This window comes from Thiobacillus denitrificans (genome assembly GCF_001530125.1).
Lineage (GTDB): Bacteria > Pseudomonadota > Gammaproteobacteria > Burkholderiales > Thiobacillaceae > Thiobacillus > Thiobacillus denitrificans_C.
Genome location: NZ_LDUG01000016.1, coordinates 1 through 110,848, shown reverse-complemented (window position 1 = coordinate 110,848; position 110,848 = coordinate 1). Strand labels below are relative to the sequence as shown.

At 63.4% G+C, this 110,848-nt stretch carries 121 protein-coding genes and 1 tRNA gene (1 of these 122 cut by a window edge); 46 read left to right on the top strand and 76 right to left on the bottom strand.

What is annotated here, in order from left to right; all coding sequences use genetic code 11:
- The 3 genes in view from rsmD to ABW22_RS04565 are tightly spaced (at most 49 nt apart) and all read right to left on the bottom strand, a layout consistent with a single transcriptional unit that may run on beyond the window.
- A protein-coding gene (gene rsmD / locus ABW22_RS04575; RefSeq protein ID WP_059752377.1) for a 16S rRNA (guanine(966)-N(2))-methyltransferase RsmD crosses the window boundary here: on the bottom strand, positions 1-204 show its 5' end (the start). Its footprint begins 372 nt before the window's first position; only the first 204 of its 576 coding nucleotides appear in the window; the start codon lies at positions 202-204; its stop codon lies off the left edge, out of view.
- On the bottom strand, positions 194-1,501 hold the full coding sequence (locus tag ABW22_RS04570; RefSeq protein ID WP_059752374.1) for a M16 family metallopeptidase: 1,308 nt from the start codon (positions 1,499-1,501) through the stop codon (positions 194-196). The genes rsmD and ABW22_RS04570 overlap by 11 nt, the downstream gene beginning before the upstream one ends.
- 49 nt (positions 1,502-1,550) lie before the next feature.
- Positions 1,551-2,909 (bottom strand): M16 family metallopeptidase, encoded by a 1,359-nt coding sequence (locus tag ABW22_RS04565; RefSeq protein ID WP_059752450.1) that lies wholly within the window; start codon positions 2,907-2,909, stop codon positions 1,551-1,553.
- 329 nt (positions 2,910-3,238) lie between these two features.
- Between ABW22_RS04565 and ftsY the strand changes: the two genes are divergently transcribed.
- The 4 genes from ftsY (at position 3,239) to rpoH (ending at position 6,801) form a co-directional block, all read left to right on the top strand.
- Entirely contained in the window at positions 3,239-4,291 is a 1,053-nt protein-coding gene (ftsY, locus tag ABW22_RS04560) for a signal recognition particle-docking protein FtsY (RefSeq protein ID WP_059752371.1), read from the top strand.
- 13 nt (positions 4,292-4,304) lie between these two features.
- On the top strand, positions 4,305-4,967 hold the full coding sequence (gene ftsE, locus ABW22_RS04555; RefSeq protein ID WP_059752368.1) for a cell division ATP-binding protein FtsE: 663 nt from the start codon (positions 4,305-4,307) through the stop codon (positions 4,965-4,967).
- Positions 4,964-5,872: a permease-like cell division protein FtsX gene (ftsX, locus tag ABW22_RS04550; protein WP_059752366.1), complete on the top strand. Its 909-nt coding sequence runs from the start codon at positions 4,964-4,966 to the stop codon at positions 5,870-5,872. The genes ftsE and ftsX overlap by 4 nt, the downstream gene beginning before the upstream one ends.
- Positions 5,873-5,955: 83 nt before the next feature.
- Complete coding sequence (rpoH, locus tag ABW22_RS04545) at positions 5,956-6,801, top strand: RNA polymerase sigma factor RpoH (protein WP_059752363.1); 846 nt, start codon at positions 5,956-5,958, stop codon at positions 6,799-6,801.
- A 206-nt stretch (positions 6,802-7,007) separates the two neighbouring features.
- Here the strand turns inward: rpoH and ccoS are convergent, their stop codons facing one another.
- From ccoS to ABW22_RS04480, 13 genes are all read right to left on the bottom strand, one after another.
- The gene (ccoS, locus tag ABW22_RS04540; protein ID WP_059752447.1) at positions 7,008-7,217 is read right to left on the bottom strand and encodes a cbb3-type cytochrome oxidase assembly protein CcoS; all 210 of its coding nucleotides are present in this window, start codon (positions 7,215-7,217) and stop codon (positions 7,008-7,010) included.
- Between the two features lie 8 nt (positions 7,218-7,225).
- Complete coding sequence (locus ABW22_RS04535) at positions 7,226-8,002, bottom strand: FixH family protein (protein WP_237763229.1); 777 nt, start codon at positions 8,000-8,002, stop codon at positions 7,226-7,228.
- Complete coding sequence (gene ccoG / locus ABW22_RS04530) at positions 7,999-9,435, bottom strand: cytochrome c oxidase accessory protein CcoG (RefSeq protein ID WP_059752356.1); 1,437 nt, start codon at positions 9,433-9,435, stop codon at positions 7,999-8,001. The genes ABW22_RS04535 and ccoG overlap by 4 nt, the downstream gene beginning before the upstream one ends.
- Before the next feature lie 76 nt (positions 9,436-9,511).
- Positions 9,512-10,432 (bottom strand): cytochrome-c oxidase, cbb3-type subunit III, encoded by a 921-nt coding sequence (gene ccoP / locus ABW22_RS04525; RefSeq protein WP_059752353.1) that lies wholly within the window; start codon positions 10,430-10,432, stop codon positions 9,512-9,514.
- On the bottom strand, positions 10,429-10,626 hold the full coding sequence (locus ABW22_RS04520; protein WP_059752350.1) for a cbb3-type cytochrome oxidase subunit 3: 198 nt from the start codon (positions 10,624-10,626) through the stop codon (positions 10,429-10,431). Before ABW22_RS04520 ends, ccoP begins: the two co-directional genes overlap by 4 nt.
- A 23-nt stretch (positions 10,627-10,649) precedes the next feature.
- Positions 10,650-11,396, bottom strand: coding sequence for a cytochrome-c oxidase, cbb3-type subunit II (ccoO, locus tag ABW22_RS04515; RefSeq protein ID WP_059752347.1), 747 nt, complete (start codon positions 11,394-11,396; stop codon positions 10,650-10,652).
- A 17-nt stretch (positions 11,397-11,413) separates the two neighbouring features.
- On the bottom strand, positions 11,414-12,868 hold the full coding sequence (gene ccoN / locus ABW22_RS04510) for a cytochrome-c oxidase, cbb3-type subunit I (protein ID WP_059752345.1): 1,455 nt from the start codon (positions 12,866-12,868) through the stop codon (positions 11,414-11,416).
- Positions 12,869-12,990: 122 nt separating this feature from the next.
- Positions 12,991-13,584, bottom strand: a complete 594-nt coding sequence (locus tag ABW22_RS04505; protein WP_059752342.1) for an SCO family protein — start codon at positions 13,582-13,584, stop codon at positions 12,991-12,993.
- Positions 13,581-14,045, bottom strand: coding sequence for an RrF2 family transcriptional regulator (locus ABW22_RS04500; protein ID WP_059752339.1), 465 nt, complete (start codon positions 14,043-14,045; stop codon positions 13,581-13,583). The genes ABW22_RS04505 and ABW22_RS04500 overlap by 4 nt, the downstream gene beginning before the upstream one ends.
- A gap of 83 nt (positions 14,046-14,128) precedes the next feature.
- A complete protein-coding gene (gene cyoE, locus ABW22_RS04495) occupies positions 14,129-15,025 on the bottom strand; it encodes a heme o synthase (RefSeq protein WP_059752336.1) in 897 nt (298 codons plus the stop codon).
- Between the two features lie 2 nt (positions 15,026-15,027).
- Positions 15,028-16,011 carry a COX15/CtaA family protein gene (locus ABW22_RS04490; RefSeq protein WP_059752444.1) on the bottom strand — a complete coding sequence of 328 codons (984 nt, stop codon included), beginning with the start codon at positions 16,009-16,011 and terminating at the stop codon, positions 15,028-15,030.
- Between the two features lie 2 nt (positions 16,012-16,013).
- Positions 16,014-16,577: an SCO family protein gene (locus ABW22_RS04485; protein ID WP_059752333.1), complete on the bottom strand. Its 564-nt coding sequence runs from the start codon at positions 16,575-16,577 to the stop codon at positions 16,014-16,016.
- Between the two features lie 17 nt (positions 16,578-16,594).
- Positions 16,595-17,344 carry an SURF1 family protein gene (locus tag ABW22_RS04480; RefSeq protein WP_059752331.1) on the bottom strand — a complete coding sequence of 250 codons (750 nt, stop codon included), beginning with the start codon at positions 17,342-17,344 and terminating at the stop codon, positions 16,595-16,597.
- A gap of 48 nt (positions 17,345-17,392) precedes the next feature.
- Between ABW22_RS04480 and ABW22_RS04475 the strand changes: the two genes are divergently transcribed.
- Complete coding sequence (locus ABW22_RS04475) at positions 17,393-17,593, top strand: twin transmembrane helix small protein (protein ID WP_059752328.1); 201 nt, start codon at positions 17,393-17,395, stop codon at positions 17,591-17,593.
- Between the two features lie 83 nt (positions 17,594-17,676).
- On the opposite strand, the gene ABW22_RS04470 is transcribed toward ABW22_RS04475, so the two are convergent.
- The 12 genes from ABW22_RS04470 to ABW22_RS04415 all read right to left on the bottom strand — a co-directional run bounded on the left by ABW22_RS04470 (position 17,677) and on the right by ABW22_RS04415 (position 27,883).
- Positions 17,677-18,543 carry a cytochrome c oxidase subunit 3 gene (locus ABW22_RS04470; protein ID WP_059752325.1) on the bottom strand — a complete coding sequence of 289 codons (867 nt, stop codon included), beginning with the start codon at positions 18,541-18,543 and terminating at the stop codon, positions 17,677-17,679.
- 31 nt (positions 18,544-18,574) lie between these two features.
- Complete coding sequence (locus tag ABW22_RS04465; RefSeq protein WP_059752322.1) at positions 18,575-18,775, bottom strand: DUF2970 domain-containing protein; 201 nt, start codon at positions 18,773-18,775, stop codon at positions 18,575-18,577.
- Positions 18,768-19,322, bottom strand: a complete 555-nt coding sequence (locus ABW22_RS04460) for a cytochrome c oxidase assembly protein (protein ID WP_059752319.1) — start codon at positions 19,320-19,322, stop codon at positions 18,768-18,770. Before ABW22_RS04460 ends, ABW22_RS04465 begins: the two co-directional genes overlap by 8 nt.
- 118 nt (positions 19,323-19,440) lie before the next feature.
- Entirely contained in the window at positions 19,441-21,018 is a 1,578-nt protein-coding gene (gene ctaD / locus ABW22_RS04455) for a cytochrome c oxidase subunit I (RefSeq protein ID WP_059752317.1), read from the bottom strand.
- Between the two features lie 24 nt (positions 21,019-21,042).
- Positions 21,043-22,170, bottom strand: coding sequence for a cytochrome c oxidase subunit II (coxB, locus tag ABW22_RS04450; protein WP_088178747.1), 1,128 nt, complete (start codon positions 22,168-22,170; stop codon positions 21,043-21,045).
- A gap of 108 nt (positions 22,171-22,278) precedes the next feature.
- Positions 22,279-22,764, bottom strand: coding sequence for a DUF2244 domain-containing protein (locus ABW22_RS04445; protein ID WP_059752315.1), 486 nt, complete (start codon positions 22,762-22,764; stop codon positions 22,279-22,281).
- A 114-nt stretch (positions 22,765-22,878) separates the two neighbouring features.
- Entirely contained in the window at positions 22,879-23,574 is a 696-nt protein-coding gene (gene bioD / locus ABW22_RS04440) for a dethiobiotin synthase (RefSeq protein WP_059752313.1), read from the bottom strand.
- The gene (bioC, locus tag ABW22_RS04435; RefSeq protein ID WP_059752310.1) at positions 23,571-24,491 is read right to left on the bottom strand and encodes a malonyl-ACP O-methyltransferase BioC; all 921 of its coding nucleotides are present in this window, start codon (positions 24,489-24,491) and stop codon (positions 23,571-23,573) included. Before bioC ends, bioD begins: the two co-directional genes overlap by 4 nt.
- Positions 24,484-25,230 carry a pimeloyl-ACP methyl ester esterase BioH gene (bioH, locus tag ABW22_RS04430; RefSeq protein WP_059752308.1) on the bottom strand — a complete coding sequence of 249 codons (747 nt, stop codon included), beginning with the start codon at positions 25,228-25,230 and terminating at the stop codon, positions 24,484-24,486. The genes bioC and bioH overlap by 8 nt, the downstream gene beginning before the upstream one ends.
- Positions 25,217-26,377: an 8-amino-7-oxononanoate synthase gene (gene bioF / locus ABW22_RS04425; RefSeq protein ID WP_193393278.1), complete on the bottom strand. Its 1,161-nt coding sequence runs from the start codon at positions 26,375-26,377 to the stop codon at positions 25,217-25,219. The genes bioH and bioF overlap by 14 nt, the downstream gene beginning before the upstream one ends.
- Positions 26,374-27,327, bottom strand: a complete 954-nt coding sequence (gene bioB / locus ABW22_RS04420) for a biotin synthase BioB (RefSeq protein ID WP_059752306.1) — start codon at positions 27,325-27,327, stop codon at positions 26,374-26,376. The genes bioF and bioB overlap by 4 nt, the downstream gene beginning before the upstream one ends.
- A 103-nt stretch (positions 27,328-27,430) precedes the next feature.
- A complete protein-coding gene (locus ABW22_RS04415; protein ID WP_059752305.1) occupies positions 27,431-27,883 on the bottom strand; it encodes a hypothetical protein in 453 nt (150 codons plus the stop codon).
- A gap of 54 nt (positions 27,884-27,937) precedes the next feature.
- On the opposite strand from ABW22_RS04415, the gene ABW22_RS04410 reads away from it, so the two are divergent.
- Positions 27,938-28,630 (top strand): ComF family protein, encoded by a 693-nt coding sequence (locus ABW22_RS04410; RefSeq protein WP_059752302.1) that lies wholly within the window; start codon positions 27,938-27,940, stop codon positions 28,628-28,630.
- A 152-nt stretch (positions 28,631-28,782) separates the two neighbouring features.
- On the opposite strand, the gene ABW22_RS04405 is transcribed toward ABW22_RS04410, so the two are convergent.
- Positions 28,783-29,910 carry a deoxyguanosinetriphosphate triphosphohydrolase gene (locus tag ABW22_RS04405; protein WP_059752300.1) on the bottom strand — a complete coding sequence of 376 codons (1,128 nt, stop codon included), beginning with the start codon at positions 29,908-29,910 and terminating at the stop codon, positions 28,783-28,785.
- Positions 29,911-29,919: 9 nt separating this feature from the next.
- Positions 29,920-30,999 (bottom strand): 3-dehydroquinate synthase, encoded by a 1,080-nt coding sequence (aroB, locus tag ABW22_RS04400; protein WP_059752299.1) that lies wholly within the window; start codon positions 30,997-30,999, stop codon positions 29,920-29,922.
- Between the two features lie 205 nt (positions 31,000-31,204).
- Here aroB and ABW22_RS04395 point away from each other — a divergent pair, with 205 nt between their 5' ends.
- Positions 31,205-32,173, top strand: a complete 969-nt coding sequence (locus tag ABW22_RS04395; protein WP_082708514.1) for a glycosyltransferase family 2 protein — start codon at positions 31,205-31,207, stop codon at positions 32,171-32,173.
- Positions 32,174-32,278: 105 nt separating this feature from the next.
- Here ABW22_RS04395 and ABW22_RS04390 read toward each other — a convergent pair whose 3' ends face one another.
- On the bottom strand, positions 32,279-34,237 hold the full coding sequence (locus ABW22_RS04390) for an ABC-F family ATP-binding cassette domain-containing protein (RefSeq protein WP_059752297.1): 1,959 nt from the start codon (positions 34,235-34,237) through the stop codon (positions 32,279-32,281).
- A gap of 274 nt (positions 34,238-34,511) precedes the next feature.
- Here ABW22_RS04390 and ABW22_RS17715 point away from each other — a divergent pair, with 274 nt between their 5' ends.
- Both ABW22_RS17715 and ABW22_RS18245 read left to right on the top strand, forming a co-directional pair.
- Positions 34,512-34,664, top strand: coding sequence for a hypothetical protein (locus tag ABW22_RS17715; protein ID WP_193393277.1), 153 nt, complete (start codon positions 34,512-34,514; stop codon positions 34,662-34,664).
- A 23-nt stretch (positions 34,665-34,687) separates the two neighbouring features.
- Positions 34,688-34,819 carry a hypothetical protein gene (locus ABW22_RS18245; RefSeq protein WP_269083894.1) on the top strand — a complete coding sequence of 44 codons (132 nt, stop codon included), beginning with the start codon at positions 34,688-34,690 and terminating at the stop codon, positions 34,817-34,819.
- A gap of 3 nt (positions 34,820-34,822) precedes the next feature.
- Here the strand turns inward: ABW22_RS18245 and ABW22_RS04380 are convergent, their stop codons facing one another.
- Both ABW22_RS04380 and ABW22_RS04375 read right to left on the bottom strand, forming a co-directional pair.
- Positions 34,823-36,109 (bottom strand): ATP-binding protein, encoded by a 1,287-nt coding sequence (locus ABW22_RS04380; protein WP_059752292.1) that lies wholly within the window; start codon positions 36,107-36,109, stop codon positions 34,823-34,825.
- Between the two features lie 112 nt (positions 36,110-36,221).
- Positions 36,222-36,935, bottom strand: a complete 714-nt coding sequence (locus ABW22_RS04375) for a response regulator (RefSeq protein ID WP_059752290.1) — start codon at positions 36,933-36,935, stop codon at positions 36,222-36,224.
- A gap of 153 nt (positions 36,936-37,088) precedes the next feature.
- Between ABW22_RS04375 and ABW22_RS04370 the strand changes: the two genes are divergently transcribed.
- On the top strand, positions 37,089-37,379 hold the full coding sequence (locus tag ABW22_RS04370; protein ID WP_059752433.1) for a hypothetical protein: 291 nt from the start codon (positions 37,089-37,091) through the stop codon (positions 37,377-37,379).
- 34 nt (positions 37,380-37,413) lie between these two features.
- Positions 37,414-38,001, top strand: a complete 588-nt coding sequence (locus ABW22_RS04365) for a glycine zipper 2TM domain-containing protein (RefSeq protein WP_059752289.1) — start codon at positions 37,414-37,416, stop codon at positions 37,999-38,001.
- A 519-nt stretch (positions 38,002-38,520) separates the two neighbouring features.
- On the opposite strand, the gene ABW22_RS04360 is transcribed toward ABW22_RS04365, so the two are convergent.
- From ABW22_RS04360 to ABW22_RS04330, 7 genes are all read right to left on the bottom strand, one after another.
- Positions 38,521-39,267, bottom strand: a complete 747-nt coding sequence (locus ABW22_RS04360; protein ID WP_059752287.1) for a ferredoxin--NADP reductase — start codon at positions 39,265-39,267, stop codon at positions 38,521-38,523.
- Positions 39,268-39,350: 83 nt separating this feature from the next.
- Entirely contained in the window at positions 39,351-40,781 is a 1,431-nt protein-coding gene (locus tag ABW22_RS04355; RefSeq protein ID WP_059752285.1) for an RtcB family protein, read from the bottom strand.
- 1 nt (position 40,782) lies between these two features.
- On the bottom strand, positions 40,783-41,205 hold the full coding sequence (locus ABW22_RS04350; protein WP_059752284.1) for an archease: 423 nt from the start codon (positions 41,203-41,205) through the stop codon (positions 40,783-40,785).
- 92 nt (positions 41,206-41,297) lie between these two features.
- Positions 41,298-41,714, bottom strand: a complete 417-nt coding sequence (locus ABW22_RS04345; protein ID WP_157648546.1) for a hypothetical protein — start codon at positions 41,712-41,714, stop codon at positions 41,298-41,300.
- A 163-nt stretch (positions 41,715-41,877) separates the two neighbouring features.
- Positions 41,878-43,107, bottom strand: a complete 1,230-nt coding sequence (locus tag ABW22_RS04340) for a multifunctional CCA addition/repair protein (RefSeq protein WP_059752280.1) — start codon at positions 43,105-43,107, stop codon at positions 41,878-41,880.
- Between the two features lie 166 nt (positions 43,108-43,273).
- Positions 43,274-44,311, bottom strand: coding sequence for a complex I NDUFA9 subunit family protein (locus ABW22_RS04335; RefSeq protein ID WP_059752278.1), 1,038 nt, complete (start codon positions 44,309-44,311; stop codon positions 43,274-43,276).
- Positions 44,312-44,348: 37 nt separating this feature from the next.
- Entirely contained in the window at positions 44,349-46,298 is a 1,950-nt protein-coding gene (locus ABW22_RS04330; RefSeq protein WP_059752276.1) for a lytic transglycosylase domain-containing protein, read from the bottom strand.
- A gap of 136 nt (positions 46,299-46,434) precedes the next feature.
- Between ABW22_RS04330 and ABW22_RS04325 the strand changes: the two genes are divergently transcribed.
- Complete coding sequence (locus ABW22_RS04325) at positions 46,435-46,626, top strand: YgaP family membrane protein (protein ID WP_059752273.1); 192 nt, start codon at positions 46,435-46,437, stop codon at positions 46,624-46,626.
- 1 nt (position 46,627) lies between these two features.
- Here the strand turns inward: ABW22_RS04325 and ilvA are convergent, their stop codons facing one another.
- On the bottom strand, positions 46,628-48,145 hold the full coding sequence (gene ilvA, locus ABW22_RS04320; protein ID WP_059752271.1) for a threonine ammonia-lyase, biosynthetic: 1,518 nt from the start codon (positions 48,143-48,145) through the stop codon (positions 46,628-46,630).
- Positions 48,146-48,421: 276 nt separating this feature from the next.
- Here ilvA and rpiA point away from each other — a divergent pair, with 276 nt between their 5' ends.
- A complete protein-coding gene (gene rpiA / locus ABW22_RS04315) occupies positions 48,422-49,078 on the top strand; it encodes a ribose-5-phosphate isomerase RpiA (RefSeq protein WP_059752270.1) in 657 nt (218 codons plus the stop codon).
- Here the strand turns inward: rpiA and ABW22_RS04310 are convergent, their stop codons facing one another.
- From ABW22_RS04310 to ABW22_RS04275, 8 genes are all read right to left on the bottom strand, one after another.
- Entirely contained in the window at positions 49,079-49,288 is a 210-nt protein-coding gene (locus ABW22_RS04310; protein WP_059752267.1) for a DNA gyrase inhibitor YacG, read from the bottom strand. It abuts the gene before it with no gap.
- Positions 49,285-50,040, bottom strand: a complete 756-nt coding sequence (gene zapD / locus ABW22_RS04305; RefSeq protein ID WP_059752430.1) for a cell division protein ZapD — start codon at positions 50,038-50,040, stop codon at positions 49,285-49,287. The genes ABW22_RS04310 and zapD overlap by 4 nt, the downstream gene beginning before the upstream one ends.
- A gap of 52 nt (positions 50,041-50,092) precedes the next feature.
- On the bottom strand, positions 50,093-50,866 hold the full coding sequence (locus ABW22_RS04300) for a dephospho-CoA kinase (RefSeq protein ID WP_059752266.1): 774 nt from the start codon (positions 50,864-50,866) through the stop codon (positions 50,093-50,095).
- Positions 50,866-51,717, bottom strand: coding sequence for a prepilin peptidase (locus tag ABW22_RS04295; protein WP_157648545.1), 852 nt, complete (start codon positions 51,715-51,717; stop codon positions 50,866-50,868). The genes ABW22_RS04300 and ABW22_RS04295 overlap by 1 nt, the downstream gene beginning before the upstream one ends.
- Positions 51,717-52,937 carry a type II secretion system F family protein gene (locus ABW22_RS04290; protein ID WP_059752262.1) on the bottom strand — a complete coding sequence of 407 codons (1,221 nt, stop codon included), beginning with the start codon at positions 52,935-52,937 and terminating at the stop codon, positions 51,717-51,719. The genes ABW22_RS04295 and ABW22_RS04290 overlap by 1 nt, the downstream gene beginning before the upstream one ends.
- 12 nt (positions 52,938-52,949) lie before the next feature.
- Positions 52,950-54,668 carry a type IV-A pilus assembly ATPase PilB gene (gene pilB, locus ABW22_RS04285; protein WP_059752261.1) on the bottom strand — a complete coding sequence of 573 codons (1,719 nt, stop codon included), beginning with the start codon at positions 54,666-54,668 and terminating at the stop codon, positions 52,950-52,952.
- A gap of 99 nt (positions 54,669-54,767) precedes the next feature.
- A complete protein-coding gene (locus tag ABW22_RS04280; RefSeq protein WP_059752259.1) occupies positions 54,768-56,066 on the bottom strand; it encodes an HlyC/CorC family transporter in 1,299 nt (432 codons plus the stop codon).
- Between the two features lie 46 nt (positions 56,067-56,112).
- Positions 56,113-56,868 carry a cytochrome C assembly family protein gene (locus ABW22_RS04275; protein WP_059752427.1) on the bottom strand — a complete coding sequence of 252 codons (756 nt, stop codon included), beginning with the start codon at positions 56,866-56,868 and terminating at the stop codon, positions 56,113-56,115.
- Positions 56,869-56,968: 100 nt separating this feature from the next.
- Between ABW22_RS04275 and ffh the strand changes: the two genes are divergently transcribed.
- From ffh to xerD, 8 genes are all read left to right on the top strand, one after another.
- Complete coding sequence (gene ffh / locus ABW22_RS04270) at positions 56,969-58,312, top strand: signal recognition particle protein (protein WP_059752257.1); 1,344 nt, start codon at positions 56,969-56,971, stop codon at positions 58,310-58,312.
- Positions 58,313-58,386: 74 nt separating this feature from the next.
- Positions 58,387-58,641 carry a 30S ribosomal protein S16 gene (gene rpsP, locus ABW22_RS04265; RefSeq protein ID WP_059752255.1) on the top strand — a complete coding sequence of 85 codons (255 nt, stop codon included), beginning with the start codon at positions 58,387-58,389 and terminating at the stop codon, positions 58,639-58,641.
- 29 nt (positions 58,642-58,670) lie between these two features.
- Positions 58,671-59,177 carry a ribosome maturation factor RimM gene (gene rimM, locus ABW22_RS04260; RefSeq protein ID WP_237763228.1) on the top strand — a complete coding sequence of 169 codons (507 nt, stop codon included), beginning with the start codon at positions 58,671-58,673 and terminating at the stop codon, positions 59,175-59,177.
- Positions 59,178-59,187: 10 nt separating this feature from the next.
- Positions 59,188-59,958, top strand: a complete 771-nt coding sequence (trmD, locus tag ABW22_RS04255) for a tRNA (guanosine(37)-N1)-methyltransferase TrmD (protein WP_059752253.1) — start codon at positions 59,188-59,190, stop codon at positions 59,956-59,958.
- Positions 59,959-60,049: 91 nt separating this feature from the next.
- A complete protein-coding gene (gene rplS, locus ABW22_RS04250) occupies positions 60,050-60,445 on the top strand; it encodes a 50S ribosomal protein L19 (RefSeq protein ID WP_059752252.1) in 396 nt (131 codons plus the stop codon).
- A gap of 238 nt (positions 60,446-60,683) precedes the next feature.
- Positions 60,684-61,061, top strand: a complete 378-nt coding sequence (locus ABW22_RS17210) for a hypothetical protein (protein ID WP_157648544.1) — start codon at positions 60,684-60,686, stop codon at positions 61,059-61,061.
- 330 nt (positions 61,062-61,391) lie between these two features.
- On the top strand, positions 61,392-61,862 hold the full coding sequence (locus tag ABW22_RS04245; protein WP_059752250.1) for a methylated-DNA--[protein]-cysteine S-methyltransferase: 471 nt from the start codon (positions 61,392-61,394) through the stop codon (positions 61,860-61,862).
- Complete coding sequence (gene xerD / locus ABW22_RS04240; RefSeq protein WP_059752248.1) at positions 61,843-62,733, top strand: site-specific tyrosine recombinase XerD; 891 nt, start codon at positions 61,843-61,845, stop codon at positions 62,731-62,733. The genes ABW22_RS04245 and xerD overlap by 20 nt, the downstream gene beginning before the upstream one ends.
- A gap of 3 nt (positions 62,734-62,736) precedes the next feature.
- Here the strand turns inward: xerD and ABW22_RS04235 are convergent, their stop codons facing one another.
- From ABW22_RS04235 to ABW22_RS04215, 5 genes are all read right to left on the bottom strand, one after another.
- The gene (locus ABW22_RS04235; protein WP_059752246.1) at positions 62,737-63,750 is read right to left on the bottom strand and encodes a M14 family metallopeptidase; all 1,014 of its coding nucleotides are present in this window, start codon (positions 63,748-63,750) and stop codon (positions 62,737-62,739) included.
- Positions 63,747-65,180, bottom strand: a complete 1,434-nt coding sequence (locus tag ABW22_RS04230) for a hypothetical protein (RefSeq protein ID WP_059752244.1) — start codon at positions 65,178-65,180, stop codon at positions 63,747-63,749. Before ABW22_RS04230 ends, ABW22_RS04235 begins: the two co-directional genes overlap by 4 nt.
- 97 nt (positions 65,181-65,277) lie before the next feature.
- Entirely contained in the window at positions 65,278-66,234 is a 957-nt protein-coding gene (locus tag ABW22_RS04225; RefSeq protein ID WP_059752242.1) for a succinylglutamate desuccinylase/aspartoacylase domain-containing protein, read from the bottom strand.
- A complete protein-coding gene (locus ABW22_RS04220) occupies positions 66,231-66,980 on the bottom strand; it encodes a sulfite exporter TauE/SafE family protein (protein WP_237763227.1) in 750 nt (249 codons plus the stop codon). Before ABW22_RS04220 ends, ABW22_RS04225 begins: the two co-directional genes overlap by 4 nt.
- Entirely contained in the window at positions 66,977-67,339 is a 363-nt protein-coding gene (locus tag ABW22_RS04215) for a dihydroneopterin aldolase (RefSeq protein WP_059752240.1), read from the bottom strand. The genes ABW22_RS04220 and ABW22_RS04215 overlap by 4 nt, the downstream gene beginning before the upstream one ends.
- A gap of 62 nt (positions 67,340-67,401) precedes the next feature.
- Here ABW22_RS04215 and plsY point away from each other — a divergent pair, with 62 nt between their 5' ends.
- Positions 67,402-68,004 (top strand): glycerol-3-phosphate 1-O-acyltransferase PlsY, encoded by a 603-nt coding sequence (gene plsY, locus ABW22_RS04210; RefSeq protein WP_059752237.1) that lies wholly within the window; start codon positions 67,402-67,404, stop codon positions 68,002-68,004.
- Positions 68,005-68,019: 15 nt separating this feature from the next.
- Entirely contained in the window at positions 68,020-68,820 is an 801-nt protein-coding gene (locus tag ABW22_RS04205; RefSeq protein WP_059752235.1) for a hypothetical protein, read from the top strand.
- Between the two features lie 222 nt (positions 68,821-69,042).
- On the opposite strand, the gene tsaD is transcribed toward ABW22_RS04205, so the two are convergent.
- Positions 69,043-70,065, bottom strand: a complete 1,023-nt coding sequence (gene tsaD / locus ABW22_RS04200; protein WP_059752233.1) for a tRNA (adenosine(37)-N6)-threonylcarbamoyltransferase complex transferase subunit TsaD — start codon at positions 70,063-70,065, stop codon at positions 69,043-69,045.
- 178 nt (positions 70,066-70,243) lie between these two features.
- Here tsaD and ABW22_RS04195 point away from each other — a divergent pair, with 178 nt between their 5' ends.
- From ABW22_RS04195 to ABW22_RS04165, 7 genes are all read left to right on the top strand, one after another.
- The gene (locus ABW22_RS04195) at positions 70,244-71,587 is read left to right on the top strand and encodes an NAD(P)/FAD-dependent oxidoreductase (protein WP_059752231.1); all 1,344 of its coding nucleotides are present in this window, start codon (positions 70,244-70,246) and stop codon (positions 71,585-71,587) included.
- The gene (locus tag ABW22_RS04190) at positions 71,584-72,666 is read left to right on the top strand and encodes a hypothetical protein (RefSeq protein ID WP_059752229.1); all 1,083 of its coding nucleotides are present in this window, start codon (positions 71,584-71,586) and stop codon (positions 72,664-72,666) included. Before ABW22_RS04195 ends, ABW22_RS04190 begins: the two co-directional genes overlap by 4 nt.
- Positions 72,645-73,481, top strand: a complete 837-nt coding sequence (locus ABW22_RS04185) for a MipA/OmpV family protein (RefSeq protein WP_059752227.1) — start codon at positions 72,645-72,647, stop codon at positions 73,479-73,481. Before ABW22_RS04190 ends, ABW22_RS04185 begins: the two co-directional genes overlap by 22 nt.
- Positions 73,478-74,308, top strand: a complete 831-nt coding sequence (locus tag ABW22_RS04180; RefSeq protein WP_202813909.1) for a lysophospholipid acyltransferase family protein — start codon at positions 73,478-73,480, stop codon at positions 74,306-74,308. Before ABW22_RS04185 ends, ABW22_RS04180 begins: the two co-directional genes overlap by 4 nt.
- Before the next feature lie 11 nt (positions 74,309-74,319).
- A complete protein-coding gene (locus ABW22_RS04175) occupies positions 74,320-75,093 on the top strand; it encodes a glycosyltransferase family 2 protein (protein ID WP_059752225.1) in 774 nt (257 codons plus the stop codon).
- Entirely contained in the window at positions 75,090-75,863 is a 774-nt protein-coding gene (locus ABW22_RS04170; RefSeq protein WP_059752223.1) for a class I SAM-dependent methyltransferase, read from the top strand. Before ABW22_RS04175 ends, ABW22_RS04170 begins: the two co-directional genes overlap by 4 nt.
- A 176-nt stretch (positions 75,864-76,039) precedes the next feature.
- Positions 76,040-76,228, top strand: a complete 189-nt coding sequence (locus ABW22_RS04165) for a Thivi_2564 family membrane protein (protein ID WP_059752221.1) — start codon at positions 76,040-76,042, stop codon at positions 76,226-76,228.
- A 571-nt stretch (positions 76,229-76,799) separates the two neighbouring features.
- Here the strand turns inward: ABW22_RS04165 and ABW22_RS17205 are convergent.
- The 16 genes from ABW22_RS17205 to ABW22_RS04090 all read right to left on the bottom strand — a co-directional run bounded on the left by ABW22_RS17205 (position 76,800) and on the right by ABW22_RS04090 (position 91,023).
- The gene (locus ABW22_RS17205) at positions 76,800-77,387 is read right to left on the bottom strand and encodes a hypothetical protein (RefSeq protein ID WP_157648543.1); all 588 of its coding nucleotides are present in this window, start codon (positions 77,385-77,387) and stop codon (positions 76,800-76,802) included.
- Positions 77,388-77,890: 503 nt separating this feature from the next.
- Positions 77,891-79,207: a cation:proton antiporter gene (locus tag ABW22_RS04160; RefSeq protein ID WP_059752219.1), complete on the bottom strand. Its 1,317-nt coding sequence runs from the start codon at positions 79,205-79,207 to the stop codon at positions 77,891-77,893.
- Entirely contained in the window at positions 79,204-79,923 is a 720-nt protein-coding gene (gene fabG / locus ABW22_RS04155) for a 3-oxoacyl-ACP reductase FabG (protein ID WP_059752217.1), read from the bottom strand. Before fabG ends, ABW22_RS04160 begins: the two co-directional genes overlap by 4 nt.
- Positions 79,920-80,369: a hypothetical protein gene (locus tag ABW22_RS04150; protein WP_059752215.1), complete on the bottom strand. Its 450-nt coding sequence runs from the start codon at positions 80,367-80,369 to the stop codon at positions 79,920-79,922. Before ABW22_RS04150 ends, fabG begins: the two co-directional genes overlap by 4 nt.
- A gap of 115 nt (positions 80,370-80,484) precedes the next feature.
- On the bottom strand, positions 80,485-80,844 hold the full coding sequence (locus tag ABW22_RS04145) for an endonuclease domain-containing protein (RefSeq protein ID WP_059752213.1): 360 nt from the start codon (positions 80,842-80,844) through the stop codon (positions 80,485-80,487).
- A 93-nt stretch (positions 80,845-80,937) separates the two neighbouring features.
- Positions 80,938-81,786, bottom strand: coding sequence for a beta-ketoacyl synthase chain length factor (locus tag ABW22_RS04140; RefSeq protein ID WP_237763226.1), 849 nt, complete (start codon positions 81,784-81,786; stop codon positions 80,938-80,940).
- A complete protein-coding gene (locus ABW22_RS04135) occupies positions 81,743-82,942 on the bottom strand; it encodes a beta-ketoacyl-[acyl-carrier-protein] synthase family protein (protein ID WP_330218747.1) in 1,200 nt (399 codons plus the stop codon). The genes ABW22_RS04140 and ABW22_RS04135 overlap by 44 nt, the downstream gene beginning before the upstream one ends.
- Positions 82,943-82,996: 54 nt before the next feature.
- Complete coding sequence (locus ABW22_RS04130) at positions 82,997-83,551, bottom strand: phosphatase PAP2 family protein (protein WP_237763225.1); 555 nt, start codon at positions 83,549-83,551, stop codon at positions 82,997-82,999.
- Positions 83,552-83,722: 171 nt separating this feature from the next.
- Positions 83,723-84,526, bottom strand: coding sequence for a polysaccharide deacetylase family protein (locus tag ABW22_RS04125; RefSeq protein ID WP_059752412.1), 804 nt, complete (start codon positions 84,524-84,526; stop codon positions 83,723-83,725).
- Entirely contained in the window at positions 84,519-86,858 is a 2,340-nt protein-coding gene (locus tag ABW22_RS04120) for an MMPL family transporter (RefSeq protein WP_059752207.1), read from the bottom strand. Before ABW22_RS04120 ends, ABW22_RS04125 begins: the two co-directional genes overlap by 8 nt.
- Positions 86,855-87,451 (bottom strand): LolA family protein, encoded by a 597-nt coding sequence (locus tag ABW22_RS04115; RefSeq protein WP_059752205.1) that lies wholly within the window; start codon positions 87,449-87,451, stop codon positions 86,855-86,857. The genes ABW22_RS04120 and ABW22_RS04115 overlap by 4 nt, the downstream gene beginning before the upstream one ends.
- Positions 87,448-88,308, bottom strand: coding sequence for an acyl-CoA synthetase (locus ABW22_RS04110; RefSeq protein ID WP_237763224.1), 861 nt, complete (start codon positions 88,306-88,308; stop codon positions 87,448-87,450). The genes ABW22_RS04115 and ABW22_RS04110 overlap by 4 nt, the downstream gene beginning before the upstream one ends.
- 68 nt (positions 88,309-88,376) lie before the next feature.
- A complete protein-coding gene (locus ABW22_RS17705) occupies positions 88,377-88,706 on the bottom strand; it encodes a 3-hydroxyacyl-ACP dehydratase FabZ family protein (RefSeq protein WP_059752201.1) in 330 nt (109 codons plus the stop codon).
- Positions 88,703-90,070 carry an AMP-binding protein gene (locus ABW22_RS04100; RefSeq protein ID WP_059752199.1) on the bottom strand — a complete coding sequence of 456 codons (1,368 nt, stop codon included), beginning with the start codon at positions 90,068-90,070 and terminating at the stop codon, positions 88,703-88,705. Before ABW22_RS04100 ends, ABW22_RS17705 begins: the two co-directional genes overlap by 4 nt.
- 9 nt (positions 90,071-90,079) lie before the next feature.
- Positions 90,080-90,751, bottom strand: a complete 672-nt coding sequence (locus ABW22_RS04095; protein ID WP_419184916.1) for a hypothetical protein — start codon at positions 90,749-90,751, stop codon at positions 90,080-90,082.
- A gap of 2 nt (positions 90,752-90,753) precedes the next feature.
- Positions 90,754-91,023, bottom strand: coding sequence for a phosphopantetheine-binding protein (locus tag ABW22_RS04090; protein ID WP_059752196.1), 270 nt, complete (start codon positions 91,021-91,023; stop codon positions 90,754-90,756).
- Between the two features lie 469 nt (positions 91,024-91,492).
- Here ABW22_RS04090 and rpsU point away from each other — a divergent pair, with 469 nt between their 5' ends.
- The 6 genes from rpsU to slmA all read left to right on the top strand — a co-directional run bounded on the left by rpsU (position 91,493) and on the right by slmA (position 96,752).
- On the top strand, positions 91,493-91,705 hold the full coding sequence (gene rpsU, locus ABW22_RS04085) for a 30S ribosomal protein S21 (RefSeq protein ID WP_059752194.1): 213 nt from the start codon (positions 91,493-91,495) through the stop codon (positions 91,703-91,705).
- Between the two features lie 14 nt (positions 91,706-91,719).
- A complete protein-coding gene (locus ABW22_RS04080; RefSeq protein WP_059752192.1) occupies positions 91,720-92,196 on the top strand; it encodes a GatB/YqeY domain-containing protein in 477 nt (158 codons plus the stop codon).
- A gap of 49 nt (positions 92,197-92,245) precedes the next feature.
- Positions 92,246-93,943, top strand: coding sequence for a DNA primase (gene dnaG, locus ABW22_RS04075; protein ID WP_059752190.1), 1,698 nt, complete (start codon positions 92,246-92,248; stop codon positions 93,941-93,943).
- A gap of 164 nt (positions 93,944-94,107) precedes the next feature.
- On the top strand, positions 94,108-96,000 hold the full coding sequence (gene rpoD, locus ABW22_RS04070) for an RNA polymerase sigma factor RpoD (RefSeq protein WP_059752409.1): 1,893 nt from the start codon (positions 94,108-94,110) through the stop codon (positions 95,998-96,000).
- A gap of 37 nt (positions 96,001-96,037) precedes the next feature.
- A tRNA-Ile gene (locus ABW22_RS04065) sits at positions 96,038-96,114 on the top strand.
- Between the two features lie 53 nt (positions 96,115-96,167).
- On the top strand, positions 96,168-96,752 hold the full coding sequence (gene slmA / locus ABW22_RS04060) for a nucleoid occlusion factor SlmA (RefSeq protein ID WP_059752188.1): 585 nt from the start codon (positions 96,168-96,170) through the stop codon (positions 96,750-96,752).
- On the opposite strand, the gene ABW22_RS04055 is transcribed toward slmA, so the two are convergent.
- The 5 genes from ABW22_RS04055 to gpmI form a co-directional block, all read right to left on the bottom strand.
- Positions 96,740-97,510, bottom strand: a complete 771-nt coding sequence (locus tag ABW22_RS04055) for a HesA/MoeB/ThiF family protein (RefSeq protein WP_059752186.1) — start codon at positions 97,508-97,510, stop codon at positions 96,740-96,742. The genes slmA and ABW22_RS04055 overlap by 13 nt on opposite strands.
- Positions 97,511-97,525: 15 nt before the next feature.
- Positions 97,526-97,921 (bottom strand): hypothetical protein, encoded by a 396-nt coding sequence (locus ABW22_RS04050; protein ID WP_059752185.1) that lies wholly within the window; start codon positions 97,919-97,921, stop codon positions 97,526-97,528.
- Between the two features lie 78 nt (positions 97,922-97,999).
- On the bottom strand, positions 98,000-99,415 hold the full coding sequence (locus tag ABW22_RS04045) for a S41 family peptidase (RefSeq protein WP_059752183.1): 1,416 nt from the start codon (positions 99,413-99,415) through the stop codon (positions 98,000-98,002).
- Position 99,416: 1 nt separating this feature from the next.
- Positions 99,417-100,667, bottom strand: a complete 1,251-nt coding sequence (locus tag ABW22_RS04040; protein WP_059752180.1) for a murein hydrolase activator EnvC family protein — start codon at positions 100,665-100,667, stop codon at positions 99,417-99,419.
- Positions 100,668-100,698: 31 nt separating this feature from the next.
- The gene (gene gpmI, locus ABW22_RS04035; protein WP_059752179.1) at positions 100,699-102,240 is read right to left on the bottom strand and encodes a 2,3-bisphosphoglycerate-independent phosphoglycerate mutase; all 1,542 of its coding nucleotides are present in this window, start codon (positions 102,238-102,240) and stop codon (positions 100,699-100,701) included.
- Between the two features lie 167 nt (positions 102,241-102,407).
- Between gpmI and ABW22_RS04030 the strand changes: the two genes are divergently transcribed.
- From ABW22_RS04030 to ABW22_RS03985, 10 genes are all read left to right on the top strand, one after another.
- Positions 102,408-102,737, top strand: coding sequence for an ArsR/SmtB family transcription factor (locus tag ABW22_RS04030; protein ID WP_082708510.1), 330 nt, complete (start codon positions 102,408-102,410; stop codon positions 102,735-102,737).
- 173 nt (positions 102,738-102,910) lie between these two features.
- On the top strand, positions 102,911-103,951 hold the full coding sequence (locus tag ABW22_RS04025) for an efflux RND transporter periplasmic adaptor subunit (protein WP_059752175.1): 1,041 nt from the start codon (positions 102,911-102,913) through the stop codon (positions 103,949-103,951).
- A 12-nt stretch (positions 103,952-103,963) separates the two neighbouring features.
- Positions 103,964-107,164, top strand: a complete 3,201-nt coding sequence (locus tag ABW22_RS04020; protein WP_059752173.1) for an efflux RND transporter permease subunit — start codon at positions 103,964-103,966, stop codon at positions 107,162-107,164.
- 16 nt (positions 107,165-107,180) lie between these two features.
- Entirely contained in the window at positions 107,181-107,399 is a 219-nt protein-coding gene (locus tag ABW22_RS04015) for a YgaP family membrane protein (RefSeq protein ID WP_059752171.1), read from the top strand.
- 12 nt (positions 107,400-107,411) lie between these two features.
- Positions 107,412-107,828, top strand: coding sequence for a rhodanese-like domain-containing protein (locus ABW22_RS04010; protein ID WP_082708508.1), 417 nt, complete (start codon positions 107,412-107,414; stop codon positions 107,826-107,828).
- A 10-nt stretch (positions 107,829-107,838) separates the two neighbouring features.
- A complete protein-coding gene (grxC, locus tag ABW22_RS04005; protein WP_059752169.1) occupies positions 107,839-108,102 on the top strand; it encodes a glutaredoxin 3 in 264 nt (87 codons plus the stop codon).
- A gap of 56 nt (positions 108,103-108,158) precedes the next feature.
- Entirely contained in the window at positions 108,159-108,587 is a 429-nt protein-coding gene (gene trxC, locus ABW22_RS04000) for a thioredoxin TrxC (RefSeq protein ID WP_059752167.1), read from the top strand.
- Between the two features lie 65 nt (positions 108,588-108,652).
- Positions 108,653-109,111: a protein-export chaperone SecB gene (gene secB / locus ABW22_RS03995; protein WP_059752165.1), complete on the top strand. Its 459-nt coding sequence runs from the start codon at positions 108,653-108,655 to the stop codon at positions 109,109-109,111.
- 14 nt (positions 109,112-109,125) lie between these two features.
- Positions 109,126-109,584 (top strand): SH3 domain-containing protein, encoded by a 459-nt coding sequence (locus ABW22_RS03990; protein WP_059752163.1) that lies wholly within the window; start codon positions 109,126-109,128, stop codon positions 109,582-109,584.
- Entirely contained in the window at positions 109,581-110,567 is a 987-nt protein-coding gene (locus ABW22_RS03985) for an NAD(P)H-dependent glycerol-3-phosphate dehydrogenase (protein WP_059752161.1), read from the top strand. Before ABW22_RS03990 ends, ABW22_RS03985 begins: the two co-directional genes overlap by 4 nt.
- Positions 110,568-110,848: the final 281 nt, after the last annotated feature.

Below are 110,848 nucleotides of genomic sequence, written 5' to 3'. Positions count from 1 at the left end.
GCCGGCAAACAGGTCCAGGCAGACCCAGCCCGGCAGATCCTGCCCCAGCCAGTTGAACAGCGTCTCGCGCACGCGGTCGGGGGTGGGGCGCAGGCCCGCGCTGTCGGGAAAACCCAGCAGCCGGCGGCGATACTGGCCACCGATGATGCGCACGCGATTGGCGGCGCCGTGCGCCCGGCCCGGCGCCGCGCGCTTAGCGAGCATTGCCCGTTCCCACCACCACGGTGACCAGCTTGTCGGGATCGACACGGCGGGCAAACGCCTGCTTCACCGCTGCCACGTCGACCGCATTGACCTGGTCGACCCAGCTGTCCAGGTAATCCAGCGGCAGCTTGTAGAAGCCGATCACCGACAGGTAATCGAGGATTTTCCGGTTGCTGTCGATGCGCAGCGGAAACCCGCCGGTGAGGTTGGATTTGGCCTGGGTGAGTTCGGCCTCAGAGGGGCCCTCGGCGATGAACTGCCGCAGCGTCGCCTGCGCCACCTTCAACGCGTCGTCGGTCTGCTCCAGCTTGGTCTGCAGGCCCAACTGGAACGGCCCAGCCTCACTCATCGGCAGGAAATAGCTGTAGGCGCTGTAGGCATAGCCGCGCTTGTCGCGCACCTCGCGCATCAGCTGCGAATCGAAGCCGCCGCCGCCCAGCACGTAGTTGCCGACAAACAGCGGGAAGTAATCGGGGTCGTTGCGCGCCATCCCCACCATCCCCACCAGCACATGGCTTTGCGTGGAGGGATGGGCGATGCGCGTGTCGGACGCCGTTGCCGGCGCAGGCTGCGGCAGCGCCGGCAGCGCCGCCGCCCGCGACAAACCGGCCGTCAGACGAACCGCAATGGCTTCGGCCTCGGCACGCGTGACGTCGCCCATCAGTGAAATCACCACGTTGGGCACGCTGTAATGCGTGCGATAAAACGCCTGCAGGTCGCCGCGCGTCAGCCGCGCGATGGCAGCGGGATCGCCCGCTTCATCGTGCGCATAGGGATGCGTACCATACAGCGCGCGGTAAAACGCCTTGCTGGCGACCGTACCGGGATCGGCCTCGGCTTCGCGTATCGATGAGATCAGGCGCTGCTTTTCGCGCTTGATCACCGCCTGCGGAAAACCGGGGCGTTGCAGCACGCGTGCAAGGATATCAAGCGCCTTGTCCTTTTCGGCGGCGGACGACAGGGTGCGCAGCGTCACCCCGGCGCGGTCGCGGTCGAGGCGTCCCGACAGCACCGCGCCCACATCGGCCAGGCGATGGGCGATGGCGGTATCGGAGAGGCCGCCTGCGCCCTGATCGAGCAGGCCGTGGGTCAGATGGGCAAGGCCGGCCTTGCCGACGGGATCGCGGGCGCTACCGGCAGGGAAATCGACTGCAATATCGAGCATCGGCAGTTCGTGGCTTTCGACAAAAAACACCCGCGCGCCCTGCGGCGTTTGCCAGTGCTGGATGGCGAGCGCAGCCTGCGCCGACAGCGGCAGGCTCAGCAACAGGGCAACAAGGAAGGACTTGATCAACATGGTTTTGATTGCCAGGGCATTGATTGACAGGGCTTTAATTGACAGCGCGTTAATTAGCATGGCGCACTCCCGGCACATTGGCGCGAGCAGGTTGCGCGTCCAGCGGTTGCGGATCGAGTTCGGCCACGCTCAGCCGGTCATCCTGCAGCCATTGCTGCGCGGCCGCCTGCACCTCGGCTGCGGTCACCGCACGCAGCTTGCCGACCCGGCCTGCCAGCGCCGCGGGCGGCAGCCCGGCGGTCACGTATTCGCCCAATTGCATGGCCTGATAAAACAGCGAGTCGCGCTGATAAACGTCGGCCGCGATGACCTGCGCCTTGACCCGTGCGAGCTCCGCCTCGCTGATGCCTTCGCGCTGGACCCGTTCGAGCTCGTTGCGAATGGCTTTTTCCAGCGTGTCCACCGATTTGCCCGGCGCCGGCGTCGCGTCGATCATGAACATGCCCGGACCGCGCGAGACGGCGTCGTAGCCCGCACTCGCATTCACCGCAATCTGCTGCATCTTGACCAGCGATGTCTGCAGCCGCGCCGAGTCGTTGCCGGACAGCACGCCGGCCAGAATCTGCAGCGCATACGGCGTGGTGTCCTGCGCCCAGTCCTTGAGGGTGGGCGCATGCCAGGCCATCAGCAGATAGGGCAGCTGCGCCGACGCCTTCACCACAATGCGCTTCACACCCACCTGCGCGGGCTCGGCCTGCGGCCTGCGTTCCGGCAGGGCGCCCGCGGGCAATGCACTGAAATACTGTTTGGCCAGCGCAATCACCTCGTCGGCCTTGACGTCCCCCGCCACCACCAGGGTGGCGTTGTTGGGTGCGTACCAGCGCGCATACCAGTCGCGCGCATCCTGTGCAGTCATGTTCTGCAGATCGTCCATCCAGCCGATGATGGGGCGACGGTAGGGGTGCGCCTGGTAGGCAGTAGCCATCAGGCGTTCGACCAGCACCGATTGCGGCTGGTCGTCGGTGCGTAGCCGGCGCTCTTCCATCACCACCTGGATTTCCTTGGCAAACAGTTCATCGCTGATGACGAGATTGGCCATGCGGTCGGCCTCCAGTTGCATCGACAACGCCAGCCGGTCTTTCTGCATCTGCTGGAAATACGCCGTGTAGTCGCGGCTGGTAAACGCATTCTCGCGCCCGCCGGCGGCGGCAATGCGTTTTGAAAACTCACCCGGCGGCACGTTCTTCGTGCCCTTGAACATCATGTGCTCGAGCACGTGTGCCACCCCGGTGGTGCCGTTGAATTCGTCCATCGAGCCGGCGCGGTACCACACCTGCGACACCATCACCGGCGCGCGGCGATCCTCGTGCACGATCACCCGCATCCCATTGTCCAGCGTGACGTCCGTCAAAGCTGCCTGTGCGCTGCCCAGCAGCAGCGCCAAACCGATTGCCCATAGGCTGCGCATGAAATTCACCTCTGTTTGCATGAGTTTGAATGATCCCGAAAACCACGGTCGGATGCACGTTGCCGGTGAACATCATCAAAAATTAAAAAACCAATCTGCATACAAAAATCCTTAAGGAGACGCTGATTAATCCGTCTTTGCGAGGAGCGAAGCGACGCGGCAATCCAGAAATGCCTGCTTAATCAATGCGCTGGATTGCCGCGCTTCGCTCGCAATGACGGTTATATCGAATTAATCAGTGTTTCCTTAAGCGTGTGAGCGGTCATCTGCGGTTTTCAGGATGATAAGATACAGCGTCCGTCAAACAGTTGTGCAGACTGCCTTAATCCGTGTTTAGTTTCTTCAAGTCCAAGCCCGCTCCCGAACCCGAAACGCCCAAGCCTGAACAGCCTGCGGCGCAACCCGAGTCGAGCCCCCCACCCGTCGAGCCGACCGCCGCGCCGGCCGAGACGCGTCCGGGCTGGGCGCAACGGCTGAAGCAGGGGCTCGCCAAAACCCGCAACCGGCTCGGCGGCCAGCTGTCCGGCCTGTTTGGCGTCGGGCGCAAGATCGATGCCGAGTTGTTCGAGGAGCTCGAAACCATCCTCATCACGGCCGACGTCGGCGTCGATGCGACCCAGGCGCTGCTCGACACCCTGCAGAAGAAAGTGCGACGCGAGGGGCTGACCGAGGCCGCCGACCTGCAGGCCGCGCTGAAAGAAGCGCTGGTCGACCTGCTGACGCCGTTGCAGGCACCGCTCGACGTCACCCCGCACAAGCCCTTCATTCTCATGCTGGCCGGCGTCAACGGCGCCGGCAAGACCACCACCATCGGCAAGCTCGCCAAGCTGTACCAGGCACAGGGCCTGTCGGTGCTGCTGGCGGCGGGCGACACCTTCCGCGCAGCGGCGCGCGAGCAACTGCAGGTCTGGGGCGAGCGCAACAACGTGACGGTGATCAGCCAGGAAAAAGGCGATTCCGCTGCGGTGATCTTCGACGCCATCCAGGCCGCACAGGCGCGCGGCATCGACGTGGTGCTGGCCGACACTGCCGGCCGCCTGCCGACCCAGCTGCACCTGATGGAAGAGATCAGAAAGGTCAAGCGAGTGATCGAAAAAGCCGCCCCCGGCGCGCCGCATGAAGTGCTGCTGGTGCTCGACGCCAACACCGGACAGAACGCCGTCACCCAGGTCAAGGCCTTCGACGATGCGCTCGGCGTGACCGGGCTGGTGCTGACCAAGCTCGACGGCACCGCCAAGGGCGGCGCGATTGCCGCCATCGCCCAGGCCCGGTTAAGCCCGGCGCGGCCGATCCCGGTGCGCTACATCGGCGTCGGCGAAACCGTCGACGACCTGCGGCCGTTCGATGCGCGCGAGTTCGTCGAAGCGGTGTTCAGCGTTTGACACAACCCAGCCCATGATCAGCTTCAGCCAGGTCACCAAGCGTTATCCCGGCGGGCACGAAGCCTTGTCCGGGGTTAATCTCGCCATCGAAAAAGGCGAACTGGTTTTCCTGACCGGCCATTCCGGCGCCGGCAAGAGCACCCTGCTGAAGCTCATCGCCGCCATCGAGCGCCCCACCAGCGGGGTCGTGTCGGTCAGCGGCCAGAACGTCGGGCGCTTGCCGCAGCGTGCCATCCCCTATTTGCGCCGCAACATCGGCCTGATCTTCCAGGATCACAAACTGCTGTTCGACCGCAACGTGATCGAAAACGTGGTGCTGCCGCTCGACATCGCCGGGTTCGACCACCGCGAATCGCTGAAGCGCGCACGCGCCGTGATCGACAAGGTCGGCCTGCTCAAGCGCGAGAAAGCCAACCCCGTCAGCCTCTCCGGCGGCGAACAGCAACGCCTGTGCATCGCCCGCGCACTGGTGAGCCGCCCCGCCCTGCTGCTGGCCGACGAGCCCACCGGCAACCTCGACGCCGGCTACGCCGCCGACATCATGACGATGTTCCGCGACTTCCATCAGGTCGGCACCACCCTGGTGATCGCCACCCACGACGACCGCGCCATCATGGCGCTGGGCGGCCGTACGCTGCAACTGGACCACGGCAAGATCGGTGAGGTGGCGGCATGATCGGCTGGCTGCGTCATCAGAAACATGCGTTCGCGGCCGCATTGCGCCGCCTGGGCGCGCATCCGGTCGCCACCCTGCTCACTGCGCTGGCGATGGGGGTGGCGATCAGCCTGCCAGGCGGGCTCTATCTGGGGCTCGGCCACCTTGACCGGCTGGCGGGCGACCTGCCCGCACAGCCGGAAATCAGCGTATTCCTCGACGCCGGGGCGTCGACTGCAGAGAAACAGCGACTCGCCGCACGGCTCCAGCAGGCCGACATCGCCGAGGCCCGCTACGTCCCCAAGGACGACGCGCTGGCGACGCTGAGCGCCGCGCAGGATCTGGCCGACATCACCGCCGGCCTGATGCAGAACCCGCTGCCGGATGCCTGGGTGGTCCGGCCGCAAACGACCTCGCGCGAGGAACTGGCGCGGGTCGCGGCCGATCTGGGCAAGCTGCCGGGGGTGGCGGAAACCCACCTCGACAGCCAGTGGGCAGCCCGCCTGCAGGCCGCGCTCGCCATCGGGCGCACCGGCGTCTGGCTGCTGGCGGGGCTGTTCGCCATCGCGCTCGTCGCCATCTCGGGCAACGCCATCCGCGCGCAGGTGCTGGCCCGTCGCGACGAAATCCTGGTCAGCCGGCTGATCGGCGCCACCGACCGCTACATCCGCCGCCCTTTTCTCTATGTGGGCGCGCTGCAGGGCATGCTGGGCGGACTGGCGGCAGGTGGCGTACTGGCCGTGGCCGGGACGCTATTGCGCGCACCGGTCGAACACCTGGCCGACCTGTACGGGTCGGCCTTTCATCTGCTGCCACCGGCCGCGACCGAGATTGTCGTCGTGCTCGGCCTCACCACCCTGTTTGGCTGGCTCGGGGCCTGGCTCTCGGTGACGCGGGCGCTGCACCAGGTGGAGGCCGCTCGTTGATTGCCCTTTTTGCGGAACCCTGAGTAGCCTTAGCACTCTCAGAATGCGAGTGCTAAAATGCTTACAAAGGAGTTTTTACACGCATGAATCAAACGATATCCTTACCCGTTCCCGCTGCGTACAGCCTGGACAGCTATATCCAGACCGTCAATCGCTACCCCATGCTCACCTTGGAAGACGAGCAGCGGCTGGCGCGCGCCTGGCACGACAAGCAGGACGTCGAGGCTGCCCGTCAACTGGTGGTATCGCACCTGCGCGTGGTGGTCAGTGTGGCGCGCCATTATGTGGGCTACGGCCTGCCCCAGGCCGACCTGATCCAGGAAGGCAATGTCGGCCTGATGAAGGCCGTGAAGCGGTTCGACCCGGAACGGGGCGTGCGTCTGGTGTCATTTGCGCTGCACTGGATCCGCGCCGAAATCCACGAATACGTGCTGAAGAACTGGCGCCAGGTCAAGGTTGCGACCACCAAGGCGCAGCGCAAGCTGTTCTTCAACCTGCGCAGCCTGAAACAGTCGCTCAATGCCCTGACGCTCAAGGAAGCCGACGCCATGGCGCGCGAGCTCAACGTCAGCCGCAAGGATGTGCTGGAAATGGAAACCCGCATGTCGGGCCATGACGTTTCCATCGACCCGACGATGGATGACGGCGAGGAAGGCTACAGCCCGCTGGCTTATCTGGCGAGCCCCGACGAAAACCCGGCCCAGTTGCTGGAGCGCGAGCAGACCGAGCGCCTGCGCCATACCGGCCTGGCCACCGCGCTGGAAAACCTCGACGCGCGCAGCCGCCACATCATCAAGGCGCGCTGGCTGACCGAAGGCGAAACGGCGACCCTGCATGAACTGGCCGCTGAATATGGCATATCCGCCGAGCGCATCCGCCAGATCGAAGCGCGCGCCCTGCAAAAAATGCGCGCCCTGATTCCGGCGTAAGCTGCGGCACGCCCCAATGAAAACGCCCCGCATTGCGGGGCGTTTTCATTGGGGCTGCAGCCAATCAGAAGAAAGAGGCGATCAGGACCGAAAGGACGCTGATCCATGCCCAGATGATCAATGCGGTCACCACCACCATGGGGAAACCCTGAAAAGTGAAAAGCTGTTTCATCGTGCGCGCTCCATAAAAGTTGATGAATTTTAGTTTACTTGGACTCGTTTGGGTACTTGTTCCCGGCTGGATTTTCATCTTGACGGCTCAGGCGGTGGGTCGGCAACAGCGGATCGTCGTCGTCCATCAGGATGCGTTCGGCCGGCCCTTCCAGGTCGTCGAACTGGCCGCTTTTGATCGACCAGAACACGCCCACGACAATCAGCAGCACAAAGATGCCGGACAGCAGGAACAAAAACCCCATGATGCCGCTCACGGCGCGACCAGCTCCTGTATGAGCTGATAGTGCACATCGCGGTCGCGCAGCAGGCGCAACTCGGCCAGCCAGCGTCCACTGGCTGGCAAATGCAGCACCCCGCCATAGGTGCCGGCACCAAGCGCGGCGAGCGGCAATACGAGTGTAGCCTGCAGCGCCCCGGGGCGCTGCAGGCGCAGTTCGGCCTCGATGCGATCGACGGGCAGGCCGGTGCGATCCCTGACGCGAACCTGGATTGCGCGCGCAGGGGCGTTGCCGTCGAGGCCGGCGACTTCGACCTGCCAGCCGAGCTCAGACTCGCGCTGCGCCTGAGACAATTCGGACGAGACCGCCTTGGCTGCCGCCTGTCCATGCGTCACCACTCCGGAAAAGCCACTGTAAACCGCGGTCCCGTCACTGCCCAGCCACCAGCGCGCAAGCGGATCGGGCAGTCCCTTGGTGGCGATGTAAAGCAGGCTGCCGTTGACCACGACAAGACCCAGGAAAAACGCCGTCAGGAGCTTGGGCGCCCAGTGCATGCGGCCGACGCTGTGCCGACGGAACTGGCTCACCGCAAACAGCACCAGCCCCGCCGCGAGAAAGACCGAGATGTGCATGGCCACCACGTCCAGCCCCGGCCAGCGCCCGACAATGAGCGCGAAATACGCGAGCAGCGGGATCAGTCCCGCCAGCAGTGCGCGCAGGATCGGGGGCAGTCCGCGGATGGCGCCCCCTATTGCATAAAGGGCAAACACAGCGGCCAGGCCGCCAAGCAGGGAGGTCATCGTATTCATGGACGTTTTCCGGGGGCGTCAAAACGGACGATTTCGCTACGGGCTTCTACCGATTTTCCAAGCGGCGTAATGCGCAACTCGAAGTGCTGAGTTTGCACCGCCACTGCCAAAGGCAGCCAGACGCTAGCCTGCACCAGTGCGCTGTGACCGGGCTTGATGGTGATTTCGCTGAAATTGCCGAGATCGAGCGCAGCGGCCGGGATGCCGCGTGCGCTGATTACATAGGTCTGCGCCTGCCCCGCCTTGTTGGTGATGCGAATCTGGTAGCGGTTGCGGATGTCGCCGTTCGACAGCACGACGTAGAGCGGCTGACGGATCTGATTGACGGCGCGGTCGAAGTTGCCACGCGTAGCCACGCTGTAGCCCAGGTAGGCGGTCATCAGCACCAGTGCCACCCCGTAGCCGATGGTTTTCAGCCGCTTCCATTGCAGCTTAGGCGCAGCCGGCGTCGGCGAGGCCAGATTCTTTTCCGAATCGTAGCGGATCAGGCCGCGCGGAAAACTGAATGAATCCATGATGGTGTTGCAGGCGTCGATGCACAGCCCGCAGGAGATGCACTTGTATTGCAGACCGTCGCGGATATCGATGCCGACCGGACAGACCTGCACGCACAGGCCGCAATCGACGCAGTCGCCCAGGCCCTTTTCGTGGCGCTCGGCCAGGGTGCGCTGGCCGGCGCGCGCGGCGGCCCGCCCGTGTGTCGCTTCGCCGCGCCTGGCATCATAGTGCACGGCCAGGGTCTCGGGCTCGTACATCACGCTCTGGAAGCGGCCATACGGGCAGACATAGGTGCAGATCTGCTCGCGCATCAGGCCTGCCGCGACGTAGGTCGACAGCGTGAGGATGCCGACCGTGATGTAGGCGGCGGCCGCGGCCTGGCCGCTGAAGAAATCCAGCAACAGTTGCGGTGCGTAGGCAAAATAGAAAATGAACGTCAGCCCCGTCCACAATGACGCCAACATCCAAAGGGCATGGGTGCCGCCGACCTTGAGAACCTTTTCGCGATCCCAAGGCTGACGGTAGAGGCGCACCCGCGCCGGACGCTCGCCCTGTATCTTGTGCTCGATCCAGATGAAGAAGTCGGTCCACAGGGTCTGGAAGCAGAAATAGCCGCAGAACGCGCGCCCGACCAGCCCGGTGACGAAGAACAGCAGGATGGCGGCGATGAACAGCAAGAGCGCCAGCCAGATGACATCCTGCGGGTAGACCGTCAGCCCGAAGAGCAGGAATCGGCGTCCCGGCAGATCGAACAACACCGCCTGCGCCGGGGCATCCAGGCGCGACCACGGCAGCCACGGCAGCAGAAAGTAAATCGCATAGGCCAGCACCAGCACCGAGGTCTTGAAACGCCGGAACCGCCCCTTCACCGAGCGGGTGAAGATGGGAATGCGTTTCTGATAGAGCCCGAGCTGGTCTTCTAGACCTGTTTGCATGGTGTGACCAGTTGAGTGGGTAGTAAGCAAAAGCCCCCGAGAACGGGGGCCTGGATCATCGCGTCAGCCGGCGGCCCTACTGCCCGCCGCCCAGTTCATGAACGTAGACCGTCAGAACCTTGATTTGTTCAGGCGACAGGCGCCCGGACCACGCCGGCATCACGCCCTTGTTGAGGCCGCCGGCGATGACGCCACGTATCGCTGCGACCTTGCCCTCGGCCGTGTCCGCTGCCGGCACGTCAGCCCACAGCCAGATGTTGTCGGTCAGATTGGGGGCGCCGATATCCTTGCGTCCCGTTGCATCGCTGGTGTGGCAGTAGTAACAGGCTGCCGTTTCGCTATGAAACAGCACATCGCCGGCTGTGGCCTTGGTGGCGTCGTGGCCGATGCTCGACAGGCTGGCCACGTAGTTCGCCAGCTGGTCGATCTGCTCGCCATTCAGCACTTCGCTGAAGGCCGGCATGTAGCCACGACGGCCGCCCAGCAGGGTTTCGTGAATCTTCTCGTACGAACCGCCATACAGCCAGTCGTCATCGGTCAGGTTGGGAAAGAAGCCGATCACCCCCTGGCCACCGGCCTGATGACAAGCCGCGCAGTTTTCCGCAAACAGCGACTTGCCCGCGGAAATAATAAAGCCGCTCATGTCCGGATCTTGGGCGATCTGCTCATAGGGCATCGCCGCTACTTTGTCGAAGTAGGGCTTTTGCGTGACCGCGGCCTTGTTCAGGTCTGCCAGCAGCAGCGCACGCGTGTTCCAGCTGTGGGTCTTCGTTTCGCCCTCGCTGTTGACGTAGGTGATGTTCGAAACGCCACCGATCCAGCCTTTGCCAAGCGGCCACGAAGGATAGAGGGTCCAGTACACGAGGGCGAAAATCACCGTGGCGTAAAACGTGTAGACCCACCACACCGGCAGCGGATTGTTGTATTCCTGCAGGTCGCCGTCCCAGGCATGACCCGTGGTTTGAACCGTTTGAGATTGTAGTTTTTGCTCGCTCATTGCTTGTCCTTCGTGCCGTCTTGATCGCCTGGCTGGTCATCGAGAAACGGGATATCGCGGTAAGACTCCAGTTTCGCGCTGCGCTTTTTGCTACCGTAGACGTAGATCACGATGCCGATAAAGGTGACGAAAAAAATGATCAAAGCCAGGGGCTTGGTATTTTCGGGTTTGGAAAACCACATCAACCATTCCATTTCCTGGCCTCCTGCCGTGACGCTCAGCGGAACTCGACGAACGCGTCGTCGGTGTATTTGCTGAAATCGACCATGGTGCCCAGCACTTGCAGATAGGCCACCAGCGCATCCATTTCGGAAATGCCGGTGCGATCGCCATCGTAGTTGCCGAAGTTGGCCTGCTCGATCAGGTTTTTCTGCGCATCGGGAATGTGGAGTTGCCCGGCCACGGTCTCGCCGAACTTGGTCACGTTGGCGTCGTACTCGGCCTGCGACAGCGAATACGGCACGCCGACCTTGCGCAGCGCCTTCAAGCGGTTGGTGATATCGGAAATATCCAGCGGCGTCGACAGCAGCCACGGATAGTTCGGCATCACCGACTCGGGCACCATCGAACGTGGCGCCACCATGTGCTGTACGTGCCACTCGTTGGAATACTTGCCACCCACCCGCGCCAGGTCGGGGCCGGTGCGCTTGGAGCCCCACTGGAAGGGATGGTCGTATTGCGATTCCGCCGCCAGCGAGTAATGGCCGTAGCGCAGCTTTTCGTCGCGGAACGGGCGAATCATCTGCGAATGGCAGGCGTAGCAGCCCTCACGCTGATAGATGTCACGGCCGCGCTGTTCCAGCGGGGTGTAGGGACGCACGCCCTCGACCTTCTCGATGGTCTCGTCGATGAAGAACAGCGGCGCGATTTCCACCAGGCCACCGACGCTAATCGCCAGCATGGTCAACACGGACATCAGGCCGATGTTGGTTTCAATCCATTCGTGTTTGAAGTTGAAGTTCATTTTGTATCGTTCCCGTATCAGGCATGTGCCATCTTGGCGGCCAACCGGGCATCCAGCGCGGCGCTTTCGCGCTTGCCCTGGCGGATGGTCATAAACATGTTGACCGTCATCAGCACGGTGCCGGTGAGGAAGAACATGCCGCCGATGGCGCGCATCGCGTAGAAGGGCATCATCGCCACAACGGATTCGACAAACGAGTATTGCAGGTTGCCGAACTCGTCAAACGAGCGCCACATCAGGCCCTGGGTGATGCCGGAAATCCACATCGCGACGATGTACAGCACGATGCCGATGGTGGCGAGCCAGAAGTGAGCTTCCACCAGCTTGTTGCTGTAGATCTTGGTGTCCCACAGCTTGGGCATCATGTGATACAGCGAGCCAAAGGTAATCATCGCCACCCAGCCCAGCGCGCCGGAGTGGACGTGGCCCACGGTCCAGTCGGTGTAATGCGACAGCGCGTTGACCTCCTTCAGCGACATCATCGGGCCTTCAAAGGTCGACATGCCGTAGAACGACAGCGCGACGATCATGAAGCGCATTACCGGGTCGGTGCGCAGTTTGTCCCAGGCGCCCGACAGGGTCATGATGCCGTTGATCATGCCGCCCCACGAGGGCATCAGGAGCAGGATCGAGAAGGCGGCGGCCAGCGACGAGGTCCAGTCGGGCAGCGCGGTCCAGTGCAGGTGGTGCGCACCCACCCACATGTACATGAAGGAGAGCGCCCAGAAGTGGACGATCGACAGGCGGTAGGAATAGATCGGGCGGCCGGCCTGCTTCGGCACGAAGTAATACATCATGCCGAGGAAGGCGGCGGTGAGGAAGAAGCCCACCGCGTTGTGGCCGTACCACCATTGCACCATCGCGTCCTGGGTACCGGAGAACAGGCTGTACGACTTCATCGAGAACAGGTCGATCGGCATCGCCAGGTTGTTGAAGGTGTGCAGCAGCGCGGTCGCCAGGATGAAGGCCAGGTAGAACCAGTTGGCGACGTAGATGTGCGGCTGCTTGCGGCGCATGATGGTGCCGACGAACAGGATCAGATAGGTCACCCACACCACCTCGATCAGGATGTCGATCGGCCATTCCATCTCGGCGTACTCGCGCGACTGGGTATGGCCGAGCACGTAGCTGATGTCGGCCAGCACGATGATCGCCATCCAGCCCCAGAAGGTGAAGCTGGCCATGCCGTCCGAAATCAGCCGGGTCTGGCAGGTGCGCTGGACGACGTAATAGGAGGTGGCAAACAGCGCCGAGCCACCGAAGCCGAAGATCACCGTGGTGGTATGAACGGGGCGAAAGCGCCCGAACGAGAAATACGGACTGTCAAAGTTCAGGAATGGCCAAGCCAGCTCGGAGGCGATGTAGACCCCGACAAACATGCCGATAACCGCCCAGACAAGCGACATGATGGCAAATTTCTTAACGATATCAAAGTTGTACTGCTCTGCACCGGAATATGTTGTGACCGCCATCGACCGCTCCTGTTGTACCCGAAATAGCGCTTATTGCCGCGCTTTAAACAGCATATGCTTATATTAAAAAACTGCGGGATTATAGGGCAGCCCGCCCCCGCACTGCAAGCTGAAAACCCTATTCAGGAGGGCGCCAACAGTGTTTTCAGGTCTTGCGCGATGGCATCCGGGCTACTGCCATAAGGCATGAGAAGCCGCAAATATCCTTGCGGATCATAAATATAGGTTCCGGCGCTGTGGTCGACCAAATAATCGTCCGCGCCCTTCACTGAAGTCTTTTGATAGACCACTTTGTACTCGTGTGCCAACTGCTTCAGCGTCTCTTCATCCGCGTACATCCCTAGAAAGCCCGGATTGAAGGCCGGCACGAACTGCTTCAGCAGATCCGGGGTGTCGCGCTGCGGATCCACCGTCACGAAAATCACCTGCACCCGCTCGGCCAGCGGTCCCAGCTGTTGCAGCGCAGCCGCGAAATCCGACAGTGTGGTGGGGCAGACATCGGGGCAATGGAGGTAGCCAAAGAAAACGGCCACGACTTTTCCTTTGAAATCCGCCAGGGTGCGCACCTGGCCATTGTGATCGGTCAGCCTGAAATCCCGCGCGAAGGCGGCGCCGGTGATGTCGGTCGCCTGAAATGACGGGGGCTGCGGGACAGGCTGGCAGCCGGCCAGGGTGAACGCAGCCATCGCGCAGGTTGCGAGGAGCCAGTCTTTCATGCCTTGGCCTGCTCGAACAACATCCCGGGAACGTCGGCCAGACGGTATTTGCCGGATTCAACCGCCTTCGCCAGTTTTTCCAGGGTGGTGTCCTGCAGCATGTCGATGATCTTTTTCTTCACCGGCACCCAGCGGAAATGCAGTGGACAGGCGGTTTCATCGCTGCATTTCTTCAACCCCAGCAAACAGCTCTCGGTGAACGCCGGGCCTTCGGTCAGCAGCAGGATCTGCATGAGGGTGATTTTGTGGCCCTCCTCGCGCAAGCAGAAACCGCCCAGACGGCCACGGAAGGAAAACAGCAGGTTGCCCTTGGCCAGCCCCTGCAGAATTTTGGCGAGGTACGGCGCGGGAACACCGAGTTGCGCGGCGATATCCTTGTTCAGCACGGGCGTCGCGCTCGACTGGGTGGCCATGTAGATCAGTGCCTGCACGGCATATTGACTGGTCCGGGAGAGGATCATCTCGTGTCCCTGCGAATGAATTGGACACAATATAAAACAATCCTGTCCGAATATCCAGTTAGAAGCTCAATTTCCCATTTAAATCAAATGGATATTGGATAGTAGTGATCTACCAGCATCACAGTGAACAGCAAGCTCAAATACCAGATGGAATAGCGGAAGGTTTCCTTCGCCAAGTCATCGCTGTACTGGCGGTGCAGGCGCCAGCCGTAGTGAATGAAACGGCCGCCCAGCAGCGCGGCGCCGACCAGGTAAATCCAGCCGCCCATGCCGGTGCCGACTGGCAGCATGGTCACCGCAAACAGCAGCAGCGTGTATAGCAGCACGTGCAGTCGAGTGTAGGCCTCGCCGTGGGTCACAGGCAGCATCGGCAGCCCGGCCTGTGCGTACTCCTCGCGCCGATAGAGCGCCAGCGCCCAGAAATGCGGCGGGGTCCAGGCAAAGATAATGAGGAACAGCAACAGCGCATCGTGATGGATTTCGCCTGTGGCCGCGACCCAGCCGAGCACCGGCGGCATCGCGCCGGAGGCGCCGCCGATGACGATGTTTTGCGGCGTGGCCGGCTTCAACACGGCTGTATAGATCACGGCATAGCCGACAAAGGTGGCCAGGGTGAGCCACATGGTGAGCGGATTGACAAAGACGTTCAGCAGATACAGCCCCAGGCCGCCGACCACCCCGGAAAACACCAGCGTCTGCGTGTTGGTCAGTTCGCCACGCGGTAGCGGCCGCGCGCGCGTGCGCGCCATCGTGGCGTCGATTTTCTGCTCGATCAGGCAATTGAATGCCGCGGCCGCGCCAGCTACCAGCGCGATCCCCAGTGTGCCGGCCCACAGCACGTTCCAGGCCGGCCAGCCGGGCACAGCGAGAAACATGCCGATGACCGCGGTGAACACGATCAGACTGACCACCCGCAGCTTGCACAGTGCCAGGAACTGCTGGCAGCGACAGGCCGCCCCCTGAAACATCAAGGATTCCATGCTCATCTCCTGCGTACCCGATAGTTCAGCCACACCAAGCTGGCCAGCAACAGCGCCGCGCCGCCGTTATGGGCCACCGCCAGCGCCAACGGCAGGCTCAACAGCACATTGCCGATTCCCAGCGCAACCTGCAGCATTAGCAGCCCGCCTATGACCATCCCCATGCCGGCATACCCCGGCGTCCGCAGCAGCCGCAGCAACAGCCAGCCCAAATATACGGTGACGATCAGTGCCATGACGCGATGCACCCAGTGGATTGCCGTCAGCGCGGCCATCGGCAGCAAATCTCCGGCAGCGGTCTCGCCGAGTTCGCGATGCAGGGTAAAGCTGTGTTCGAAATCCATCGGCGGCATCCACACGCCCTGGCACAGCGGGAAATCGGTACAGGCCAGCGCCGCGTAGTTGCTGCTCACCCAGCCACCCAGCGCGATTTGCGCGATAACAAGCACCAGTCCAAGTGTTGCACTGGCGCGCAGATGGTCAACTCGAGCGAAATAAACATGACTGGCCTGGCCGCGTTCGCGCAACCACAGCCAGAGCAGGATGGACAAGGTAGCCATGCCCCCCAGCAGGTGCGCGGTGACCACCAATGGCTTGAGCAATTGGGTGACCGTCCACATCCCCAGCAGCGCTTGAAACACGATCAGCCCCAGCAGCAGCATGGGCAAGCCGGGGCCGCCGGCCGTTTCGCGGCGCCCGCGCCAGCCCAGCGCCGCAATCCCCAACACCAGCAGCCCCAGCGTTCCCGCCGCGTAACGGTGCACCATTTCCTTCCACGCCTTGGCGTGTGACACCGGGCCGTCAGGACGCTCGGCGAGTTCGGCATCGATGTGCTCGGCCGCATGCAGCGGCGTGATCTTGCCATAGCAGCCGGGCCAGTCGGGGCAGCCCAGACCAGCGTCGGACAAGCGCACATAGGCGCCCAGGCTCACCACGACCAGCGTGAGAACCAAAGCAGCCAGAATCAGGTTTCGGTACTGAGTCATCATCAGCCGATCTGGGAGGCTTTAAGTAACAACTTGAGGTCTTTCATCATGCGCTTGGGATCCGGCTTGACAGGAAAACGCAGCATCAGGTTGCCGAGTGGATCGACCAGATAGATATGTCCGGCACGGCCATCCCCGGCGGGAAACTGCTCGACAAAGGTGGCATCCGCCGGCCGCCACACGTGCAGGCCGGGATAATCCTGCAACAGGGCCGGGTCGGCCGCGCCGGCATCGGTCAACACCCACAAGCGCTCGATGCGCGACTGCTCCTTGCCCTGCGTGATCCGTATCTGGCGCATCAGGTACAGCTGCTGTGCGCAGTCGGCATCGCAGCGTGCCGGGCCGACATGCACCATCAGCCACTTGCCCTGCAGCGACGCCAGATCAAGCGGCGCGCCATCGTGCTTCGCACCGGCCGTCTGCTGCAGCGGGGTCACTTTGAGCAGGTCGCCGTAATTGGTATGTCCGGCCGGGCGCCAGCCAAAAAAGGCCAGATACGCTGCCGCCACCGGCACCACAAATACGCCTAACAACAACAGAAATTTACTACGCGGGGTCAATTGCATGGGTCTACGATATTGATTCAAAGCTTGGAATTCACGTCGCCGTCACGGCAACGCCTGACGTTCATTATCAGCCACAACACCGTCAGTGTCGCCGCCAAACTGTACCACTGGACGGCATAGCTGACATGGGTACTGACCCCGCTATCGGGCCGTGGCCAGTTCCGCTGCAAGTTGTCGGCCTGGCTGCTGGTCTGCAGCAGCAACACCGGTTGCAGCCTCAGCCCGGTGGTCGCCGCATAGCGCGCAAAATCGAGGTTCTGCCAAACGCGTCCCTGCGGCGCGGTCGGCGCCAGTTCGACGTAGCGCGTATACGGGTTGACCGCCATGCCCTCCAGCCGCACCACGCCTGCCGGCGTCGGCGGCACCGGCACCTGATCGCGCGTGCGCCCGGCCGCCACCCAGCCACGATTGACCAGAATGGCGAGCCCCCCCCCATTGATCCGCAGCGGCGTCAGCACGTGATACCCCGCCACGCCGTCCAGCACCCGGTTGTCGAGCAGGATGGTGTGCGCGTCGTCGAACACACCTTCGACCTCCAGTTTGCGATACAGCACGCTGTCGCGATCGAGCAGCGTGTTGCCGACATGGATGGGGGCGTCGCCAACCGCCGCATCGTAACGCGCCTGCAGGGCACGCTTGGTATCGGCGCGCTCGCTTTGCCAGTTGCCAAGCCACAACGTCAGCACAAAGAAAAACAGCGCCGCCAGCGTGGGCCACAGGGTGGGGGAAAACACCCACCTCCCGACACGCAGCTTCAGCAAGTGCATGAGCCCAGCAATCCGGTTAGACTGGAATTTTGCCGAGAGACCCTTTTCATGCGCATTGCTGCCCTGCTGTTTATCGTCTTCATCCTCGCCAGTCTCGCCAGCGCCCTTTACTACCTTATCAAGGACAAGGGCCAATCCGACCGCGTCGTCAAAATGCTGACCGTGCGGGTCGCGCTCTCCCTCGTCCTGTTTGTCCTGCTGATGGGCGGCTACTACTTCGGCTTCATCCCGCATAGCGGGCTGCGCTAAGCGCCCCCACCGCAACAAAAAGCCGCGCTGTACGCGGCTTTTTGTTTGACCCGGCGCCGCACGGCCAACGGATTGGCAGCAGACTAGATCAACCAGTAAACCACGACAAACAAAATCACCCACACCACGTCGACAAAGTGCCAGTACCACGACACTGCCTCGAAGGCAAAATGATGCTCTGCGGTGAAGTGGCCGGCGATCGAGCGCAGCAGCATCACGATCAGCATCGTTGTCCCGACCAGCACGTGAAAACCGTGAAAACCGGTCAACATGAAAAAAGTGGCGCCGTAAACGCCCGCACCCAGTGTCAGGCCCATTTCCGTATAGGCGTGGATGTATTCATACACCTGCAAGCCGAGGAAGACCACGCCCAGGGCCACCGTCATCGCCAGGCCGAGAATCAGCTGCGTGCGGTTGCTCTTTTTCAACCCCCAGTGCGCCCAGGTGATGGTAACCCCCGAGCTCAGCAGCAGCAGGGTGTTGATCGCTGGAATGCCCCAGGCCCCCATCGGCGTGAAGTCGAATCCATCCTGTGTCAGTCCAGGCCCTGCGGTCGGCCAGGTGGCCTGAAAGCCCTCCCACAGCAGACTGCCCGTTTCGGCGTCCGCCAGCCAGGGCACCGACAACACCCGTGTATAGAATAGCGCGCCGAAAAAGGCGGCGAAGAACATCACCTCGGAAAAGATGAACCAGCTCATCGACCAGCGAAACGAGGCGTCGACCTGCTTGTTGTAGCGTCCGGCCTCGCTGTCGCGAATCACTTCGCCGAACCAGCCGAACATCATGTAGAACAGGATCGCCACCCCAGCGAGAAGCACCCAGCCTCCGTTGTCGATCTCGCGCATGGTCATGACGCCGCCCACCGCCATCAATAGCAGTGCGACCGAGCCTATAATCGGCCAGAGCGAAGGTTGCGGCAGATAATACTTATCGGTTTGTGCCAGGCTCATCTCATCCCCTCTTTCTTGTTTGTTAGATCGTTCACTTCACGAACTTCATCAGCAGATACACCAGCAACAATATCGTCAACACGAAAACCGCACCGCCGATCAGTCCGGCGATGACAATCTGTGCTGGCGTCAGGTTTTGCGCATCGGCATCATAATCACGCCGCTTGCGCACGCCCAAAAAACTCCAGAATACCGCCAAGGCCGCCTTGAGATTGCCACCGCCCTCAGCCATGCGGCGGCCCCTTCTGCAAACCCATCGTTTGTGCCTTCGTCCCAATATTGAAGAATGTGTACGACAGCGTCACGGTATGGACATCCCTGTCCATCGCCGGATCCAGCAAGAACAGTACCGGCATGCGACGGGATTCGCCCGCCGCCAGGGTTTGCGGGGTAAAGCAAAAACACTCAATCTTCTTGAAGAATGCTGCTGCGCGTGCCGGACCGTAGCTCGGCACCGCCTGGCCCACGATGGGCGCATCGCTGGTGTTGACCACCTCGTATTCCACCTGCACCAGTTGGCCCGGGTGCACCCTCAGGCTGCGCACCTCGGGCTTGAAGCGCCACGGCAACGCTTCGTTGATGTTGGCGTCGAACTCCAGCGTGACCCAGCGGCTGGTATCGACCTGGGTGTTTTTCGCCAGACTTTGCTCGGCGCCGGAATTGATCCCGGTCACCTCGCAAATCTTGTAATAAAACGGCACCAGGGCGAATCCAAACCCGAACATGCCAATCGTCACCACGATGAGCTTGGTCAGGGTTTTGGCGTTGCCAACGGCCATGCTTATTTCAGCCCGCTATACAGGGTGAAAACAAACAGGCCGATGACAAGTACCGCCAGAATGGCTGCCGTGCGGTATTTGCCGTTGCGCTTGTCCGTCATGCCTGCCAGGCCCCCGCTCATTTCACCACCGGCGCGGTTTCAAAGGTGTGATACGGCGCGGGCGACGGCAGCGTCCACTCCAGCCCTTCCGCACCCTCCCATACCTGATCGGTCGCCTTGGCGCCGCCCTTGACCGTCTTCAGCACGAGCACCAGGAAAATCAGCTGCGAGAAGCCGAAGATGAAGGCTCCGACGGTGGCAATCTGGTTGAACTCGGTGAACTGCAGCGCGTAGTCGGGAATGCGGCGCGGCATGCCGGCCAGACCGAGGAAGTGCATCGGGAAGAACAGAATGTTCATGCCGATGACCGACATCCAGAAGTGCCACTTGCCCAGCGTTTCGTTGTACATGTGGCCAGTCCACTTCGGCAGCCAGTAGTAGATGCCGGCGAAGATGGAGAATAGCGCGCCGGAAACCAGCACGTAGTGGAAGTGTGCCACCACGTAGTAGGTGTCTTGCAACTGGATATCGACCGGCGCGATCGCCAGCACCAGGCCGGAGAAGCCGCCAATCGTAAACAGGCAGACAAAGGCGATAGCGAACAGCATCGGTGTTTCGAAGGTCAGCGAGCCCCGCCACATCGTGGCCACCCAGTTAAATATCTTCACGCCGGTCGGCACCGCGATCAACATGGTCGAGAACATGAAGAACAATTGCGCGGCGGCAGGCATGCCCACTGAAAACATATGGTGCGCCCACACGGTGAACGACAGGATCGCGATGGAAGCCGTCGCATACACCATCGACGCGTAACCGAACAACGGCTTGCGTGCGAAGGTCGGGATGATGCTGGACACGATTCCGAACGCGGGCAGGATCAGGATGTAGACCTCGGGATGGCCGAAGAACCAGAAGATGTGCTGGAACATCACCGGGTCGCCGCCACCGGCCGCGTTGAAGAAATGGGTACCGAAGTTGCGGTCGGTCAGCAACATGGTCACCGCACCCGCCAATACCGGCATGGTGGCGAGCAGCAGGTAGGCGGTGATCAGCCAGGTCCACACGAACAGCGGCATCTTCATCAGTGTGAGGCCGGGCGCGCGCATGTTGAGGATGGTGGTGACGATGTTGATCGAACCCATGATCGACGACAGACCCAGGATGTGGACCGCCAGAATCGTCAGGTCGTAGGAAATGCCGCCCTGGATGAACAGCGGCGGATACATCGTCCAGCCACCCGCCACTGCACCGCCGGGCAACAGGAAGGACGAGATCAGCAGGATACCTGCCACGGGCAGCAGCCAGAACGCCCAGTTGTTCATGCGTGGAAACGCCATGTCGGGCGCGCCGATCATCAGCGGCACCTGCCAGTTCGCAAACCCTGAAAAGGCCGGCATGATCGCGCCGAAAATCATGATCAGCCCGTGCATCGTGGTGAGCTGGTTGAAGAAATCCGGGTTGGTGAGTTGCATACCGGGCTGGAATAGCTCGGCGCGAATCAGCAGCGCCATGGTGCCTGCCGAAAACAGCATGATGAGCGCGAACCACAGGTACATCGTGCCGATGTCCTTGTGGTTGGTGGTAGTCAGCCAGCGCATGATCCCGCTGGGATGGCCGTGGCCGTGATCGTCGTGGGCGTGTACAGCATCAGACATCGTGTGCTCTCCTCTTTATATTGTTTACTGCGCAGCGGGTGCGGCGGCTTCACCGGCGGCCCCACCCCGTGCGGCGGCAATCTGGGCAGGCTGCGCCAGGTCACCCGTCTTGTTGTCCCACGTATTGCGCTGGTAGGTCACGACAGCGGCGATGTCGGCGTCGGACAACTGACCGGCGAACGCTGCCATCGCTGTACCGGGGCGACCGTTCAGGATCACATTGATATGATCGGCAATCGGCCCGGTGGCGATCTTGGACCCACTGATTGCCGGAAACACACCGGGCAGACCCTTGCCGTCGGCCTGATGGCAGGCGGCGCAGTTGGCTTGGTAGACCGTCTCGCCGCGTGCAATCAGTTCCGCCGCGTCGAAGGTCCGGGTGTTGTCGGCCGCTGCGCTGGCCGCAGCGCCTTTCTTCTTCTCGACCCAGACCTTGTAGTCCTCTTCCGACACCACCTCGACCACGATCGGCATGAAGCCATGATCCTTGCCGCACAGTTCGGCGCACTGGCCACGATAGGTGCCGATCCTGTCAGCCTTGAACCAGCTGTCGCGGATGAAACCAGGAATCGCGTCCTGCTTGACACTCAGCGCAGGCACCCACCAGGAATGGATCACATCGTTGGCGGTAATCAGCAGGCGCACCCGTTTGCCGACCGGTACCACCATCGGCTCATCGACTTCGAGCAGATAATGCTCGCCCTTTTCGGCGGTACCGACGATCTGTTCGCGCGGGGTGGAAAGGTTGCTGTAAAAGCTGATGTCGTCGTTGAGGTAGTCGTAACTCCACTTCCACTGAAAGCCCGTTATTTTGACGGTCATGTCAGGGTTGGTCGTGTCCTTCATGTCGATCACCACCCTGGCCGCCGGATAGGCCATACCCATCAGGATCACGAAGGGAATCACCGTCCAGATAATTTCGACCGTGGTGTTTTCGTGGAAATTCGCAGCCTTGTGGCCGAGCGACTTGCGGTGCTTCAGCAGCGAATAGAACATCGCACTGAAGACCACTACGAAGATCCCCAGGCACACCAGCATGATGAGGTTGTGCAGATCGAACACATCCTGCGCCACCTGACTCGCCGGTGTTTGCAGGTTGTATGCGTAGTCTGCCAGCGTCGATTGGCTGAACGCCAGCGCTGCTCCCATCATTCCTACACGTTGCCACTTGCTTTTCATCGCGTCCCCCGTCCTCTCGTCCCCATTATTGGTGTCGTTGCGGCGTGTGTTGCGGTTAACCCTGCAACCTGCTGCGCTTCGTTATTCTTGCAACCTGCTGCGTAGCGTGGCGGCCAGCTGTAGCCGCGCCTCGTCATTCAGATACTTCCCAACTTCCGTTGCGTGACCATGCGAACAGAGGCTGAGACGGCAATTCCTGCCCGGCGTCCTGCAGTTGCATACCACACGCGCCCACTGGCGATTCAGTTCCCGACGCTCTCCCTGGTTACCGCAATGCCATTCCAGCACCACCACATCGCCTTCGATCTTGAGGGTTTCGTAATCCCCCTCACGACTGCGCAAAACCTTGAATGCCCAGGCCAGCAAGCCGATCTCCAGGCCGGCAAATGGCAGGGGCAGCCAGTAACCCATCAGGGCAAAACCGGTCGCCATCGCAAAACACAGTGCCGCCAGGCTCCAGAACACGAGCCGTTCCTGGGGGCGGGTCAGCGAATGGTTGGGGCGAGATTGGAATACAAACGCGCCTGCTAACTCACCCGCACAGTCTTCCGTATTCACCTGTCCCATATCTGGAATCGAGGAAACCGAGTGCGGCAATATGTCGCAGACAATAGCACGACGCCACACGCCAGAACAAGCAGTACGATCGTATTAGCTTATTGATTTGTTTATTAAATATCGTTATTTAAGACTATTTAAATATACCAATTCTTCAGGCAACGTCAGCCATTGCAGCACCGCTACTGAAGCAAGTTCTTCATGAAGAAACTCCTGCACACCCAGACACGAACCGGGCAGCCGCGCGCGCAGCGCGGCCACATTTTCGACCTGGCGGGCCATCGCCGGGTCGACGTGGTTGCCCACCCAGCCGGCCCACGGCAACTGGCGCTGTGCAATCGACTCTGCCGTCAGCAGCGCATGGTTGAGGCAGCCGAGACGCAGCCCGACCACGAGCACGACGGGCAGGCCCAGTCGCTGTGCCAGGTCCGCCATGTCGTCGCGCGCATTCAAGGGCACGCGCCAGCCGCCTGCACCTTCGACCACCACCACGTCGGCGGCGGCGGCGAGCCGGGAATACGCCGCGGCAATGACCTCCAGTTCGATCCGCACGCCGGCCTGCTGCGCGGCGATATGCGGCGCAACCGGCTCGGCAAAGGCATAGGGATTCACATCACGCAGGTCGGCTGCCACGTTGGCCGCCTGCAGCAGCGCCGCCACATCCTCGTTCAACTCGCCCGGCGCGTGGCCTGCCGCCACCGGCTTCATCGCCGCCACGCGCAGGCCGCGCGCGCGCAGCGCATGAATCAGCGCCACCGCCACCTGCGTCTTGCCGACGCCGGTATCGGTGCCGGTGACAAACAGGCCGCGCGCACTCATGCCAGTCCCAGCTTGCGGCGGCGCGCGCCGATGTTGAACTCGATCACCTGGCGCCCGTCTTCGCGCCGCGTCTTGTCGCCTGACCACGCATGGCCGTAGATCACTTCGAAGGTGGCCGGCAGACGGCCTTCGATCCGATGCAGCGCATACGCCTGTTCCAGTCGCGCCCACGCCGACTTGCCGAGCAGGCCACGCCGCCGGGTCGTTGCCGCGTTGTGCGCACCGATGCCCTTGAGATCACGCATCAGGGTTTTGAGATCGGCGTAAGTCAGCGTCAGTATTTCCATTTCCATCACCGGGCTGGCGAACCCGGCGTGGATGAGCATGTCACCGATGTCGTGCAGGTCGATGAAGCGATTGACATGTGGCGCGTCGTCGATGGACCTGAAGGCCGCGCGCAACTCCTTCAGCGTGTCGGGTCCGAAGGTGGCGAACATCAGCAGGCCGCCAGGCGCCAGCACTTGGTGAAAGCCTTTGAGGGTGGCCTCGAGATCATGCGCCCACTGCAGCGCCAGGCTGGACCAGACGAGGTTCATGCTGTTGGGCGCCAGCGGCAGCCGCGCCATGTCGGCGCACACCAGATGGGTGGCGCGCGCAGAAGCCGGAGCCAGGCGCGACCGCGCACGCTGCGCCCAGCCCGGCTGCGGCAGGCGCGCACGCGCGGCGGAGAGCATGGCCGGTGCGATGTCGAGGGCGCTGAGTTCGGCCTCCGCATAGCGCGCGCGCAAGTGCGCCAGGCCATAGCCGGTGCCGCTGCCGACATCGAGCACACGGCCCGGCTGCAGGGTCATGAAATCAAGCCGCTCGAGCAGGCGGTCGCACACCTCGCGCTGCAGTACCGCGTGCGCATCGTAGCTGGCGGCGGCATGGTCGAAGGCGCGCCGCACTTCGGCGAAATCGAGTTCGGATTCAGTCATGGGCAAAGCGTCCGATCGCAGCAGCCACCTCTTTCCCGTGCGACAGGTGCGGCGCATGCGCGGCACGGGAAAACTCGATGTGCTGCGCAGCGGGCAAGGTCTCGGCCAACCAGGCGCCCGCTGCCGGCGGCGTCAGCGTGTCGAGCGCGCCATGCAGCACCAGGGTCGGTTGCATCAGCTGCGGCAGTTCCGCGCGCAGGTCGGTGTCGCGCAATATCGCCAGTCCGCTCGCCAGCGCCTCGCGGCTCGGTTCGGGCATAGTCAGGAGCGTCTGCCGCAACGGCTGCAGCATTGCCTTCTGCCCGCTCATGCCGCGCGTCTGCAGGCTCAGGAAGCGCAGCAGCGTGGCCTGCGGATCGGCCAGCAGTGCGGCGCCGAAGTCCTGCAGGTCGGCAGGCGCCATGCCGCGCTGCCAGTCTTCTGTCGCGACGAACTTCGGGGTCGACGCCAGCAGGATCAGGCGCGTGACTTTGCGAGGGTGATCGAGCGCCGCGCGCATTGCCACCTGACCGCCGAGCGACCAGCCAAGCAGGGTGGCATTGTCCGGCAACCGTTGCGCCAGGTCGTCCGCCCAGCCGTGCAGGGTGTTGTCGGCCAGCGCATCACGCCCTCCGTGGCCCGGCAGGTCAAACACGCACACCTCGAAATCGTCCGCCAGCAGATCGGCCAGTGCGTCGAACACGCGGGCATTCATGCCCCAGCCGTGCACCAGCGCGAGGATGGATTTAGGCGACGACATGCAGGGCCTCGACGAGTTGTGCGACATCGTCGGCGCTGTGCGCGGCCGACAGGGTGATGCGCAGCCGCGCAGTATTGATGGGCACCGTCGGCGTGCGGATCGCGGGCACCAGCAGGCCGCGCTGCAGCAAGGCCTGCGACAGCCGCACCGCATCCGCGTTGGCGCCGATCAGCAGCGGCTGGATCGGCGTTGCGGACGGCATCAGCGAGCCGAGCCTGAGTCCGGCCAGCCCCTGGCGCAGCTGCGCGATGTGGCTGCGCAGGCGCTCGCGTCGCGCGTCACCCGCCTCGATCTGGCGCAGGCTCTCCAGCAGGCACGCGGCCAGCAGCGGCGGCGAGGCGGTAGTGTAGATGTAGGGCCGCGCTTTCTGGATCAGCCAGTCGATCACACTGGCGTGCGCGGCCACCGCGGCGCCCGCCACGCCGGCGGCCTTGCCGAGTGTGGCCAGATAAATCACGCGGTCGCTGGCGCGGGCGCGATCGGTCATGCCGCCGCGGCCGTCGTTCAGCACGCCGAAACCGTGCGCGTCGTCGAGGTACAGCCAGGCGTCGTAACGTTCGGCCAGGTCGAGCAGCGCGTCGACCGGCGCAATGTCGCCGTCCATGCTGAACACCAAGTCGGTGGCGATGATTTTGTCCTGCGCCGTGCTGGCCGCCAGTTGGCCTTCGAGCTGCACCAGGTCGTTGTGGCGATAGCGGGTGAGGCTTGCGCCGGACAGCTGCGCGGCATCGACCAGCGAGGCGTGATTGAGTTTGTCGCCGAACAGTTCGCCTTGGCGGCTGACCAGCGTGGTCAGCACGCCGAGGTTGGCCAGGTAGCCGGTGGAAAACAGCAATGCCGCCGGCTTGCCGACGAAGCGCGCGAAGGCGGCCTCGAAGTCGTGATGAAAACGGTGGTGGCCGGTGATGAGATGCGCGGCGCCCGCGCCGACGCCGCACGCATCGAGCGCGACATGCGCGGCGGCAACCAGCGCCGGCTCGGCAGCAAGGCCGAGATAGTCATTGCTGCAGAAGGAAACGACGCGCTGGCCGTCGATCGTTACGTGGGCGCCCTGCGCACCGTCGAGCAGGCGACGCCGCCGTTCCAGATGGTCGGCCTTCAGCGCCTCCAGCCCCTGCTGCAGGCGGGTCAGCGCAGCAAAACTCACAACGCGGTCAGGCCCAGCGTGTCGAACAGGCGCTGGTCGCGTTCCCATTCCGGGTTGCCGGTGGTGAGCAGCTTCTCGCCGTAGAAAATCGAGTTGGCGCCGGCAAGAAAACACAGCGCCTGCACCGCGTCGCTCATCTGCTGGCGGCCGGCCGACAGGCGCACGAAGCTCTTCGGCATGGACAGCCGCGCCACCGCGATGGTGCGCACGAATTCCAGCGGGTCGAGCGCCTCGGTGCCGGCCAACGGCGTACCTTCGACCTGCACCAAGAGGTTGATCGGCACCGATTCCGGCTGCGGATCGAGGCTCGCCAGCTGCGCGATCAGGCCGGCGCGCTGGGTGCGCGATTCTCCCATGCCGACGATGCCGCCGCAGCACACGTGCAGGTCGGCGTGGCGCACGCGCTCCAGGGTGTCGAGGCGATCCTGGTACTGGCGGGTGGTGATGACGTCGCCGTAGAACTCTGGCGCGGTGTCGAGGTTGTGGTTGTAATAGTCGAGCCCGGCCTCTTTCAGCTGCTCGGCCTGGCCGTCTTTCAGCATGCCCAGCGTGGCGCAGGTTTCCAGCCCCAGCGCGCGCACTTCGCGCACCATGTCGAGCACCGGTTCGAGGTCGCGCTGCTTCGGTCCGCGCCAGGCGGCGCCCATGCAGAAGCGCGAGGCACCGGCGGCCTTGGCGGCACGGGCGGCAACCAGCACATCGTCCAGATTGAGCAGGCCCTGGTTTTCCACCCCGGCGTCGTAGCGCGCCGACTGCGGGCAGTAGCCGCAATCCTCGGAGCAGCCGCCGGTCTTGATCGACAGCAGAGTCGACAGCTGCACGCGGTTGGGGTCGAAGTGCGCGCGGTGAACGGTTTGCGCCTGATACATCAGGTCGGCAAAGGGCAAGGCGAACAGGGCCTCGATCTCGGCCATGGAAAGCCTGCTGGCGGGTTGAGTCATGTCATTCATTAATTGTCGCCTTGTAAAGTCATCAAGTTATGCAAACGCCTTACGGCGACTGGAGCGATTCGCGGACGTGCGCATCCCGCTGCGCGGGAACCCTGCTTACTGCTCATAGCTCCACCTCGATGGTCATGTCCTGCCACGGTTCGCGCGCGGCCTTGTAAATATCAAACAGCGCCCACGGCACGATAATCAATACCGCCAGCCCCAGCACCAGCATCAGCCCCTGCCAGCCATCGAGCAGGCCGTAGATCGCCGGGCCGATCACCATCAGGCTGCCCATCACGCCGTAAAAGCGGTAGCCTGCCCACTTGTTGTAATGCGCCGCGCGCGGGTTGGGGTGATGGGCGATACCGGCGTAGACAAAAATCGACGCGCCCAGCCAGAGCATCACCGGCGGCAGCGACAGCACGAAAGGCAAAAAACCGATTTTGTGGCTGGCGAGCAGCTTGCCCAACAGCAACGCGGTCAGCGAAATCAGCAACGCCACGACGGTAAGAATGTTGAACAACTGGGCGGCAAAGCGGGAGGATGAGGCGGAAATGACGCGTTTTACTTTCATGGCCCGGATTTTCGGGGGCGGCGGCGCCTCTGTCAAATTTGGACGACCCCTAAATTGAACATCAGGTCAATTTTTAAGCAGGTCTTCCCCTTCACCTGCCTGCTGTGCGGCGCGAAATCGGGCACCGGCCACCTATGTGGGGCCTGCCTGGCCGACCTGCCCTGGCACCGCCTGCCGCAGTGCCCGCAGTGCGCCATCCCCACGCCAGACGGCCAGGTATGTGGCGCCTGCCTCAAGCACCCGCCCGCGTTCGACCGCACCCGCGCCGCGCTGGCCTATTCGTTTCCGCTCGACCGCCTGATCCCGCGCCTGAAATACAACGGCCAGCTCGCCATCGCGCCGGCACTGGGGAACTGTCTTGCGGACGCCGTGGCATCCGGCCCCAGCCCGGACTGCCTGATCCCCATGCCGCTGCATGCGCGCCGCATCCGCGAGCGCGGCTTCAATCACGCCACCGAAATCGCACGAACGGTGGCGAGGCAGCTCGGCCTGCCGCTCGACCTCGACAGCTGCCAGCGCATCCGCGACACCCCGCCGCAAATGGGCCTGAAACACGATGCGCGGCGGCGCAATGTGCGCGGCGCATTCATCTGCACCGGCGACGTTCGGGGGAAACGCATCGCGCTGATCGACGACGTAATGACCACCGGAACCAGTCTTGATGAACTGGCCGCGACGCTGAAGCAAGCCGGCGCACTGGAAGTGAGTTGCTGGGTGGTCGCGCGCACGCTGGCGCCGGGGGATTGAGTGCGAAATCGCGGCGAGGGCGCCGGTGCGTGGTTGTTGCCGCTTCAGCGGCTTACAACCACGGCCTCCCCCTTGCGGGTGCTCCTACGGCAGCGGCACGCGCGCGACCCATGTAGGAGGCCCACCCCCGGGCCAAATGCCGGCGGGGACGCTCAGCCGTAGATTTCTTCCACCGCGAAAATCCGCCGGTGTTCGCGCATGGCATAGCGGTCGGTCATGCCAGCGATGTAATCGGACACGGCGCGTGCGCCCTCCAGCGATTCGTGCGCCTGGTGCTCGGGCGGCAACAGGCGGGCATCGCCGATAAACGCGGTGTAGAGATCGGTGATGATGCGCCCCGCCTTGCTGCTCATGCGCGCCACCTTGAAATGGCGGTACAGATGATGCATCAGGAAGCGCTTGAGTTCGCGGTGCTCGTCGAGCAGCGCGGGGCTGAAGGCTGCCAGCGGCGGCGCGGCACGCACCTCGTCCAGGGTCTGCACGCCGCTGCGCTCGATGTTCATCCGCGTGGTGTTCACCAGATCGAGGACCAGCGTGTTGATAATACGGCGCACGGTTTCGGTGACCACACGGCGGCCAGTCAGCGCCGGGTATTTGGCGCGGACTTCATTCAGGTGGCGGGCAAAGATCGCCACTTCGCTCAACTGTTCCCGCGTGATCAGGCCAGAGCGCAGGCCGTCGTCGACATCGTGGTTGTTGTAGGCGATCTCGTCGGCCAGGTTGGCGATCTGCGCTTCCAGCGAAGGCTGCTGCTTGTTCAAAAAGCGCTCGCCGACGTCGCCGAGCTTTTCGGCATTGATGAGCGAACAATGCTTGAGGATGCCCTCGCGCGCCTCGAACGTGAGATTCAAGCCATCGAATTCGGCATAGCGCTCTTCCAACAGATCCACCACCCGCAGCGACTGCAGGTTGTGCTCGAAACCGCCGTGCTCGCGCATGCAGGCGTTCAGCGCGTCCTGCCCGGCGTGGCCGAACGGCGTGTGGCCAAGGTCGTGCGCCAGCGCCACCGCTTCCACCAGGTCTTCGTTCAGGGCCAGCAGGCGGGCAATGGTGCGGGCGATCTGCGCCACTTCGAGGCTGTGGGTGAGCCGGGTGCGAAACAGGTCGCCCTCGTGGTTGACGAACACCTGGGTCTTGTATTCCAGCCGCCGGAACGCGGCGGAATGGATGATGCGGTCGCGGTCGCGCTGGAACTCGGAGCGCGGCGTGGCGGGGGCTTCTGAGTAGTGCCGCCCACGGGTCTGGGCAGAGTGCGCGGCGTAGGGCGCAAGCGAATCCATAACGCTCCTTTAGTGTGGCGCGGTGAGCACGCCGGTCAGCACATCGGCCGGCACGTCGCCGGTGATCACCGCTACGCCCAGCTTTTTCAGCAGCACGAAGCGCATTTTTCCGCCCTCGACTTTCTTGTCGTGGCCCATGTATTCGAGCCAGGTGTCGACGCCCAGATCGGGCGCCACGTCCGGCAAGCCGGCGGCACGGATCAGCGCGCGGGTGCGCGCGACGTCCGCATCGCTGAGCCAGCCCAGCCGACGCGAGGTTTCCGCCGCCATCACCATGCCGGCCGCCACCGCCTCGCCGTGCAGCCAGTTGCCGTAGCCCATGCCGGTCTCGATCGCATGGCCGAAAGTGTGCCCCAGGTTGAGAATCGCGCGGATGCCGCCTTCGCGCTCGTCCTGCCCCACCACCTGCGCCTTGATCTCGCACGAGCGGTGAATCGCATGGGTGATCGCCACCGGGTCGAGCGCGCGCAGCTTGTCCATGTTGGCTTCCAGCCAGGAGAGGAATTCAACGTCCCAGATCAGGCCGTACTTGATCACCTCGGCCAGCCCCGCCGACAGTTCGCGCGCAGGCAGGGTCTTCAGCGTGTCGGTATCGGCCAGCACCACCTTCGGCTGATAGAACGCGCCGATCATGTTCTTGCCGAGCGGATGATTGATCCCGGTCTTGCCCCCCACCGACGAATCGACCTGCGACAAGAGCGTGGTGGGAATCTGGATGAAGGGCACCCCGCGCTGGTAGCTCGCCGCGGCAAACCCGGCCATGTCGCCGATCACCCCGCCGCCCAAGGCGATCAAGGTGGTCTTGCGCTCGGCGCGCTGGGTCAGCAGCGCATCGAAAATCAGGTTCAGCGTTTCCCAGTTCTTGTAGGCCTCGCCATCGGGCAATATCACTTGCGTGGCCGCCACCCCACCGGCTTCCAGCGTCGCCGTCAGCCGCGCCAGATACAGCGGCGCCACCGTGGTGTTGGTCACGATCATCACCCGTTTTTGTGCCAGATGCGGCAGGATCAGTTCGGCCTGATTCAACAGGCCAGCACCGATATGGATGGGGTAGGAGCGGTCGCCAAGGTCGACAGTGAGGGTTTGCATGGGGAAGCCGGGGGAGTGAGCGTATCGGCCGATTGTAACCAAAGCCGCTGGGGTATTGCGGCACATTCGGCCCGAGGCGGGCCGCCCACGCGCCGGGCAGCCGCTTTGCATCCCGGCCGACTCAACCCATAATCCGTTCATGGACACGATCGGTCGGCCTGAACGGGCGAACCCAAACGGGCAAGTAATCGGACAGAACCCCCCCATGGACAACTTTGACCCCGCACTGATTTCCGTCGTCATGCCCTGCCACAACGCTGCGCCCTATGTGGACGAAGCGATTGAAAGCGTGCTCGGGCAAAGCTATCCCCAGTTCGAACTCATCGTGGTGGACGACGGCTCGACCGATGGCTCGACCGATATCCTGCAACGGTTGGCGGCTGATCACCCCGAGCGCATCAAGCTGGTCTACCAGACCCGCAGCGGCCCCTTTGTCGCGCGTAATACAGCGCTCGCCCACGCCAACGGCAACTTCATCGCCTTTCTCGACGCCGACGACGCCTGGCATCCCGACGCCCTCCGTCTGCTGCACGACGCGCTCGAAGCCGATAACGCCGATATCGCCTATTGCGGCTGGCAGGATATCGGCGAGGCCGCCACCGACCCGGCCCCGAAAATCCTGCCCATCCTCGACGCCGGCGAAGCGGCCAGCCATTTTCTCGAACACGGCCCGTGGCCGATCAACAGCGTGCTGATCCGTCGCCCCCTCATCGACGAACTGCGCGGATTTTCCGAGCGCACCCCCACCGCCATGGACTACGACCTGTGGCTGCGGATGCTCGCGCGCCAGCCCCGGCTTGCGCGGGTTGCGGACGTGCTGGCGTTTCACCGCAGCCACCCCCACGGCAACACCCGCATCCCGCGCTGGCGGCAGGTGTTCGATGCCGTCGCCGTGCGCCGCGATTTCGCCCGCCATCATCCCGAGTTCGTTGCCCGCATCCCCTCCGCCCGCCTCAACGAACTGATCTACGATCCCCTGCTGCACGAAGCCTATCGCTGCCACTGGCGCAACGACACCGAATCCGCCCGCCGCCTGTTCCGCCGCGCCTTCCGCAAGGCCGACTGGAAAGCCGGCGATCTCAAGCACCTCGTCGCCAGCCTGCTCCCCGCCCCGCTCTATCGCAACCTCGTCGACACCGTCACCCGCCGCCGCAGCGCCCGTATCGGCGACTGAGTGGCATAACAAGAAAGGGCCATGAAAGGCCTCGGGCTGGGTGGATGAGTCCGCACTTTTTGCTGCATAGCGGCTGCTTGCGTAGATAAGGAAAACCCGATGCGCCTAGGCGCTCGTCCCCGCCAGCGCCTCGATCTGCTCCGACAACTCCAGCCACTTCCCTTCCTCGCGCGCCAGTTCCTCGTTGACGTGCTGCAACTGCCCGCCGGTTTCGGTAATCGCCTCGACCGTCAGCGTCCCGGCCAGACGCGCTTCGAGCGCAGCCTTTTCCGCATGAAGCGCGGCCATGCTCTTGTCGAGTTTTTCCAGTGACTGCCTGAGCGGTTTGAGCTTGCCACCCGGCACCGAACGCTTCTCAGCCACGGGCGGTGGCGCCGGTTTGGGCGGCTCGACTGCCTTGCCGGCCTCTTTCAGGCTTTCGCGCAGCCGCTTGCCCTCGTCCAGCAGATAGCGCTGGTAGTCGTCCAGATCGCCGTCGAACGGCTCGACGCCGCCGCGCGTGACCAGCCAGAATTCGTCGCACACGGATCGCAGCAGGGCACGGTCGTGGCTGACCAGCATCACGGTGCCCTCGAATTCGTTCAGCGCCATCGCCAGCGCCTCGCGCGTGGCCAGGTCAAGGTGGTTGGTCGGTTCGTCCAGCAGCAGCAGATTGGGCCGCTGCCACACGATCATGCACAGCACCAGGCGCGCCTTTTCGCCGCCGCTCATGGTGCCGACCGCCTGCTTGACCATGTCGCCGTTGAAGTTGAAGGTGCCGAGAAAGGTGCGCAGATCCTGCTCGCGGCTGCTGAACTGGCCGGCGCCGCCGTTGGCGATGGTGTCGCGCGCGAGGCGGATCATGTGTTCCAGCGGGGTGTCGGCGGGGCGCAGGACGTCGAGTTCCTGCTGCGCGAAATAGCCGATGTTGAGGCCGCGCCCCTCGATCACTTCGCCTGCGACCACCGGCAGGGTGCGCGCGACCGTCTTCACCAGCGTCGATTTACCCTGGCCATTGGCGCCGAGGATGCCGATGCGCTGCCCGGCAAACACCGATTTACTGACGTGCTGCACGATCACCGTCGACGGGGTGCCGGGTGGCGCATTGGCAGGCGGCGGGTAGCCAAAGCTGGCGTCGTCGATCGACAGCATGGGGTTGGGCAGGTTGAGCGGCTCCTTGAATTCGAAGGTGAACTCCGCATTCGCCAGCATCGGCGCCAGGCGCTCCATCCGATCCAGCGCCTTGACCCGGCTTTGCGCCTGCTTGGCCTTGCTGGCCTTGGCCTTGAAGCGGTTGATGAACTCCTGCAGGTGGGCGATCTTGTCCTGCTGTTTGGAAAACGCCGCCTGCTGCAGCGCCATCTGCTCGGCGCGCATGTCCTCGAAGGTGCTGTAGTTGCCGCCGTAGCGGGTGAGCTGGCCGTTTTCGATGTGGATCGTGACATTGGTCACCGCATCGAGAAACTCGCGGTCATGGCTGATCACCAGCATGGTGCCGGGATATTTCTTGAGCCAGGCCTCCAGCCACACCAGCGCGTCCAGATCGAGGTGGTTGGTGGGTTCGTCGAGCAGCAGCAGTTCCGACGGGCACATCAGCGCGCGCGCCAGCTGTAACCTCATGCGCCAGCCGCCGGAAAAGCTGTTGACCGGCTGGTTCAGCTCGCGCACCTGAAAACCCAGCCCGAGAATCAGCGACTGCGCGCGCGACTGCGCGTCGTGCGCGCCGGCGTCGTACAGCGCCATGTAGGCGTGCGCCATGCGCTCGCCGTCGTCGCTGGCCTCGGCGGCGGTCACCTCGGCCTGCGCCGCGGCCAGTTGGGTGTCGCCGGCGATGACGAAATCTGTCGCAGGCTCATCCGTCTCCGGCATGTCCTGCGCCACCTGGGCCATGCGCCACTGCGACGGCACGGAAAAGTCGCCGCGGTCTTCGTGCAGGGTGCCGTTCAGCAGCGCGAACAGGCTGGACTTGCCGGCGCCGTTGCGCCCCACCAGGCCAACCTTTTCACTGGGGTTGATCGATACCGACGCGTTGTCGAGCAGGACCTTGGCGCTACGCCGCAGGCTGAGATTCTTGAGGATGATCATGCAAAAGATGCAGCGCGCAGGACACGCACCGCCAAAACCGAAAGCAGGATTCTACCCTGTCGGTCAAGTTCGCCCGCCCAGGATGTCGACTGTTTGCCGCTTCGACACAGATTGACGGCTTTCCGTCAGTTCGCGCAACCGCCCCAATCGGTCCGTTCAAGTTATATCGGGCAACCCATTGTTTTGTTGGTTTATTTTTTCGTCGCCCGGCCATCGCCCGGTTGGCACAGGCATTGCGGGTATTCAGGCATACCCCCTCACCCAGGAGCGCATCATGAAACTGCAATTCGGCCAAAACCAACTGGTTCTCGAACTCAGCGCCTCGCCTTTCGCCTGGTTTCACGGCCAGACCGAGCGCATGAGCCTCACCAGCCTGTCGCTGCTGTTCGTGCAATTTTCCCTGTTTGCCCGCCAGCCTGCGCTCTGATGCAACTGGGTCGAGCCACCAGTGTGAGCATCAATCTGACCAGCTCGCCGCTGGGGTTTTTCAGCGGCAGCACCTGCCGCATGTCGATGTTCAGCCTGACCCTGCTGTTCGTCGAATTCCGGGTGCTGCGGCGCAGCCCCCCGCATTGCGCGTAAACCCTAGCGGGGAATTTCCAGCGCCGCCTCCAGGCCGCCCGTCGCACGATTTTTCAGCGACACCTTCCAGCCGTTTGTTTCCGCCAGCTGGCGCACGATCGCCAGCCCCAGCCCGGTTCCCCCCGTGGCCTGCGAGCGCGAGGTTTCCAGCCGGTAAAATGGCCTGAACACCTTTTCCAGCTGATCGTCCGGGATCCCGGCGCCGGCATCGCGCACGATCACCTGCACCAACGTGTCCGAACATTCCAAAGCCAGTTCGACCGGCGTGCCGCCGCCGTAATGCTGCGCATTCTGGATCAGGTTGGACACGATACGCCGCACCGCCAGCCGGCCCGCCTCGACCGCGCACGGCGCCGCGCACGGCCACGGCAGGCCCGCATCGGCCGCCACCTCTTCCAGCAAATCCGCCAGATCGAAGCGCACCTTCGGTTCAGCCTGGGTGGTGCGCGCCAGCGCCAGATAACCGGTTATCAGCTTGTTCATGTCGGCCAGATCGGCCACCGCGCGGTCGATGCGCGCCGGGTTGGCGTCGTCGCGCAACATTTCCAGATTCAGCTGCAGGCGCGTCATCGGCGTGCGCAGGTCGTGCGAGATCCCGGCCAGCAAGGTGGTACGGTTATCCAGCAGTTCGCGCACTTCGGCCGCCATGGTGTTGAAACGACGGGCGAGTTCGGCGAGTTCGGCAGGGCCGGTTTCCGGCAAGGACTCGGGCAACTCGCCCGCACCCACCTGGCTGGCCGCCTGGGCCGCACGCGCCAGCGGCACGGTGATGCGGCGCACCAGAAACAGGGCGGTCAGCAAACTGAGAAAAGCACCGACCGCAACGACTGCGATCGCGGCCAGCGGCGGCTTGACGGCATAGCGGTCGGGGAAAAATCCGACCCGCAGGTCGTGCCCGCCGACCGGGATATCCAGCCACGCCGCTGTTTTATTCGGCACCCCGCGCAATACGACCGCATCGCCCACCCGGCGGCTCAACGCGGCTTCGATCTGGCTGCGGAACGCAAAATTCGGCGCATCCGCGATGGCCCCGACATCGACGGTGGTCAGGCGCAGGCCGTGACGGCGCGCCAGCTCTTGCTCAAACGCCGCACGCGTCTCGGGCGGCAGTTCCACCCAGGTTTGCGCCGACAGCACAACCAGGCCGGCCAGGTCGTCGGCCGAGCGCTCCGCCACCGGGACGATCAGGGTGCGATACACCACCCAGAACGCCGCCACCTGGAACACGATGAAAGCCAGCGCCAGCGTCAGCGCGGTGCGGGCGAACAGCGAGCGGGTAATGGATTTCATGGCTGCCCCCATTCCATTTCAAAACCGGAAAGATCGCGAAGGCAAGCCGAAGACAGTACAAACATTACGGCGAGGCGCGGCTGACCAAGAGATTCCCGGTTTTGAAATGGAATCACCCCTTGCCCTGCGGCACGAACAGGTAGCCCTGCCCGCGCTGGGTGCGGATGTAGGCCGGATTGGCCGGGTCGTCCTCGATTTTCTTGCGCAGGCGATTCACCCGCACGTCGATGCTGCGGTCAAACGGGTCGCGCTCGAAGCCGCGCAGTTGATCCATCAGCCAGTCGCGCGACAGCGCGCGGTTGGCATGGGTGACAAAGATTTCCAGCAGCTCGTATTCACCGCTGGTCAGCGGGATTTCCGCGCCGTCGCGGCTGAGTGTGCGGGCGTCGAGGTTGGCGCTGAACGGGCCAAAATTCACCCGCCGCGTGGTGTCGGTCTCGGCCGACGCGGCTGCCCCGCCGTGCCGCCGCATCACCGCGCGGATCCGCGCCAGCAGTTCGCGCGGATTGAAGGGTTTGGGCAGGTAATCGTCGGCACCGACTTCGAGGCCGATAATGCGGTCGATGTCCTCGCCCTTGGCCGACAGCATGATGATGGGTGGAAAGCCCGGCTGCGCGCGCAATCGCCGCGCCACCGACAGGCCATCCTCACCCGGCATCATCCAGTCGAGCACCAGCAGGTCGGGCAGCCGGGCGGCGAGCAGGCGATCGAGCGCGACCGCGTCTTCCGCGGTCTCGACCGCATAGCCCTGGCTGGTGAGGTATTCGGCCACCAGTTCGCGGATGCCGGGGTCGTCGTCGGTCACATAAATGGTGTCTTTTCCCATGCGGCAACTATAGCAGTGGCAATAGGGGGCTATTCCCCCTCCGGTTACACACTGTTACAAAATCGCCCTTGCGTGAAACAGTGCACTTACTTTCCTCAACCAGACTGCAAAGCGTGGAAGCAAACCATTGCAGCCACAGAAATGGAGACCACGATGAACACACGACAACTTTGGATTTTCGGACTGACCGCACTGGGACTGGCTTTGGCCGCCCCGGTTCAGGCCGCCCCGGATTTGATGGATGGCGCGTTCATCGTGGCCCAGCGCGACCGCGGCGACGAGGTGCGCCCGGATCAGCGCGATGCTCGCCAGGACGCGCGCCGCGCCGCCAGGCGCGAAGCCGAGTCCGAGGAGCCGCAAGGCTACGGGTACGGCTACGAACGTCGCCAGCAAAAACAACAGCAGCGAATGGAAGATGACAGCCGCGACCGCGACCGTCGTTGAACTCGATTGATTTGATGCAACAAGGAGAGTAACGATGAAATCACGCACCCTGAACACCACCCTGATTGTGACACTGCTTGCCGCCAGCGGCGCAGTGCAAGCGGGCCCTGGTAGTGGCGACGGTTTCACCGCCCGCGCCCAGGTTCTGGCCAGTACGCCGGTCTTTGAGACGATCAACGAGCCGCGTCGCGAGTGCTGGACCGAAACCGTCGGTTACGAGACGCAAGGCTATCGGGAGCGCAACAACGCCGGCGGCGCGATTCTCGGCGCCCTCGCCGGCGGCCTGATCGGGTCCACCGTCGGCAAGGGCAACGGCAAGGTTGCCGCCGCTGCGGTTGGCGCTGCCACCGGCGCCGTGGTGGGCGACCGCTGGAACAACGGCGGCACCCGTTACGAATCGCGCCCGCAACAGGTGGAACGCTGCCGCACCCAGGATAACTTCCGCCAGGTGATCAACGGCTACGACGTGCGCTACCGTTTCCAGGGTAACGAATACAGCACCCGCCTGCCCTACGATCCAGGCAAGTGGCTAACCTTGAACGTGAGCTTTTCGGTGGCCGAAGACCAGCACGATCAGCGCGATGGACGCTGGAACAACAGCCGCAACAACTGGAGAGATTGACGCCAGCCCCGGCGCAATTGTTTAAAATTTGTAAAGGAGAATAGCCATGATACGTACGCTTCTGATCGCAACTGCCTTGTTGACCACCACCGGCGCAGCCCTCGCCAACGACAGGGCCGGGTACGGACGTGTAGTAACGGTGGAACCCCAATTCAGCTTTTCGTTTGGGACGCGTCACCACGATGGATTCCGTGTCCTGTATGAGTCGGGTGGACATCAGTATTGGACTCAGACACCCTATCATCCCGGCCACAGTATCGTGCTGCCGCCCCCGCCCCAGCGCGTTGAGTATGTAACTTACGAGCGCGATTATGGGCACGGGTGGGACCATCAGCGCGGATGGGGTAACAAACACGATGGCTGGCGCGATGATCGCCGCGATCACCGCCGTCATGATCGGCGCGAACACCGCCGCGGTCACGACGACTGAATCAGGCCAGGCCCAAGGGTTCCTTGGGCCTGCTTGATTGGGGACGTGCGCTACGGATCTCTCCCCTGTCTGGCTTTCAGGTTGATCGGCTACTCGTGGTGAATGACGAAGGCCACTTCAGTGGTGAAATTCCCAACCCCGCGATGGTTGGTCAGCGTCCAGCCTGAATCCTTGAGGTAATGCGTCAGTTCGCGCGTCATCGCCGGGTTGCCGCAGATCATCACGCGGTCCTGCTCGGGATCCGGCACGGGCAGGCCAAGACGCTGCGACAACATGCCCGAGCGGAACAGGTCGCCGCCGCGCTCGGGGGTGGGGAAAGCCTCGCGCGTCACCGTCGGCACGTAATAAAGCTGAGCGTTGTCCTGTGACTCGATCTCGTCGCGGTAGGCCAGCTCGGCCACCGTGCGCACCGAATGCACCAGCACCACGTTCTCAAAACGCGTATAAAGTCCGGCGTCGCGGATCAGGCTCATGAACGGCGCCAGTCCGGTACCGGTGGCCAGCAGGTACAGCGTGCGCCCCGGCAACACATGATTGAGCGTAAGCGAGCCGGTGGCCTTACTGTTGACCCACACGTTGTCGCCGGGGCGGATGTGGACCAGCTGGCTGGTCAGCGGGCCGTCCGGCACGTGGATGCTGAGGAATTCCAGATGATCGCGGTCGGCGGTGGAGACGATGGAATACGCGCGCGCCACCAGCTTGCCTTCGCGCTTCAAACCGATGGTGACGAATTCGCCGTTCTCGAAGGCAAAATCCTGCGGCCGGCTGAGCGTGAAGCTGAAGGTCTTGTCCGACCACGGCCGGACCGACTGCACCGTTTGTTCACTGTAAGGCATGATTTTTCCTGTGTTTTCCTGTGCCGCATGGGGTACCCAATTTATTGGACGATGCTAACAGGACACAGTTCCAGCGCCCCCCATCATCCCTTGATGCAGACCAGCGGCTTCAGCTTGGCCACCTTGCGCGCCAGTCCGGCGCGGTCGGCCGCCTCCACCACCGCGCTGACGTCCTTGTAAGCGCCGGGCGCTTCTTCTGCCACACCGCGCAGCGAGGGGCTGCGGATCAGGATACCCTGGCTGGCGAGTTCGTCCACCAGCGCCCTGCCGTGCCATTGGCGGGTGGCCTGGTGGCGGCTCATGGAACGCCCGGCGCCGTGGCAGGCGGAACTGAAGGCGCGCGTTCCGCCTTCCTCGGTGCCGACGAGGATGTAGGACGCGGTGCCCATGCTGCCGCCGATCAGCACCGGCTGGCCGATATCGCGCAACTCGCCTGGCAGGCTCGGATGGCCGGGCCCGAAGGCGCGCGTTGCGCCCTTGCGGTGCACATACAGACGGCGCGTCTGGCCGTCGACCGTATGCCACTCCTCCTTGCAGGTGTTGTGCGAGACGTCATAGATCAGGCTGAGATGCGTTCCCGGCAACAGGTCGGCGAACACCTTGCGGGTGAGGTGGGTGATCACCTGGCGGTTGGCCAGGGCGCAGTTGACCGCCGCGCGCATGGCGCCGAGATAGGCCTGGCCGACAGGCGAGTGGATGGGTGCACAGGCAAGCTCGCGGTCGGGCAGATCGATGCCGTAACCGGGGGCGGCGATCACCATCTGCCTGAGGAATTCGGTGCCGATCTGGTGCCCCAGTCCGCGCGATCCGCAGTGGATGCTGACCACCACCTCGCCCTGCCGCAGGCGGAATCGGTCGGCCGCTTTCGTGTCGTGGATTTCGACGATTTCCTGCAATTCGAGGTAATGATTGCCGGAACCGAGGGTGCCGATCTCGTCGCGCTGGCGGCGCTTGGCGTGCTCGGACACCTGGCCCGGCTCGGCGCCGGCCATGCAGCCGTGTTCCTCGATGCGATCCAGGTCGGCCTCGCTGCCGTACCCGTGCTCGACCGCCCAGCGCGCGCCCCCGCGCAGCATCGCGTCCATTCCGCCGGCGTCGAGGCGCAATTTCCCGGTGCTGCCCACGCCGGCCGGAATGTGAGTGAACAGGCGGTCAGCCAGCCGCTGCTTGAGCGGCGCGACGTCTTCGGCCTTGAGTCCGGTGTGCAAAGTGCGCACGCCGCAGGAAATGTCGAATCCCACCCCGCCAGCCGACACCACGCCGCCAGCGTCGGCATCGAACGCCGCCACCCCGCCAATCGGGAAGCCATAGCCCCAGTGTGCGTCGGGCATGGCGTAGGCGGCCTGGACAATGCCCGGCAGCGTGGCGACGTTGGTGATCTGCTCGAACACCTTGTCGTCCATTTCGGTGATCAATGCCTGGTCGGCATAGATCACCGCCGGCACGCGCATTTTCCCGAACGGCGCGATGCGCCATTCGACATCCGACACCTGCTTGAGCTGATCGAGTTGCATTTCACACGTCCACCACGCACTGGGCCAGCCACTGCCCGGATTCGTCCCTCACCACCTTCAGTTCAGTGTAGGTGGCGCCCTTGACCTCAACGGCCGGCTGGTGCTTCTGCGTATCCACTGCCTCGCCCCAGGCGGTGGCGTGCAGACGCTGCCCGTCCAGACTGACTTCAAAGCGGCTGAACAGCATGTGGCGCGCCGCCATCTCGAGAATCAGCGCGTTGAGCCAGTCGACCAGCAGCAGTTCGCTGTCCGGCGCCTCGCAGCGGATTCCCACCGCCTCGTCCGGCGCCACCCAATCCAGATCGGTGACGATGGCGGTCATCGCCAGCGCCGCCTGCTCGAAGGCGGCCGCCAGGGTGGGGCCGACGCCGCGCACGCCCATGTCGGCCTGATGCGGAAAATGCTCCCATCGCGCTGCAATCATGGTGACCTCTTCAGGTTCAGGGCGTAGCCGATGTCCACACGTGCAAGGCGCATCCGGCGAAAAAAAAGCATGCGTCCCGCCCCCCGTCCGGCTCAGTCGGTGATGTCCTCCAGAATGTCCACCACCACACGGGTGCGCGTATTCATGATCACCACATCGGTGCCGATGATGACGCGCACATATTCCGGCGGCAGCCGCGAAAGGCGTTGATCCAGCGCATAAGGGAGGTAGCGCCATTGCGCGTCCTCGTGAATCGGCTGGTTGCTCCTTACCCGCCAGGCATGGCCAGGGGGAAGCCGGCCCTTCTTGACCTGGCCAGGGGGAAGTTTCTTGTAGCGCGGTTCGTAATAGTCATGAATCAGGCGACGGTCATGATCGGTAAAGACCACCCTCACTGAGTAATACGGGTCACGAACCGCGACCTCACCATAACGCGGACCAGTCTCGCAGCCAACCAGAGCAGGCGTCAGGGCGGCAGCCAGCAAAACCACAAGCCATCGGGATTTCATGAACAGGCTCCTTTTAAAGAAAATCAGTCAATGACTTCTCTTCTAAAGATAGACACCAATAGACACCCGCGCATTGGCTGATAAAGGCGTGCGCTCAAAAAGCAATCCGGCCAGACGGAAAAACCAGGGGGGCGGCCGGGGGAACCGCCGAACCGGGCGATGCTTAGGGCTTGTCTGCCTGAAGCCGATCGCGCCACGCCGCCACCGCGGCCGCCCGCGCCTGGAAGATGGCCTCCCGGATGCGTGCCGGATCGGCACTGCGCGCCACGGCAGCGGCATCGATCGCCTGCGCGGCCCGCAGCGCCTGCCGCAAATGGTCCGGTTCGGGGAAGGGTTTGTCCGCATAGCCCGGCCGCCCGCGAAAATCGCACTCGCAGGCCTGCAGAAAGTTCTCGAAGCGCTCGGGGCGGCGGAAGGCGTCGACCCGCTCCAGCAGCTCGACGAGGGTGCCGGGGCGCAGTTCCAGCGCGCGATGCACATGACCATGCTCGCGCGCCACCGCAACGGCGAGGTCGCGGCAGTCGGTGGGCACCCGGATGCGTTCGCAGAGCACGCGCACCAGCTCGGCGCTTTTGGCTTCATGGTCGTGGTGCTGGGGCCAGCGTTCGGGCGGGGTGACGCCCTTGCCGAGGTCGTGCGTCAACGCCGCAAAACGCACCGGCAGACTGAGCCCCTGCCGCGCTGCCCAGTCGATCACCAGCATGACGTGCACGCCAGTGTCGATTTCCGGATGATGCTGCGGCGGCTGCGGCACGCCAAACAGGCGGTCGATTTCGGGAAACAGCCGGACCAGCGCGCCGCAGTCGCGCAGCACCTGGAACATGCGCGAGGGCTGCGCGTCCATCAGGCCGCGCGCGACTTCCTGCCAGACCCGCTCGGGCACCAGCGCGTCGATCTCGCCGTTGTCCACCATCTGCCGCATCAGTGCGAGGGTTTCCGGCGCCACGGCAAAGTCGGTGAAGCGGGCGGCGAAGCGCGCGACTCTTAGAATTCGAACGGGATCTTCGGCAAACGCCGCGCTAACGTGGCGGAAGGTCTTGGCCGCCAGGTCGCGCTGGCCGCCATGGGGGTCGATCAGCGCGCCGGTCTCGTCCTCGGCCATCGCGTTGATGGTGAGGTCGCGCCGCAGCAAATCCTCTTCCAGCGTGACTTCCGGCGCGGCGTACACTTTGAACCCCTTGTAGCCGTGGCCGGACTTGCGCTCGGTACGCGCCAGCGCGTATTCCTCGTGGGTTTTCGGGTGCAGAAAAACCGGAAAATCCCTGCCCACCGGCTGAAAACCCAGCGCAAGCATCTCGTCTGGCGTGGCGCCGACAACAACGTGGTCGCGGTCGGCCACCGGCAATCCCAGCAACCGGTCCCGCACCGCACCGCCAACGATGTAGGTCTTCATGGCGGCAGGGCAGCCTTAGGGCTCGTTAATGGATAAATTGGGCATACGTTGCTGCGTATTCGGAATGGATGCAAGCCTTGCAACGCCGCAGACGCCCGCCGCCTTTAATTTGAAGTCTGGCGCTGCAACCCTCCGGGCTGGGGTCAATTTATCCATTAACGAACCCTTAGCGGCGGGCGCCTTCGCGGTAGCCCTCGTAGCGCGCGCGCGGCGTGCCGCCACGCAGATATTCCGGCGCGACGGCTTCGAGCGCCGCCGGCTGAAAATCCAGCACCGACGGCCAGCCGCTGGCACAGACGTTGTCCGTGCTCATAGCGTAGTAATTGTCGCGCGTCATCAATTTGCTGCCGGGCTTGAATTCAAGCGCCCAGGCCTGGAAATAAGACAGCCATTTGCCCAGCGGAATGATGCTGCGTGGCTTGCCGGTGACTTCGCCGACGTAGCTCACCAGTTCCTGCAGGGTATAGACCCTGGGACCGCACAGCTCGTAGGTCTGGCCGTAGGTGGCGGGGTTGTCGAGACTGTCGGCATACGCGTGCGCAACGTCTTCGACGTGCACCGGGGCAAATCGCGCCCCCGCGTTCGCCAGCGGCAACACGGGGAAAACCTTCAGCAGGCGGGCGAACATCGACAGGAAGGAATCGCCGCGACCGAAAATCACCGATGGACGGAAAATCGTGACATCGAGGCCGTAACCATGGATGAACTTGGGGCCGTTGAGATACCAGTTCTCGTGCTCGCTATGGTGCATTCCGGCCTCGCGCACCAGTGCTTCGGCGATCCCCTTGGAACGCTGGTAGGCCGAACGCGAATTCGGGTTGGCGCCGAGCGCGCTCATGTGCAGCAGGCGGTTCACGCCCGCTTCGCCACAGGCGTGGATGACCTTGCGCGGCAGTTCGACGTGGACTCGCTGGAAGTCGCCGCGGCGGGCGGCGGGCAGGTCGGCGCGGCCGATCGTCCTTTCGTGCAGGATGCCGACCAGATTGATGACGGCATCCATGCCGCGAAAATGGCGAATGAGCGCCTGCTGGTCGTGCACGTCGGCCTCGATCACCTCCACCGTGGGCAGCAGGATCAGTTCCTTGGCCATTTCGCGGCGGCGGGAGAGCACACGCACCTGGAGGCCACGCGCGGCGAGCTGGCTGACGAGATGGGTGCCGACAAAGCCGGACCCGCCGAGAATGCAGATGCGTTCAATCTTCATGGTGGGATACGTTTCAGAATATAAGGCGCTGCTGATTTTAATCGAGTTCCGGCGAGGCGTCCGAATCGGGTGTCGGGATGACGGGCGTCCTGCGCGGCGGCACCGTGCCCAGCCGGTCTGTCAGCAGCACCGACGGGTGACCGAAACGCGCCGCGTAATACATGGCGTTGCTCATCACCTTCTTGACGTAATCGCGCGTTTCAGCAAACGGGATCGATTCGATGTAGACCGCCGCTTCCATCGGCCGGGTGTCGCGCCAGCGCTGCGCGCGCCCGGGCCCGGCGTTGTAGGCGGCAGTGGCGAGCACCGGCGAACCGTCCAGGCTGGTTTGAACGTGCTTCAGGTAATACGCGCCGAACTGGATGTTTTTGGCCGGATCCTGCATCTCGCGCGGATTAAACCCCTTGATGCCGAGCCGCTGCGCGATCCATCTGGCAGTGGCCGGCATGATCTGCATCAATCCGGACGCGCCGACGCCGGAGCGTGCGACGTTGATAAATCGACTTTCCTGCCGCATCAGGCCAAACACCCAGGCTTCGTCGAGCTCGTTTTCGCGCGCGGCCTTTTGCGCCAGTTCGCGGTAAGGCGCCAGAAAACGCAATTCGAAATCGTGCAGCTCGCGGGTGCGCTCGGCGGTGTTGATGGCGCGGTCATACCATTCCATACGCCGTGCCAGTTCGGCGGCCGCCAGCAGTTGGGCGTCGGCAAACGTCTGGATCGTCCAGTTCCACTCCTGGTTGGCGTCGCCGCGCAGACCGAGTTCATACAAGGCCAGCGCGCGCGCGATGCCGGGCTGGCGCGCAATCGCCGCGATGTCATCGCCGCCTGTCTTGATGTTGACAACAGGCGCCTGCATCACCGCGCCGAGTTCATCCTGCGCCAGTTGACCGTAGTAATGATGCTCGCGCCCCAGCGCGAGGAACAGCGGATTCGACGCTGCACGCTGGCCGTTGGCCTGCAAGGCGCGCGCACGCCAATAGCGCCAGACGGGTTGCGCACGGGTCGGGTCGCTCATACTCTCGATCGTCCGCTGCACGGCCTGCCAGTCGCCTGCGCGCAGTGCGGCACGCACCCACCATTCGCGCTGAAAATCGTTGGTCGCCGCCACCCCCGCCTGCTGAAACCAGGGCAAGGCTGCGGCCTCATGGCGGCGCGCCGCCCAGGTGGCGAGACGCGCCCAGGCCGCTTGCAACTCTTCCCCAGCGAACTGCGGCGCCCATTTGCGCAACGCCTGCATGGCCCCGTTGGAATTGCGCCTGGCCAGTTGATCGAGTGCATAGAGCGCAATTTCGCGGTGACTGCGCTGACCCGGATCAAGGCTGCCCGCACTCAGCAAACGCGCCGGATCGCGGCTGGCCTGCTCGAGCAGGATGGCGGTGGGGCGCTGCGCGGCGGGCAGGGCATTGGCAACGGCCTGGGCAACATTGGGGTTGTTGGCTTCCAGCGCCAGCCGCAGGCGCCTCCAAATGTCTTCCTGGCCGACCAACCCGGCCTCGATCATCTGTTCGAACAAGGGGGTGCAGGCCGACGGCATGTCGCGTCCGGTGAACCACATTGCCACGGCCTCGCGTTGATGGCTGCGATCACCCAGCGCCCATTCTGCACGATAGGCATAGCACTGATGCATGGCCTCGGGGTTAACGAGGCGCGGGTACTCGGCCAGATAGACCGGCCACGCTTCGCGCACGCCGAGCGATTTCAGCCAGTCGGCACGCAGGGCTTCGGCCATGCGGCTGCCGGGATAACGCGCCAGAAAATCGGCAACACGGGCATCCCCGGTATGACTCGTCAGCATCAGGCGCCAGTAGTCGACATAAGGCGACAGCACATGATCGTCCGGCACAGCGCGCGCGGCACGCTCCAGATTGGCCAGCTTGCGCGCGGCAAATGCCTGCTGCGCCTGAAGAATGGCGGCGTCGCCAGAGGCCGCCAAAACGGGCGTCACAGGCAACATCACCAGCAGGAAAAAACCGATTATTCGGGACATGATACGAGGGTAACATGCGGCCACGGCGTGTCGCCTGGGCGAAACTCACCCGGGCTCAGCCAGATTCATTTCTTCGCATCGAGTGCCATGGACGCACTATAGTGGAATCCTCCATTCACGATTTGAGGAACTCACCATGACCGCCAACGTCGGCACGATTGACCGCGCCATTCGTATCCTTGCAGGCCTCGCCCTCATTGCTTGGGTGGCTTTTTTCAATGGTCCGGTATGGGCCTGGATCGGCGTGCTGCCGCTCGTCACCGGGCTGTTCAAATTCTGCCCCGCTTACAGCCTGCTCGGCATCAACAGCTGCGGCATCAAGAAGTAAATCAGGCCAGGAACAGCTTGTAGGCCGGATTGCGGGATTCGTCCCAATACCGGTAGCCCAGCCCGTCCAGAAACGTCTGGAAGCTGGGCTTTTCCTTTTCCGGCACCTGAATGCCGACCAGGATGCGGCCGTAGTCCGCGCCATGGTTGCGGTAGTGGAACAGGCTGATATTCCAGCCGCGGCTCATGCTTTCCAGGAACTGCATCAGGGCACCGGGGCGCTCGGGGAATTCGAATCGATACAGCACCTCGTTGACCGCCTCAGGTGCGCGCCCGCCGACCAGATGGCGGATGTGCAGTTTGGCCATCTCGTTCTCGGTCAGGTCGAGCGCTTCCAGCCCGTGGCGCTGCAACAGCTCGACCACACGCGCGCCCTCGCCCGCGCCCGGCACCGACAGGCCGACGAAGACACGGGCCACCCGGGGGTCGGAATAGCGGTAGTTGAATTCGGTGATATTGCGCGCGCCCAAGAGGCCGCAGAAGGTCTTGAAGCTGCCCGGCGTCTCGGGGATGGTCACTGCCAGCACGGCTTCGCGCTTTTCGCCGAGTTCGGCACGCTCGGCGATGTGGCGCAGGCGGTCGAAGTTCATGTTGGCGCCCGACGCCACCGCGACCAGCGTCTTGCCCTTGAGTTTGTCGCCCGCGATGGCGGCCTTCATCCCGGCAATCGACAGCGCGCCGGCCGGTTCCAGGATCGATCGCGTGTCCTCGAACACGTCCTTGATCGCCGCGCAGATGGCGTCGTTGTTGACGCGGATGATTTCGTCGACATACAGCTGCGCCAGCCGGAAGGTTTCCTTGCCGACCCTTTTCACCGCCACGCCGTCGGCAAAAATGCCCACGCGCGGCAGCGTAACGCGCTTGCCCTTGCACAAGGAGCGCGCCATGGCGTCGGCGTCCTCGGGTTCGACGCCGATGATTTTGATTTCCGGCCGCAGCCGTTTGATGTAGGCCGCCATGCCGGCAATCAGCCCACCGCCGCCAACTGGAATGTAGACCGAATGGATCGGGCCGGGATGCTGGCGCAGCAGCTCCATCGCCACCGTGCCCTGCCCGGCAATCACGTCGGGGTCGTCGTAGGGGTGGACGAAGGTCGCCTTGGCCTCCTTGGCGAGTTGGGTGGCGTGGTCGCACGCTTCGTCATAATTGTCGCCGTGCAAAATCACCTGCGCGCCGCGTGCGACCACCGCGTCAACCTTGATCTTGGGCGTGGTGGCCGGCATCACGATGATGGCCGTCACGCCGAGTTTTTGCGCAGCCAGAGCCACCCCCTGCGCGTGGTTGCCGGCCGACGCCGCCACCACGCCGCGCGCCAGTTGCGCCTGCGTCAACTTAGCCATCTTGTTGTAGGCGCCACGGCACTTGAACGAAAACACCGGCTGCAGATCTTCGCGCTTCAACAGAATCCGGTTGTTGAGACGGCGCGACAGATTGTGGGCCTCGTCGAGCGGGGTCTCCACCGCCACGTCGTAGACGCGCGAAGTGAGGATGCGTTCGAGGTAATCGTCAGGTGGGCTCATGGCGGCGGCGGGTGCGTGGTTTGTAAAAAGAGGGCGATGCCGCTATCCTAGCCCGGATGTTTCATAAATTGACGCGCGCCCTCGCTGGTCTTTTGTTTCGTATGAAAATTTTGTTCGGTCGGGCGTATGAATAACTACGCCACTTCCTCACAAAACTCCCCTACAAAACAAAATCCTGCGCGATTATGGGCATTAGCCCGGTATCCTTTTTAGGGCATCACGCGAATTTATGAAACACCCGGGCTGCCGGGCTGCATCGAAATCGACGAAAACATCATGACTCAAGACGAAATGAAGCAAGCCGTGGCACGTGCTGCGGTGGATTATGCCCGCAGTGGCATTGTCGGGGTAGGCACCGGCTCGACGGCCAACTATTTCATCGACGCGCTGGCCGAGGTCAAGGGCCGCATCGACGGCGCGGTGGCCAGCTCGGAAGCCACTGCAGCCCGTCTGAAAAGGCATGGCATCCAGGTACTGGACCTGAACAGCGTGGGCGAGCTTGAGATCTACGTCGATGGCGCCGACGAAATCACCGAACACCTCGCCATGATCAAGGGTGGCGGCGGCGCGCTGACGCGCGAGAAGATCGTGGCGGCGTGCAGCAAGCAGTTCATCTGCATCGCAGACGAGAGCAAGCTGGTCGGCGTGCTGGGCACGTTCCCGCTGCCGGTCGAGGTGATCCCGATGGCGCGTTCCTATGTGGCGCGCGAGCTGGTGAAACTGGGCGGGCAACCCCGATTGAGAGAAGGCTACACCACCGACAACGGCAACCTCATTCTCGACGTACACGGTTTGTCGATTGTCGATCCGGTGTCGCTGGAGACGGCGATCAATCTTATCGTCGGCGTGGTCAGCAACGGCCTGTTTGCGCGACGTGGGGCGGATGTGCTGCTGTTGGGCACCGAATCCGGCGTCAAGACTTACAAGCGGTAACTACTGCGGACGCTCGCCTTCATTGGGCGCTTCGCCTTCATCCAGCTTGGGCTCCACCGGCACCCGGTATTTCTCGGTGGCCCATTGGCCCAAGTCAATCATTTTGCAGCGTTCACTGCAAAACGGCTTCCAGCGATTCTCCGCCGCCCATTTCACGGCCGCGCCACATGTCGGGCAACTGACGACGGGGAGTTTGGTATCGGGCTTCACAAGGTGCAGAAGGTCAGGTCAAAGTCGATCGGCTGGGCGGTGCAGGCGCGCATCTGCCCGGATCCCGCAGGCACAAAGCGGATGTTGAGCATGTACTTGTTGGCGGAGATCTCCGGCACGCACGGCAGACTGTCGCCCAGGGTGACGCGGATGAGCTGCGGGTTGCGCGATTCGAGCATGCGCTGATAGTGGCCATTGTCCACATGCTGCACTTCGGGCTGGCCACTGTCGCGCAGCAAGCCCAGCACGATGTCGACCGCGGCTCGAATGGACGAGAATGGCGCCAGCCAGCACTGCAACTGCTGCATGCGTTGTTCGGCCGGCTGGTGCTGCCAGTAATGGTAGGACGGCAGATCGAACTCGCACATCCCGCCCGGGATGGCCGCGCGCTGTTTAATGGTCATCAGCCATTCGTCTTCGCGCAGGTGCTGGCCGACTTTGCCGGGCTGCTGATAAATGCCCTGGTGCGCCGACTCGATCGCCGCCAGCACCTTTTCCAGCGTCGCCCCCTGCACATGTGGATTGCCGCGCAGCGCGCTTAGCACGGCTTTCTGCCGGTCCAGTTCCTGCAACAGATCGGATTTCAGGTCGGCGCGCGCCGCCACCTCAGCCATTTCGAACAAGGTCAGCAAGGCTGAATGATGCGCGTGCGGGTCGGGCGATGCGGCATGGGCATCGAAGCGTTCGAACAGGCTCTCCAGCCGCAGCAAGGTGCGGATGCGTTCGCTCAGGGGATATTCGTAGTGGATCACGCCGCGACGCGTTGGTTTGAATGCATCGATTGTCGCCGATTCATGCGGAAAATCAAGGCGACGGCGCGGCGGCAAGGGCCAGATAACGCTGGTGCAGCGCGGCCACTTCGGCTCGCAACGCCTCTAAGCTTGCGGTATTGACAATGATATCGTCCGCCACAGCCAGGCGTTCGGCGCGCCCGGCCTGTGCCGCGAGAATGGCTTTTATTTCCGCATGCGTAAGTCCGTTGCGCGCCATCACTCGTGCGATCTGCGCCTCTTCCGGGCAGTCGACCACCAGCACGCGGTTCAGCACATCCTGGTAGCCGCTGGTTTCCACCCGCAAGGGGTACGCCGCCAGACGCTCGCCCTCCGGGCGGTGCGTGGTTGTTGCCGACTTGTCGGCTTTACAACCACGGCCTGCCCCTTGCGGGTGGTCTTGGCGCTGCACCAGCAGGGGAATCACGATCAGCGCATAGGGCGCAGTCAGCGTGGCCAGTGTCTGCCCCACTACCTGCCGGATACGCGGGTGCAGGATGGCTTCGAGCTGGTGCCGCGCGGCATGGTCGGCGAAGATGCGGCGGCGCAGGGCAGCGCGATCCAGCGTGCCGTCTGCCTGCATCACCGCTTCGCCAAACGTCGCGCGGATCGCATTCAGCGCCGCGCCGCCGGGGGCTGCGCCAAGACCGCCCGCAGGGCGAGCGTCTGGCGGCGTACCCCTTGCGGGTGCGGTCAGCTCGCGTGCGATGACGTCGGTATCGATCACCGGCACGCCCAGCGCGGTAAAGCAATCAGCGACGGTCGACTTGCCCGAACCGATGCCGCCGGTGAGGCCGACCGTGAACATCAGAATTGTGCGAGATAGGCCTGCGTCAGATCGGCGCCGAAGAACAGCGCCACCAGCCCGCCGCCGGCCAGATAGGGGCCGAAGGGAATCGGCACGCGCCGGTCGTGCTTGACCAGCACGATCATCGCGATGCCAATCGCCGCGCCGACCACCGACGACAGCAGCAGGGTAACAGGCAGCAACTGCCAGCCGAGCCAGGCACCGAGGGCTGCCAGCAGCTTGAAGTCACCATAGCCCATGCCGTCCTTGCCGGTGACCAGCTTGAACAGCCAGTACACCGACCACAACACCCCGTAGCCGGCGATGGCGCCGATGACCGCGTCCGGCAGGCTGGCGAAATGGCCGCCCAGGTTGAACAGCAGCCCCAGCCACAGAAGCGGCAGGGTGAGGCTGTCGGGCAGCAGGGTGGTGCCGAGGTCGATGAACGCCAAGGCGACCAGTGTCCACACCAAGAGCAGCGCGCCAAGCGTTTGCGCGCTGACGCCCCACTTCCAGGCCACCGCCGCTGACAGCAGTGCGGTGAGCAATTCAACCAGGGGGTAGCGTGCGCCGATCGGCGCACTGCACGCAGAGCAACGTCCGCGCAGCCACAGCCACGACAGCAGCGGGACGTTTTCCAGCGCGGTGATCCGATGCCCGCACTGCGGACAGGCCGAACGCGGCACGGCGAGGTTGTAAAGCGTTGATTCAGAAGGAGTTTCGTCACGAAGCTCGGCGCACTGCGCATGCCATTCCGCCTCCATCATTTTGGGCAGGCGATGGATGACGACGTTGAGAAAGCTGCCGATCAGCAGGCTGAATAAAAAAACCAGCCCGGTGAACAGGGCTGGTTCGGCTTGCAGCAGTTCCATCAGACGACCGAGCCCATCTTGAAGATCGGCAGGTACATGGCAATCACCATGCCGCCGATGAGGACGCCCAGCACCACCATGATGATCGGTTCCATCAGGCTGGACAGGGCCGCCACGGCGTCATCCACTTCGGCCTCGTAAAAGTCGGCCACCTTGCCCAGCATGGAATCGAGCGCGCCGGCTTCCTCGCCAATGGCGGTCATCTGCAGCACCATGTTGGGGAAACGTCCGGAGTTCTGCATCGCCTGCGTCAGCGCCGTGCCGGTCGAGACTTCGCCGCGAATCTTCTGGGTGGCCTCGACGAACACCTGGTTGCCCGACGCCCCGCCCACCGACTCCAGCGCTTCGACCAGCGGCACGCCGGCGGCAAACATGGTGGACAGGGTGCGCGTCCAGCGCGCGATGGTGGCTTTTTCGATCACCGCCCCGAAGATCGGCAGTTTGAGCATGACGCGATCCATGAACATCTGGACCTTGCGCGAGCGCTTCCAGGCTTGCAGCAGGGCATAGATCCCGCCGCCGATGATGCCGAAAATCGCCCACCACCATTCGACGAAGAAGTCCGAGATCGCCATCACCACCAGGGTCGGCCCCGGCAAGTCTGCGCCAAAGCTGCTGAACAGATCCTTGAACGCCGGAATCACGAAAATCATGATGATGGCGGTAATGACGAACGCCACCACGATGATGGACACCGGATAGAACAGCGCAGCCTTGATCTTGCTCTTGATGCCGAGGATTTTTTCCTTGTAGATCGCCAGCCGTTCGAGCACGCCGTCCAGAATACCGGCCGATTCGCCCGCGCCCACCAGATTGCAGAACAGCGCGTCGAAATACAGCGGGTGACGTCCAAACGCCTGGGTGAGGCTGCTGCCTTTTTCGATGTCTGCCTTGATTTCCAGCAGCAGGCGCTGCATCGACGGGTTGGAGTGCCCGCGCGCCACGATTTCGAACGATTGCAGCAGCGGCACCCCGGCCTTCATCATGGTCGCCAACTGGCGGGTGAACAGGGTGACATCCTTGTCGGTGATGCGCTTGCCGCCTGAAAACAGCGTGCTCTGTTTCTTGACCTTGGTGACGGTGACGCCCTGCCTGCGCAGTTTGGAATTGACCACGGCCTCGCCGCCAGCCTGCATCTGGCCTTTGACCTTCTTGCCGCGCTTGTCCATGCCTTCCCACAGGAAGGTGGCGTCCTTGATTGCCTTTGCCGCTGTAGCCATACAGAATGTCCCTTAGAGGTTGGTAACGGCCTCGACCTCTTCCAGCGAGGTGAGACCGGCTTTCACTTTCAACAATCCTGCCTGGCGCAGGTCGCGTACGCCTTCGCGCCGCGCCTGGTCGGCAATATCGGATTCGTTGCCGCCCTTGAGGATGATGCGGGTCATGGCGTCGGTGATCGGCATCACCTGATAGATGCCTACCCGCCCCTTGTAGCCGGTGCCGCCACAGATATCGCAGCCCATCGGTTTATAGGGTCTCCAACTGCCGTCCAGCTGATCTTCGGTAAAGCCCGCAGCCAGCATGGTTTCCTGTGGAATATCGGCGTGCTGTTTGCACGAACACAAACGGCGCGCCAGCCGCTGCGCGGTAATCAAGATCACCGAGGAGGCGACGTTGAACGGCGCCACCCCCATGTTCAGCAGACGGGTCAACGTGCCAGGGGCGTCGTTGGTGTGCAGGGTGGACATCACCATGTGGCCGGTTTGCGCGGCCTTGATGGCGATATCGGCGGTTTCCAGGTCGCGGATCTCGCCGACCATGATGACGTCTGGATCCTGCCGCAGGAAGGATTTCAGCGCGGCCGAAAACGTCAGCCCGGCCTTGTCGTTGACGTTGACCTGGTTGACGCCGGGCAACTGGATTTCCGCTGGGTCTTCCGCCGTCGAAATGTTGACGTCGGGCTTGTTGAGGATGTTCAGGCAGGTGTAGAGCGACACGGTCTTGCCGGAACCGGTCGGGCCGGTCACCAGCACCATGCCGTAGGGACGGTGCACCGCGTTCAGCAGCAATTCCTTCTGCCATGGCTCGTAGCCCAGCGCCTCGATCCCCAGCTGTGCGCTGGCGGGATCGAGAATACGCATGACGATCTTTTCGCCGTACAGCGTCGGCAGGGTGCTGACCCGAAAATCGATGGCGCGGTTTTTCGACAGCACCATTTTCATGCGGCCATCCTGCGGCACGCGCTTTTCCGAAATATCCAGCCGCGACAGCACCTTGATGCGCGAGGCGACTTTGTCCTTGATTGCCATCGGCGGCTGCGCCACTTCGGACAGGATGCCGTCACGACGGTAGCGGATGCGGTAATACTTTTCGTAAGGCTCGAAATGAATGTCGGATGCACCCTGATTGATGGCGTCGAGCATGATCTTTTGCAGGTAGCGCACCACCGGTGCATCGTCGATTTCGATGCCGCCGGAATCCTGCTGCGCGGCGGCGGCGCTTTCCTCATCGGCGAAATCCAGATTGAGATCTTCTGCATTCAACACGGCCATCGTGTCGTCGTTCGCCTCGCCCGCTTTCTGGATCAGCTTGCCGAGCTTGTCGTCTTCCACCACCACCGGTTCCACCGTCTGCCCGGTCTGGAACTTCACCTCGTCCAGCGCTTGCAGATGGGTCGGGTCGGAGGTCGCCACATACAGCTTGTTGCCCCGCTGATACAGGGCAATCACCCGCCGTTTTTGCACCAGTTTCGGATCAAGCACGTCCTTCGGCAGGCTCTCGACATCCATCGCATTCAAGTCGAGGAAGGGGAAGCCGAACGAGATGGCCGCGAATTCGGCAACCTGATCGGCCTTGAAGCGCCGTCCCTTGATGAGTTCGGATACGAACGATTCGCCCGACTGGCTGGCGCGTTTCCACACGCCCTCGGCGTCGTCCTCGGACAGCCAGCCATGGTTGACCATGGCACGCGCCAGTCCGGTTAAATTGTTGGTGTTTGTCACAGCAGCCATAGCTCGGTTCCAGACAAGTCCCGCGTCAAATCCATCGTTGCCCGTCGCCGCCGGCAGACGGCGAAAGGGGATTCACAGGCCTTAACGGCGATCTTTCGCCTAAATTGAGGGTTTTCCGGACGAGGCTTCATCCGATGCCGGCGGATAGATGCGCGCCATCTTCACCGCCCGGTCCTGGGTCTGCACGATTTCAACCGGCACGCCGCCCAGCTTGATGCTCACCCCCGCCTCGGGAATGTCCTCGAACTGCTCCAGCAACAAGCCGTTCAGCGTCTTCGGCCCGTCCAGCGGCAACGACAAGCCCAGCTTGCGGTTGATGTGGCGCAGCAGAACGGAACCCTCGGCGAGCCAGCTGCCGTCCGCTTCACGCCGCAAATAGCCCATATCCGACGGCGCCTGCGTGGTGAATTCGCCGACCATTTCTTCCAGCAGGTCTTCCAGCGTCACCAGGCCTTGCAATTCGCCGTATTCATCGACCACCAGCGCCAGCCGCCGCCGGCTGTTCTTGAAGTTGCGCAACTGGGTAAACAGAGGGGTTCCCGCCGGAACGAAATAGGGATCTTCGAGATTTTCTTTCAATGTCTGCGGATCCAGTTCCTCGCCGGTCAGCGCGTGCAGCACCCGGCGCACATGCAGCACGCCAAGCAGGTTGTCGGACGAGCCCGCATGCACCACCAGCCGGGTATGGTGGCTGGTGGAAATCTGCTGGCGCAGACGTTCTGGGTCGTCCTCGATATCGATCGCCTCGATCTGGTTGCGCGGCGTCATCACGTCATCGACGGTGATATCTTCCAGCTCCAGCAGATTCACCAAGATCCGGTGGTGTTCTCGCGGCAACAACCCGGACGATTCCAGCACGATGGTACGCAGCTCCTCCAGACCGAGGCGGCTGCCGTGCCCCGGCTCGGGCGGCTTGATCCGCAGCAGCCGCAGGATGCCCTGCACAAACAGGTTCACGAACCACACCACCGGGTACGCCAGCTTCAGCATCGGCGTGAGCAACAGCGTCGCCGGGTAGGCGACACGTTCGGGGAAGGAGGCCCCCAGCACCTTGGGCGTAACTTCACTGAATACCAGAATCAGGAAGGTCAGCAGCAAGGTCGCCAGCGACAGCGCAAGGTCGGAATCGCCAAACAGGCGAATGGAAATGATCGTCGCCAGCGTTGCAGCGGCAATATTGACCAGGTTGTTGCCGAGCAGAATCACGCCCAGCAGCTTGTCGGTCTGATTCAGCAGCGCCTGCGCCCGCATCGCGCCCCGCACGCCGGATTCGGCGGCATGGCGCAGGCGGTAGCGGTTGATCGCCATCATGGCGGTTTCGGATGCCGAAAAGAAGGCCGACAAAAACAACAGGCCTGCGAGCAGGCCGAACAAGGTGCTGATAGAGAGGGCTTCCAAGGACTATTCCTGGAAAAGGCGGATCAAGGGTGCCGCCGGGTGGGATTTAGCGTCCAAGCAGCACTTCCACCACGAACTGCGTGCCCAGATAGGCCAGCAGCAACAGGGTAAAGCCGGTGATCGTCCAGTACAGCGCCGTGCGTCCGCGCCAGCCGCGGAAATGCCGCCCCACTAGCAGGCCGCCGAATACCAGCCAGGACAGGATGGCGAACACGATCTTGTGGGAAAACTGCAGCGGCGTGCCGAACAGTTCTTCCGAGAAAAACACCCCGCTGAACACCGCCAGGGTCAGCAACGCGAAGCCCAGACCGATGGTCTTGAACAGCATGGCCTCCAGTGTCAGCAGCGGGGGGGCGCTGTCCTGCATCAGCGCGCCGCGATGCAACTGCTTTTCCAGCATGGTCATCAGCACTGCGTGCAGGGCCGCCACCGCCAGCAGGCCATAGGCGAGAAAAGACACCACCAGGTGCGTGCGCAGGGCCAGCGCCTGCGAATTGGGAATGGCATGGGTGTCGGTAAGAAATGCCATAACCAGCACCGCCAGCGCCGCCAGCCCGCTGACCCACGACTGCAAACGCGCCAGCGGCGCCCCCTGGCTGGCCAGCCAGTAGACCAGCGCCGTCAGCCATAAAATCGTCGACAGCGAGTTGCCGAAACCCAGACGGATATCGCCCTGCCCCAGCATCGACTGATAGATCAGCGCGCCGTGCGCCAGCAGAGCCAGCGGCAGCAATACGCGCACCGACACGGCGGACGGCGTGCGCTGCAGGCGCCAGGCCACCCAGCCATACAGGGCGCTCACACACAAAGTAACCAGCAATAACGGAGACATTCGTTAAAATGCAAATCTGAATTCAGCGAGCCCCATTATCCATGCCGCCCATGGCGGCAACAAGGAAGCCATGTTAGATAATCTTAGCGGACGCCTCGCCGGCGTCGTCAAATCCCTGCGCGGACAGGCACGCATCACCGAAGCCAATGTGCAGGACACGCTGCGCCAGGTGCGCCTGGCCCTGCTCGAAGCCGACGTCGCGCTGCCGGTGGTCAAGGATTTCATTGAGGCGGTCAAGACCCGCGCGCTGGGCCAGGAAGTGCTCACCAGCCTGTCGCCGGGACAGGCGCTGATCGGCATCGTCCACGAAGAGCTCACCCGCCTGATGGGCGGCGAGAACGCCGATCTCAACCTCGCCGCCACCCCGCCCGCGGTGATCCTGATGGCCGGCCTGCAGGGTTCGGGCAAGACCACCACCAGCGGCAAGCTCGCGCTGCTGCTGAAGAACCGCAAGAAAAAGGTCCTGCTCGCCTCCGCCGACGTCTACCGTCCCGCCGCCATTGACCAGTTGCGGCAGCTCGCCACCCAGGTCGACGTCAGCTTTTTCGAGGCGGGCGACGAGCGCGACCCGCTGAAAATCGCGCAGGCCGCGCAGGATCACGCGCGCAAGCAATTCTACGACGTGCTGATCGTCGACACCGCCGGCCGCCTGGCGATCGACGAGGCGATGATGGCCGAAATCCGCGCGCTGCACGCCGCGGTCAAGCCGGTCGAAACCCTGTTCGTGGTCGATGCCATGCAAGGCCAGGATGCGATCAACGTCGCCCGCGCCTTCAACGAGGCACTGCCGCTCACCGGCGTGATACTGACCAAGCTCGACGGCGACGCGCGCGGCGGTGCGGCGCTGTCGGTGCGCCACATTACCGGCAAGCCGCTCAAGTTCATCGGCGTCGGCGAAAAGCCCACTGGACTGGAAGCCTTCCACCCCGAGCGCATGGCACAGCGCGTCCTCGGCATGGGCGACGTGCTCTCGCTGATCGAGCAGGCGCAAGGCTCGGTCGACATGGCCGAAGCCCGGAAACTCGCCGACAAGGTCAAGAAGGGCAAGGATTTCGACCTCGAGGACTTCAAGTCGCAGATCCAGCAGATGCGCAAAATGGGCGGCCTCTCGGCGCTGATGGACAAGCTCCCCGGCGCCGGGCAGATGGCTCCCCCTGCCGGCGTCGACGACAAGTCCGTCAACCGCCTGGAAGGCATCATCAACAGCATGACCCCGCAGGAACGCCGCAAGCCTGAAATCATCAAGGCCTCGCGCAAGCGCCGCATCGCTGCCGGCGCCGGGGTGCAGGTTCAGGAAGTCAACAAGCTGCTGAAACAGTTCGAACAGGCGCAGAAGATGATGAAGATGATGGGCAAGGGCGGCATCTCCAAAATGATGCGCGGCATGAAAGGCATGCTGCCCGGAATGCGGTAATACCAGCACGCTGGCAAGTCATGGGGTTTGGGGTATAATTTCCGGCTTTCTCCGTTTACCCGGTGGGTTAAATCATGGTCGTTATTCGTCTTTCGCGCGGCGGCGCTAAAAACCGTCCCTTCTACAACGTGGTGGTGGCCGATTCGCGCTGCCGTCGTGATGGCCGCTTCATCGAGCGCGTTGGCTTCTACAACCCGGTCGCCGCCGAAGGCTCCGAAGCGCTGCGCCTGGACCAGGAACGCATCAGCTTCTGGACCGACAACGGCGCGCAGTTGTCCGACACCGTCGCCCGCCTGGTCAAGCAGAACAAGCCCGCTGCCGCTGCCTGATTTCAATCAGGCCAGCCGGGTCAACACACTTGAGCCAAGGTAGCGACTGGGTCGTGATGGGGCGCATCGCCGCCCCGTTCGGCATCAAGGGTTGGGTCAAGGTGCAGACCTTCAGTGACGACCCGAGCACGCTGATGGATTTTGAATCCTGGCGCGTCGGCCGTGGCGAACAGCAGGCGCATTACACCGTCGAGGCCGTCCAGGACCACAGCAACACCCTGGTCGCCAAACTGGTCGGCATCGACGGCCGCGATGCGGCATTTGCCCTGCGCGGACAGGAAATCTCGGTGGCGCGCAGCGACTTGCCGCCGCCGCAGGAAAACGAGTTTTACTGGTCGGACTTGATCGACCTGAAGGTCGTCAACCGTGAAGGCATCGAGCTCGGGCAGGTGGACAGCCTTTTGGAAACCGGTGCGCATGACGTGCTGGTTATCAAGGGCAAACGCGACCACCTGATCCCGTTTGTCGCGGCCTTCGTCGGCAAGGTCGACGTGGCAGGCGGTCAGATCGAGGTGGACTGGGGCGAAGATTACTAAGGACGCAGGGGTGCGCTTCGATGCCATCACCCTCTTCCCCGAAATGTTCGATGCCGTGCTGGATTACGGCATCACCCGGCGGGCGCTGGATCGCGAGCTGTACCGGTTCAAGTCGTGGAATCCGCGCGACTTCACCGACGACCCGCACCGCACGGTGGACGACCGCCCCTACGGCGGCGGCCCCGGCATGCTGATGCAGGCCGAACCGCTGGACCGCGCGCTGAACGCCGTGCAGCAGGATCTGTCCAGCGAAAATCTGGCGCCGTGGGTGGTGCACTTTTCACCCAGGGGCCGCCCGCTGACGCACCAGCGGGTGATGGAGCTGAAGAACAAGCCCGCGCTGGTGTTGCTGTGCGGGCGGTATGAAGGCATCGACGAGCGGCTGTTGCAGCGCCGCGTGGACGAGGAACTCTCGCTTGGCGACTTTGTGTTGTCGGGCGGCGAACTCCCCGCGCTGGCGCTGATGGATGCGATCATCCGGCTGCTGCCGGGCGCGTTAAACGACGCTGATTCGGCGCTGGAAGACTCCTTCGTCAACGGCCTGCTCGACTGCCCGCACTACACCCGGCCCGAGGTCTGGCAGGGCCTGGCGGTGCCGGAGGTGTTGAAAAGCGGCAACCACGCCGCGATCGCCCAATGGCGATTGCAGCAGAGCCTGACGATCACGGCAGCCCACCGCCCCGATCTGCTGGCGAAGCGCGGCTTATCGAAGCAGGAACAGGAACTTCTCGCGGCGCACCCACCCGGTGCGCCGCGGAACAAAGCGGCAGAGGGCAAGTAGGCCCCGAGCCAATGTGAAACGGCGTGACGTCCGCCCGGGAGTCTGAACAGACCCGGTGGTGCACCTCTCCCGCCAAGTGCAAGGAAACATCATGAACATCATCGAGCAACTCGAGCAGGAAGAAATCACCCGCCTGGGCAAAACCCTCCCCGACTTCGCCCCCGGCGACACCATCGTCGTCCAGGTGAAAGTGAAGGAAGGCACCCGCGAGCGTCTGCAGGCCTACGAAGGCGTCGTCATTGCCAAGCGCAACCGCGGCCTCAACTCCGCCTTCACCGTGCGCAAGATCTCCGCCGGCGAAGGCGTTGAGCGCACCTTCCAGACCCACTCGCCGCTGGTCGCCAGCGTCGAAGTCAAGCGTCGCGGCGACGTCCGCCGTGCCAAGCTGTACTACCTGCGCGAGCGCTCCGGCAAGTCCGCCCGCATCAAGGAAAAACTGCCCGCCCGCAAGGTCAAAGGCGGCACGTCCGCTGCAGCTGCCGAATAAGCAGTCCTTGCAGGTCGCAACGCAAAAACGCCCGCTTCATGCGGGCGTTTTTGTTTGTAGAGGTGGGCTTTGCAGATGACCGTTATCGACCTGCTACGAACCTACAAGGGCGGCTACCTGGAGCGGCTGGTATTCGCCAATCGGACGTGCGTTGATCAGTGAGACTGGTCGTCGGACTTTTTAAGGCAAGCCATGACGGCTATCACCACTTTTTTGATTGTGACAATCCGAAATAATCGTGTCTGAGCTGAGGTTTCTGAGATTTGTGCTGACCCTGAGGTTTGATCCGGTGCGTCGTGCCTGTTCAGTTTACGGAGGCTGGCTGCCGCAAGCAATCAAGCGAAAAACGGCGTGGAATTCTCAACGCCGTTTTTATGCCGACGAAGCCGTAAAAAGTGCTGGGATATATGGAATATATACAGGGGGTATCAAGACGAAATTCCTGTCAGGCGACGAGGAGCCACAATATAGTGATAAGCAGACTAATGAAAAGAATTATTTGGCCATACAACAAAGCCTTCCCGTTGCGTCTATTGATGACAATCAACCTGTCTTCGAGGCGCCGTTCATTGCGCTGACTGTTCAGACTTTTCGCCATGTAACTTCCTTTCCATAAACCCGCAAGACTAAGCGCATGGAGGTGTGCGCGGGAGACCACACTTCCTCACAGTTATTCACCAGCCGCCCAGTCGTTACTCGCGAAAGGCCTAATTACAAAGCAATAACCACGCCTGCGAAAATAATGACAATTAATTCATCACACTTGACCAAATAGGGACTTGCCCGGGTTGTCGAAGGTGTAAGGCTTTTCGACGGAATCGTCGATTATCTGAACGGCAGAGATGGCCGATGAAGCGACGGTCACACAACGGTGCTTGAACTTCCGCAAGTGGCCCGATTTCGGACACAGGTAAACCTGCCCCCCGGCCTCAGCTAAAATCCGCCTATGCCAGCCCACGATGTCATTCTGACTGCCCCGATGTGCCGCCTTGGCGCCAGCTTCACCGGTGGTGCGCTGACACGGCTGGATTTTTTGCCGCTCGACACCCCGGTGTCGACCCAACTGGACGCGCGCGCACGCCAGTTGGCGCGCGAACTGGACGCCTATTGGCAGAACCCAGCTCACCCCATTGACGTGCTATTCGTGCCGCAAGGCACGCCGTTCCAGCTGCGGGTATGGCGCACGCTTATGGCCATTCCGGCCGGGCAACAGACCACCTATGGCACGCTGGCGAAACTACTCGGCACCGCCCCGCGCGCGGTGGGCCAGGCGTGCGGGGCGAATCCCTTGCCTATCCTCATTCCCTGCCATCGCGTGGTGGCGGCAAGCGGTCTGGGCGGCTTCATGCATTCGTCCAGTGGCGCGCCGCTGGATGTCAAAACCTGGCTGCTGGCGCATGAACGACGCGCTGATTGACCGGTTCTGTGATCACCTGTGGCTGGAGGATGGGCTGGCGGACCTGACGCTGGCGGCGTATCGGCGCGACCTGAAGACCTTCGGCGGCTGGCTGGAAAAAGAACGCAACCATGCGCTGGATTCTGCCGTGGCGGGCGACATCGAGGGCTATCTGGCGTGGCGTTTCGCCGGTCACGCGCAGCCACGCAGCGCGGCGCGCTACACCTCGGCGCTGAAGCGCTTTTATCGCTATCTGCTGCGCGAGAACCTGATCGCCGCCGACCCCACACTCAATCTCGACAGCCCCAAGCTGCCGCGCTCGCTGCCGAAGACGCTGACCGAATCCGATGTGGAGCGCCTGCTCGACAGCGCCGACACCGCCACCCCGCTGGGCCTGCGCGACCGCGCGATGCTGGAAACGCTGTACGCCACCGGCTTGCGGGTGTCGGAACTGGTGGGGCTGAAGCTGACGGCGGTGAACCTCAACGACGGCGTGCTGCGCGTGACCGGCAAGGGCAACAAGGACCGGCTGGTGCCGCTGGGCGAGGAGGCAGTGCAGTGGCTCAAGCGCTATCTGGCGGAGGCGCGACCGCTGCTGCTGGAACGTCACCTCTCAGATGCGATGTTCGTGACCGCGCGCGGCGACGGCATGACGCGGCAGGCGTTCTGGTACCTTATCAAGCGGCGCGCGCGCGCCGCCGCAATCACCCGGCCACTGTCACCGCACACGCTGCGCCATGCCTTTGCCACCCACCTGCTGAACCATGGCGCCGACCTGCGCGTGGTGCAGATGCTGCTTGGACACAGCGACATTTCCACCACGCAGATCTACACCCACGTGGCGCGCGAACGGCTGAAGCAGCTGCACGCGGCTCACCATCCACGCGGCTAAGACTCAAGCGGGCGTCTTGATCCGTTCCATCAAATAACACAGGCAGTCCTGGCGGATCACCTGTTCGTCGCGCGTCAGCATCGCCGGCATCAGCGGCTTTCTCAAGGTGATCTCGCCGCGGCTGTAATCAAACAGGCGGTCGCCGATCTCTGCGCCGTTTTCATCCAGCGCCTGCAGCCTGGCCGGGCTGCCCGGCCGCACCCGGCCCAGTAGGTTGCCGCGTTCCAGTTCGCGGAAATTGTAATGATCCAGATCGGGAACAAAGTCGATGTCCGCGTCCGGCGTAACGAAACCGAAGCTGATCTGTTCCGGCACCTTGACCGTGGCCACGGTATGAAATAGATCGACATCATGCGGTGCCACCGAATGTGCGGGAAATTCGGACAGATGCAGGCAGGCCTCCATGAATGCGGCGGCATGCTCGACGCTGCCGGGCGTACCTGGCTTGCCGCACTCCACCGTGACCGACGGGCACAACTCGGCGAAAGCGGCCGACTGTACGCCGCGTGGCCGGATGAAATAGACCACGATGCGCGAAAACAGCGTGGCCAGATGCAGAAAGTCCTGCTCCAGCCGGTTGACGCAGGCGTAATGCGGATTGAGGCCGGTGTTGTTGTGGATGTCGATGCTGGCAAAGACGCCGCGGGCGCGCATCGCGTCGACCACCTGCTGCATCATCGCCCGTTCGGGCGGGTGCGCTTCCTCGCTGCCCGGCCACACCCGGTTGTAGTCGGGCTGGCCGTCGAGCCGGCGCTGTCCTGTCCGGGCCGCCTCGATGTTGCCGATGAACAGCGACAGCGCGCGCGGCAGTTCGGCCGTCGCGTATTTTTTCAGCACCGATTGCGCCGCCAGCCAGCCGGTGTCCTCGTTGCCGTGCAGCAGCACCGAAACAAAAAGGGGCGGCGTGCGCCGGCCCGGCAGGTGGATCAGCGTCGGTCCCGGCAGCACCTCGCCCAGACGGGCGGCAGGCAGCTCCAGCAAGCCGGGCGGCAAGGCGTCGTATTGCGTCAGGGTCATAAATCCCACTCGTGCACCGGTGCACCGGCGCGCTGGTTGTCCAGATAATCGTCCATCATGCGGTGCAGGTCGCCGCCCACCCGGGCGAGCCGTTGCAGCTGCCACGCCGCGCCGGTCTGTCCACTGCGTACCCGGGCTTCGACGACGCCCAGATAATGCTCGATCTCGGCATCCGACAGGCCGAAATCGCGCAGGCCCTGGCGCGCCAGCGGCAGCCCGATTTTGAGTAGCCATTCGCGCACGGGATATCGCCGGCCATCCAGCCAGGTCAGCTCGGCCTGCAGCCCATGGCGGGCAGCGGCATAAAAATTGGCGCGCGCAACGGCAAACGGCAGGTCGGATTCTGCGGCCCGCGGCTGCCGCGCCAGTGCATGCACCAAGCCGTAATACAGCGCCGCATTGGCCACCATGTCCAGCACCGTCGGGCCGCTCGGCAGCACCCGCTGTTCCAGCCGCACATGGGCCTGCCCGGCGGCGTCGAAGCCGATCAGCGGGCGCACCCAGCGCCAGATGGCGCCATTGTGCAATCGCAGATGCGGAAAGCGCGCCGGCGACTCGGTCTGCGGCATCGGCAGCAGCACCGGATAGTGCTCGAGGTTTTCCTCGAACAGCTCCAGCGGGCTGCGCGCCACATAGCCGCGCCCGAACGTCACCCGCCGCACGCTGGGTTCAGCCAGCCCGTTATAGCCGCCGAGTTCTACCGACTGCTCGAACAGCGGCACCCGCGTTTCCTGCCACAGGCGCTGGCCGAACAGCAGCGGCGAGTTGACCGCCGCCGCCAGCAGCGGCGCGCAGCTGATCAGCGATGCGTTGTAATAGCGGCCCGCCAGATCGAAGGGCACCTGCAGATGCAGCTGGAACGAGGTGGTGGCGGCCTCCAGCATCACGTCGGGACGGCTCAGGTGAAGCTGATCCGTGCCCGCGATGTCGATGCGGATGGGCGCGCCGTCGCGCTGCTGCAGCACCTGCGTATTAAGCACGTCGAAGCGCTTCATCGCCGACATGTTGGCGAGGCACAGATCCTCGTCGCGGATGGTCGGCAGGATGCCGATCATCGCCAGCACCGCATCCATGCCGTGCGCCACCTGCTGGCACTTGTCCCAGGTGGCCAGCAAGGATTCCTCCATGGCGGCCAGCACGCCCGCGCCCATTTCCACCGACGGCGCATTCAGCTCGACGTTGAAGCGCGACAGCTCTGGCACCACCAGCGGATCGCTCAGCGCACGCAGATAAGCTTCATTGACAGGCTTGGGCAAGCCTGCGTGATCGAGCAGCCAGGCTTCGAGCTCGAACCCGGCGACGTAGCGTGCATCCTTGAAGCCGCCGGCTTTGGCAAACGACCGCAACGCCGCCGTTTCCGCCACCAGTTGGGCGGAAAACTGCTGAAGGTCCGCTTCTGAAAAGCGGGTGCGATTGATTTCTTGTCCCATGTGCGCGTTCGACGCTCACCCCATCGGTTGTGGATCAGCCCTGGCCATCCTATCCGCCCCTCTCTTTTATAGGCGAGGCAGGCTGAAGCCGTGTGCTTCACACCCGGGTGCTGCATCTGGCGAGGTAAAACCACTCCTGTCCCGGCAGCGCGTTGGGATTGGGAAAGACGATGTAGCCATCACTGTCCGCCAACACCGGGGGCCCGTCGTGGCGCGTGCCGATGACTTCAGCCGCGCGCACCCAATCGAAGCTGGACCAGTCGCGCGCGAATGCATCCTCCGCATGGACGCGGTCGATGACCTGGTACAGGCGCAGCGCCTCGGTGTCGGCCATGGGGGCCGGCGCGGGTGCGTCGCTCAGCCGCAGATGCGCGAGCGCATTGTGGATCGCGCGCCGGGCCACCTCGGGGGCCGCCGGGTCGTCGTGCTGACCGCATTCGAGGGTGAGCGCGACGCCGCCCTGCGCACGCATGTATTCAGTGGTGCCCACCCCGTAATGCACATCGGCCTCGCGTGACGACGCGCCCGTCGCCAGACGGCGCGCGACGCCGGCGGCGTAGGTGTCGAGCCAGCCGTCGATGAAGCGGTGCACACCCAGGCGCAGCGCCAGCGCGGTTTCCTCCGCCGCACGCGCAAACGGCTCCAGCGTGCCGCGGTTGTCTTGCGGCCCCAGCATGACGAAAGGCTGACCGGCGGTATGGAACGAGTGCAGGTCGAGCAGTGCGTCGTGCTGCGCCAGCAGCGGGCACAGCCAGTTGGCGATGCGGTCTTCATATTCGACCGGCGTAGCGGTCGGCACCAGATTGCGGTTGAGGTTGCGGTCGCCCATGCGCTGATTGCGAGCGTAGGCCAGCGGGTTGGCAACCGGAACAAAGGTGACGCTGCCGGCGACGATGCCCAGCTGGCCGGACTCGATCTCGCCGATCACCCGGCGGATTGCCTGGGTGCCGCAGGTTTCGTTGCCGTGCACCGCACCCAGCACGATGAGGCGCGCGCCGGGCGCATGCCCGGTGAACGAGATGGACTGGAAATGCAGCGAGTCGAGTTCACTCATATAGACAAGGCCTTGTATAACAATGACACGCTCGACACCAGCAACAATACGCCAACCAGCCGCGCCATCTGCGCCGGACCGATCCCGACATGCACACGTCCGCCCAGGTAGAGCGCACCCAGCACGAGCGGCAGCGCGGCAAAATAGGTGACCCACACCGGGGCCGTCATCAGCAGCCCGGCCACCAGAAAGCTGCCAATGCGCGTCAGGCCCTCGGTGAAGAACAGCGCCGAGAAGGTCGCACGCAAATCGCTTTTATCGCGGATGCGGTGGCTCAGGTAAATAACGTAGGGCGGCCCGCCCGTGCCAAACAAGGCCCCCACGGTGCCGCCGGTGAGCGAAGCCGGCACTGCCCAGCCGCGCGAGATCAGCTTTTCGCCGTGGAGGTTGAGGAGGCTGCGCACGGCAAAGATGAAGACAAACCCGGCCAGGGCAATCAGCATGGGTTCGGGCGGCAGGTTGACCAGCAGGCTGGTGCCGAGGATCACGCCCACAATGCCGAACGGAATCAGCACACCAACTTCGTCCCATTTCACGCGCTTGAAATTGAAGCCGCCAATCACGATCGACGCGGTGAAATCCAGCAGCAGAATCAAGGGCACGACGAATTTCAGCGGCAGGAACAAGGCCAGCAAGGGCACCGAAATCAGCCCCGAACCAAAGCCGGTGATGCCGCGGATAAAATACGCCGCCAGCAGAATGGCCGCCGCGCTTGCAACAGAGCCGGCGGCGATCTGCTCAATCACAGGCGCGCGCCGCGCTCGATGGTGATGCCCAACTCCTTGATGCCGGGCACGATGGCGAACTTGGTGACCGATACCTTCACCCACGGCGCGCCGAATTCATCGCGCACGATCGCGGCCACGTGCTCGGCGACCGATTCGACCAGCGTGATCGGCTGCGGCGCATTGTGCAGATAGTCCTTTACCCGCTTGGCCACCGCGCCATAATCGATGGTATCGGCGACGTTGTCGGTGCCGCCCGCCTTGCTGTCAGGCAGCCCGATCTCCAGATCGAGCCGCACCGGCTGCGGCACTTTGCGTTCCCACTCGTATATGCCGATAATCAGTTCGAGACGAAAGTCCCGCAGAAATAGAATATCCATTTATTTATCCACGGCGCGGCCCCCAGGGCCCACCTAAAACCCGCCATTTTACTGACTTGTTTATGACCACGCTGCTGTTTATTGCCGCCGCCTATTTGCTGGGCTCGTTGTCGTTTGCTGTCATCGTCAGCCGCGCCATGCACCTGCCCGACCCTCGCCAATACGGATCGGGCAACCCGGGGGCGACCAACATGCTGCGTAGCGGGCGCAAGACGGCTGCCGTGCTGACGCTGCTCGGCGACGCATCGAAAGGCTGGATCGCGGTGGTGTTGGCGCGTGCGCTGGCGCCGCAGTTCGGTCTCGACGACGGCATCGTGCTGCTGTGCGCGCTGGCCGTGTTTATCGGCCACCTGTTCCCGGTGTTTTTCGGCTTCAAGGGCGGCAAGGGCGTCGCCACCGCGCTTGGCGTGCTGGTCGGCCTCAATCCCTGGCTCGGGCTGGCGTGTTTGCTGACCTGGCTTTTGATGGCGGGGGTGTTCCGCATTTCCTCGCTCGCCGCCGTGACCACCGCGGTGCTCGCCCCGGTCTACGCCGGGCTGCTGATGGGCTGGGGACGCACCGCGATTGCCGTGCTGGTGATCGCGCTGCTGCTGGTCTATCGTCATAAGCGCAACCTCATCAATCTGGTCAACGGTAAGGAAGGCCGCATCGGCGTCCGCTCCTGACCCTACCCAACGAATATGGCCCTGTTCGACAAAACCATCGAGCACGCAAAGGACAGCCTCGCCGAGGTGTCACGCGAGGCGATCGACCGCGCGAGCGAGCGTCTGTCGGAGGTGGTGAAGGACGGCGTCTTGCAGGCCGGCACCGAACTGAAGGATGTCATCTGGCGCGCCAGCCAGGAAATCGACACCAAGCTCGACAAGATTTCCGAGGAGCTGCACGCGCAGCGCCAGTTCACCAAGGACGATGTGCGCGAAATGGTCGATTACGCGGGGGATAAATTCGGCACCGTAATGGACGCGCGCATCGTCCACGCCAAATCGGAAATCTCCTCGCTGGTGCAAGAAAAGGTCGAGTACTTCAAGCGCGAGATCGACAGCTTCTTCATCGAGCGGCAGCGCGACCTCGCGCGCGAACGGCGGCGGCTGTTCATCAACGTCGCCATCGCCATCCTGGCGTCGCTGTCGCTCGGCTTCGTGTCCTGGCTGTATCACCAGTATCTGGGCGGCGGACTCGACGTGTTCGCCCTCTTCCGCATCGTGTTTGCCTCGCTGATGGGGGGCTATGCGGCCTACCTCGCGGTCAAGCTGCTGCGCCGCTGGCTGTTGATGTCGGAACACAAGAAGGACACGCTGTTCCTGGTCAGCCGCTACTGGGGCGCGCTGCGGCCGGAAAGCATTTTTGGCACAGTGGTTCTGGTCTGCCTGATGGCAGTGCTGGTCGGATTTTTATTGTTTCCGGAACAGATCGCGCAGCTTACCGGCAGCGAAAAATGGCTCAAGACCTTGCGCGAGGCCTACCCGATCTTTCAGCCGTGAATTGCCGTCACGTTTCAGCCTTAAAACCGCAGTTGAACCACAGAGACACAGCGCGCACAGAGGAAAAACAACACCTTGCATGTGTCAGTGTGCTCACCTGATGGGTGAAGGCAGGTTGATCGACAAACTATTGATTTGATGCCTTTCTCTGTGTCCCAAGGGATACCGTCCCTGCGGGACATATCTCCGTGTCTCTGTGGTGAGGTTTTCAGGTTCAGTCAGTTACACGGCGTCGAGCGTCGCCAGTTCCCAGCGCGGCTTGACCGCAAACGTCAGATCCGCCTGCGCCGGGGGCGAATTCTGCTGAGACACCAGCCGCTGCGCGCCGGCGTAGGCGATCATCGCGCCGTTGTCGGTGCAGAACTCCAGCCGCGGATAGAACACGCTGATACCGCGCGCCGCCGCGTCGCGTGTGAGCCGCTCGCGCAAATGCGCGTTGGCGCCGACGCCGCCCGCGACCACCAGACGCGTCGCGCCGCTATGCGCACAGGCCGCCAGGCTCTTGCTCACCAGCACCTCCACCGCCGCGCGCTGGAACGCCGCCGCGATGTCCGCCGCCTCGCCCAGCCCGACCTTGCGCACCAGCGTCAGCACCGCGGTCTTGAGCCCGGAAAAGCTGAAATCGAAGTCGCCCGAATTCAGCATCGGGCGCGGCAGACTGAAGCGCTGGGCATCGCCCGTGGCTGCCAGGGCCGACAGCGCAGGGCCGCCTGGATAGCCCAGCCCCAGCAGCTGGGCGGTCTTGTCGAAGGCCTCGCCCGCCGCGTCGTCGAGCGTCTCGCCCAACAGGGTGTAGCGCCCGACGCCGGATACCCGCATCAGCTGGGTGTGCCCGCCCGACACCAGCAAGGCGACGAACGGGAATTCCGGCGGGGTGTCGGAAATCAGCGGCGACAGCATATGGCCTTCCAGATGGTGCACCCCGACCGCGGGGATATTCAGCGCAAACGCCAGCGCGCGCGCCATCCCCGCCCCCACCAGCAGGGCGCCGGCGAGCCCGGGCCCCTGCGTGTAGGCAATACCATCGATATCGGCAAGGGTACGGCCGCTCTCGGCCAGCACCTGGCGGGTCAACGGCAAGACCCGGCGGATATGGTCGCGCGACGCCAGTTCCGGCACCACCCCGCCGTACGCGTTGTGCATCGCGATCTGCGAATACAGCGCATGCGCCAGCAGGCCGTACGCGCTGTCATACAGCGCGACACCGGTTTCATCGCAGGAGGATTCGACGCCAAGCACCAGCATAATCGGGGACAGTCAGACCAAAACATGCGCATGATAACGCGGGCAGCCAGTTGCTGAATTGTGGCGTCGCGGAATTCGGGCACCCGCGTGAGCTTGTTTGGTAAAATTGTCAGTCGTTTCAGTTTATGTTATGCGGGCAGGGCCTTTCGCAGTGCTGCCATCACCCAGGGAAAGTCTCATGCCGCACCATTCCATCCCACCCTACCCTGCCGATCACCACTGCGATGTCCTGGTGATCGGCGGCGGCCCGGCCGGCTCGACGGCCGCCACGCTGCTGGCGGAAAAGGGCCACCGGGTCACCCTGCTGGAGAAGGCGCACCATCCCCGCTTTCATATCGGTGAATCCCTGCTGCCGGCCAACCTGCCGCTGTTCGAGAAGCTGGGCGTGCGCGCCGAGGTGGCGACCATCGGCATGGAGAAGTGGGGGGCGGAATTCGTCTCCCCCTGGCACGAACACCGCCAGACCTTCGAGTTCGCCGACGCCTGGGACAAGTCCATGCCGCTCGCCTACCAGGTGCGCCGTTCCGAGCTCGACGATATCCTGATTCGCAATGCCGCGCGCAAAGGCGCCGATGTCATCGAAGGCTGCCGCGTGCGCGACGTGGAATTCCTGCCGAACGATGAAGGCGCCATCGTCCGGGCCGAACACGACGACGGCCGCAGCGAGACCTGGCGATGCCGCTTCCTCGTCGACGCCTCCGGCCGCGACACCTTTCTCGGCAACCGCTTCAAGGCCAAGCAGCGCAACCCCAGGCACAACAGCGCCGCGCTCTATGGCCACTTCACGGGCGCCCAGCGCAACACGGGCAAGAAAGCGGGCCACATCAGCCTGTTCTGGTTCGAGCATGGCTGGTTCTGGTTCATTCCCCTCGCCGACGGTGCCACCAGCGTCGGCGCGGTGATCTGGCCCACCTGCCTGAAAACCCGACGGAAACCGGTGCGCGACTTTTTCCTCGACCTCATTGCCACGTGCCCTGCCCTGGCAGCTCGGCTGAAGGACGCCGAACTCGTCTCTGACGTCGACGCCACCGGCAACTTTTCCTATAGCTGCGACCGCAGCCACGGCGCCAGCTACCTGCTGCTGGGCGACGCCTATGCCTTCATCGATCCGGTCTTCTCGTCCGGGGTGATGCTGGCCATGAACAGCGCCTTCGTCGGCGCCGAGGCGGTCGACACCTGTCTGCGCCAGCCGGGCCAGGCGGCGCGGGCGCTCAAGCGTTTCGACCAGGCGATGAAGCACGGGCCGAAGGAATTCTCCTGGTTCATCTACCGGATCACCAATCCCGCCATGCGCGACCTCTTCATGTCGCCGCGCAACTACTTCCGGGTCAGGGAGGCGCTGCTGTCGGTGCTGGCCGGCGATATTTTCGGCAAGACGCCCATCTGGCGTTCGCTCTTCGCTTTCAAGACGATCTATTACCTCACCTCCCTGGCCAACCTAAAACGTACGGTCATGGCCTGGAAGCGGCGCAAGGTCAATATCCGCCCTCTGGACGACGCGGAAGAGGCCGGCTGCCGATGATGCCTGCGGAAGCGATTCTGCGGCTGGAGGTTCTGCCCGCGTCCCAACTTTCCCGTCTGGCCGGGCAGGACAGCGTGCTGGGCGGCGCCTGTTTTTCCCATCCTGCACGCCCACTCGATGCCGGGGAGCTGCCGTTCCTCGCCGTGGACATGAGCCTGCCGGCCGAGGAGGAGGCGATCTGTGAAGTCTGGCATAGCCCGGAACCCCTGGAATCCGGCCAGCATGGCCCCATCCGCTACCGTCAGGGCGAAACGCTGCTGTTCGGCTGCGTGAGCCTGGACGAAGCCGCCGGGGGCGCGGCCCATGATGCGCGCGCGCCCCTGCAGGCCACCACGGAGGCCGCCTACCAGGCCATCTTCGAGCTGCTGGAAGCACGCGGCTATCACACCGTCCTGCGCTTCTGGAACTACTTCCCCGCGATCAACCGGGAAAGCCACACCATGGAGCGCTACCGCCAGTTCAATATCGGCCGCCAGGATGCCTTCCTCGCCCACGGCCGTTCGGTGATCGACAAGGTGCCTGCCGCCTGCGCCCTCGGCTCTGCCGGCGGCGGCCTCCACATTGCTTTCCTGGCGGCGCGGGCAAACGTGGTCGGCGTCGAGAATCCGCGCCAGCTCAGCGCCTACCATTACCCCAGCCAGTACGGGCCGCGCAGCCCGACCTTCTCGCGTGCGGGGCTGGTCAGGCTGGGCGGGCGCGACATGCTGTTCATCTCCGGCACCGCCAGCATCGTCGGCCATCAAACCCTGCATCACGGCGATGTCGCGGCGCAGACGCGGGAATGCCTGCACAACATCACGGCCATCGTCGCCGAGGCCAACCGCCAGGCGCCGGGCGCCGACTTCCGTCTCGACCAGCTGGCCTACAAGGTGTACGTCCGCCATGCCGAGAACCTGGCCACGGTACGCCGCGAAGTGGCGCAATTCATCGGCGCCCCGGTGTCGGCTGTGTTCCTGCAAGCCGATGTGTGCCGTGCCGACCTGATGGTCGAAATCGAGGCCTCGGGCGGTCATGCCATCGGCTCGGGCCAGGCGGGAAATTCAGTCGGAAACGTGCCATGTTTCTCCACCGTTCCCTGACCCTCGCCACGCTGCTGGCCGCCTGCTCCGCCGGCCATGCCTTCGCTGCTGAAAAACCCCTGTGGGAGCAGGGCGCAGGCATCAGCGCCCTGTCCTTGCCGGACTATCGCGGTTCGGACCAGTCGAGCCTCTACGCCATCCCGTTTCCTTATCTGGTCTACCGCGGCGAGTTTCTCAAGGCGGACCGGCACGGCATTCGCGGCACCTTCTTCGACAGCGACCGCATCGAACTCAATCTCAGTCTCGGCGCCTCGCTGCCGGTGAACAGCGACGACAACCGGGCCCGCCAGGGCATGCCCGATCTGCAGCCGACGGTGGAGCTCGGCCCTTCGCTCGACCTCAACCTATGGCGCACCACAGACCGGCGCACCCGGCTGGACCTGCGCCTGCCGGTGCGCACCGCGGTCACCGTGAAAGGAGGAATGGACGACATCGGCTGGGTGTTTTCGCCGCGCCTCAATCTCGACATCAGCGATGTCGCGGGGCTTGCCGGCTGGAACCTGGGCCTGCTCGCCGGCCCGATGGTCGGCTCGGAACGCAACCATGACTATTTCTATTCGGTGGCGCCGCAATACGCCACCGCCGGCCGTCCGGCCTTCGATGCCAAGGGGGGCTACGCCGGCAGCCAGTTCCTGATGTCGGCATCGAAGCGCTACCCGAAATACTGGCTGGGCGCCTTTGCGCGCTGGGACAGCCTCAAGGGCGCCGTCTTCGCCGATAGCCCGCTGGTCAAGCGCGAGGATTACTTTGCCGCCGGCGTCGGCATCGCCTGGATCCTCGGGGAGTCGTCCACCCGCGTCGAGGCGGTCGAGTGAGCGCTGACCGGGCTTCGCTACCCAGTCTGCCCCGGCGCTGGCTGCATCGGCTCTACGAATATTTCGCCCTGTGGTTCGGTCTGGCGCTGCTCGGCGCGATCTCGCTGACCTGGACGCTGCTCGCCGTGCCCCTCTATTACGTCCTGCCGAAGCGCTGGGCCGTCCCGCTCGGGCGCTGGGCCAGCACCACCGGCTTCAGGATTTATCTCGGCGCGCTGTCCCTCATCGGGGCCTGCCGCTTCGACCTGTCCGCGCTCGATTCGCTGCGCGATGAAGGCCCGATGATCGTCGCCCCCAACCACCCCTGTCTGCTCGATGCCCTGATGGTCATCTCGCGCCTGCCCAACATGGCCTGCATCATGAAGGTCGATATCGTCGACAACGTCTTTCTCGGCGCCGGCGCGCGCCTGGCCGGCTACATCCGCAACGACGCGCAGCTGAGCATGATCAGGCAATCCGTCGCCGAGCTGAAAAACGGCAGCCAGCTGCTGATCTTCCCCGAAGGCACCCGCACCACCCGCTGGCCGGTCAACATCTGCAAGGGCACCGCCGCGCTCATCGCCAGCCGGGCCCGGGTGCCGATCCAGACCGTGTTCATCGAGACCGATTCGGCCTACCTCGGCAAGGGCTGGCCACTGTTCCGCCGCCCGCCGATGCCGATCACCTATCGCATCCGCCTCGGCCGTCGCTTCGATCCACCGGAAAAGGCCGGGGTCTTTACCGAGGAACTGGAGCGCTACTTCATTGATGAACTGCGCGATGCGCCGCATTTCCTGCCGCCCGACGCACCGCAGGCCACGGAATCCGGCACGGCACGGCAGACCTGATGCCACTTGACATGAACGCTTCCACCAGCCACCTGGTGCTGATCCCCAGTTATAACCCCGGCCCCCGGGTCTGCGATACGGTGCGCGCCGCCCGCACCCAGTGGGCGCCGGTGTGGGTGGTGGTGGACGGCAGCACCGACGGCACGGCCGAAGGCCTGCAGGACATGGCGGCGAACGACCCCCACCTGAAGGTGCTGGTGCTGCCCGAAAACGGCGGTAAGGGTGCGGCCGTGCTGCACGGTCTGGACCTGGCTATCCAGCAGGGGTTTACCCACGCGCTGACCATGGACTCCGACGGCCAGCACCCGGCCGACCTCATCCCGGCCTTCATGGCCGCATCGCAACGGGCACCCGGCGCGATGGTCCTCGGCAAGCCGGTGTTCGACGCCGATGCCCCGGCCCTGCGCGTGCAGGGGCGCAAGATTTCGAACGGCTGGGCCAACCTGGAGACCCTGTGGGCGGGCATCGGCGATTCGCTCTACGGCTTTCGCGTCTATCCCATCGACCCCTTGCGCCAGGTGATGCGCGGCCAGCGCTGGATGCGCCGTTTCGACTTCGACCCCGAGGCCGTGGTGCGCCTGTGCTGGCGCGGCGTGCGCCCGATCAATCTGCCCGCGCCGGTGAAATACCTGCGCGCCGACGAGGGTGGCGTTTCCCACTTCAACTACCTGCGCGACAACACCCTGCTCACCTGGATGCACCTCCGGCTGATGCTGGGTTTCCTGCTGCGCTTGCCGCTTCTGCTGCTGCGGCGCCTGAACACTCACCGGTCAAACACCCCATGAAAAACGCCCCCGATTCGTCCGCACACGCGGTGCATGCCCCGCATCCGCCCCTCACCGGCTACTACGCCACCGAACAGGAGCGGCGCGGTTACGTCGGCAAGCTGTTCGACCGCACCGCCTCCGACTACGACCGCATCGACCGCCTGCTCGCCCTGGGCAGCGGCCCCTGGTACCGCAACCAGGCCCTGCAGCGGGGCGGGCTGAAACCCGGCATGCGCATCGTCGACATCGGCGTCGGCACCGGCCTGGTCGCGCGCGAAGCGGTCAAACTGGTGGGCGACCCCGCGCTGGTGGTGGGCGTCGATCCGAGCGCCGGCATGATGGCCTGCGCGAACCTGCCGGGCGTCCAGCTCATCGAGGGGCGCGCGGAAGCGATCCCCTTCCCCGATGCCAGCTTCGACTTTCTCAGCATGGGCTACGCGCTGCGCCACATCGGCGACCTGTCGGCCGCCTTCAGCGAATTCCATCGCGTCCTCAAGCCCGGCGGCCGCCTGTGCCTGCTCGAGATCACCAAGCCGGAACGCGCCTTGAGCCAGGCCCTGCTCAAGGTGTACATGCGCGGCGTGGTGCCGGTGCTGGCCCGTCTGATCGGCAGCAGCGCCGAGTCGGCCAAGCTGTGGCGCTACTACTGGGACACCATCGAAGCCTGCGTGCCGCCGAGCGGCGTGATCGATACGCTGGAGGCTGCCGGTTTTGCCGGGGTAAACCGGCACATTGAAAGCCGGGCGCTGTCGATTCTGGGGGAGTATCAGGCGGTCAAGCCGGGCTGAATTGCAGCCGTCGCCTGCGAGCGAGACACGTTTCGTGGCGGTGTGGAAACAACGACGCAGACGCCGCTTACGACCGGCATTGATAACAGGAAAGAAGAATGGGGTAGTATCAAGCCGCACCTAAAACCAGTCGGTCGGTGCCCCCAGCAATTTAATGCTCACACAGGAGAATCCGTATGCCTCTGATTAACTTGGTCATCGTCTTGATTGTGGTTGGCGTACTGCTTTGGCTTGTCAATACCTACATCCCCATGGATCGAAAGATCAAAAACATCCTGAATATTGTCGTCGTCATTGTTGTCGTGATATGGCTGCTGCAGGTTTTCGGCGTGTTGGGATCGATGGACAGCATACGTATCGGCTGACGTATCTCAAGGGCGGTTATCGTCGCACCGTACGTGCGATGGCGCTACTGCGCTCCGACCGGAATTAAAGGGGCAGCTTCGCAAAGTTTTTATTGCGAAGTTGCCCCTTTAATTTCTTGGTCATTGCGAGCGCAGCGAAGCAATCCAGTCAGAGGATCGGCGCGAAGCACGTTGCGTGTGGTTAAACCTTCGCAGGACTACTGACCGTTGGCCGGGGGTAGCCCGGCGGCTAGTTACTTTTCTTGTCTCGCCAAGAAAAGTAACCAAAAGAAGGCGACCCCGACATCCCCGCCCTTCGGGTTCCCGAAAACCGAGCCCGCCGGGTGGGCGGCAAAGAACTCGCCCCGCTTTTGTAATGCTGATTAATTTTGTGAGCGGGGCTTCAGACACCTTTGCCGCTGATCCACCCGGCAGGCTCAATTTTCGGCTGGGCTGAGAGGGGGAGAAAAGTCAAAACCAGGTCGGTGATGACTGATCGGTTTACGTGCTTGTGTTACGACGCGCCTGCGGCGCAATACGCTTCGCTTACCGCCGCCCTATCCAACATCCATTACGTGTATTGTGAACCGTGTCATTTTTTACCTGTTCCTGCCACATATTCGGATAGCGCCGCTTTAATCCCTGTTTTGCCAGCGAGTTTGCCGTGGTCAGCAACCCTGTTTTTCCTTACGATTGATATAAATTTCTCACCTTCACCGCGGAACCAGGCACGTTTAAATGGAGCCCACCAGTTCTCATAGGTTTTTTTTGCATTTTTGTCAGAAACTAATGATATGAGGTGGTTTCTTGCGATGGCGTAATCATGTGGTTTGTATTTTTCAAGGATTTGCTCGCATCCAGTGGAAAACACTTCGGCCATGTCAATAAATTCATGCTGAAATATGTCTTTCGAAATTTGCCCAGTCTGGGGGGTTTCGTGAACAAAATTCAAGGTTCTTGCCAACGCATTAATGCCTTCTGAAACCAGAGTTTTATCTTCTGTTGATAGGGAAGAGTTGCATATCGAATTGTGAATGTCGCGCAAAATATGGGGTTTCTTCCCTTGTTGGCAGTATGCGAGCGTTACGGCTAATAATCTGGCCGTTTCTGCGATCTGTTTTTTTGAGGATTTATCTATTAACGCATCAACTACTTGTTTGCTTAATCCTATCTCTTCCATTTTTAAGCCTTTATAAGTATGTAAATAGTCCGCGTAATGCGCCGAATGTGTGAAGCCCAGATAGTAACCAGAAACACCCCGTCATCACCGTCCTGGTTTTGACTTTCTCCCCTCTCAGCCACGCCGAAAATTGAGCCTGCCGGGTGGATCAGCGGCAAAGGTGTCTGAAGCCCCGCTCACAAAAAACCAATTTAAAACATCAAAAGCGGGGCGAGTTCTTTGCCGCCCACCGGCAGGCTCTGCTCTGCATAGCCAATCGACTAAGCCGCTAAAGCGGCAAGTCGCTGGTTAATTTTCGGGGTTTCGTGGATGGCGGGGTCGCCTTCTTTTGGTTACTTTTCTTGGCGAGACAAGAAAAGTGACTAGCCGCCGGGCTACCCCCGGCCAACGGTCAGCAGTCCTGCGAAGGTTTAACCATTAAAACGAAACGTGCTTCGCGCCAATCCTCTGACTGGATTGCTTCGCGTTGCTCGCAATGACGGACGAAGCGTAGCGGATGCACCTCAATGCCGCTCCGCCACCGCCACCCCCATCTTCGGCAGCCACCGCCGCAACCCCGGCGTCGTAATCACCGTGCTGAAAATCGCCATCAGCACCAGCATCGTGAACACCTGCTGCGAGATCACGCCGAGGTCGTAGCCGACGTTGATGACGATGAGTTCCATCAGGGCGCGGGTGTTCATCATGATGCCGATCACCTTGCCCTCGTGATGCGACATCCCGGCCCAGCGCGCGGCGACGTAGCTGGCGCCGAATTTTCCCAGGGTGGCCAGGGCAATCAGCAGCAGGCACCAGCCCCAGGCGGCGGCGGAATCGAGGCCGCCGACGTTGGTGCGCAGGCCGGTGTAGGTGAAGAAGATGGGCAGGAAGAAGACCATGACGAAGTGGCCGATGCGTTCCTTCCAGGCCTCGATCAGTTCGTGCTCGTCGTGCAGGACCACGCCCATCATGAAGCCGCCGAAGATGGCGAAGATGCCGAGCTGATAAGTGGTCATCGCCGAGACGAAGATGGCGGCGAGCAGGATGCCGAGCAGGTTGTGGGTGAGCTTGCCGCGGCCGGCCTTCTCGCCCACCGGCACAGGGTGCGCCTGGCTGGCGTGGATCACGCGCTTCATCAGCGGCCGCACGAGGAACCACCAGACGAGGAAAAACACGCCGACCAGCGCCACCTTGAGGGCGAAGGCCGCGGCGCTGAATTCGGCCAGGGCGAGCGCGGTGATGAGCGCGAGCAGCAGCCAGCCGACGACGTCGTTGATGGCGGCGGCGCTGATGGCGATGACGCCGATGGGCAGGCGGGTGATCTTGAACTCCATCATGATGCGGCCGAGGATGGGCAAGGCGGTGATGGAGAAGGCGGTGGCGATGAACAGCGCCGAGGCGAGGCGGTCGACGCCGGGCGACAGCAGCGGCGCGCTGAGCCAGCCGAAACCGAAGCCGAGCGCGAAGGGCGCGACCATGCTGGCGCTGGCGATGGCGGTGACGGCGCGACGGTTGTTGCGCTCGGTCAGATGGGCGAAGTCGAATTCCAGGCCGATCTGGAACATCAGCAGGACCAGGCCGATCTGCGACAGCATCTGCATCGGCGCCGCCGGCGTCGAATGAAAAACGTATTGGAAAAGCTCGGGGGCGAGCAGGCCGAACAGCGACGGGCCGAGCAGGATGCCGACGATGATCTCGCCGACTGCGGGTGACTGGCCGATGCGCTGCGCCAGTTCACCGCCGAGGCGGGCGGCCAGGACGATCAGCGTCAGCTGCAGCAGGGTGAAGAACAGCAGGGCCTCGGTCTGGTGGACCGCGAGGGCGTGGGCGGGCGGGATCAAATCATGCCGCCGTTCACCGAGATGATCTGGCCTGTGATGTAGCTCGCCTGCTCCGAGGCGAGAAAGCCGACCAGGTCCGCCACCTCTTGCGGGCGGCCGGCGCGCTTCATCGGCACCATGCCGGCGATCGCCTTGGCGTCGAACACGCCGTCGATCATGTCGGTCTGGATGATGCCCGGCGCCACGGCGTTGACCGTCACCCCGCGGCTGGCGAGTTCCAGCGACAGCGACTTGGTCGCGGCGTGCAGCGCACCCTTGGCCGCGGCGTAGTTGACCTGGCCGCGGTTGCCGGTGAGGCCGGCGATGGAGGTGATGTTGACGATGCGCCCCCAGCGGCTGCGCAGCATCGGCATCGTCAGCGGCTGGGTGACGTTGAAGAAGCCGGAAAGCGACACATCCAGCACGCTATGCCATTGCGCCGCGCTCATGCCGGGGAAAACGGCATCGTCGTGGATGCCGGCGTTGTTCACCAGCACCTGGACCGGGGTGTCGGCGACCAGCGCCTCCAGTGCCGCGCGGCTGGCCTCGGCGTCGGTGACGTCGAAGGCGATGGCCTCGGCCTGGCCACCGACCGTCCTGATTTCATCCACCAGCGTCTGCGCACGGGCCAGATTGCGGTTGGCGTGGATGTAAACGTAACAGCCATCGGCGGCGAGGCGGCGGCAGATCGCCGAACCGATGCCGCCGCTGCCGCCGGTGACGAGGGCGCGTTTCATGTCAAATTTCCCAGTTTGTCGGCGTCCAGCACCACCGCCGCCCGGCCGCTGAGCAATTCGCGTCCGCCGGCGCTGACGCGGAAGCCGTAAAGGATGGTGTTGTCGTCGCCGGACAGACGCTCCGCCTCGACGTCGAGGTCGGCAGCGATGTCATCCAGCCGGGCGACCTGCAGTTCGACGCCGCGCACGCTGGCCAGATAGCCGGCACGCGGTGCGCTGTCGGCCGCCGCCAGCAGCGCGCCGTGGGCGGCCATGGCCTGCGCCGCGTACTCGATGCCGCAGGCCGCGCCCAGACGATCGTGCGCGCGCAGCGGGTTGTCGGCGTGGCGGTGGCTCTTCGCCGTGCAGCGGATGTGCTGGGCATCCCAGGCGACGACGGCATCGAGCAGGCACATGCTGCCCTGGTGCGGCAGGTGGGCGAGCAGCCAGGCGTGGTCTAGCGGCATGCGCAAGGGCAAATCCCCCTCAATCCCCCTTTTTCAAAGGGGGAGGCCGATGCGGTGTGCCGTGCTTCCCCCCTTTGAAAAAGGGGGGCTAGGGGGGATTTGCTTTTGACTTTGCTCACACCCGCCCCTTCACCGCTTCATCTATCACTGCCAGAACCGCATCCGTTTCCAGCAACACCTGCCGATTGTCAAACCGCAGCACATGCAACCCCAAGCTTGCCAACGCTGCATCACGAGCCTGATCTTTGGCCTGATGCCCTGTTTCGAGATGCTGACTGCCATCAAGCTCAACAACCAGCTTCGCTGCCGGACAGTAAAAATCCACGATAAACGAGCGCAATGGTTTTTGCCGATAGAACTGTACATTTTTCAGTTGTTTACGTCGAATGCGATGCCACAGCACTTGTTCGGCATCGGTCATGCCGGTTCTGAGCACGCGCGCCGGTTCTTTCAATGTTTTGCGATAGGGCTCCATCAGGCCACGCCCCGATCTTCCATCGGCAACCCCGCCTGGGTAATGGGGGTGGCGTCGTGGGCGCGGGCGATGGTGATCTGGTTGTCGGTCATATCAACTACGATTTTCGGGTTCGATCGTTACCGCCAGACTGAGCGGTGCCAGATAGTCCAGCACAACTCGCCCGCCCTCCCCACGCGCCACCGCCAGCAGCAAGGGCAGCCCGCGTGCGCAGGGGATGGCGCGGCGCAGCGCCTCGAGTTCAGGCTCGGCCAGCGCATCGGGCGCATCATCGGCGAGGCTGACCTCGATCCGCGCCAGCGAGTGCGCGCTGCGTTCAGGCATCAGCGCCAGCGCGATGCCGAATGCGGAGGGAAGCGGGCGCTTGGCGTGCAGCGGTTCGGGATAGGGCATGTCGTAGGTGACCAGCAGGGTGCCCCAGCCCTCGACCGCGACCTGGGTCAGCGCCTCCAAGAGGCCAGCACCAAAACTGCCGTCGTGGGCGCACAGCACCGTGGCCGGGGTCATGGCACCGGAAGCGATGCCCCAGTAGCCCGCCGGGGCGTTGTGCACCGAGTTGTGGAAACGGGTCGGCGAGATGCTCCGATCCTCGGAGGCCAGCGTCTTGCAGATGGCATCGCAGTTGTCGTTGTCGGCGCCGGAGGAGGAGAACACCGCGGCGAGTTGTCGGGCATCGAGTTGCCCGGCCGCGATGGCCTCCTGCGCCACGGCCAGCGCGACCTTGATCGCGAGGCCGGTGCGGCGGCGCTCGGCAGGCGGCAGCGACTGCGGCGCCGGCACGGCGAGGGGCCGTGGCTCATAGGGGGTGGCGCCCGCCAGGATGGGCCGCGCCGCGAGCCAGTTATCGAGCCCCGGACCGATCAGGCCGATGCCGTCGAGGTAAGCGCTCAGCTTCATATCAACCCGCCCTGCCCAGCACCAGGCTGCAGTTGGTGCCGCCAAAACCGAAGGAGTTGCTGAGCACCCGGCGCGGCGCGCCCTCCCGGTTCGCGGTCAGGTACTGGATGGGAATGCCCGGGTCGACGTTGCGCGTGTTGACCCCGCCCGGCAGGAAGCCCTGCTGCAGCGCCAGCGCGCTGATGACCGCCTCCAGGCCGCCCGCCGCGCCCAGGGTGTGGCCGGTCGCGCCCTTGGTGGAACTGCAGGGCACCCGGTCGCCGAACAGCGTGGCCACGGCACGGCCCTCGGCGGCATCGTTGTTCGGCGTCGCGGTGCCGTGCAAGTTGATGTAGTCGATGTCGGCTGGCTGCAGGCCGGCCGCCTTCAGGGCGGCGGTCATCGCCATGCGTGCCCCCAGGCCCTCCGGGTGCGGCGACGACATGTGGTGGGCATCGCTCGATTCGCCCGCGCCCAGCAGCAGCACGGCATCGGCATCGAGACTGTCGGCCGGGCGTTGCAGCAGGATGAAGGCGGCCGCCTCGCCGATGGAGAGGCCGTTGCGATCTTTGTCGTAAGGCCGGCAGGGCTCGGATGAGAGCAGTTCCAGCGAGTTGAATCCGTAGAGCGTGGTCAGACACAAGGAGTCGACACCGCCGACAATGGCAGCGTCGATGAGGCCGGCCGCGATCATCCGCGCCGCCGAGGCGAACACCTTGGCGCTCGACGAGCAGGCGGTGGAGACCACCACAGCCGGGCCTTCCAGATTGAAGGCGGTGCGCACGAAGTCAGCCACCGAATAGGTGTTGTGGGTGGTGCGATAGTTGAAGTCGTCCGGCAGGGCGCCGGTCACCGGATCGCGGCGGCGGTAGGCCTGCTCGGTCTGCAGGATGCCGGAGGTGCTGGTGCCGAGCAGCACGCCGACCCGCCGCCGGCCGTGGCGGGCGGCAGCGGCCCCGACGGCGGCACTGAAGCCATCCTGGCGCAGGCCCAGCAGGGCGAGGCGGTTGTTGCGGCACTCGAACTCGGCCAGGCTCGCCGGCAAAGGCGCTTCGTCCAGGCCGGCCACTTCGCCGACATAAGTTGCCAGGTCGGTCACCGTCTCGAAGGCGCAGGGCGCGAGCCCACTCTGTTGCGCACGCAGGGCAGCCAGCGTCGCTTCCAGGCCGTGGCCAAGGCAGCTTGCAGCGGTGAAATGGGAAAGCCAGAGCGAATTCAACAAGTCAACCCATCCAGATGTAGTGCGTCTTTAATCAATTCCACAGGCCGGTTTCCGTCAAATCCGGCCGGGTGTTAGCGCTGCGTATGCACGGTGACGCAATGACAGCCAGGCCGCCACCCCTCCCAGCATAAGGCCGGCCCACACATCCAGCGCCACATGCTGGCGGGTGGCGAGGGTGGAATAAATGATGCCGATACACCACATCCAGTTGAATAGCCGGCTCCACTGCGGCGCGCCGAATCGACGCAGCAGGCGATCCAGCCAGATACCCGAAAAAATGGCCGTGGCGACATGCAGCGAAGGGAAGGCATTGCCTGCGGCATCGACGCTCTTAAGGAAACCCACTTCAGGATACCGGGCCCAGTCAATATCGGCTGCGGGGACCGCGGTGGGCCAGAAGTAAAAAACAATCAGCCCCGCCAGGCAGGTTCCGGCCATCGCCATGCCATAACGATAGAGTTCGCGTCGCGTCGCAAGCAATGCCGGAGGCAGGGAAACATACACCCACAATGAGACATACAGCGGCATCGCCCACGGCTGAAAACTGATCATCTGATCCAGCCAGGTAAAGGGCATCACCGTGGTCGGGTAGGCCGGGGCTTTGAGCACATAAAAATACGCGCCGAAAAACAGGCCGAAAAAAATGGGCGTTCCTATCCCTTTCAGATATATATGCTGGGGGATGGCCGCTGCAATCTGCCGGTGCCACGGCGTTTGCTGACTGTTTTTCAAGGCCTGTTCTCCGGGGTGCGGCAGTGCCGACTCATGCGCATGTACCGGTCATGAAAGGGCGTCTCGCAAGCTGACAAAACGCAATCCGGCGGCGGCCGCCGATTCCAGCACGGCAGGCAGCACGTCGAGAATAACCGGAATGCCGCGGGGTGTCCGTGCGGCATTGCCATCGTGCAGCAGCAAAATAGCGCCCCCGCGCAACTCACGCAATAGTGCATGCCTGACACGCTCGGGGTCACCGATCCGGGTGTCGAAACCCCGCGCCGACCAGCTGGCGAGCGTTAAGCCGAGTCGCGCCAGCACGGGGTCGAGAAAAGGATTGCGCAAGCCGGCAGGGGCACGAAAAAACATGGGGCGCCGACCGGTAATCAGGCTGAGGGTGCTTTGTGCGGCCTGCAGTTCGCGCATGAAACCACGCGGACCCAGCAGGGCAAAATAATGGCGGTGGTGCTGGCTATGGTTTTCCACGGCATGGCCACGGCGTACGATTTCCCGACATACATCCGGATAGCGTGCCGCTTTTTCGCCCACGCAGAAAAAGGTGGCTTGTGCGGCATATCGATCCAGAATATCCAGCACCTGCGGGGTGACGAGGGGGTCGGGGCCATCGTCGATGGTGAGGGCGATTTCATGTCTGGCCGCGGCGGCGGCGGGCAACCGCGTCCAGTTCGGTCCCAGCCAGTGACTGCGCGGCCACAGGCCGACGGCGGTAAGCAACAGGTGATTGATTGCCACGGCGCCCAACGCCCAACGCCATTGCGCGGGGTCGGCGATCACGGCCACCAACGCCAGACCATGCAGCGCGATGGATGCGCGGATCAGCAGGGTGGGTTGCCAGGGTGAATCACGCATCAGATTGCCGGGCAAAAATCGCCGAATAAATCAACGCCAGGATAACACCCGGTGCGACGGTCACGCCCAGCGCCTGCAGGATGGATACGTTGGAAAACGCAAGCAGGCCAAAACCGGCGACGGTGGTGAGGCTGGCAAACAACATCGAGGCCAGCGTGCGCGGCAGGATGGGCGTGCGCGGATCAGGCCGATCAAAAAACAGGGCGTAATTGGAGCCCACTGCGGCCACCAGCAACAAACCCACCAAATGCAAAATGATCATTTGCTGACCAAACAGGCTTAATCCCGCCGTGACGGTAATGATCGCAGCGGCCAGCGGCGCGATGATGCGCAGCACGCGCATGGGCGAGCGAAAAACCACGAGCAGCAACACGATAATGGCAACCAGCCCGCCGAGCGACAGCGCAATGGCTTCATGCAAGTAGCCGGAATACAGGCGATCCGACTCGGCTTTCATATCCACAAACAGCACATCGGGCATTGCGCTCAATGCCGCGCGAACACGCTCGGCGTTGATGTCGACCCCCTCGGGCGCGGTCAGCGGCAACAAGGCACGCCATTGCCGCTGCTGCCGAATGAGCAAGGCATCTACCGCCATCGCCATTGAGGTCTGCTGCAGGTCGGCTGCCTGCAGCAAAGGCTGGCTGCGCGCGGCGGTGGTGTCGGCCAGAAACGGCGTAAACAGTTGCGCGCGCACCGGCAAGCCTTGAACGGCTTGCGCAAGGCGCGTTTCCAATAGGGGGCGAGGGGGCAGGCTGTTCTGGCGTGCGCGTTGCGTTGCTATGCTGGGAAGATAACGGCTGGGGCTTTCGAATCCGGCGAGTTCGCCTTGCTCGACCAGGGTTTGCAGCAGCGTGGACGCGCGCTCGGCGGCGCGCAATACGGATTCCTGATTCGCACCGGACACCACGACCAGATAGCGCACATCCGGCGCGCCCATGTCGGCGCGCAAACGGGTATCGAGTTCCACATCCACTTGCGACACCGGACTGAGTGACGCGATTGTGTCATTCCACAAACTGGCGCGGTTAGCGACCACGATGGCGCAGGCCGCCAACAACACGATCGCCGCAGGCCAGCGCAGTGCTGCAGCACGTTGCACGACACGAGACAGGGTGAGACCGATAGCCGATACATCATGGATACGGAAGTGTGCGGGCAACAGGGAAGGCAAGACGAAGCGCGTCACCGTTGCGGCCGCGATCAGCCCGGCAATGGCATACAGGCCGAGTTGTGCCAAACCGGGAAAGCCGGACAGCAGGAGCGAAGCAAAGCCGGCTATCGAAGTCAGCACACCGAGGCGAATGGTGGGCCAGAAACGCTTGATCCAGTTTTGATGATCCGCATTGTTCTGTTCCGATTGCACAAACAGGTAGATTGAATAATCCACGGCTTCGCCGATCAGGGCGGTGCCAAATCCCAGGGTGATGCCGTGCACCGCGCCAAAGCCCAGGCTGACCGCCGCAATGCCCGCCAGCGCACCGCTGACAACGGGCAACAAGCCCAATGTCAGTGCGCTAAAGGAACGATAAACGAGTAACAGCAGCGTTGCGATGAGTGCAAGGCTGATGATGGACAGGCGGGTGACCTGGCGCTTGATGGTGTCGCGCGACGTCACCGAAAACACGCCGGGACCGGTCATCACCAGTTGGGCGGATGGGATGGCGCTGGGTGCCTGGTCGAACGCTTGCTGAATCGCGGCCATGGCGTGTTGCTGGGCATCGGTGTCGCTTCCCGCGGCACGCGTTTGCATCAGCATCAGGGCGCGCGTGCCATCGCGTGATGCCCATGCACCCTCCACCAGCGTCGGCTGGGTGCCGCTGTTGAGTTGCTCGAGTAATTGCACCATTTCCCCGGTCGGGTCGCGCGGCAGGATGGACTTGACCAGCAATCCGGCCGACGAGGCCAGCAGGTCGATACTGTCGCTCAAGGCGGCATGCAGACCGTCTGCGCTAAAGCGTGCAGGCGTCACGGCCGGGCTCAACAGGTAACGATTGTCGAACAGGAAAGTACGGTCGCGCTCGGCGTTAACGGGCTCGCCATTATTGACGCTGGCAAACGTACGGTCGGCGCGCAGACGCTGAGCGATTTGCTTTGAAAGCCGGGCGCGGGTGGGCGCATCGGCGCCTTCTATGCCAACCAGAATCAGGCGCGAGGCCAGGCCGTCTTGGAGTTGATCCATCAGCAGCTGCTGCTCGGGCGTGGGGGCGCGCGGCAAGAATGCCGACAAGTCGGTGGTGAAGTGGGTGCGGCTGATGATGCCGGCACAGGCCAGCAAAAAAATCAGCCAAAGCACGATGGCGGCGATGCCGCGGCGGCGCGTGTGGATCATTGCGGCGGCGCCCGCTTTTCGATGGTCATCAGGGAGCTGTCGCCATCCGCCTGGAGAATCTCGACGCTGCGCACCCCGTCCTTGACCCCCTCCATCCGGATGCGCGCGATGACGGCGCCGACCTTGGGGTCGATGGGGGTAAGCACCAGGGTCCAGCGTTCAAATCCGCCTTCCAGGGCCAGGTGATAAACCCGCTCCAGGGCCTGGCGGTCGCCGGCCAGGGTGGCGCGAATACTCTCGATCATGGCGGCTACTTCCGGGTAGTCCTTGAGTTGCAGAACGTGTTTGCGCTTGCCGCGTTCAAGGGTGAGGGTGCCGCCGTCGAGCACCATGGTCTCGGGCCGCGGCTTCAGGGTGCGCTTTTCCAGGCGGGCCGGTGCAATGAACAACAATTCGCCGGAAGACTCGAGCGGCTGGTCGAGGATGGATATGTGTTTTTTCTCGGTGAAGGTGGCCGCGCCTTGCGGCTGCTTCGCCAGGCTATCCATGAGCTGGCTGATGGAAAGCGGCGCAGCGTGCGCGGACTGGCCACAAAGCAGCGCCAGTCCGGCAAACCACCCCCAGCGGGAACGCTGTCGCACGAGTTTGCTCATGGGCGAGCGCCCTTCTGGCGCCAGAAATCGAAGAAGTTGAACCAGTTGTAGGGGGCGGCGCGGCAATGGCGTTCCAGGCAGGCGGCGTAGGCCACCACCGCGGCCTGAACGGCGACATCCCGCTCCGGACGCTCAAGGTCGCTGAAATCGGCCAGCCGCTCGAAGTGGATGGCGTAGCGATTGCCGCCCAGGTAGAGTCCGCTCATGAACAGCACCGGTCGCCTGAGCATGGCGGCCAGGCGCATGGGGCCGATAGGAAACTCGGCGTCCGCCCCGAGGAAGGGGACGCGCAAGGTCGGGGCGCCGCCGAGGGTGCGGTCGCCCAGCACGCCGAGCACCATGCCATCGTCCAGGCAGGCCTGCACCCGCAGCATCGAGTCGAACTGCCCCAGCGGGATGATATCCTGCACCGCCGCCGGGTTGATGGCGGCCAAGGCGGCATTGAGCTTGCGGGCGTTTTCCTCGTACATGACCATGACCACCCTGAGGCCGGGCTGCAGGCGGCCGATGGCGCGCACCACCTCGAAGCTGCCCATGTGCGCGCCCATCAGGATGGCGCCATGCCCGGCGGCCTGCACCGCCTTGATGACGTCCTCGCCATGCACCTCCACCTGGAATAGATCGAAGCGCGCATTGAGCAGAAAGACCCGGTCGTGGATGGTGGAGGCAAAACTGTGAAAGTGCCGGAACAGGTCGGCGAATGAAGGTTCCCGGTCCAGCGCCCGGCGCAGATAGGCGCGCGAGGCAGCCTTGGCAGCCGGCGCAAAGAGCAGAAAATAGAGGCTGATTCCGGCCAGGATAAAACGGGCGGGGGGACGACCCAGGCGCAGGGAGATCCAGGTCATCACGCGCAGCATGGTCCGATTGCTGCGTTCCGGGCGCCGGACCCATTCCGCTTGCCGCGAGATCCCTGGTGCCGGCGCGCTCATGCCGGGGGCCCCTGAGAAAAAAAAACGCTGCCGCTCGCCACGCTGCGATCCCCACAGCGGATATCGAAGCGGAGGCCGCCAGCCGGCAACTCGGTGGCGTGCAGAATCAGGGCCTCGCCGGGCTGGGCCGGGCTATGGAATTTCGCCGACTTGAGCTGCGCCGACCCAAGTATTCCCGGCATGGCCTGCATGCCCTGCCGTGCCCCCAGGGCATGCAGCGCCGCGTCGAGCAGCACGACCCCGGGAAGGATGGGCTGGCCGGGAAAGTGTCCGGCATAGGCCGGGTGGTCGGCGGCGATGGGCAAGGGCATGGCGTGTTCGTTCATGCCGGCTCCCTGGTCGCTGACTGGGCCTGCAGGGTGGTCAGCAGGTCCTGGGTAATCTGGCTGGGGAGCTTGCCGGTGGCGTTGCGCGGCAGGGCATCGACGAATAGCAGGGGACGCGGCAGAAAGACGGGGTCGATGCGTTCGCGCAGGGCCTGGGTCAGGGCAGACGGGATGAGCCCGGGGGCGACCACCAGGGCGGTGAGGCGGTGGATGCTGTCCGGGCTGTCCCCCTGGGGCAGCAGGAAGATGCCGTCCTGCACGCCGGGGATGGCGTTCAACTGATGGTTGAGGTAGGCAAGCGAAGTGCGCTTGCCGGCGATGTTGACCTGGTCGGCATGGCGACCATGGAGCAGGAAAGTGGTCGACACCGGACTGCCGCCGGTAAGTTCGATGACATCGGCGAGGCAGGTCGGGCGGTCGATGTGGCCGCCCTCGGCCCACAGCGTCTGCCCTTCGCGGCGCAGACGGATGTCTGACAGGGTTTGCCATTCGAGGCCGGCTGTGGTGCGCCGCGAGGCGAGTTGCCCGGTCTCGGTGCAGCCGTAAATCTCGTGGAGCGGCGTGCCGAAGCGGTTTTCGGCTTCCTCGGCCAGGTCCTGCGACAGCGGGGCGGTGGCTGAGAGAAGCTGGTCGACCGCCGGCAGCGTGGCCTGCTCCGTGAGCAGGGCGCGCAGGTGGTAGGGGGTGGTGACCAGCACGCGCGGGCGCGGCAGGCTCGCCAGGGCAGCGCAGATGTCCGCCGGGTAGAAGGGGCGACCGGCATGCAGCGCGGCGCCGCTTTGCAGCGGCATCAGGACGGTGGATTCCAGGCCGTACATGTGTTGCGGCGGGACGGTGCCGAGGATGGCATGGCCCACACCGATGCCCAGGCGCTGCGCCTCCGCCCGCACGTTGCGCACCAGGCTGCCCCAGCGCTTGACATGGGGCACCGGCACGCCGGTGGAGCCGGAGGTGAAGACCTGGGCTATGACCTGCGCGCAGTCGATGTCGGGAATGGCCGGGGTGACCGCGGGCGGCGGCATCGATTCGGGATAGCGGAAGGTGGGCAGGTCAACGTCCGCGCCCTGATCGGCAATGCAAAAGACATCCGGCGCGATGCGCTGCATCTGCCGGACCATTTCCGGGGTGTGAGTGGAGGGCAGTAGGCTGACCCGGCCGCTGACGATGCAGGCCGCCAGGGCAACCGTGAAACGGTAGCGGTCGCCGCACAGGTTGAGCACATGCCGCCCCGGCGGCAACTGGCCGGCGACGTACTCGACCTCGCCCAGAAACTGCCTGACGCTGACCGGCGTGCTGCCGCGCCAGGCCACGACGGCATCGAGGTGGCGATGGGCGATGAGCGGCAGGGTGGAGAGGGCCGTCAAGCAGGCAGCCTAGCGGGGATCGGAAGAAGCGCCCGGGCGCACAGCCGGTGTCTTCCAGTAGGCCAGCACGCCGTCCATGATGCTGTGTTTTTTCTGGTGCGGCAGCTTGCGCAGGCGAATCCCGTATTCGACGACAAACATCAGCAGAATCAGCGGGAAGGAGAGGAAGTTGGCGAAAATCGACCAGACTTCGATGCCGGCAAAGAAGAACAGCACGCTGGAAACCAAGCTGATCGCCAGAAGAAACAGCGTCCACGCCAGCGTGACCTGGCGCGAATAACGGATCTCGTCCGCCGCCAGGCTACCGTGGACCATTTCGGCAAACCGGGTGCACAAGGCTTGTCGCCCGCGTCCCAGGGTGACGCCGAACACGGCGGCCAGCATGGCATAGGTGCCGGCGTGCTGAAGGAAATAGACCCAGCTGAAATTACGTTCCAGCACGCCCCAGAACCCCCACAGCAACCCGCCCACCACAGCACACAGGAGTAACATGACCCACCGCGTGGGCGAACGCCAGGTCAGCCAGAGCAGGATGGCCAAGGAAGGCGCCAGGGAGACGGCCACCCCCAGGGAGGGGAAGGTGGTGGCCGCCGAGGTGGCTGCGCTGTAATGCGCCAACACGGGATACGCGATGGCCCCGGCGGCGATGACGATCCAGCGGACCGCGCGTAACAGGCTCAAACTCATTTTTCCCGGTTGGCAGCGATATGCCGGGTCAGGCTGGCGAGGGAACTGAAGATGCTGACGTTGTCCGCGTTATCGGCGCGCAACTGGAAACCGAAACGCTTGGAAACCACCAGGGCCACTTCCAGTATGTCGATGGAGTCGAGCCCGAGCCCCTCGCCGTAAAGGGAGGCATCGGGCTGGATCTCTTCCGGGCTGACGTCGAGGTTCAGGGTGGAAACGATGAGCCCGGCGACCTCGTTTTGCAATTCATGGTTGGTTTCAGGCATGGCGATTTCACGTCAATAGGGGATAAGACAACCCGATGATATCGGGCCGACGACATTATATTCGGTAAGCCGCCTGCCCGACGCGTGCTTGCAGGAATGAATGAAGTGCGGCGAACCAGAACCGGAGGGCGCCGATCGAGCCACCCTCGTCATGCAAACTGCGGCAGGTGTAGCCCTCGCGCAACAGCGCCTCTTCCTTTTTGGAACCGAGCCAGTCGCAGGCCCGGACACGGAGAACGCACAGAACAGCGGCGAAAAAGCCAGCACCGCGATGAATCCATTGAGATTTTATATTTTATTTTTCTCTGCAGGGACATTGCGACGAACCCAGCCAACCTGTTGCCCTTCCCTTTTTTCAGAGACCGACCGAACCTGAAACAGGATTGCGCTGGAAAAAATCGTGCGGGCTTGCTATCATTCTCGTTTTTCCAGTTCACAGGAAGCTTTCCCGGAAGCCCTCTTCAAACACATGCCCCACGTCAAAGTCAAAGAAAACGAGCCGTTTGATGTCGCCTTGCGCCGCTTCAAGCGTTCCATCGAAAAAGTCGGCCTCCTGACCGAACTGCGCGCCCGCACGTTCTACGAGAAGCCCACCGCCGAGCGCAAGCGCAAGCTCGCCGCGGCAGTCAAGCGCCAGAGCAAGCGCCTGCGCGGCCAGCAACTCCCCCCCAAGATGTATTGATTCTGCGTCAACGCATGTCGCTCAAGGCACGCATCACTGACGACATGAAGGCGGCCATGCGCGGCCGCGCTAATCCTGATGAGGCGCAACGCGCCTGGGAAACAGTGCGCCTCGGAACGATTCGCCTGCTGCTGGCGGCGATCAGGCAGAAGGAAATCGACGAACGCATCGAGCTGGACGACGCTGCGGTCAGCAGCATCGTCGAAAAACTCATCAAGCAGCGCCGCGATTCGATCAGCCAGTTTCAGGCTGCCGGCCGGGATGACCTGGTGGCAGCGGAACAGGCCGAACTGGCCGTCTTGCAGGCCTATCTGCCCGAACAGCTTTCCATTGCCGAAGTCGAAGCCGCGGTCGCAGCGGCGATTGCCGAATCCGGCGCCGCAAGCGCAAAGGACATGGGCAAGGTCATGAGCCTGCTGAAACCTCGCCTAGCCGGCCGCGCCGACATGGGCCAGGTGTCCTCGCTGATCAAAGCCCGCCTGGCGGGCTGATTCACCCCCACTGCCCGATCAACCCGCCCGGGTTTATCATGCGGCAACCATGATCCCGCGCGATTTCATCGACACCCTGCTCGCCCGCGTCGACATCGTCGACGTCATCGACCGCCGCGTGCCGCTAAAGAAAGCCGGGCAGAACTACCAGGCCTGCTGTCCCTTCCACAGCGAAAAAACCCCCTCCTTTACGGTCAGCCCGACCAAGCAGTTCTACCACTGCTTCGGCTGCGGCGCGCACGGCACCGCGCTCGGCTTCCTGATGGAATACGAGCACATGGGATTTCCCGACGCAGTCGGCGCACTGGCGCAAGATGTCGGCCTGCCGGTCCCCGAATCCGGCGAGCCCGACCGCCCCAAGCCCCCGCCCGCGCTATGGGACGCGCTGGAACAGGCCGCGCAGTTCTATAAAAAACAATTGAAGCAGACCCCGCGCGCGATCGACTATCTGAAACAACGCGGATTGACCGGCGTCATCGCCGCCCGCTACGGCATCGGTTATGCGCCGGAGGGGTGGTCGCCACTGAAGCAGGTTTTCACCGATTACACAGCGAAGGCCCTCGCAGCGTCAGGTTTGGTCATCGACGGCGACAATCGACGCTACGACCGCTTCCGCGACCGCATCATGTTCCCCATCAGGAACATCAAGGGCCAGATCGTCGGCTTCGGCGGTCGGGTGCTCGACCAGGGCGAACCCAAATACCTCAATTCGCCGGAAACCCCGCTATTCCACAAAGGCGCTGAGCTATACGGCTTGTTCGAAGCGCGCGCGGCGATCAAGGCGGCCGGACGCGCGATCGTGGTCGAAGGCTACATGGACGTGGTCGCGCTGGCGCAGCATGGGGTGGAATTTGCCGTGGCGGCGCTGGGCACTGCCACCACGCCGGTCCATGCGCGCACCCTGCTGCGCCACACCGACCATCTGATCTACGCCTTCGATGGCGACAAGGCAGGACGCAAGGCGGCCTGGCGCGCACTCGAAAACACGCTGGAATCCCTGCAGGACGGCAAGGATGTCAGCTTCCTGTTCCTGCCTGAAGGCGAAGATCCCGACAGCTACATCCGCAACCACGGTCAGGCTGCCTTTCTGCATCTGCTAGACGCCGACACGCTGCCGCTCTCGGCCTTTCTGGTGCGCGAACTGTCACGCGGCCGCAAGCTCGACAGCCAGGAAGGCCGTGCCGCGCTGATCAAGGACGCGAAGCCGCTGCTGGAAAAAATCGCCGCGCCGTTGCTGGCCCGCCTGATCCAGCGGCAGATCGCCGAGCTCGCTAACCTGCAAGCCGACGAGCTCGGCCTCATGGGGATCAGGCCCAGCGCCACGCGCCGGACGGCGCCGCGGCCGCAGCGCCGCCCGGCACCCTCGCGTGTGCGCAGCCTGGCCCGCACGCTGCTGATGAACCCGCAGCGCGCCGCCGAAGTCGATCCCTGCTGGCTGGACGCGAACGACCCGCTGAGCAGCCGCATGGGCGAACTGATGGCCTGGTTGTGCGATATTGGTCCGCTCAAGCCGCAGACGCTCATCGAAACTGCCAAAGGGAGCGCGCTGGAACCTCTGGTCGATGAACTGATGACGGATTTGCTCGACAAAGACGATAGCTGGGACTGGAACGCGGAATTCGACGGCGCGGTCAAACAGCTGCGTGACGACTGGCAGCGCCGCCGCTGGCAGGAACTGGCCGCGCGGCCGCTAAACAGCCTGAGTGCCAGCGAACGCCAGGAACTGACTGAACTGGCACGGTCCTAGCTTGTCATAAACGCCAAGACAACCCCCCGGTTTACGGTATAATTGCCGGTTTTTGAACGATTTTTTTCTGTCCGCGTGGTTTGCACGCGTCAGAACCTGAGCGGAGAAATGCTGTGGCTGTACGTGGAAGAAAACCAGGCGGTGGCGCCAAAAAAGCTGAAGCGCTGCTCCCCCTGAAGGAGCTGACGCCGGTGGAAGCCGAGGCGCGTCGCACCCAGCTTAAAAACCTCATCATCCTGGGCAAGGAGCGTGGCTTCCTGACCTACGCCGAGATCAACGACCACCTGCCCGACGAGGTGCTTGACGCCGACCAGATCGAAGGCGTGATCGGCATGATCAACGACATGGGCATCCAGGTCTACGACGAGGCACCGGATGCCGAAACCCTGCTGATGCAGGGCGCCGCCCCTGCCGTCGCCGACGAAGACGTGGTGGCCGAAGCCGAGCAGGCGCTGACCACGGTCGACTCCGAATTCGGCCGCACCACCGACCCGGTGCGCATGTACATGCGCGAAATGGGCTCGGTCGACCTGCTCACCCGCGAGGGCGAAATCGAGATCGCCAAGCGCATCGAGGAAGGTCTGCGCCATATGGTGCAGGCCATTTCGTCCTGCCCGCTCACCATCCAGCAGATTCTGGACATGGCGGCACTGATCGAAAAAGACGAGATGCGCATCGACGAGCTGATCGACGGCTTTGTTGAAGTGGAAGCCGCAGCGCCCGCCGCCGAGGAAGACACGTCAGGCGATGATGCCGACGACACTGACGACACTAACGACAGCGACGACGACGAAGACGACGAAGAAGCCAGCGCCAAGCAAGCCGCGGCCAACCTGGCGCAACTCAAAGCCAACGCGCTGACGCAGTTCGAATTCATCCGCAAGGCCTACAAGAAGGCGCAAACCGCCCACGCCAAATACGGCCTCGGCAGTCCGCAGCACATGAAGGCCCAGGCCGAAGTCACCGAATTGCTGATGGCATTCCGCTTCTCGGTGCGCCAGGTCGACCGCCTGTGCGAACAGATCCGCAATGCGGTGGAAGAAGTGCGCTCGCACGAACGCAAGATCATGGCGTTCTGCGTCACCCGCTCGGGCATGCCGCGCCCACACTTCATCAAGACCTTCCCCGGCAACGAAACCAACCTGGCCTGGGTGGACAAGGAAATCGCCGCCAAGAAGGCGTATTGCTCGACGCTTGCCAAGGTGCAGTACGAGGTCAAGTCGCACCAGGAAGCGCTCATCGCGATGCAGGACCGCATCGGCCTGCCGATCAAGAGCCTGAAGGACGTCAACAAGCAGATGTCCACCGGCGAAGCCAAGGCACGCCGTGCCAAGCGCGAGATGATCGAAGCCAACCTGCGCCTGGTGATCTCGATCGCCAAGAAATACACCAACCGCGGCCTGCAGTTCCTCGACCTGATCCAGGAAGGCAACATCGGCCTGATGAAGGCGGTTGAAAAATTCGAATACCGCCGCGGCTACAAGTTTTCGACCTACGCCACCTGGTGGATTCGCCAGGCGATCACCCGCTCGATCGCCGACCAGGCGCGCACCATCCGCATCCCGGTGCACATGATCGAAACCATCAACAAGATGAACCGCATCAGCCGCCAGATCCTGCAGGAAACCGGCATCGAGCCCGATCCGGCGACGCTGGCGCTGAAGATGGAAATGCCGGAAGACAAGATCCGCAAGATCATGAAAATCGCCAAGGAACCGATTTCCATGGAAACGCCGATCGGCGACGACGAGGACTCCCACCTGGGCGACTTCATCGAGGATTCCAGCACGCTTTCGCCCGACGATTACGCGGTCTACGCCAACCTGCGCGACGCCACCCGCGAAGTACTGGACAGCCTGACCTCGCGCGAAGCCAAGGTGCTGCGGATGCGCTTTGGTATCGAAATGAACACCGACCACACGCTGGAAGAAGTCGGCAAGCAGTTCGACGTCACGCGCGAGCGGATTCGCCAGATCGAGGCCAAGGCCCTGCGCAAGCTGCGCCATCCGACCCGTTCCGAAAAGCTGAAAAGCTTCGTCGGCAGCGGCGAACAGTAAGCGCCCTGCCCCGCTCACCGCGGGGCATTCCATTTTCGGGTCTGTAGCTCAGCTGGTTAGAGCAGGGGACTCATAATCCCTTGGTCGAAGGTTCAAGTCCTTCCAGACCCACCATTTAACCCAGCATCAGCGATAATCATCACCCATAAAAACAAGGGGAGTGACTGATGGAAGGGGAAGCCAGGAAACCCGGCGAACGCCGTTTGCAGATCCTGCAAACGCTGGCTGCGATGCTGCAGGAACCGAAACCGGAAAAAATCACCACAGCGGCACTGGCGGCACGCGTCGGCGTGTCGGAAGCAGCGCTGTATCGCCATTTTTCCAGCAAGGCGCAGATGTATGAAGGCCTGATCGAATTCATCGAACAGACGCTGCTCGGGCTGATCGCGCGCATCACGGCCGACACGCCGTCGCCAGCCGCCCAGATCGAGGCCATTCTCGGCATGCTGCTGAGCTTTGCAGAAAAGAATCCGGGAATGACGCGGGTGCTGATCGGCGACGCGCTGGTGCACGAAAACGAGCGTCTGCAAAAACGCATCAATCAACTGCACGACCGCATCGAGGCACAGTTGCGGCAATGCCTGCGCTTTTGCGGGGACAGGCAGTCCGAGCTCAGTGCACCGCTGGCCAACCTGTTGCAATGCGTGGTGGTGGGGCGCTGGCACCAGTTTGCCAAGAGCGGGTTTGCCCGCCCCCCAGGCGGCGACATCGAATTGCTGCTGTCACGTCTGCTGGGCGTTCAGCCCGCCTGAACGGTGGCCGGCCCGCACACCGGGCAGGCCGGATCGCGCGGCACCTTCATCACGCGGGCGTCGGCCTGCAGGCCGTCCCACAGCAGCAGCCGGCCGATCAGGGGCGCGCCCGCCTGGGCCAGACATTTCAGCGCTTCCAACGCCTGCATCGCGCCAATGACGCCAACCAGCGGCGAAAACACGCCCGCCTCGGCGCAACGCAACTCGGGCTCATCCGCGTGGTCAGGAAACAGGCAGTGATAGCAGGGACTGCTGCCAAGGCGCGAATCAAAGACGGCCAGCTGCCCGGAAAATCCGATCGCAGCGCCCGACACCAGCGGCTTGCCCAATGCCACGCAGGCGCGGTTGACGGCATGCCGGGTGGCGAAATTGTCCGATGCGTCGACCACCAGATCGACTGCCGCGACGGCGACATGCAAGGCGGTATTCGCCAGCGCCTGGCCGATCGGTTGCACGTCGATTTCCGGGTTGATGGCGCGCACGCTGCGCGCCAGTGAAGCGGCCTTGTTCTCGCCGATCGCCGCCGTGGCATGGCCAATCTGGCGCTGCAAATTGGTGAGATCGACCGTGTCGCCGTCCGCCAGCACCAGCCGCCCGACCCCCGCCGCGCCCAGATACAGCGCCACCGGGCAGCCCAGCCCACCAGCACCGACAATCAGCACCGCTGCATCGCAGATGCGTGCCTGCCCGACTACGCCGATTTCCGGCAACAGAATGTGCCGGCTGTAGCGCAGCAGCAGGTCGTCGGTCAGTTCCATGGGGCAAGCAGGTCGTTATTTATAGCCGCGCCACTCTTCCGGCGTGTCGTCGCGGTCACCATGCAAATGGCGCTCGTAGACATTGATGAAGGCCTGCTGGGATTTGATGTCCGGTTCTCCGGCCGCAACGTTGCGCCGCTGCACGCTCTCGCTAAAGTAGGCCAGCGCGCGTCTGAGTTTGCTGAGCAGGCTATTGTCGAGATGGAAGCCCTGGCTCGTCAGCGCCATTTCCAGGCCTTCCAGGGTGTATTCACAGATGTGGTAACGCACCAACAGGCAGTTGCCTTGTGACCCGACCGTCACCACCAGCCCATCCAGTCCTTCGAGCAAAATCAGCGCGCGTTCCGCCTGCCCAGCCGGCAAGTCATGGAAAACGATTTCGCGGATTTTTTCGAGGTCACACGGGCGCATGGCACACCAGTCAAAATATCTGCTCAGTATAGCGCTGCGCTTTATGCTGTGGCCGCATTGCAGCCACAGCAGCTTTGATCAGCGACCCTGCATAATCTGCAGGCCTTTCAGCAGGTTCAGCGCCTGATTCATCTGGAAATCGTTCTTCGAGACGATTTCGCCCGGCTCCAGCGCTACCGGCTTTTTGTCCTCGCCATTCTTGCCTGGCTTGTCCGCCGGCGGCGTCTTGCTGGCATCCCCCGGCTTGTCCGTCGGGACAGGCTCGGCGCCTACAGGATTGACCAGGTGCCTGTCGAGATCGGCCTCGCGGAGGCCGAAACCATTCTCCGATTCCGGCATCGCCGGGTCTTCCACCACGATGTCGGGCTCGATGCCCTTGGCCTGGATAGAACGTCCGTTCGGCGTAAAGTAGCGCGCGGTGGTGAGCTTGATCGCCGTGCCATTGCCGATCGGCAGGATGGTCTGCACCGACCCCTTGCCGAAGGTGCGGGTGCCCATGACGATCGCGCGCTTGTGATCCTGCAGCGCACCCGCCACGATTTCGGACGCCGAAGCCGATCCCATGTTGACCAGCACCACCATCGGCACGCTCTTCACGCCCTCCGGCAGGTTTTTCAGGTAATCGGCCTGCATCGGACGCAGATAATGTTCCCGGCTAGCGGTCAGCCGCATCTTGGCGTCCTCGGTGCGGCCTTCGGTATACACCACCAGACTGTCGGGCTTGACGAACGCGGCGGTTACCGCGACCGCACCATTCAACAGGCCGCCCGGATCGTTGCGCAGGTCCAGAATCAGCCCCTTGAGTGGCGCCTTGTTGTCCTTGTAAAGCTGGTTCAATGCTTCGGCCAGCAGTTCGCCGGTGTGTTCCTGAAACTGCGTCACGCGCACGTAACCATAGCCGGGGTCGACCAGCGTGGACTTGACGCTGCGAATCTTGATGACCGCACGAGTCAGGGTCAGCACGATGGGTTGGGCCACGCCCTTGCGCGCGATGGTGAGCTTGATGCTCGTTCCCGGCTTGCCACGCATCCGCTTCACCGCATCGTTCAGCGTCATGCCCTTCACCGGCGTATCGTCGAGCTTGATGATCAGGTCGCCAGGCTTGACCCCGGCCTTGAAGGCAGGCGTATCCTCAATCGGCGAGACGACCTTGACGAAGCCGTCTTCCATACCGACCTCGATGCCGAGGCCGCCGAACTCGCCCTGGGTGCCGACCTGCAGATCCTTGAACCCTTCGGCATCCAGATACGCAGAGTGCGGATCGAGCCCGGTCAGCATGCCAGTGATCGCCTCGGTGATAAGTTTCTTGTCTTCGACCGGCTCGACGTAATCGTTCTTGATGCGGGCAAACACATCGGTAAAGGCGCGCAGCTCCGCGACCGGCAGCGCGGTCGCCGCTTCCTTGTCGGCGATCGCCGACAGGTTGACCGTCAGTGCTGCACCGGCCAGCAAGCCGGCCAGACCGACGAGTATGAATTTCGCCTTTTGTTTCATCTCACTTCACCCACAGGAGGGGATTAACAGGACGGCTTTGATGCCGCATTTCAAAATACAGGCCGGCGTCGGGCTGGCCGCCGCTGTTGCCGACCGTGGCAATGGGGTCGCCGGGCTGAACGCGTTCGCCCACCTGTTTATACAGACTTTCATTATTGCTGTACAGGCTCATATATCCCTCACCGTGGTCGACAATAATCAGGTTGCCAAAGCCGCGCAGCCACTCGGAAAACACCACCTGCCCGGCAGCGATCGCCTTCACCACCGTGCCCTCAGCCGCACGAATGAACAGGCCTTTCCAACTCACGCCGCCGCCTTCTCTCTGAGCACCAAAGCGGTTCATCAGTTCCCCGGCGACGGGCAGCCGCAGTGAACCTTTCAAACCTGAAAATGGCTTGTCGGAGCGAAACGCCACCGGTGTTTCGGTGTTGACGCCCAGGCCGCGGCGCGGCTGGCTGGCCGCGCTCTTCTCGGTCTTTTGGCTTTTTTGCGCCCGTTGTGCGGCACGTGCGCGCGCCGCTTCACGTGCCGCCTGTTGCGCCATCAGCCGGTTGAGGCGCTCCACCAGTTGAGTCAGGCTGCGCTCGTCGCGCTTGAGGTTGGAAATTTCGCGCTGCTGCTTCTGGATTTGCACCGACAATTTTTGCAGAACTTGCTCGCGGGCGCGCTTGTCGGCCAGCAATTTCTTTTGCTCGGCTTCGCGGTCCATCTGCAACCGGGTCAGCTCGGCCGATTTTTGTTCGGTTTGCTGTTGCAGCGCGGCCAGTTGCGCCAGGTCGGCTCGCAGGGCCTCGATCGTCTCATGCTGGGCACGCGACAGGTGCGTCAGATAACGCAGATCGCGCGCGGCCTGGTTGGGGTCTGCACCGTTGAGAATGAGTTTGAGCGCATCGCCCTGCCCGCGCTGGTAGGCGGCCTTGAGCGCCTGGGCAAGGTGGGCCTGCTGCGCGCGGATGCGTACCTCGGTCGCGTCAGCCTGTTGCGCCAGCGCCTGCAAATCAGTCTGGGCACGCTGGCGTTCGTCATCCAGCTGGCGCAACTGGCGCACCGCACTGCTGATCGAGCGCTCGGATTGTCTCAGTTCATCGGCCGCTTCCTGACGGTTCGCCTGCGTGTTGCGAAATTCCTGTTGCAGGGTTTGCAGACGCTGCTTGAGGGCATCGAGTTCGGATTGCTTGCGATCGGCTTGGTTGGCGCTGGCGCACAGCGGCCAGATCAATGCCAGCAGGATGAGAAATGGTCTGAAGTTCACCCTGATGAGCTTACCCGAACTTGCACCCGATTTACTCAAATTGCACGAGGGCTTCACCGGTCATTTCGGGAGGGGGCGACAAGCCCATCATTTTCAGCAGGGTCGGGCTGATGTCTTCGAGTGCACCGGTTTCCGCCAGCGTGGCCGAGCGCTGTCCCACGTAGATCAACGGGACCAGGTTCAGGGTGTGCGCGGTATGCGCCTGACCGGTTGCGGTGTCGCGCATCAATTCGGCGTTGCCGTGGTCGGCGGTCACCAGCACTTCGCCGCCGCGCGCCAGTTGGGCTTCCACCACCCGGCCGAGGCAGGTGTCCACCGTTTCGATCGCCTTGATGGCCGCCTGCAGGTCGCCGGTGTGCCCGACCATATCCGGGTTGGCGTAATTGCAGATGATGACGTCGTATTGCTTGCTGTTAATCGCAGTGATCAATTTTTCGGTCACCTCGAAGGCACTCATTTCGGGTTTCAGGTCGTAGGTTGCGACGTCGGGCGACGGCACCAGCACGCGGTCTTCACCGGGAAAAGAGACTTCTTCGCCACCGTTGAAAAAGAAGGTGACGTGCGGATATTTCTCGGTTTCGGCGATGCGCAGTTGGCGCAAGCCAAGTTTGGCGATGTATTCGCCGATGCCGTTCTTGATGCGCTCGGGCGGAAATGCCACTGAAACGGCAAAGTCATCGCTGTAGCCAGTCAGCGTGCAGTAGGTGGCCAGGCGCGGCGTGACTTCACGTTCGAATTCCCCGAAATCGCGCTCGATGAACGGCCGCGACAACTGGCGCGCACGGTCGGAGCGGAAGTTGAGGAAGATCACCGAATCACCGTCTTCCATTTTCACCGGCTTGCCGTCCGGCGGACGGATAGCCGTGGCCTTGACGAATTCGTCGGTCTCGCCGCGCGCGTAGGCAGCCTCCAGCCCGGCCTGCGGGTTGTCTGCCATGTATTCGGCGCGCCCCTGGGTCAGCAGGTCGTAGGCAGATTTGACCCGCTGCCAGCGGCGGTCACGGTCCATCGCGTAGTAGCGGCCGATCATCGACGCGACATGGCCGATGCCGGTCTGTTCGATTTTTTCGTTGAGGCGCCGCAAATAGACCTCGGCACTTTTCGGCGGTGTGTCGCGGCCATCCAGAAACACGTGCAGACACACCTTGTTGAGGCCCTCGCGCACCGCTAGATCAAGCAGGGCGTGGAAGTGCAATTCGTGGCTATGCACTCCGCCATCCGACAGCAGACCCAGCACGTGCAGGGTCTTGCCGTTGTCGCGCGCCAGATGCACGGCATTCAGCAGGGCCGGATTGGTGAAGAAATAGCCGGACTCGATGGCCCGGTCGATGCGGGTGAATTCCTGGTACACCACCCGCCCCGCGCCGATATTCAAGTGCCCCACCTCGGAGTTGCCCATTTGCCCCTTGGGCAGGCCCACTTCGGATTCCGATGCGTGGATGAGCGTGTGCGGATGGTGTTTCCACAACCGATCCCAGTTGGGCTTGCTGGCCTGGGCGATTGCATTGTCGGCGCGTTCCGCACGGCAACCAAAACCGTCAAGGATGATGAGGAGAACCGGCAAGGTCTTCATGAAAAATATTTATATAACCTGACTCGTTTTTGTGGAATCATTTTAATATATGCGTGATTTCTAATCTATACGCAACGTGCAATATTGCCCGAAAAATGCCTCGCGCGGATGATGCTTCCACCCGGAAGCTGACTGCATGAAGGTACTTCACGAACAGGACCGAGGTTATGAATATGGCAACTGACTGGGGCGAAGTGGATCTCATGGACAAGGATGAGCACATTGAGCAGGCCTCGCGTGCGATGAAGGCCATGTCGCATCCGCTGCGCCTGAAAATTCTCTGCGTGCTGGGCGACAAGGAAATCAGCGTGCAGGAAATCGTCGACCACGTCGGCACCTCGCAGAGCAACATTTCGCAGCACCTCGCCATCCTGCGCGACAAGGGCGTGCTGCGCACCCGCAAGGTCGCCAACCGCGTGTTCTACCGCGTCGGCGACACCCGCACGCTCAAACTGCTGAGCATGATGCGCGACGTGTTCTGCGGCTTCAGCAAGTAAGCGTTCCATTGGCAGCGCCCGGCCCGGCTACGCGCAAGCGTGCCGGGCCTTTGTTTATGGTGCATACTTGAAGCAGCAACGCCGGTGCAATTCGCCTCAGAATCACCACCCAAGCGCTTGATTAAAATCATAAATTAGAATAGTCTAATGGATGCTTTCCTGGAGGAGCTCCTGTGCTGAACCCCACCCGTTTGCTGGCCTGCCTCATTCTTGCTTCCCCGTCCGCCTGGGCAGCCCTGCCCTTTGCGGTTGCGCCGGTGACGTACCAGATGGTCGACACCGGCCACTCCACGGAAGCCACGGTCGAGGCCGTCAAGCAATCCACCATCGCGGCGCAGGTGGCCGGACGCGTGTCGGCGGTCAATTTTGACGCCGGCGATTACGTCAAGGCCGGTTCGGTCATCGTTCGGCTTTCCGCACAGGAACTGTCGGCCGCCGTGGCGGGCAGCCAGGCGCAGGTGGCGCAGGCCGATGCCGCGCTGGCCAATGCCCGCGCCAACTACCAGCGCCAGCAGCAGCTGTTTCAGCAGAAATTCATCAGCCAGGCCGCACTCGACCGCGCCACCGCCGAGTTCCGCGCCGCCGAGGCGGCAGCACGCGCGGCACGCGCTGGCGTTGGACAGACCGCAGCGGTGAGCAGCTACACCGTGATCACCGCGCCGTATTCGGGGGTGGTCGCCGCCCGCCACGTGGAAGTGGGCGAAACGGTCGCGCCCGGCACCCCACTGATGACCGGATTCGACCCCAAAGACATGCGGGTGATTGCCGACATCCCGCAGTACAAGCTGGCGGAAATCAAGGCATCACCGCGCGTTGCAGTCGAGATACCCTCGCTCAACAAGTGGATCGACGCCACCGGCGTCACCGTGCTGCCGTCGGCGGATGCGGCCACCCATACGGTCAAGGTGAGGATCGATCTGCCGGCCAGCCTGGAAGGCGTCATCCCCGGCATGTTCGCCCGCGCGCATTTCTCGGTGGGCAGCGCGCGCAAGCTCACCATCCCGTCGACCGCGGTGGTGCATCGCACCGAGCTCTCCGCGGTGTACGTGGTCAAGGATGACAGGGTGAACCTGCGGCAGATCCGCCTGGGCACGCCGAACGGACGCGGCCAGGTGGAGGTGTTGGCCGGCCTGAATCCGGGCGATGTCATTGCACTCGATCCGGTCAAGGCGGGGATTTACGCCAAAAGCACCGCCAACCAGCCCGCGAAATAAACGGAGACGCGCATGGGACTCTCCGGACGCACCGCCCGCTTCTTCCTCACGTCCCAGCTGACCCCGCTGATCGCACTGATCGCGGCGCTGCTGGGCCTGTTCGCCATTCTGGTCACGCCGCGCGAGGAAGAACCGCAGATCAACGTGACCATGGCCAACGTGTTCATCCCCTTCCCCGGCGCCTCGGCGCGGGACGTGGAAGCGCTGGTCGCCACCCCGGCCGAACAGGTGCTGTCGCAGATCGCCGGCATCGAGCACATCTACTCCGTCTCCAAGCCGGGCATGGCGGTGCTGACCGTGCAATACCTGGTGGGGCAGGACCGCACCCAGGCGCTGGTGCGACTGTACGACACCATCCAGGCCAACCGCGACTGGGTGTCGCCCGAGCTCGGCGTCGGCGAACCTATCATCAAGCCGCTCGGCATCGACGACGTGCCGATCGTCACCGTTACCCTGTGGACGCGCGACGAGACGCGCGGTGCCTACGAGCTGGAGCAGGTGGCGCACGCTGCGGAAATCGAGCTGAAACGCATCGCCGGCACGCGCGAAGTCACCACCCTCGGCGGTCCCGGCCGCGCGGTGCGGGTGCTGATGGACCCCGACCGCATGGCGGCATTCAATGTGTCGGCGCAGGACATCCGCGACGCGCTGCAGGTATCCAACGCGGCGCAGCCGTCCGGCACGCTGGTGTCGGGCAACCAGGAAATCCTGGTGCAGACCGGTACCTTTCTCACCGGCGCCGACGACGTCAAACAACTGGTGGTCGGCGTTACGCAGGGTCGCCCGGTCTACATGACGGATGTGACCAGCGTCGTTTCCGGCCCCGACCAGCCGACGCGTTACGTTTGGCACGCCCCGGGCGCGGGCAGCCCGCACCAGGCCGACCAGGGCCAGACCTTCCCGGCGGTGACACTGGCCATCTCCAAAAAAGCAGGCGAAAACGCGGTCGACGTTGCCGAAAAGGTGATCGAACGAGTGAACTCGCTGCATGGCAGCATCCTGCCCGAGGGGGTCGAGGTCAGCGTCACCCGCAACTACGGCGCCACCGCCGACGACAAGGCAAAGAAGCTGATCCAGAAATTGATTTTCGCCACCGGCTCGGTGGTGCTGCTGGTGCTGTTCGCCATTGGCCGCCGCGAGGCGCTGATCGTCGGCGCGGCAGTGCTGCTGACGCTGGCGGCCACGCTGTTTGCCTCGTGGGCGTGGGGCTTCACGCTTAACCGGGTGTCGCTGTTCGCGCTCATTTTCTCGATCGGCATCCTGGTTGACGACGCCATCGTGGTGGTGGAAAACATTCACCGCCGCATGGGGCTTGACCATGATGGCCTCGAGGCCATCATTCCGCGCGCGGTCGACGAGGTAGGCGGCCCGACCATCCTCGCCACCTTCACCGTGATCGCCGCGCTCTTGCCGATGGCCTTCGTCTCCGGCCTGATGGGGCCGTACATGAGCCCGATCCCGATCAACGCCTCAATCGGCATGCTGATTTCGCTGGCGATCGCCTTCATCATCACGCCCTGGCTGGCCCTCAGGCTCATCAAGCAGGCACCGCACGGCGCCCACGAAGCAGGCGACAACAAGCTCACCACCCTGTTCCGCAAGCGCCTCGCGCCCTTCCTGCGCGGCACCGAGGGACGCGGCGCGCGCCGCATGCTGTGGCTGGGGATTGGCCTGGCCATCCTCATTTCGGTCGCGCTGCCGGTGGTGCAGCTGGTCATCCTGAAAATGCTGCCGTTCGACAACAAGTCGGAATTCCAGATCATCGTCGACCTGCCGGTCGGCACGCCGCTGGAAAAGACCGCCCAGGTATTGAGCGAGATGGGGGCGGCCGTCGCCGCTGCTCCCGAGGTCACCGACTATCAGGCCTATGCCGGCACCGCGGCGCCGATCAACTTCAACGGCCTGGTGCGACAGTATTACCTGCGCGCCGGCCCCGAGGTCGGCGACCTGCAGGTGAATCTGGTCGACAAGAGCGAGCGCGACCGCAAGAGCCACGACATCGCGCAGGCGATCCGCCCTGCCGTCGAAGCCATCGCGAAGAAGCACGGCGCCGACGTCAAGGTGGTTGAAGTACCGCCCGGGCCGCCGGTGATGTCGCCCATCGTTGCCGAAATCTACGGCCCCGACTACGACGCGCAGATGCAGGTCGCCAAGCAGGTGCGTGCGGTGTTCGAGAAGACCGATGGCATTGTCGCCATCGACGACACCGTGGAGGACGATGCCCAGCGCTTCGTGCTGCGCGTGCTGCAGAACAAGGCGGCTCTGGCGGGGGTGGCACAAAAGGATATCGTCGCGGCGATGAAGATGGGGCTGGCGGGTGAAAACGTCACCCCCATCCACGGCAGCGGCGCCAAGTACGAAATCCCGGTGCGCATCACCCTGCCGCCGGAGCGCCAGAGCGAAATCGGCGAACTGCTAAAGCTCACCGTGCGCGGCAACAACGGCAATCTGGTGCCGCTGTCCGAACTGGTGGAAGTGATGCCAAGCGAGCGCGAAAAGACCATCTATCACAAGAACCTGCTGCCCGTGGTGTTCGTGCTCGGCGACACCGGCGGCGTGCTGGATTCGCCGCTGTACGGCCTGTTCGGCATGCGCGGCGACTTGAAGGACATGGCGCTTGAACAGGGCGGCACGCTGTCCGAATATTTCATCCGTCAGCCCGCCGACCCCTATGCCGGCTTCAGCCTGAAGTGGGACGGCGAATGGCAGGTGACCTACGAGACCTTCCGCGACATGGGCCTGGCCTACGCCTTCGGACTGATGCTGATCTACATCCTGGTGGTGGCGCAGTTCAAGAGCTATCTCACGCCGCTCATCATCATGGCGCCGATTCCGCTCACCGTCATCGGCGTGATGCCGGGCCACGCCCTGCTCGGCGTCCAGTTCACCGCCACCTCGATGATCGGCATGATCGCACTGGCCGGCATCATCGTGCGCAACTCCATCCTGCTGGTCGACTTCATCAACCAGCAGGTCGCTGAGGGCATGGACTTCCAGGAAGCGGTCATCCAGGCCGGCGCCACCCGCGCCAAGCCGATCGTGCTGACCGGCGCCGCCGCCATGATGGGGGCCTTCTTCATCCTCGACGACCCGATTTTCTCCGGTCTCGCGGTATCCTTGATTTTTGGCATTTTTGTCTCCACCCTGCTCACGCTGGTGGTGATTCCGGTGCTGTATTACGCGGCCAATTACCGCAAATTTTCTTCTCAATAAAACAGGAGTCTTACCCATGACCGTTGAACGCCTCGTCCGCATCATTGCCGGTTCCTTCATTATGCTGTCGCTGGCGCTGGCGCATTTTTCCGGCACGGTCGACATGACCCAGATCTCCTGGCTGTGGTTCGCCGCCTTCGTCGGCTTCAACCTGTTCCAGTCCGGCTTCACCCGTTTCTGCCCGATGGACATCATGCTGAAAAAAGCGGGCGTCAAGCCGGGCTGCGGCCTGTAAGCGAGAACATTCATGGAGATGCAATTCCTGCAGGACAACTGGATGCTGGTGGCGCTGGCGGTGGTTTCTGGCGCCATGCTGGCCTGGTCTTTTATCGGCGGCAAACTCTCCGGCGTGGAGCAGGCCGACACCTTGAAAGCCACCCGGCTGTACAACGACGACGCACTGGTGCTCGATGTGCGCGAGGACAAGGAGTTTGCTGCCGGCCATATCCCCAAGGCGAAGCACATTCCGCTTGGCCAACTGGCCGGCCGCATCAAGGAGCTCGAAAAATTCAAGACCAAGCCGATCCTGGTCACCTGCCGCAGTGGCCAGCGCTCGGCGCGCGCCTGCGGCATGCTGAAAAAGGCCGGATTCGAGACCGTCTACAACCAGGCGGGCGGCATCATCGCGTGGGAACGCGCCAACCTGCCCGTCACCCAGAAATAAGGAGGCTTTCATGGCCAAAGTTGTAATGTATTGCACCGCCGTATGCCCCTATTGCGTCGCTGCCGAGCGCCTGCTCAAAAGCCGCGGCGTGACCGAAATCGAAAAAATCCGCATCGACCTCGACCCGGCGAAGCAGGACGAAATGATCGCACGCTCCGGTGGGCGCCGCAGCGTGCCGCAGGTGTTCATCGGCGACGCCCACGTCGGCGGTTTCGACGACACCTCAGCACTGGATGCCGCAGGCGAACTGGTGCCGCTGCTCGCCCGCGCTTGATTTTCCGGCATACGCCTCCACCTTGACTCGAGGATCATTCGCCTCAAGGAAGCCAAATGGAACTCGCCTGCCCCCACTGCCTCGCCATCAACCGCGTGCCGGACGACCGCCTGGCCGAAGCGCCCAAATGTGGCCAATGCGGCATGCCGCTGCTGCCCGGCAAACCGGTTGATCTCACCGCGGACAGCTTCGATCGCTTTATTGCCAAGGCCGGCCTGCCGGTGCTGATCGATTTCTGGGCCGACTGGTGCGGCCCCTGCAAGATGATGGCGCCGATTTTCCAGCAGGTGGCCGCCGAAATGGGCACGCGCGTGCGTTTTGCCAAGGTCGACACCGAAGCACATCCGCAGGTGTCGATGCGCCACCACATCAAGGGCATTCCCAGCCTGATTCTGTTCAAAAACGGCGCTGAAGCGGCACGCAGCTCGGGCGCGATGGAAGCCCATGCGCTGAAACGCTGGCTGGCGTCACAAGGGATTCAATAAGCCCTGTGTAAAATACGAACCCTACCCGGAGCGCAGGCTCCAATTTCCCTATTCAGAGAGCCATCATGACCGACGCGCAACAACCCGTATTCAATATCGAAAAACTCTACGTCAAGGATCTGTCGCTGGAAGTGCCTAACGCCCCCGCCATTTACCTGGAACGCGAGGCGCCGCAGATCGACGTCAACATGTCGACCGAAAGCCGCGCGCTCGGCGATGACATGTACCACACCAGCATCACCGTCACCGTCACCGCCAAAATCGGCGACAAGACCATGTTCCTGGTCGAATGCACCCAGGCTGGCGTCTTCCGCATCCAGAACGTGCCACAGGATCAGATTCCAATGGTGCTCGGCATCGGCTGTCCCAACATTGTTTTCCCGTATCTGCGCGAGGCGGTGTCCGACGTGGTGATCCGCGCCGGCTTCCCGCCGCTGTTGCTGAACCCGGTCAACTTCGAAGCGCTGTTCCTGCAACAACAGCAGGCGCAGCAGCAACCGGCCGCACCCGAGCAAACGCATTGAGGCAGAGGCATTCATTGAAAAAGCACCTGCACCCGATCAGTTTATGCCTCGCGGCCGGCCTGCTGCTCACGCTGGCGCACCCCGCCTGGGCGCTGGAATATCGCAGCACCGGACGCGCCGCCCCGCTGTACGACGCGCCCTCGACCGCGGCCAGCAAGGTCGCCATCGCGGGCAGCGGCCTGCCGCTTGAAGTCGTCGTCGACACCGATGTCTGGGTCAAGGTGCGCGACCCTGGCGGCCGACTGGCCTGGATCGAGAAATCCGCCCTCGGCGGCGCAAAAACCGTCATGGTCAAGGCCGATGCCAGCGTCATCCGGCAACAGCCGCGCGCCGATGCCGAGGTCGTGTTCCATGCCGAACGCGGCCTCCTGCTCGAGCTTGCCGGCGCAGCGGACCCCTACGGCTGGTTGCCGGTGAGGCATGCCGACGGCCTCGCCGGCTGGCTGCCTGCACACGAGGTCTGGGGACGATGAGATTAGCTGTACTCGGCGCCGGCGCCTGGGGCACCGCACTGGCCGCCAGCTGGGCGCCCCACCATGCGGTCACCCTGTGGGGGCGCAACGCGGTCGAACTCGACGCCATGCGCGCGAGCCGCGTCAACACCCGCTACCTGCCCGACTGCCTGCTGCCCGACGCCCTGCAGTTCAACCCGGATTTCAACGCCGTTGTCGACTCGGCCGACCTCATCGTCATCGCCGTTCCCAGCAGCGGCCTGCGCCCCACCCTGGCTGCGCTGGCCGCCCGCCCCCACCTGCCGCCGCTGATCTGGGTGTGCAAGGGCTTCGAGCATGGCAGCCGCAAACTGCCGCATCAACTCATTGCCGAACTGCTGCCCGAGCACACCCAAACCGGCGTGCTGTCCGGCCCCAGCTTTGCCCAGGAAGTCGCGCAGGGCTATCCCACCGCACTCACCCTCGCCTCGCACGACAGCGGACTGGCGCAGCGCCTCGCCGAGGCGCTATCCGTCCAGCGCCTGCGCATTTACGCGCACGACGACGTGATCGGCGTCGAGCTCGGCGGCGCGCTGAAGAACGTCATGGCCATTGCCGCCGGCATCTGCGACGGCCTTAAGCTCGGCCACAACGCCCGCGCCGCGCTCATCACAAGAGGGCTGGCCGAAATGACCCGCCTCGGCGTCGAACTCGGCGGACACTTCGAAACCTTCATGGGATTGTCCGGCCTCGGCGACCTCATTCTCACCACCACCGGCGATCTCTCGCGCAACCGCCAGGTCGGCCTGCGACTGGCGCGCGGCCAGACGCTCGACACCATCCTGGCCGAACTCGGCCACGTCGCCGAAGGCGTTTCCACCGCGCCCGAAGTCGCCGCCCTCGCCAGCGAGCTCGACGTCGATATGCCGATCACCCGCAAAGTCTGCCAGATGCTGTTTGAAGGCCTGCCCGCCGCCGAGGCGGTCGATGCCCTGTTGAACCGGGATATCAAGACGGAATTCTGAGGGAAGATCGGGTGACCAGGAAAGCCACACCGAATCCGCGCGACACGCCCGCATGAACCAGAGAACTGCATAAAGTGTAAGCCCGGGTGGAACGTCACACGCGGGGGGGCCGGGAGTAGATTCCAATCGAGGTTTGAGTCTGAGCGATCGGTTTTTACCTTGAATCGGAAATCAAAAAAGATTTAGCTTTTGGTGGGGCTGTGGATAGGTGGGAAGGTCGCCGTCAGGCGAGCTATCCACCTATCCACAGCCCCTTCGCTTTACGCTTTTTCTCGGGTCAG

What these genes read in the sequence shown, in the direction of transcription:
- ccoN (WP_059752345.1), bottom strand. Translation starts at nt 12,868, where the DNA reads ATGGCGGTCACAACATATTCCGGTGCAGAGCAGTACAACTTTGATATC.
- ABW22_RS04120 (WP_059752207.1), bottom strand. Translation starts at nt 86,858, where the DNA reads ATGATCCACACGCGCCGCCGCGGCATCGCCGCCATCGTGCTTTGGCTG.
- ffh (WP_059752257.1), top strand. Translation starts at nt 56,969, where the DNA reads ATGTTAGATAATCTTAGCGGACGCCTCGCCGGCGTCGTCAAATCCCTG.
- secB (WP_059752165.1), top strand. Translation starts at nt 108,653, where the DNA reads ATGACCGACGCGCAACAACCCGTATTCAATATCGAAAAACTCTACGTC.
- ABW22_RS04490 (WP_059752444.1), bottom strand. Translation starts at nt 16,011, where the DNA reads ATGACTCAGTACCGAAACCTGATTCTGGCTGCTTTGGTTCTCACGCTG.
- rpiA (WP_059752270.1), top strand. Translation starts at nt 48,422, where the DNA reads ATGACTCAAGACGAAATGAAGCAAGCCGTGGCACGTGCTGCGGTGGAT.
- ABW22_RS04335 (WP_059752278.1), bottom strand. Translation starts at nt 44,311, where the DNA reads ATGAAGATTGAACGCATCTGCATTCTCGGCGGGTCCGGCTTTGTCGGC.
- bioH (WP_059752308.1), bottom strand. Translation starts at nt 25,230, where the DNA reads ATGTCGTCGCCTAAATCCATCCTCGCGCTGGTGCACGGCTGGGGCATG.
- cyoE (WP_059752336.1), bottom strand. Translation starts at nt 15,025, where the DNA reads ATGGAATCCTTGATGTTTCAGGGGGCGGCCTGTCGCTGCCAGCAGTTC.
- coxB (WP_088178747.1), bottom strand. Translation starts at nt 22,170, where the DNA reads ATGATGGGAGCAGCGCTGGCGTTCAGCCAATCGACGCTGGCAGACTAC.
- ABW22_RS04245 (WP_059752250.1), top strand. Translation starts at nt 61,392, where the DNA reads ATGCCAGCCCACGATGTCATTCTGACTGCCCCGATGTGCCGCCTTGGC.
- ccoP (WP_059752353.1), bottom strand. Translation starts at nt 10,432, where the DNA reads ATGAGCGAGCAAAAACTACAATCTCAAACGGTTCAAACCACGGGTCAT.
- bioD (WP_059752313.1), bottom strand. Translation starts at nt 23,574, where the DNA reads ATGAGTGCGCGCGGCCTGTTTGTCACCGGCACCGATACCGGCGTCGGC.
- ABW22_RS04125 (WP_059752412.1), bottom strand. Translation starts at nt 84,526, where the DNA reads ATGCGTGATTCACCCTGGCAACCCACCCTGCTGATCCGCGCATCCATC.
- ABW22_RS04185 (WP_059752227.1), top strand. Translation starts at nt 72,645, where the DNA reads ATGTTTCTCCACCGTTCCCTGACCCTCGCCACGCTGCTGGCCGCCTGC.
- ABW22_RS04150 (WP_059752215.1), bottom strand. Translation starts at nt 80,369, where the DNA reads ATGCCGCTAGACCACGCCTGGCTGCTCGCCCACCTGCCGCACCAGGGC.
- ABW22_RS04090 (WP_059752196.1), bottom strand. Translation starts at nt 91,023, where the DNA reads ATGCCTGAAACCAACCATGAATTGCAAAACGAGGTCGCCGGGCTCATC.
- rplS (WP_059752252.1), top strand. Translation starts at nt 60,050, where the DNA reads ATGAACATCATCGAGCAACTCGAGCAGGAAGAAATCACCCGCCTGGGC.
- plsY (WP_059752237.1), top strand. Translation starts at nt 67,402, where the DNA reads ATGACCACGCTGCTGTTTATTGCCGCCGCCTATTTGCTGGGCTCGTTG.
- ABW22_RS04190 (WP_059752229.1), top strand. Translation starts at nt 71,584, where the DNA reads ATGATGCCTGCGGAAGCGATTCTGCGGCTGGAGGTTCTGCCCGCGTCC.
- ABW22_RS04405 (WP_059752300.1), bottom strand. Translation starts at nt 29,910, where the DNA reads ATGGATTCGCTTGCGCCCTACGCCGCGCACTCTGCCCAGACCCGTGGG.
- ABW22_RS04110 (WP_237763224.1), bottom strand. Translation starts at nt 88,308, where the DNA reads ATGCTGCGCGTGATGACCTGGATCTCCCTGCGCCTGGGTCGTCCCCCC.
- ABW22_RS04500 (WP_059752339.1), bottom strand. Translation starts at nt 14,045, where the DNA reads ATGATCCTCTCCCGGACCAGTCAATATGCCGTGCAGGCACTGATCTAC.
- ABW22_RS04045 (WP_059752183.1), bottom strand. Translation starts at nt 99,415, where the DNA reads ATGAAACAAAAGGCGAAATTCATACTCGTCGGTCTGGCCGGCTTGCTG.
- ABW22_RS04465 (WP_059752322.1), bottom strand. Translation starts at nt 18,775, where the DNA reads ATGGCTGAGGGCGGTGGCAATCTCAAGGCGGCCTTGGCGGTATTCTGG.
- trxC (WP_059752167.1), top strand. Translation starts at nt 108,159, where the DNA reads ATGGAACTCGCCTGCCCCCACTGCCTCGCCATCAACCGCGTGCCGGAC.
- ABW22_RS04205 (WP_059752235.1), top strand. Translation starts at nt 68,020, where the DNA reads ATGGCCCTGTTCGACAAAACCATCGAGCACGCAAAGGACAGCCTCGCC.
- rpsP (WP_059752255.1), top strand. Translation starts at nt 58,387, where the DNA reads ATGGTCGTTATTCGTCTTTCGCGCGGCGGCGCTAAAAACCGTCCCTTC.
- ABW22_RS04055 (WP_059752186.1), bottom strand. Translation starts at nt 97,510, where the DNA reads ATGGAACTGACCGACGACCTGCTGCTGCGCTACAGCCGGCACATTCTG.
- ccoG (WP_059752356.1), bottom strand. Translation starts at nt 9,435, where the DNA reads ATGCAAACAGGTCTAGAAGACCAGCTCGGGCTCTATCAGAAACGCATT.
- ABW22_RS04230 (WP_059752244.1), bottom strand. Translation starts at nt 65,180, where the DNA reads ATGGGACAAGAAATCAATCGCACCCGCTTTTCAGAAGCGGACCTTCAG.
- ABW22_RS04175 (WP_059752225.1), top strand. Translation starts at nt 74,320, where the DNA reads ATGAACGCTTCCACCAGCCACCTGGTGCTGATCCCCAGTTATAACCCC.
- ABW22_RS04080 (WP_059752192.1), top strand. Translation starts at nt 91,720, where the DNA reads ATGTCGCTCAAGGCACGCATCACTGACGACATGAAGGCGGCCATGCGC.
- ABW22_RS04415 (WP_059752305.1), bottom strand. Translation starts at nt 27,883, where the DNA reads ATGAAAGTAAAACGCGTCATTTCCGCCTCATCCTCCCGCTTTGCCGCC.
- gpmI (WP_059752179.1), bottom strand. Translation starts at nt 102,240, where the DNA reads ATGAAGACCTTGCCGGTTCTCCTCATCATCCTTGACGGTTTTGGTTGC.
- ctaD (WP_059752317.1), bottom strand. Translation starts at nt 21,018, where the DNA reads ATGTCTGATGCTGTACACGCCCACGACGATCACGGCCACGGCCATCCC.
- rpsU (WP_059752194.1), top strand. Translation starts at nt 91,493, where the DNA reads ATGCCCCACGTCAAAGTCAAAGAAAACGAGCCGTTTGATGTCGCCTTG.
- ABW22_RS04355 (WP_059752285.1), bottom strand. Translation starts at nt 40,781, where the DNA reads ATGCAACTCGATCAGCTCAAGCAGGTGTCGGATGTCGAATGGCGCATC.
- ABW22_RS04480 (WP_059752331.1), bottom strand. Translation starts at nt 17,344, where the DNA reads ATGCACTTGCTGAAGCTGCGTGTCGGGAGGTGGGTGTTTTCCCCCACC.
- ccoS (WP_059752447.1), bottom strand. Translation starts at nt 7,217, where the DNA reads ATGGGGTTTTTGTTCCTGCTGTCCGGCATCTTTGTGCTGCTGATTGTC.
- ABW22_RS04295 (WP_157648545.1), bottom strand. Translation starts at nt 51,717, where the DNA reads ATGGAACTGCTGCAAGCCGAACCAGCCCTGTTCACCGGGCTGGTTTTT.
- fabG (WP_059752217.1), bottom strand. Translation starts at nt 79,923, where the DNA reads ATGAAACGCGCCCTCGTCACCGGCGGCAGCGGCGGCATCGGTTCGGCG.
- ABW22_RS04050 (WP_059752185.1), bottom strand. Translation starts at nt 97,921, where the DNA reads ATGCGCCCGTGTGACCTCGAAAAAATCCGCGAAATCGTTTTCCATGAC.
- ABW22_RS04195 (WP_059752231.1), top strand. Translation starts at nt 70,244, where the DNA reads ATGCCGCACCATTCCATCCCACCCTACCCTGCCGATCACCACTGCGAT.
- ABW22_RS04375 (WP_059752290.1), bottom strand. Translation starts at nt 36,935, where the DNA reads ATGGGAAAAGACACCATTTATGTGACCGACGACGACCCCGGCATCCGC.
- ABW22_RS04360 (WP_059752287.1), bottom strand. Translation starts at nt 39,267, where the DNA reads ATGCCTTACAGTGAACAAACGGTGCAGTCGGTCCGGCCGTGGTCGGAC.
- ilvA (WP_059752271.1), bottom strand. Translation starts at nt 48,145, where the DNA reads ATGAGCCCACCTGACGATTACCTCGAACGCATCCTCACTTCGCGCGTC.
- ABW22_RS04475 (WP_059752328.1), top strand. Translation starts at nt 17,393, where the DNA reads ATGCGCATTGCTGCCCTGCTGTTTATCGTCTTCATCCTCGCCAGTCTC.
- ABW22_RS04350 (WP_059752284.1), bottom strand. Translation starts at nt 41,205, where the DNA reads ATGATTGCAGCGCGATGGGAGCATTTTCCGCATCAGGCCGACATGGGC.
- slmA (WP_059752188.1), top strand. Translation starts at nt 96,168, where the DNA reads ATGGAAGGGGAAGCCAGGAAACCCGGCGAACGCCGTTTGCAGATCCTG.
- grxC (WP_059752169.1), top strand. Translation starts at nt 107,839, where the DNA reads ATGGCCAAAGTTGTAATGTATTGCACCGCCGTATGCCCCTATTGCGTC.
- dnaG (WP_059752190.1), top strand. Translation starts at nt 92,246, where the DNA reads ATGATCCCGCGCGATTTCATCGACACCCTGCTCGCCCGCGTCGACATC.
- pilB (WP_059752261.1), bottom strand. Translation starts at nt 54,668, where the DNA reads ATGGCTGCTGTGACAAACACCAACAATTTAACCGGACTGGCGCGTGCC.
- ABW22_RS04170 (WP_059752223.1), top strand. Translation starts at nt 75,090, where the DNA reads ATGAAAAACGCCCCCGATTCGTCCGCACACGCGGTGCATGCCCCGCAT.
- ABW22_RS04010 (WP_082708508.1), top strand. Translation starts at nt 107,412, where the DNA reads ATGGAGATGCAATTCCTGCAGGACAACTGGATGCTGGTGGCGCTGGCG.
- ftsE (WP_059752368.1), top strand. Translation starts at nt 4,305, where the DNA reads ATGATCAGCTTCAGCCAGGTCACCAAGCGTTATCCCGGCGGGCACGAA.
- ABW22_RS17205 (WP_157648543.1), bottom strand. Translation starts at nt 77,387, where the DNA reads ATGGAAGAGATAGGATTAAGCAAACAAGTAGTTGATGCGTTAATAGAT.
- ABW22_RS04535 (WP_237763229.1), bottom strand. Translation starts at nt 8,002, where the DNA reads ATGAATACGATGACCTCCCTGCTTGGCGGCCTGGCCGCTGTGTTTGCC.
- ABW22_RS04365 (WP_059752289.1), top strand. Translation starts at nt 37,414, where the DNA reads ATGAAATCACGCACCCTGAACACCACCCTGATTGTGACACTGCTTGCC.
- ABW22_RS04165 (WP_059752221.1), top strand. Translation starts at nt 76,040, where the DNA reads ATGCCTCTGATTAACTTGGTCATCGTCTTGATTGTGGTTGGCGTACTG.
- ABW22_RS04505 (WP_059752342.1), bottom strand. Translation starts at nt 13,584, where the DNA reads ATGAAAGACTGGCTCCTCGCAACCTGCGCGATGGCTGCGTTCACCCTG.
- tsaD (WP_059752233.1), bottom strand. Translation starts at nt 70,065, where the DNA reads ATGCTGGTGCTTGGCGTCGAATCCTCCTGCGATGAAACCGGTGTCGCG.
- bioB (WP_059752306.1), bottom strand. Translation starts at nt 27,327, where the DNA reads ATGAATGACATGACTCAACCCGCCAGCAGGCTTTCCATGGCCGAGATC.
- ABW22_RS04395 (WP_082708514.1), top strand. Translation starts at nt 31,205, where the DNA reads ATGGACAACTTTGACCCCGCACTGATTTCCGTCGTCATGCCCTGCCAC.
- ABW22_RS04115 (WP_059752205.1), bottom strand. Translation starts at nt 87,451, where the DNA reads ATGAGCAAACTCGTGCGACAGCGTTCCCGCTGGGGGTGGTTTGCCGGA.
- ABW22_RS04145 (WP_059752213.1), bottom strand. Translation starts at nt 80,844, where the DNA reads ATGGAGCCCTATCGCAAAACATTGAAAGAACCGGCGCGCGTGCTCAGA.
- ABW22_RS04380 (WP_059752292.1), bottom strand. Translation starts at nt 36,109, where the DNA reads ATGAAATCCATTACCCGCTCGCTGTTCGCCCGCACCGCGCTGACGCTG.
- ABW22_RS04215 (WP_059752240.1), bottom strand. Translation starts at nt 67,339, where the DNA reads ATGGATATTCTATTTCTGCGGGACTTTCGTCTCGAACTGATTATCGGC.
- ABW22_RS04445 (WP_059752315.1), bottom strand. Translation starts at nt 22,764, where the DNA reads ATGGGACAGGTGAATACGGAAGACTGTGCGGGTGAGTTAGCAGGCGCG.
- bioC (WP_059752310.1), bottom strand. Translation starts at nt 24,491, where the DNA reads ATGACTGAATCCGAACTCGATTTCGCCGAAGTGCGGCGCGCCTTCGAC.
- ABW22_RS04340 (WP_059752280.1), bottom strand. Translation starts at nt 43,107, where the DNA reads ATGAAGACCTACATCGTTGGCGGTGCGGTGCGGGACCGGTTGCTGGGA.
- ABW22_RS04300 (WP_059752266.1), bottom strand. Translation starts at nt 50,866, where the DNA reads ATGTTCACGGTCGGCCTCACCGGCGGCATCGGTTCGGGCAAGTCGACC.
- rpoH (WP_059752363.1), top strand. Translation starts at nt 5,956, where the DNA reads ATGAATCAAACGATATCCTTACCCGTTCCCGCTGCGTACAGCCTGGAC.
- ABW22_RS04345 (WP_157648546.1), bottom strand. Translation starts at nt 41,714, where the DNA reads ATGAAATCCCGATGGCTTGTGGTTTTGCTGGCTGCCGCCCTGACGCCT.
- ABW22_RS04290 (WP_059752262.1), bottom strand. Translation starts at nt 52,937, where the DNA reads ATGGCTACAGCGGCAAAGGCAATCAAGGACGCCACCTTCCTGTGGGAA.
- ABW22_RS04325 (WP_059752273.1), top strand. Translation starts at nt 46,435, where the DNA reads ATGACCGCCAACGTCGGCACGATTGACCGCGCCATTCGTATCCTTGCA.
- ABW22_RS04330 (WP_059752276.1), bottom strand. Translation starts at nt 46,298, where the DNA reads ATGTCCCGAATAATCGGTTTTTTCCTGCTGGTGATGTTGCCTGTGACG.
- ABW22_RS04020 (WP_059752173.1), top strand. Translation starts at nt 103,964, where the DNA reads ATGGGACTCTCCGGACGCACCGCCCGCTTCTTCCTCACGTCCCAGCTG.
- ABW22_RS17705 (WP_059752201.1), bottom strand. Translation starts at nt 88,706, where the DNA reads ATGAACGAACACGCCATGCCCTTGCCCATCGCCGCCGACCACCCGGCC.
- ABW22_RS04235 (WP_059752246.1), bottom strand. Translation starts at nt 63,750, where the DNA reads ATGACCCTGACGCAATACGACGCCTTGCCGCCCGGCTTGCTGGAGCTG.
- aroB (WP_059752299.1), bottom strand. Translation starts at nt 30,999, where the DNA reads ATGCAAACCCTCACTGTCGACCTTGGCGACCGCTCCTACCCCATCCAT.
- ABW22_RS04565 (WP_059752450.1), bottom strand. Translation starts at nt 2,909, where the DNA reads ATGCGCAGCCTATGGGCAATCGGTTTGGCGCTGCTGCTGGGCAGCGCA.
- ABW22_RS04030 (WP_082708510.1), top strand. Translation starts at nt 102,408, where the DNA reads ATGAATATGGCAACTGACTGGGGCGAAGTGGATCTCATGGACAAGGAT.
- ABW22_RS04370 (WP_059752433.1), top strand. Translation starts at nt 37,089, where the DNA reads ATGAACACACGACAACTTTGGATTTTCGGACTGACCGCACTGGGACTG.
- ftsX (WP_059752366.1), top strand. Translation starts at nt 4,964, where the DNA reads ATGATCGGCTGGCTGCGTCATCAGAAACATGCGTTCGCGGCCGCATTG.
- ABW22_RS04470 (WP_059752325.1), bottom strand. Translation starts at nt 18,543, where the DNA reads ATGAGCCTGGCACAAACCGATAAGTATTATCTGCCGCAACCTTCGCTC.
- ABW22_RS04460 (WP_059752319.1), bottom strand. Translation starts at nt 19,322, where the DNA reads ATGGCCGTTGGCAACGCCAAAACCCTGACCAAGCTCATCGTGGTGACG.
- ABW22_RS04390 (WP_059752297.1), bottom strand. Translation starts at nt 34,237, where the DNA reads ATGATCATCCTCAAGAATCTCAGCCTGCGGCGTAGCGCCAAGGTCCTG.
- ABW22_RS04520 (WP_059752350.1), bottom strand. Translation starts at nt 10,626, where the DNA reads ATGGAATGGTTGATGTGGTTTTCCAAACCCGAAAATACCAAGCCCCTG.
- ABW22_RS03985 (WP_059752161.1), top strand. Translation starts at nt 109,581, where the DNA reads ATGAGATTAGCTGTACTCGGCGCCGGCGCCTGGGGCACCGCACTGGCC.
- ccoO (WP_059752347.1), bottom strand. Translation starts at nt 11,396, where the DNA reads ATGAACTTCAACTTCAAACACGAATGGATTGAAACCAACATCGGCCTG.
- ABW22_RS04570 (WP_059752374.1), bottom strand. Translation starts at nt 1,501, where the DNA reads ATGTTGATCAAGTCCTTCCTTGTTGCCCTGTTGCTGAGCCTGCCGCTG.
- ABW22_RS04485 (WP_059752333.1), bottom strand. Translation starts at nt 16,577, where the DNA reads ATGCAATTGACCCCGCGTAGTAAATTTCTGTTGTTGTTAGGCGTATTT.
- ABW22_RS04225 (WP_059752242.1), bottom strand. Translation starts at nt 66,234, where the DNA reads ATGAGTGAACTCGACTCGCTGCATTTCCAGTCCATCTCGTTCACCGGG.
- ABW22_RS04015 (WP_059752171.1), top strand. Translation starts at nt 107,181, where the DNA reads ATGACCGTTGAACGCCTCGTCCGCATCATTGCCGGTTCCTTCATTATG.
- ABW22_RS17715 (WP_193393277.1), top strand. Translation starts at nt 34,512, where the DNA reads ATGAAACTGCAATTCGGCCAAAACCAACTGGTTCTCGAACTCAGCGCC.
- xerD (WP_059752248.1), top strand. Translation starts at nt 61,843, where the DNA reads ATGAACGACGCGCTGATTGACCGGTTCTGTGATCACCTGTGGCTGGAG.